The 98,332-nt window shown below is 70.8% G+C and carries 92 protein-coding genes and 7 pseudogenes; 41 read left to right on the top strand and 58 right to left on the bottom strand.

Translation table 11 applies throughout. From position 1 onward, the window contains the following. The 12 genes from ABZ471_RS21645 to ABZ471_RS21700 all read right to left on the bottom strand — a co-directional run. Positions 1-996 (bottom strand): lyase family protein (locus ABZ471_RS21645; protein ID WP_359068405.1); only part of this gene is annotated, 996 nt, incomplete at its 3' end. A 115-nt stretch (positions 997-1,111) separates the two neighbouring features. After that, on the bottom strand, positions 1,112-2,128 hold the full coding sequence (locus ABZ471_RS21650) for an asparaginase (RefSeq protein ID WP_359068406.1): 1,017 nt from the start codon (positions 2,126-2,128) through the stop codon (positions 1,112-1,114). A gap of 34 nt (positions 2,129-2,162) precedes the next feature. Continuing rightward, complete coding sequence (locus tag ABZ471_RS21655; protein ID WP_359068407.1) at positions 2,163-3,617, bottom strand: amino acid permease; 1,455 nt, start codon at positions 3,615-3,617, stop codon at positions 2,163-2,165. Beyond that, positions 3,614-4,291 (bottom strand): FadR/GntR family transcriptional regulator, encoded by a 678-nt coding sequence (locus tag ABZ471_RS21660; protein ID WP_359068491.1) that lies wholly within the window; start codon positions 4,289-4,291, stop codon positions 3,614-3,616. Before ABZ471_RS21660 ends, ABZ471_RS21655 begins: the two co-directional genes overlap by 4 nt. Positions 4,292-4,461: 170 nt before the next feature. Beyond that, positions 4,462-5,298 carry an undecaprenyl-diphosphate phosphatase gene (locus ABZ471_RS21665; protein WP_359068408.1) on the bottom strand — a complete coding sequence of 279 codons (837 nt, stop codon included), beginning with the start codon at positions 5,296-5,298 and terminating at the stop codon, positions 4,462-4,464. Between the two features lie 93 nt (positions 5,299-5,391). Beyond that, on the bottom strand, positions 5,392-5,766 hold the full coding sequence (crcB, locus tag ABZ471_RS21670) for a fluoride efflux transporter CrcB (protein WP_359068409.1): 375 nt from the start codon (positions 5,764-5,766) through the stop codon (positions 5,392-5,394). Beyond that, positions 5,763-6,179 (bottom strand): DUF190 domain-containing protein, encoded by a 417-nt coding sequence (locus tag ABZ471_RS21675; RefSeq protein ID WP_359068410.1) that lies wholly within the window; start codon positions 6,177-6,179, stop codon positions 5,763-5,765. Before ABZ471_RS21675 ends, crcB (ABZ471_RS21670) begins: the two co-directional genes overlap by 4 nt. Then, positions 6,176-6,637, bottom strand: a complete 462-nt coding sequence (crcB, locus tag ABZ471_RS21680) for a fluoride efflux transporter CrcB (RefSeq protein WP_359068411.1) — start codon at positions 6,635-6,637, stop codon at positions 6,176-6,178. The genes ABZ471_RS21675 and crcB (ABZ471_RS21680) overlap by 4 nt, the downstream gene beginning before the upstream one ends. Before the next feature lie 68 nt (positions 6,638-6,705). After that, a complete protein-coding gene (locus ABZ471_RS21685) occupies positions 6,706-7,659 on the bottom strand; it encodes an SMP-30/gluconolactonase/LRE family protein (protein WP_359068412.1) in 954 nt (317 codons plus the stop codon). Between the two features lie 87 nt (positions 7,660-7,746). Continuing rightward, on the bottom strand, positions 7,747-8,037 hold the full coding sequence (locus ABZ471_RS21690; RefSeq protein ID WP_359068413.1) for a helix-turn-helix domain-containing protein: 291 nt from the start codon (positions 8,035-8,037) through the stop codon (positions 7,747-7,749). A gap of 183 nt (positions 8,038-8,220) precedes the next feature. Then, entirely contained in the window at positions 8,221-9,780 is a 1,560-nt protein-coding gene (locus ABZ471_RS21695; protein WP_359068492.1) for an arabinogalactan endo-1,4-beta-galactosidase, read from the bottom strand. 115 nt (positions 9,781-9,895) lie between these two features. Further along, positions 9,896-11,917, bottom strand: coding sequence for a beta-galactosidase (locus ABZ471_RS21700; RefSeq protein WP_359068414.1), 2,022 nt, complete (start codon positions 11,915-11,917; stop codon positions 9,896-9,898). Between the two features lie 238 nt (positions 11,918-12,155). Here ABZ471_RS21700 and ABZ471_RS21705 point away from each other — a divergent pair, with 238 nt between their 5' ends. The 4 genes from ABZ471_RS21705 to ABZ471_RS21720 are packed head-to-tail and all read left to right on the top strand — an operon-like array spanning position 12,156 to position 16,382. Beyond that, positions 12,156-13,475 (top strand): extracellular solute-binding protein, encoded by a 1,320-nt coding sequence (locus ABZ471_RS21705; protein WP_359068415.1) that lies wholly within the window; start codon positions 12,156-12,158, stop codon positions 13,473-13,475. Continuing rightward, the gene (locus ABZ471_RS21710) at positions 13,472-14,449 is read left to right on the top strand and encodes a sugar ABC transporter permease (protein ID WP_359068416.1); all 978 of its coding nucleotides are present in this window, start codon (positions 13,472-13,474) and stop codon (positions 14,447-14,449) included. Before ABZ471_RS21705 ends, ABZ471_RS21710 begins: the two co-directional genes overlap by 4 nt. Next, positions 14,446-15,351 carry a carbohydrate ABC transporter permease gene (locus tag ABZ471_RS21715; protein WP_359068417.1) on the top strand — a complete coding sequence of 302 codons (906 nt, stop codon included), beginning with the start codon at positions 14,446-14,448 and terminating at the stop codon, positions 15,349-15,351. Before ABZ471_RS21710 ends, ABZ471_RS21715 begins: the two co-directional genes overlap by 4 nt. Next, positions 15,348-16,382 (top strand): LacI family DNA-binding transcriptional regulator, encoded by a 1,035-nt coding sequence (locus ABZ471_RS21720; protein ID WP_359068418.1) that lies wholly within the window; start codon positions 15,348-15,350, stop codon positions 16,380-16,382. Before ABZ471_RS21715 ends, ABZ471_RS21720 begins: the two co-directional genes overlap by 4 nt. 14 nt (positions 16,383-16,396) lie before the next feature. Here ABZ471_RS21720 and ABZ471_RS21725 read toward each other — a convergent pair whose 3' ends face one another. Both ABZ471_RS21725 and ABZ471_RS21730 read right to left on the bottom strand, forming a co-directional pair. Further along, entirely contained in the window at positions 16,397-17,080 is a 684-nt protein-coding gene (locus ABZ471_RS21725) for a response regulator transcription factor (protein ID WP_359068419.1), read from the bottom strand. Next, positions 17,077-17,958: a histidine kinase gene (locus tag ABZ471_RS21730; protein ID WP_359068420.1), complete on the bottom strand. Its 882-nt coding sequence runs from the start codon at positions 17,956-17,958 to the stop codon at positions 17,077-17,079. Before ABZ471_RS21730 ends, ABZ471_RS21725 begins: the two co-directional genes overlap by 4 nt. 139 nt (positions 17,959-18,097) lie before the next feature. Between ABZ471_RS21730 and ABZ471_RS21735 the strand changes: the two genes are divergently transcribed. The 4 genes from ABZ471_RS21735 to ABZ471_RS21750 all read left to right on the top strand — a co-directional run bounded on the left by ABZ471_RS21735 (position 18,098) and on the right by ABZ471_RS21750 (position 22,061). Continuing rightward, positions 18,098-18,805 (top strand): ABC transporter ATP-binding protein, encoded by a 708-nt coding sequence (locus tag ABZ471_RS21735; RefSeq protein ID WP_359068421.1) that lies wholly within the window; start codon positions 18,098-18,100, stop codon positions 18,803-18,805. Next, entirely contained in the window at positions 18,802-21,111 is a 2,310-nt protein-coding gene (locus ABZ471_RS21740; RefSeq protein WP_359068422.1) for an FtsX-like permease family protein, read from the top strand. Before ABZ471_RS21735 ends, ABZ471_RS21740 begins: the two co-directional genes overlap by 4 nt. A 127-nt stretch (positions 21,112-21,238) precedes the next feature. Further along, entirely contained in the window at positions 21,239-21,589 is a 351-nt protein-coding gene (locus tag ABZ471_RS21745; protein ID WP_359068423.1) for a VOC family protein, read from the top strand. 73 nt (positions 21,590-21,662) lie between these two features. Beyond that, positions 21,663-22,061 carry a MarR family transcriptional regulator gene (locus tag ABZ471_RS21750; RefSeq protein ID WP_359068424.1) on the top strand — a complete coding sequence of 133 codons (399 nt, stop codon included), beginning with the start codon at positions 21,663-21,665 and terminating at the stop codon, positions 22,059-22,061. Here ABZ471_RS21750 and pqqB read toward each other — a convergent pair. From pqqB to ABZ471_RS21790, 8 genes and pseudogenes are all read right to left on the bottom strand, one after another. Further along, a complete protein-coding gene (gene pqqB, locus ABZ471_RS21755; RefSeq protein ID WP_359068425.1) occupies positions 22,058-22,948 on the bottom strand; it encodes a pyrroloquinoline quinone biosynthesis protein PqqB in 891 nt (296 codons plus the stop codon). The genes ABZ471_RS21750 and pqqB overlap by 4 nt on opposite strands. 65 nt (positions 22,949-23,013) lie before the next feature. Then, a complete protein-coding gene (locus ABZ471_RS21760) occupies positions 23,014-24,126 on the bottom strand; it encodes a hypothetical protein (RefSeq protein ID WP_359068426.1) in 1,113 nt (370 codons plus the stop codon). Positions 24,127-24,160: 34 nt separating this feature from the next. Continuing rightward, entirely contained in the window at positions 24,161-24,559 is a 399-nt protein-coding gene (locus ABZ471_RS21765) for an SseB family protein (RefSeq protein ID WP_359068427.1), read from the bottom strand. Between the two features lie 112 nt (positions 24,560-24,671). Beyond that, the gene (locus tag ABZ471_RS21770) at positions 24,672-25,403 is read right to left on the bottom strand and encodes a GntR family transcriptional regulator (protein ID WP_359068428.1); all 732 of its coding nucleotides are present in this window, start codon (positions 25,401-25,403) and stop codon (positions 24,672-24,674) included. Continuing rightward, positions 25,400-25,957 carry a cysteine hydrolase gene (locus ABZ471_RS21775; protein ID WP_359068429.1) on the bottom strand — a complete coding sequence of 186 codons (558 nt, stop codon included), beginning with the start codon at positions 25,955-25,957 and terminating at the stop codon, positions 25,400-25,402. Before ABZ471_RS21775 ends, ABZ471_RS21770 begins: the two co-directional genes overlap by 4 nt. After that, entirely contained in the window at positions 25,954-27,459 is a 1,506-nt protein-coding gene (locus tag ABZ471_RS21780) for a cytosine permease (protein ID WP_359068430.1), read from the bottom strand. Before ABZ471_RS21780 ends, ABZ471_RS21775 begins: the two co-directional genes overlap by 4 nt. A gap of 126 nt (positions 27,460-27,585) precedes the next feature. After that, positions 27,586-28,883, bottom strand: a pseudogene (locus ABZ471_RS21785) (hypothetical protein). A 132-nt stretch (positions 28,884-29,015) separates the two neighbouring features. Next, positions 29,016-29,609 (bottom strand): NAD(P)H-dependent oxidoreductase, encoded by a 594-nt coding sequence (locus ABZ471_RS21790; protein ID WP_359068431.1) that lies wholly within the window; start codon positions 29,607-29,609, stop codon positions 29,016-29,018. A 112-nt stretch (positions 29,610-29,721) separates the two neighbouring features. Here ABZ471_RS21790 and ABZ471_RS21795 point away from each other — a divergent pair, with 112 nt between their 5' ends. Then, entirely contained in the window at positions 29,722-30,558 is an 837-nt protein-coding gene (locus ABZ471_RS21795) for a helix-turn-helix transcriptional regulator (protein ID WP_359068432.1), read from the top strand. 69 nt (positions 30,559-30,627) lie between these two features. Here the strand turns inward: ABZ471_RS21795 and ABZ471_RS21800 are convergent, their stop codons facing one another. Beyond that, a complete protein-coding gene (locus tag ABZ471_RS21800) occupies positions 30,628-31,245 on the bottom strand; it encodes an AAA family ATPase (RefSeq protein ID WP_359068433.1) in 618 nt (205 codons plus the stop codon). A 49-nt stretch (positions 31,246-31,294) separates the two neighbouring features. Then, positions 31,295-32,503, bottom strand: coding sequence for an MFS transporter (locus ABZ471_RS21805; RefSeq protein WP_359068434.1), 1,209 nt, complete (start codon positions 32,501-32,503; stop codon positions 31,295-31,297). Positions 32,504-32,557: 54 nt separating this feature from the next. Between ABZ471_RS21805 and ABZ471_RS21810 the strand changes: the two genes are divergently transcribed. After that, positions 32,558-33,301 (top strand): helix-turn-helix transcriptional regulator, encoded by a 744-nt coding sequence (locus ABZ471_RS21810; protein WP_359068435.1) that lies wholly within the window; start codon positions 32,558-32,560, stop codon positions 33,299-33,301. A gap of 51 nt (positions 33,302-33,352) precedes the next feature. Here the strand turns inward: ABZ471_RS21810 and ABZ471_RS21815 are convergent, their stop codons facing one another. Further along, the gene (locus ABZ471_RS21815) at positions 33,353-34,711 is read right to left on the bottom strand and encodes a beta-1,3-glucanase family protein (protein ID WP_359068436.1); all 1,359 of its coding nucleotides are present in this window, start codon (positions 34,709-34,711) and stop codon (positions 33,353-33,355) included. Positions 34,712-34,989: 278 nt separating this feature from the next. On the opposite strand from ABZ471_RS21815, the gene ABZ471_RS21820 reads away from it, so the two are divergent. From ABZ471_RS21820 to ABZ471_RS21835, 4 genes and pseudogenes are all read left to right on the top strand, one after another. Further along, positions 34,990-35,448, top strand: coding sequence for a septal ring lytic transglycosylase RlpA family protein (locus ABZ471_RS21820; RefSeq protein ID WP_359068437.1), 459 nt, complete (start codon positions 34,990-34,992; stop codon positions 35,446-35,448). Positions 35,449-35,644: 196 nt separating this feature from the next. Then, positions 35,645-35,851: pseudogene (locus tag ABZ471_RS21825) on the top strand (chitinase); the annotation flags it as partial. A 98-nt stretch (positions 35,852-35,949) separates the two neighbouring features. Then, positions 35,950-36,717 (top strand): NPP1 family protein, encoded by a 768-nt coding sequence (locus tag ABZ471_RS21830; RefSeq protein WP_359068438.1) that lies wholly within the window; start codon positions 35,950-35,952, stop codon positions 36,715-36,717. Positions 36,718-37,136: 419 nt separating this feature from the next. Further along, positions 37,137-37,724 (top strand): hypothetical protein, encoded by a 588-nt coding sequence (locus ABZ471_RS21835; RefSeq protein WP_359068439.1) that lies wholly within the window; start codon positions 37,137-37,139, stop codon positions 37,722-37,724. Positions 37,725-37,791: 67 nt separating this feature from the next. Here ABZ471_RS21835 and ABZ471_RS21840 read toward each other — a convergent pair whose 3' ends face one another. Both ABZ471_RS21840 and ABZ471_RS21845 read right to left on the bottom strand, forming a co-directional pair. Then, the gene (locus ABZ471_RS21840; protein ID WP_359068440.1) at positions 37,792-38,334 is read right to left on the bottom strand and encodes an FABP family protein; all 543 of its coding nucleotides are present in this window, start codon (positions 38,332-38,334) and stop codon (positions 37,792-37,794) included. Positions 38,335-38,379: 45 nt separating this feature from the next. Continuing rightward, positions 38,380-39,531 (bottom strand): permease, encoded by a 1,152-nt coding sequence (locus ABZ471_RS21845; protein ID WP_359068441.1) that lies wholly within the window; start codon positions 39,529-39,531, stop codon positions 38,380-38,382. 158 nt (positions 39,532-39,689) lie between these two features. On the opposite strand from ABZ471_RS21845, the gene ABZ471_RS21850 reads away from it, so the two are divergent. Further along, complete coding sequence (locus ABZ471_RS21850) at positions 39,690-40,646, top strand: helix-turn-helix domain-containing protein (protein WP_359068442.1); 957 nt, start codon at positions 39,690-39,692, stop codon at positions 40,644-40,646. Positions 40,647-40,748: 102 nt separating this feature from the next. Further along, positions 40,749-41,747: a type I glyceraldehyde-3-phosphate dehydrogenase gene (gene gap, locus ABZ471_RS21855; RefSeq protein ID WP_359068443.1), complete on the top strand. Its 999-nt coding sequence runs from the start codon at positions 40,749-40,751 to the stop codon at positions 41,745-41,747. A gap of 72 nt (positions 41,748-41,819) precedes the next feature. Here gap and ABZ471_RS21860 read toward each other — a convergent pair whose 3' ends face one another. Then, positions 41,820-42,542 carry an IclR family transcriptional regulator gene (locus tag ABZ471_RS21860; RefSeq protein ID WP_359068493.1) on the bottom strand — a complete coding sequence of 241 codons (723 nt, stop codon included), beginning with the start codon at positions 42,540-42,542 and terminating at the stop codon, positions 41,820-41,822. A 130-nt stretch (positions 42,543-42,672) separates the two neighbouring features. Here ABZ471_RS21860 and mhpD point away from each other — a divergent pair, with 130 nt between their 5' ends. Genes mhpD through dmpG form a run of 3 tightly spaced genes read left to right on the top strand, consistent with a single transcriptional unit; the run spans position 42,673 to position 45,514 of the window. Continuing rightward, a complete protein-coding gene (gene mhpD, locus ABZ471_RS21865) occupies positions 42,673-43,566 on the top strand; it encodes a 2-keto-4-pentenoate hydratase (RefSeq protein ID WP_359068444.1) in 894 nt (297 codons plus the stop codon). Next, positions 43,563-44,498: an acetaldehyde dehydrogenase (acetylating) gene (locus ABZ471_RS21870; protein WP_359068445.1), complete on the top strand. Its 936-nt coding sequence runs from the start codon at positions 43,563-43,565 to the stop codon at positions 44,496-44,498. The genes mhpD and ABZ471_RS21870 overlap by 4 nt, the downstream gene beginning before the upstream one ends. Beyond that, positions 44,495-45,514 carry a 4-hydroxy-2-oxovalerate aldolase gene (gene dmpG / locus ABZ471_RS21875; protein WP_359068446.1) on the top strand — a complete coding sequence of 340 codons (1,020 nt, stop codon included), beginning with the start codon at positions 44,495-44,497 and terminating at the stop codon, positions 45,512-45,514. Before ABZ471_RS21870 ends, dmpG begins: the two co-directional genes overlap by 4 nt. A gap of 56 nt (positions 45,515-45,570) precedes the next feature. On the opposite strand, the gene ABZ471_RS21880 is transcribed toward dmpG, so the two are convergent. Genes ABZ471_RS21880 through ABZ471_RS21890 form a run of 3 tightly spaced genes read right to left on the bottom strand, consistent with a single transcriptional unit; the run spans position 45,571 to position 48,083 of the window. Next, positions 45,571-46,617: an amidohydrolase family protein gene (locus ABZ471_RS21880; protein WP_359068447.1), complete on the bottom strand. Its 1,047-nt coding sequence runs from the start codon at positions 46,615-46,617 to the stop codon at positions 45,571-45,573. Positions 46,618-46,665: 48 nt separating this feature from the next. Then, positions 46,666-47,454: a fumarylacetoacetate hydrolase family protein gene (locus ABZ471_RS21885; protein ID WP_359068448.1), complete on the bottom strand. Its 789-nt coding sequence runs from the start codon at positions 47,452-47,454 to the stop codon at positions 46,666-46,668. Further along, a complete protein-coding gene (locus ABZ471_RS21890; RefSeq protein WP_359068449.1) occupies positions 47,451-48,083 on the bottom strand; it encodes a TetR/AcrR family transcriptional regulator in 633 nt (210 codons plus the stop codon). The genes ABZ471_RS21885 and ABZ471_RS21890 overlap by 4 nt, the downstream gene beginning before the upstream one ends. Before the next feature lie 123 nt (positions 48,084-48,206). Here ABZ471_RS21890 and ABZ471_RS21895 point away from each other — a divergent pair, with 123 nt between their 5' ends. The 4 genes from ABZ471_RS21895 to ABZ471_RS21910 all read left to right on the top strand — a co-directional run bounded on the left by ABZ471_RS21895 (position 48,207) and on the right by ABZ471_RS21910 (position 52,458). After that, entirely contained in the window at positions 48,207-49,814 is a 1,608-nt protein-coding gene (locus tag ABZ471_RS21895; RefSeq protein WP_359068450.1) for a bifunctional 3-(3-hydroxy-phenyl)propionate/3-hydroxycinnamic acid hydroxylase, read from the top strand. Between the two features lie 8 nt (positions 49,815-49,822). Continuing rightward, a complete protein-coding gene (locus tag ABZ471_RS21900; RefSeq protein ID WP_359068451.1) occupies positions 49,823-50,695 on the top strand; it encodes an alpha/beta hydrolase in 873 nt (290 codons plus the stop codon). Beyond that, entirely contained in the window at positions 50,692-51,693 is a 1,002-nt protein-coding gene (locus tag ABZ471_RS21905; protein WP_359068452.1) for a VOC family protein, read from the top strand. Before ABZ471_RS21900 ends, ABZ471_RS21905 begins: the two co-directional genes overlap by 4 nt. A gap of 141 nt (positions 51,694-51,834) precedes the next feature. Beyond that, the gene (locus tag ABZ471_RS21910; RefSeq protein WP_359068494.1) at positions 51,835-52,458 is read left to right on the top strand and encodes a TetR/AcrR family transcriptional regulator; all 624 of its coding nucleotides are present in this window, start codon (positions 51,835-51,837) and stop codon (positions 52,456-52,458) included. Between the two features lie 18 nt (positions 52,459-52,476). On the opposite strand, the gene ABZ471_RS21915 is transcribed toward ABZ471_RS21910, so the two are convergent. Next, the gene (locus ABZ471_RS21915) at positions 52,477-52,908 is read right to left on the bottom strand and encodes a tetratricopeptide repeat protein (RefSeq protein WP_359068453.1); all 432 of its coding nucleotides are present in this window, start codon (positions 52,906-52,908) and stop codon (positions 52,477-52,479) included. Between the two features lie 598 nt (positions 52,909-53,506). On the opposite strand from ABZ471_RS21915, the gene helR reads away from it, so the two are divergent. After that, the gene (gene helR, locus ABZ471_RS21920) at positions 53,507-55,675 is read left to right on the top strand and encodes an RNA polymerase recycling motor ATPase HelR (protein WP_359068454.1); all 2,169 of its coding nucleotides are present in this window, start codon (positions 53,507-53,509) and stop codon (positions 55,673-55,675) included. A 120-nt stretch (positions 55,676-55,795) separates the two neighbouring features. Here helR and ABZ471_RS21925 read toward each other — a convergent pair whose 3' ends face one another. Then, entirely contained in the window at positions 55,796-56,035 is a 240-nt protein-coding gene (locus ABZ471_RS21925; protein WP_359068455.1) for a hypothetical protein, read from the bottom strand. A 425-nt stretch (positions 56,036-56,460) separates the two neighbouring features. On the opposite strand from ABZ471_RS21925, the gene ABZ471_RS21930 reads away from it, so the two are divergent. The 3 genes from ABZ471_RS21930 (at position 56,461) to ABZ471_RS21940 (ending at position 58,178) form a co-directional block, all read left to right on the top strand. Beyond that, entirely contained in the window at positions 56,461-56,928 is a 468-nt protein-coding gene (locus tag ABZ471_RS21930; protein ID WP_359068456.1) for an SRPBCC family protein, read from the top strand. Between the two features lie 88 nt (positions 56,929-57,016). After that, the gene (locus ABZ471_RS21935; RefSeq protein ID WP_359068457.1) at positions 57,017-57,511 is read left to right on the top strand and encodes a nuclear transport factor 2 family protein; all 495 of its coding nucleotides are present in this window, start codon (positions 57,017-57,019) and stop codon (positions 57,509-57,511) included. A 244-nt stretch (positions 57,512-57,755) separates the two neighbouring features. After that, complete coding sequence (locus ABZ471_RS21940) at positions 57,756-58,178, top strand: MarR family transcriptional regulator (RefSeq protein WP_359068458.1); 423 nt, start codon at positions 57,756-57,758, stop codon at positions 58,176-58,178. Here the strand turns inward: ABZ471_RS21940 and ABZ471_RS21945 are convergent. From ABZ471_RS21945 to ABZ471_RS21955, 3 genes and pseudogenes are all read right to left on the bottom strand, one after another. Beyond that, positions 58,122-58,325 (bottom strand): annotated as a pseudogene (locus ABZ471_RS21945) (hypothetical protein); the annotation flags it as partial. The gene ABZ471_RS21940 and the pseudogene ABZ471_RS21945 overlap by 57 nt on opposite strands. A 217-nt stretch (positions 58,326-58,542) precedes the next feature. Beyond that, complete coding sequence (locus ABZ471_RS21950; protein WP_359068459.1) at positions 58,543-58,995, bottom strand: isochorismatase family protein; 453 nt, start codon at positions 58,993-58,995, stop codon at positions 58,543-58,545. Beyond that, positions 58,979-59,353, bottom strand: a complete 375-nt coding sequence (locus ABZ471_RS21955; protein WP_359068460.1) for an LLM class flavin-dependent oxidoreductase — start codon at positions 59,351-59,353, stop codon at positions 58,979-58,981. The genes ABZ471_RS21950 and ABZ471_RS21955 overlap by 17 nt, the downstream gene beginning before the upstream one ends. Here ABZ471_RS21955 and ABZ471_RS21960 point away from each other — a divergent pair. Next, entirely contained in the window at positions 59,352-59,858 is a 507-nt protein-coding gene (locus ABZ471_RS21960; protein ID WP_359068461.1) for a MarR family winged helix-turn-helix transcriptional regulator, read from the top strand. The two genes, ABZ471_RS21955 and ABZ471_RS21960, sit on opposite strands and share 2 nt — an antisense overlap. Before the next feature lie 27 nt (positions 59,859-59,885). On the opposite strand, the gene ABZ471_RS21965 is transcribed toward ABZ471_RS21960, so the two are convergent. Together ABZ471_RS21965 and ABZ471_RS21970 are read right to left on the bottom strand one after the other, a co-directional pair. Beyond that, positions 59,886-60,935, bottom strand: coding sequence for a Gfo/Idh/MocA family oxidoreductase (locus ABZ471_RS21965; RefSeq protein ID WP_359068462.1), 1,050 nt, complete (start codon positions 60,933-60,935; stop codon positions 59,886-59,888). A 36-nt stretch (positions 60,936-60,971) separates the two neighbouring features. Further along, a pseudogene (locus tag ABZ471_RS21970) lies at positions 60,972-61,175 on the bottom strand (carbohydrate ABC transporter permease); the annotation flags it as partial. A 55-nt stretch (positions 61,176-61,230) separates the two neighbouring features. Between ABZ471_RS21970 and ABZ471_RS21975 the strand changes: the two are divergent. Continuing rightward, positions 61,231-61,474: pseudogene (locus ABZ471_RS21975) on the top strand (PAS sensor protein); the annotation flags it as partial. Positions 61,475-61,497: 23 nt separating this feature from the next. On the opposite strand, the gene ABZ471_RS21980 reads toward ABZ471_RS21975, so the two are convergent. Together ABZ471_RS21980 and ABZ471_RS21985 are read right to left on the bottom strand one after the other, a co-directional pair. After that, entirely contained in the window at positions 61,498-62,628 is a 1,131-nt protein-coding gene (locus tag ABZ471_RS21980; RefSeq protein ID WP_359068463.1) for an ABC transporter permease, read from the bottom strand. Between the two features lie 127 nt (positions 62,629-62,755). Then, complete coding sequence (locus ABZ471_RS21985; RefSeq protein WP_359068464.1) at positions 62,756-63,529, bottom strand: SDR family oxidoreductase; 774 nt, start codon at positions 63,527-63,529, stop codon at positions 62,756-62,758. A 288-nt stretch (positions 63,530-63,817) separates the two neighbouring features. On the opposite strand from ABZ471_RS21985, the gene ABZ471_RS21990 reads away from it, so the two are divergent. Together ABZ471_RS21990 and ABZ471_RS21995 are read left to right on the top strand one after the other, a co-directional pair. Further along, the gene (locus tag ABZ471_RS21990; protein WP_359068465.1) at positions 63,818-64,483 is read left to right on the top strand and encodes a TetR/AcrR family transcriptional regulator; all 666 of its coding nucleotides are present in this window, start codon (positions 63,818-63,820) and stop codon (positions 64,481-64,483) included. 292 nt (positions 64,484-64,775) lie between these two features. Then, positions 64,776-65,849, top strand: a complete 1,074-nt coding sequence (locus ABZ471_RS21995; protein ID WP_359068466.1) for an alkene reductase — start codon at positions 64,776-64,778, stop codon at positions 65,847-65,849. A gap of 236 nt (positions 65,850-66,085) precedes the next feature. Here ABZ471_RS21995 and ABZ471_RS22000 read toward each other — a convergent pair whose 3' ends face one another. Continuing rightward, positions 66,086-66,883: a nitrilase-related carbon-nitrogen hydrolase gene (locus ABZ471_RS22000; RefSeq protein ID WP_359068467.1), complete on the bottom strand. Its 798-nt coding sequence runs from the start codon at positions 66,881-66,883 to the stop codon at positions 66,086-66,088. 281 nt (positions 66,884-67,164) lie between these two features. On the opposite strand from ABZ471_RS22000, the gene ABZ471_RS22005 reads away from it, so the two are divergent. Continuing rightward, on the top strand, positions 67,165-68,634 hold the full coding sequence (locus tag ABZ471_RS22005; RefSeq protein WP_359068468.1) for a multicopper oxidase family protein: 1,470 nt from the start codon (positions 67,165-67,167) through the stop codon (positions 68,632-68,634). Between the two features lie 81 nt (positions 68,635-68,715). Here the strand turns inward: ABZ471_RS22005 and ABZ471_RS22010 are convergent, their stop codons facing one another. Together ABZ471_RS22010 and ABZ471_RS22015 are read right to left on the bottom strand one after the other, a co-directional pair. Then, complete coding sequence (locus ABZ471_RS22010) at positions 68,716-69,519, bottom strand: IclR family transcriptional regulator C-terminal domain-containing protein (RefSeq protein WP_359068469.1); 804 nt, start codon at positions 69,517-69,519, stop codon at positions 68,716-68,718. Between the two features lie 93 nt (positions 69,520-69,612). Next, positions 69,613-70,548, bottom strand: a complete 936-nt coding sequence (locus ABZ471_RS22015) for a zinc-binding dehydrogenase (protein ID WP_359068470.1) — start codon at positions 70,546-70,548, stop codon at positions 69,613-69,615. Positions 70,549-71,447: 899 nt separating this feature from the next. Here ABZ471_RS22015 and ABZ471_RS22020 point away from each other — a divergent pair. Continuing rightward, complete coding sequence (locus ABZ471_RS22020) at positions 71,448-72,725, top strand: hypothetical protein (protein ID WP_359068471.1); 1,278 nt, start codon at positions 71,448-71,450, stop codon at positions 72,723-72,725. A gap of 98 nt (positions 72,726-72,823) precedes the next feature. After that, positions 72,824-73,771 (top strand): alpha/beta hydrolase, encoded by a 948-nt coding sequence (locus ABZ471_RS22025; RefSeq protein WP_359068495.1) that lies wholly within the window; start codon positions 72,824-72,826, stop codon positions 73,769-73,771. 49 nt (positions 73,772-73,820) lie between these two features. On the opposite strand, the gene ABZ471_RS22030 is transcribed toward ABZ471_RS22025, so the two are convergent. After that, positions 73,821-74,186 carry a DUF1330 domain-containing protein gene (locus ABZ471_RS22030; protein ID WP_359068472.1) on the bottom strand — a complete coding sequence of 122 codons (366 nt, stop codon included), beginning with the start codon at positions 74,184-74,186 and terminating at the stop codon, positions 73,821-73,823. A 136-nt stretch (positions 74,187-74,322) separates the two neighbouring features. Between ABZ471_RS22030 and ABZ471_RS22035 the strand changes: the two are divergent. Beyond that, a pseudogene (locus ABZ471_RS22035) lies at positions 74,323-74,586 on the top strand (ATP-binding protein); the annotation flags it as partial. A gap of 115 nt (positions 74,587-74,701) precedes the next feature. On the opposite strand, the gene ABZ471_RS22040 reads toward ABZ471_RS22035, so the two are convergent. Together ABZ471_RS22040 and ABZ471_RS22045 are read right to left on the bottom strand one after the other, a co-directional pair. Then, positions 74,702-76,225 (bottom strand): DUF4118 domain-containing protein, encoded by a 1,524-nt coding sequence (locus ABZ471_RS22040; protein ID WP_359068473.1) that lies wholly within the window; start codon positions 76,223-76,225, stop codon positions 74,702-74,704. Between the two features lie 138 nt (positions 76,226-76,363). Further along, positions 76,364-76,795, bottom strand: coding sequence for an ATP-binding protein (locus ABZ471_RS22045; RefSeq protein WP_359068474.1), 432 nt, complete (start codon positions 76,793-76,795; stop codon positions 76,364-76,366). A gap of 249 nt (positions 76,796-77,044) precedes the next feature. Between ABZ471_RS22045 and ABZ471_RS22050 the strand changes: the two genes are divergently transcribed. Continuing rightward, the gene (locus ABZ471_RS22050) at positions 77,045-77,440 is read left to right on the top strand and encodes a response regulator transcription factor (RefSeq protein ID WP_359068475.1); all 396 of its coding nucleotides are present in this window, start codon (positions 77,045-77,047) and stop codon (positions 77,438-77,440) included. On the opposite strand, the gene ABZ471_RS22055 is transcribed toward ABZ471_RS22050, so the two are convergent. The 3 genes from ABZ471_RS22055 to ABZ471_RS22065 form a co-directional block, all read right to left on the bottom strand. Further along, on the bottom strand, positions 77,418-78,071 hold the full coding sequence (locus tag ABZ471_RS22055; protein ID WP_359068496.1) for a response regulator transcription factor: 654 nt from the start codon (positions 78,069-78,071) through the stop codon (positions 77,418-77,420). The two genes, ABZ471_RS22050 and ABZ471_RS22055, sit on opposite strands and share 23 nt — an antisense overlap. A 159-nt stretch (positions 78,072-78,230) precedes the next feature. Then, positions 78,231-78,542 (bottom strand): hypothetical protein, encoded by a 312-nt coding sequence (locus tag ABZ471_RS22060; RefSeq protein WP_359068476.1) that lies wholly within the window; start codon positions 78,540-78,542, stop codon positions 78,231-78,233. A 329-nt stretch (positions 78,543-78,871) separates the two neighbouring features. Next, a complete protein-coding gene (locus tag ABZ471_RS22065) occupies positions 78,872-79,645 on the bottom strand; it encodes a TetR/AcrR family transcriptional regulator (RefSeq protein ID WP_359068477.1) in 774 nt (257 codons plus the stop codon). A gap of 280 nt (positions 79,646-79,925) precedes the next feature. On the opposite strand from ABZ471_RS22065, the gene ABZ471_RS22070 reads away from it, so the two are divergent. The 3 genes and pseudogenes from ABZ471_RS22070 to ABZ471_RS22080 all read left to right on the top strand — a co-directional run. After that, on the top strand, positions 79,926-81,638 hold the full coding sequence (locus ABZ471_RS22070) for an MFS transporter (protein WP_359068478.1): 1,713 nt from the start codon (positions 79,926-79,928) through the stop codon (positions 81,636-81,638). A gap of 266 nt (positions 81,639-81,904) precedes the next feature. Continuing rightward, entirely contained in the window at positions 81,905-83,017 is a 1,113-nt protein-coding gene (locus ABZ471_RS22075) for an aminotransferase class V-fold PLP-dependent enzyme (protein WP_359068479.1), read from the top strand. Positions 83,018-83,378: 361 nt separating this feature from the next. Beyond that, positions 83,379-83,855 (top strand): annotated as a pseudogene (locus ABZ471_RS22080) (VC0807 family protein); the annotation flags it as partial. Between the two features lie 224 nt (positions 83,856-84,079). Here the strand turns inward: ABZ471_RS22080 and ABZ471_RS22085 are convergent. From ABZ471_RS22085 to ABZ471_RS22125, 9 genes are all read right to left on the bottom strand, one after another. After that, complete coding sequence (locus ABZ471_RS22085) at positions 84,080-85,879, bottom strand: hypothetical protein (protein WP_359068480.1); 1,800 nt, start codon at positions 85,877-85,879, stop codon at positions 84,080-84,082. Between the two features lie 111 nt (positions 85,880-85,990). After that, a complete protein-coding gene (locus ABZ471_RS22090; RefSeq protein ID WP_359068481.1) occupies positions 85,991-86,764 on the bottom strand; it encodes a hypothetical protein in 774 nt (257 codons plus the stop codon). Next, the gene (locus tag ABZ471_RS22095) at positions 86,761-91,536 is read right to left on the bottom strand and encodes a putative T7SS-secreted protein (RefSeq protein WP_359068482.1); all 4,776 of its coding nucleotides are present in this window, start codon (positions 91,534-91,536) and stop codon (positions 86,761-86,763) included. Before ABZ471_RS22095 ends, ABZ471_RS22090 begins: the two co-directional genes overlap by 4 nt. A 2-nt stretch (positions 91,537-91,538) precedes the next feature. Beyond that, complete coding sequence (locus tag ABZ471_RS22100; protein ID WP_359068483.1) at positions 91,539-92,192, bottom strand: hypothetical protein; 654 nt, start codon at positions 92,190-92,192, stop codon at positions 91,539-91,541. Beyond that, on the bottom strand, positions 92,182-92,613 hold the full coding sequence (locus tag ABZ471_RS22105) for an SseB family protein (RefSeq protein WP_359068484.1): 432 nt from the start codon (positions 92,611-92,613) through the stop codon (positions 92,182-92,184). Before ABZ471_RS22105 ends, ABZ471_RS22100 begins: the two co-directional genes overlap by 11 nt. 175 nt (positions 92,614-92,788) lie before the next feature. Beyond that, a complete protein-coding gene (locus ABZ471_RS22110) occupies positions 92,789-93,247 on the bottom strand; it encodes a Fur family transcriptional regulator (RefSeq protein ID WP_359068485.1) in 459 nt (152 codons plus the stop codon). After that, positions 93,244-93,804 (bottom strand): ATP-binding protein, encoded by a 561-nt coding sequence (locus tag ABZ471_RS22115; protein ID WP_359068486.1) that lies wholly within the window; start codon positions 93,802-93,804, stop codon positions 93,244-93,246. The genes ABZ471_RS22110 and ABZ471_RS22115 overlap by 4 nt, the downstream gene beginning before the upstream one ends. A 186-nt stretch (positions 93,805-93,990) precedes the next feature. Further along, complete coding sequence (locus tag ABZ471_RS22120; protein WP_359068487.1) at positions 93,991-94,797, bottom strand: SDR family NAD(P)-dependent oxidoreductase; 807 nt, start codon at positions 94,795-94,797, stop codon at positions 93,991-93,993. After that, positions 94,794-95,801, bottom strand: coding sequence for an NADP-dependent oxidoreductase (locus ABZ471_RS22125; RefSeq protein WP_359068488.1), 1,008 nt, complete (start codon positions 95,799-95,801; stop codon positions 94,794-94,796). The genes ABZ471_RS22120 and ABZ471_RS22125 overlap by 4 nt, the downstream gene beginning before the upstream one ends. A gap of 275 nt (positions 95,802-96,076) precedes the next feature. Here ABZ471_RS22125 and ABZ471_RS22130 point away from each other — a divergent pair, with 275 nt between their 5' ends. After that, on the top strand, positions 96,077-96,604 hold the full coding sequence (locus ABZ471_RS22130) for a DUF485 domain-containing protein (protein WP_359068489.1): 528 nt from the start codon (positions 96,077-96,079) through the stop codon (positions 96,602-96,604). Then, a complete protein-coding gene (locus tag ABZ471_RS22135; protein ID WP_359068490.1) occupies positions 96,601-98,217 on the top strand; it encodes a cation acetate symporter in 1,617 nt (538 codons plus the stop codon). Before ABZ471_RS22130 ends, ABZ471_RS22135 begins: the two co-directional genes overlap by 4 nt. The last annotated feature ends 115 nt before the right edge of the window (positions 98,218-98,332 follow it).

Consider the following 98,332-nt stretch of genomic DNA (forward strand, 5'->3'; position numbering starts at 1 on the left):
GGTAGGCGTGGTAGCAGTTCGTCCACACGCGACCCGCCTGGATCGCACGGCCCGCGCGGTAGGCGGCTCGCCCAGGCCCGCGCGCGGGCCGGAGGAGAGCAGGCGCAGGTCGTTGCAGCTCTTGGAGAGCTTGACCGCGATCCGCTTGAGCACGCCGGACATCTGGACGAAGGCGCCGCAGTCCTGGGTGGCCTCGACCAGGTTGGCCGCGGTGACCAGGGGCAGCCCGGTGAGCGCGGCGAGGTGCCGGCGGGCGGCCTCGGCGTATCCGGCCGGGGCGTTGAGGCCGGTGCCGATGGCCGTGGCACCGAGGTTGATCTCGTGGATCAGCTCGACGGCCTCGGCAAGACGGCTGCGGTCCTCCTCGATCATGACGGCATAGGCGGAGAACTCCTGGCCGAGCGTCATCGGCACGGCGTCCTGCAGCTGTGTACGGCCCATCTTGAGCACGTCACGGAACTCGACCGCCTTGCGGGCGAAGGCGTCCTGCAGTACGGACATCGCCTTGAGCAGTCCCCGCACCGCGAACACCGTGGCGACCTTGACGGCCGTCGGGTAGACGTCGTTGGTGGACTGGCCGAGGTTGACGTCCTCGTTGGGGTGCAGGTGCGCGTACTGCCCCTTCGTGTGCCCGAGCAGTTCCAGCGCACGGTTCGCCACGACCTCGTTGGCGTTCATGTTGGTGGACGTGCCCGCGCCGCCCTGGATGACGTCCACGACGAACTGGCCGTGCAGCTTGCCGTCGCGTATCTCCCGGCAGGCGGCGACGATCGCGGCCGCCTTCTCCGGAGCCAGCAGGCCGAGTTCCTCGTTCGCGAGGGCGGCGGCCTCCTTGACGGCGGCCAGGGCGTCGATCAGATGCGGGTAGGCGGAGATCGAGGTGCCGGTGATGGGGAAGTTCTCCGTCGCACGCAGGGTGTGGATGCCCCAGTACGCATCGGCGGGCACGTCGCGGTCGCCGAGCAGATCGTGTTCGCTTCGGGTGAGCGCGGTCATGAGGTACGGGTCCTCTTTCTGAGGGGGTGAGGGTGAGCGCGCCCCAAAGGGGCGCGGGGAACTGCGCGACCAGCCACAACGTGCCCGCAGATCCAATACGGCCGAACCAGCGGAGCTACACGCAGGCGGTCAGCGGAACCGGGTCCAGTGCGCGCACCGGACGCACACATCCCACCGGCTCCCCTCCGCCGAGCAGCGGCTCCCCGGCGAACTCGGTCAGCAGCTCGGGGTCCACGCCCGCGCGAGCAAGAGCGGCCGCGGCGACCGGCACACGCGCACGATTCGCGCCGTCGGCGATCTTGACGGCGATAGCACGGCCGTCGGGCAGCGCGGCCACCTGGACGCCCTCGAAGCCGTCCTTCGCGAGCAGCCCGGGGACGGCACGCATCAGCGCGGACACGTCGCGCCCCGAGCCGGAGGCCATCTCGGCGTGCTCGCGCATGGCGTCGGCCACCCGGGCCTCGGGCGTGCCCGGCACGGCGGCCGTGATGCGGGCGGCGGCGCGGGCGAGGCCGTGCAGAGAGACGGAGAACAGGGGCGCACCGCAGCCGTCCACGGTCACGCGGGCGATCCGCTGGCCGGTCAGGTCCTCGACGATCTCGGCGACGGCCTGCTGGAGCGGGTGCGCCGGGTCCAGGTAGTCCGTCAGGGACCAGTTGTTGAGCTTGGCGGTCCACAGCATCGCCGCGTGCTTGCCGGAGCAGTTCTGGGCGAGGTGGGAGGGCAGCCGGCCCTCGCGGATCCAGGCGTCCCGCACGACCGGGTCGTACGGCATGTCGGGGACGTTGCGCAGGTCGTCCTCGGCGAGGCCGGCGAGTTCGAGGATCCGGCGGGTGCCGGCGAGATGGCGCTCCTCGCCGGAGTGGCTGGCGGCGGCCAGCGAGAGCAGCTCGCCGTCGAGCGGCAGCCCGGCCCGCAGCATCGCCACGGCCTGGACGGGCTTGAGGGCCGAGCGCGGGTAGAACGCGGCCTCGATGTCGCCGAGCTGGAACTGGACCTGGCCGTCGGCGCCGAGGACGACGACGGAGCCGTAGTGGATGCCCTCGACGACCCCGCCGCGGATGAGGTGGGCGACGGGGGCGTGGAGGGGCTCACGGACGATGGGTGCGTCCGCAGGGGAACTGCTGTACATCACACTGCCTGCTTGTCAGGGAGCGCCGTGCGGGTCACGCATCGGCTCCGGTGGTGGACTTGCGCGCTATGCGCCCGCGGATGGCGTACCAGCCCGCGACCAGCGCTCCGACGATCAGCGGCAGGCACAGCACGGTGGTGCGTCCGGCGCCGCCGTCGGCGTACATGAGGACCAGGACGGAGGCGAGGAAGGCCAGCGTCACGACTTCGGTCCAGGGGGAACCCGGCAGCCGGTAGGACGGCCGGGCCAGTTCGCCCTTCTGGGTCTTCCGCCAGAAGAGCAGGTGACAGAGCATGATCATGCCCCAGGTGGCGAGGATGCCGATCGCCGCGAAGTTCAGGACGATCTCGAAGGCGTCCGCCGGGACCACGAAGTTCAGGCCGACACCGAGGACACACATACCGCTGGTGAGCAGGATGCCGCCGTACGGAACCTGGCTGCGGCTCATCCGCGCGGTGAACTTCGGGGCGGAACCGTTCACCGCCATGGAGCGCAGGATGCGGCCGGTGGAGTACAGGCCGGAGTTGAGCGAGGACATGGCCGCGGTGAGCACGACCAGGTTCATCACACCGCCCGCGGCCGGAATGCCGACGTTGGACAGGACCGTCACGAAGGGGCTCTCACCGGAGGTGTACTTGTTCCAGGGCAGCAGCATCGAGAGCAGGACGACCGAGCCGACGTAGAACAGGCCCACGCGCCACATGATCGAGTTGATCGCCTTCGGCATGATCTTCTCGGGGCTCTCGGTCTCACCGGCGGCGACACCGACCAGCTCGACGGAGGCGTAGGCGAAGACGACGCCCTGGATGATCAGCAGCATGGGCAGCAGGCCGTTCGGGAAGACGCCGCCGTTGTCGGTGATCAGGGAGGGGCCGGGGGTCGCGCCGTCCACGGGGTGCTGGGTGACCAGCAGGAAGATGCCGATGCACATGAAGATCACCAGCGCGCTGACCTTCACGATCGCGAACCAGAACTCCAGTTCGCCGAAGATTTTCACGGAGATGAGGTTCACCGTGAGGACGACGGCCAGGGCGATCAGCGCGATGACCCACTGCGGGATGTCGGAGAACATGCCCCAGTAGTGGGTGTAGGTGGCCACCGCCGTGATGTCGGCGATGCCGGTGGTCGCCCAGTTGAGGAAGTACATCCAGCCCGCGGTGTAGGCGCCCTTCTCGCCCAGGAACTCCCGGGCGTACGACACGAAGGCGCCGGAGGACGGGCGGTAGAGGACCAGTTCGCCGAGCGCGCGGACGACGAGGAAGGCGAAGACGCCGCAGACGGCGTACGCGACGAACAGGGAGGGCCCGGCGTCGGCGAGCCGACCGCCCGCGCCGAGGAAGAGGCCGGTGCCGATGGCACCGCCGATCGCGATCATGTTGACGTGCCGGTGCTTCAGGCTCTTGCTGTAGCCCGCGTCTCCGGCGTCGACGTGGTCGGCGACATGGCCTGACGAGGGGCGCGTCTCGTCTTTGAGGTGCTGCTCGCTCACGCCTCGGGTCCGCCTTCCGTGGGGAGGTCCGTGCGCGCGGGGCGCACGATGTCGGTGAGGGTCGTCTCGACACGGTCGAGGTGATGGCTCATGGCCTCGACGGCGTCGTGCTCCGAACCGTCGGTCAGCGCCTCGACGATCGCCCGGTGCTCGCGGTTGGACTGCTCACGGCGCCCGCCCAGCTCGTTGAGAAAGGCCGACTGACGCGCCAATGCGTCACGGATCTCCTCGATGACCCGGCGGAAGACCGGGTTCTGGGCGGCCTCGGCCACGGCCAGGTGGAAGAGGGTGTCCATCGCGACCCACGCGGTGGTGTCCGTCTCCCGCTCCATGCGGTCCAGGAGGTGGGCCAGGTGGTCCAGGTTCTCCGGGGTGCGGCGCAGGGCCGCGTACCCGGCGACCGGGATCTCGATGTGCCGGCGCACCTCGAGCAGGTCGCTGGCCGCGTAGTCGCCGAAGGTGGGGTCCTCGACGGCGCTAGCGACGACGAAGGTGCCCTTGCCGGTCCGGGAGACCGTCAGGCCCATCGTCTGCAGCGCGCGCAGCGCTTCGCGCAGCACGGGCCGGGACACCTCGAGGGTGCGGCACAGCTCGGCCTCGGAGGGGAGCTTGTCGCCGATGGCGTACTCGCCGCGTTCGATGGCGCCGCGGAGGTGGCCGAGGACCGCTTCCATGGCGCTGACGCGCCGTGGGGTCCGACCACCTGTCTGGCTGTCTGACAGGTTCACGGGAGCGATCCTGCGGGTTGCGGGAGGGAACTGTCAAGACGTTGCGTAAGGAAACATTCACGGGGCGCGGTGCCTGAATGCAGGCATCCGCACCCCGTGGGCGGTCCGGGCGTCGCTCAGCTGCCGAGCGTGCCGGTGGCGAGCAGTCCGAGGAGCCCGACGCCGATGACGATCCGGTAGATCACGAAGGCGTTGAAGGAGTGCTTGGCGACGAACTTCAGCAGCCAGGCGATGGAGCCGTAGGCGACGACGAAGGACACGACCGTGCCGACGACCAGCGGGGCGGCGCCGACGCCCGCACCGAGGGCGTCCTTCAGCTCGTAGATGCCGGCGCCGGTCAGGGCCGGGATGCCGAGGAAGAACGAGAGGCGGGTGGCGGCGACGCGGTCCAGGTCGAGGATGAGCGCGGTCGACATGGTGGCGCCGGAGCGGGAGAAGCCGGGGAAGAGCAGGGCGAGGATCTGCGAGCAGCCGACCAGCATCGCGTCCTTGAAGGAGGTGTCGTCCTCGCCGCGCTTGTGCCGGCCCATCTGGTCCGCCGCCCACATCACGCCGGAGCCGACGATGAGCGAACCGGCCACCACCCACAGGGAGGCGAGCGGGCCGTCGATCAGCGGCTTGGCGGCAAGGCCCACCAGGACGATCGGAACGGTCGCGGCGATCACCCACCAGGCGAACTTGTAGTCGTGGTGGTAGCGCTCCTCGGGCTTGGTCAGGCCGCGGAACCAGGCCGAGACGATCCGCTTGATGTCCTTGAAGAAGTACACGAGCACGGCGGCGATGGCGCCGACCTGGATGACGGCCGAGAAGCCGACGACGGACTTGTCGTCGACGGGGATGTCCATGAGCCCCTCGGCGATCTTGAGGTGGCCGGTGGAGGACACGGGGAGGAACTCGGTCACCCCCTCGACTACCCCGAGGACGACGGCCTGACCGACGGAGATGGCGCTCATGGGATCCAGTTCTGAGGAAGGTTGGTCGACAGTGCTGTAGACAGTACTCACTATGCCCGGCCGTACGCCAAGCGCCTAGAACCTGTACGGGCCCTAGCCCCACAGGGTTCCGGCGAGGGACACACCGGCGAAAGCGGCCGCGAGCCCCGCCACGACGCTCGCGACGGCATTGGCGGCAGCGTAGAGCCCCGCACCGGCCTCGGTCAGCCGCAGTGTCTCGTAGGAGAAGGTCGAGTACGTCGTCAGGGCCCCGCACAGCCCGGTGCCGACCAGCAGCTGCACGTGCGGACCTGCGGCTCCGGCGGAAGCCGCGCCGGTGAGCAGGCCCAGGATCAGGCAGCCGGTGACGTTCACCACGAAGGTGCCCCAGGGGAAGAGCGAGTCGTGCCGAGCCTGGACGGCGCGGTCGGTGAGATAGCGCAGGGGCGCACCGACCACGGCCCCCAGTACGACCAGTAGCCAGTTCACAACGACTTCTTACCCTTCGGATCCGTTCCGTCCGGGCCGAGACGGCGGCCTACGGTAGGGGTCCCCCCGGTCGAACGAAGTTGAGACTGGGGGAGGATGACCTCGCACTCCTCCAGGGTCACGAGACCTTCGACGACCAGCTCGTCCAGCTGCGGCAGGAACGCCCGGACCCGCTCCTCGGTGTCCACCACGACGATCGCCACAGGCAGGTCCTCACTCAGCGGCAGCAACCGGGAGGTGTGGACGTGGGAGGACGCGCCGAACCCCTCGATGCCCCGGAAGACGCTGGCTCCGGCGACTCCGGCGGCATGGGCGCGGTGCACGATCTCGGAGTAGAGGGGCCTGTGGTGCCAGGTGTCGTCCTCGCCGATGAAGACGGTCAGCCGCAGGGCCCGGCCGGTGAGTCCGGTCATCGCCGCCTCTCCGTGAAGGCCAGGCGGGCGGCGGCCGAGGCCAGCCACACCGCCGTGAGGGCCGCGAGCAGGGTCGCGGCGAGATAGGCCAGCCCGATGCGGGGGTGGCCGGCGTCGACCAGCTTCCGGATGTCGACCGCGTAGGTGGAGAAGGTGGTGAAGCCGCCGAGCACGCCGGTGCCGAAGAAGGGGCGCAGCAGGCGGTGGGCCGCCCACACATCGGTGATCAGCACCATGAACACGCCGATCACGGCGCAGCCGATGACATTGGTCCAGAAGGTGGCCCAGGGGAAGCCGCCGGGAGGCGTGGGCCAGACCAGCGTGAGCGCGTAGCGGGCCGTCGCGCCGAGTGCGCCGCCCACGGCGACGACCGCGACGACGGGGGCTTGGGTGCGCCACTCGGGCCGCCGCGGGCGCATGGGGCGGGTACGGAGGCTCTCCGCTTCCGGGGCTGTCATCTCCTACGTCTCCTGTTCGGCCCTGCCTCACACGGGTGATCATGGCCGGGCACCAGGGTACCGCCGCGTCACCCGGCCGAGGGCAGCGCGCAGACCGCGATGCCGGGCTCCCAGAGGCTGCCGAGAACCAAGTGCCGGCCGGCCCGGCAGACGCTGGTGACCATGCGGAAGCCGGAGCGGCGGCGGGCGAGGTGGTGGACGGTCCCGCCGTGGTCGTCGAGGGCCAGCACGCCGATCGTGCCGCCCGGTCGGAACGGGGCGTGCACGGCGGCCCTGGCCACGGCGCGGCGTACGGCGGGCGGGGTGCGGTGCAGGAGGTCGAGCGGGGGCACCCGCGGTCCCGCGAGGGCCACCCAGATCGGTCCGTCGGGGCCGTCGCGCCACAGGTTGTCGGGCATGCCGGGGAGGTCCGCGAAGGGTTCCGCGTGTCCGGCGCGCGGGCCGGTGAGGTGGTAGCGGGTGAGGCGGCAGGCGCCGGTCTCGGCGATCACCAGGAAGGATCCGTCGGCGCTCGGGGCGAGGCCGTTGGCGAACTGGAGCCCGTCCAGGAGGACTTCGGGAATGCTGCTCCCGGGCGCGAGGCGGAGCAGTCGTCCGGTGCCGCTGTGCTCCACGATGTCTCCGATCCACTGGTCCAGGGGATGGCGGCGGCTGGAGACGGTGAAGAACACGCTGCCGTCGTCCTGGGCGACGACATTGCTGCAGAACCGCAGCCGCTGCCCCGCCACCGAGTCGGCGAGGACCGTCACGGTGCCGCTGTCGGGGTCGACGCCCAGCAGCCCGCGTTCCGCGTCGCACACCAAAAGGCGACCGTCCGGGAGGAGTTCGAGGCCGAGGGGACGGCCGCCGGTCTCGGCCAGCACCTCGGCGCGGGCTGTGTCCGGGTCCGCGAGGTGGCGGATACGCAGAATGCGACCGTCCGCCATCCCGGTGAGGACACGGCCCTCGGGGTCGGCCACCACGTCCTCGGGGCCGCGGCCGCCGAGGGCGACGTAGTGGAGCGGGACGAGTGCTGTCGTCATGGGTGCCTGCCCTTCGCCGTCGGGCAGCCCATCCTCGCAGGCGGCCGCCCCCTCACGAGGCCGTTTCGAAGCAGGCGGCGGCCTCTTTCACCAGCCCTTCTCGAACATGGCGGCCACCTCGGCGATGCGGATCTCGTCGCGCCGGTAGTGGGTGCGGCAGTGGATCCGGCGGGTGCGCAGCAGGCCGAGGCGGCTGAGGAAGTCGAGGTGGGCGGCGGCGGTCCGGCGGGAGACGCCGAGCTTGGCGGCCACCGCCCGCGCGGTGACGCCGGTCTCGGCCGGGTCGCCGTGGCGGCGCCCCGCCGGGAAGTGGGCCGCCGGGTCCTTGAGCCAGTCCAGGATGTCCTGCCGCGTGCGGCCCGAGGGGTTCCTCAACATCTGTCTCGCCTCCGTTCCCGGCCTCCTCGTGCGCCTCTTCCCACTCTGGCGCAGCCGGAGCCGTCCCGTACCGGACTCCGCCTCCCTTGTCCGATATCGAACGGCCGTTCCCGCCGGACGCGTTCCCGGGAACGGGAAGGGGCCCGGCCGTCCCCTTACGACCGGGCCCCCGTCAGGGGTGGTTCAGCGGTGGCTGAACCACGTCATGGAGGAGAGTGCCTTGTCGTCGTAGCCGAACAGGGCCTGGTTCTCCCAGCCGTTGCCGGAGGTGGCGTCGGTCGGGTCCCAGCCATTGCCGGTGACGGCCGTCCAGGTCGCCTCCCAGTAGAAGACGCCGAGCCCGCGGCCGTTCGGGACCGCCTCCACGATGCTCGCCACGTCGTTCATCCACTTGGTCTGGCCCGCCACGGTCGCCGGGTAGCCGGAGACCAGCTCGCCGGTGGTGTCGATCTGGTTGGTGAGCAAGTCGTCGCTGTCCAGGCGGAAGGGGTAGGCGGTCTCGGCGACGAACACCGGCTTGCCGTAGCGGGCGGCAGCGTCGTCCAGGGTGGTCTGGAAGTCGGACAGCGGACCGTGCCAGTAGCCGTAGTACGACAGGCCGATCGCGTCGAACCTGGTGCCGTTCGCGACCGCCTTGTCGAACCACGACTCCGTGCCGGCCTTGTCCCCGCCCTTGGCCAGGTGCAGCGCCACGACCGTCGACGAGTTGACCGCCTTGACGGCGTCGTAGCCCGAGTTGATCAACCCGGCGAGCTGGCTCCAGTTGTCCGTCGACCCCTCGGACCACAGCATGCCGCCGTTGATCTCGTTGCCCACCTGGACCATGTCGGCGGTGGTGCCCTGTGCCTTCAGCGCGTTCAACACGTCGTACGTGTGGTTGTACACGTCCGTCTTGAGCTGGCTGTACGAGTGGCTCGCCCACGCGGCCGGCTTGGTCTGGGCGCCCGGGTCGGCCCAGGTGTCCGAGTAGTGGAAGTCGACCAGCAGCTTCATGCCCTGCGCCTTGATGCGCTTGGCCATGGCCAGGACATGCGCCTTGTCGTTGTAGCCGTCGGCCGGGTTCACCCAGACCTTCAGGCGCGCGTAGTTCATGCCGTACGCCTTCAGGACGGAGAGTGCGTCGCCGGTCGTGCCCGAACTCGTCTTGTAGACACCACCCTTGGCCTCGCTCTTGGCGAGGGAGGAGATGTCGGCGCCATGGATGGATGTACCAGTGGTGCCGGACGTGAAGGTCAGATCGTCAACATTGATCCAATTGCCCGCGTTCGCGTCACTGTTGATGCTGATGGTGCACTGGTTGTTGGTCACGTTGATCGGCGTGACGATACGGATCCACCCACTGGACGAGATCGGCAGATCCGTGCGCTGCTCGGCACTCCCGCAGTTCTTGAGCGCTATGTAGGCCGAGTTCTGACCGCCGCTGGAACGGACCCACGCGGTCAGCGTGTAGTTGCCGTTGGTCAGCCCCGACAGGTACTGGTAGGTCTCCACCTTGTAGGCGGAGGACGAGTAGTGGGACAGGCGGTAACTCCCGCCGTGACCGCCGGACTCGGTGAACGAGGCTCCGGTGTCACCGTACTCCGACCAGCCCGTGGGCGCGGCCACGCCGGAACCGTCGGACTCGAAGCCGCCGTTGGCCAGGGTGCTCGCTGCCTGGGCGCTCTGGACGGGCAGAGCGGTGAGGGCGAGCCCGGCCGCCAGCGGCAGCAGCAGGGCCCTGATGGTGCGTCCGGGATGGAACATCATCGTCCGTCGTCCCTTCGAGGTAACTGGGTTGGGGGTGTCCTCCGGTGGGGACCGGAGGAGAGGCCCCTCCGCCCGCGGCTCTCGTGGCGCACGCGGACGGAGGGGAGCCGGTTCAGCCGTCGAGTCGTACGACCCGCACGGCCCCCGCCGGGACCGCCAGGCGGCCCGCGGCGCGTTCGCCCGTCAGCAGTTCGGTGCCGGGCGCGTCCAGCGGCACCTTGGCGTCACTGACGGTGTGGTTGATCACGAAGAGAAAGCTGCCGGACTCGCCGCTGCGGCGCACGACCTCGACATCGCGGGGCAGGTCGGCGCGCGGGGCGATCCGGGCGTCATCGGCGGCCCGGCCGATGAGCACGTCCAGGCCTTGGGCGTCGAGGCGGGTGGAGACGTACCAGGCGGTGCCCTCGCCGAGCCGGTGCCGGGTGACGGCCGGGCGGCCGGCGGTGAGCCCGTCGGCATACGTCCACACGGTGTCGGCGCCGCGCGGCACCACGAACTCCGTCCACACGTCCCCGGTCGGTTCGGAGCCGTCGGGACCGGTCAGGCGCACCCGCTCGCCCCTGAGTAGCGGCGAGAACTCCTCCACGGTCAGGCCGAGGACCTCGCGCAGCGCGCCCGGGTAGGCGCCCTCGTGCACGGCGTCCTGCTCGTCCACGATGCCGGAGAAGTACGAGACCAGGAGCGTGCCGCCGTTCTCGACGTACTCGCGGACGTTGTTCCCGGCCGCCTCCGTCATCAGGTACAGGGCCGGTACGACGACAAGGGGATATTTTGACAAGTCGGCTTCCGGGTGGGCGAAGTCGACGGTGAGGTGGCGGTCGTAGAGGGCCTCGTAGAAGGAGTCGGCGCGCTCCCGCGGATCGTGGTCCTCGCTGGGCCGCCAGGCGAGGTTCTGCGCCCACCAGGACGGCCAGTCCCACAGCAGGGCCACGTCGGCCTCGGTGCGGGTGCCCTGGACGGCGGCCAACGAGCCGACGGTCGCGCCGAGTTCGGCCACCTCGCGCCACACGCGTGTGTCGGTGCCGCCGTGCGGGAGCATCGCCGAGTGGAACTTCTCGGCGCCGCGCCGGGACTGGCGCCACTGGAAGAACATGGCGCCATCGGAACCGCGGGCCACGTGGGCGAGGGAGTTGCGGGCCATCTGGCCGGGGGCCTTGGCAGGGTTGCGGGGCTGCCAGTTGACGCCCGAGGTGGAGTGTTCGAGCAGCAGCCAGGGGGCGCCGCCGGCCACGGAGCGGGTGATGTCGGCCGCCATGGCGAGGTTGACGTGGGTGCGGCGGCCGTCGGTGATCAGGTAGTGGTCATTGGTGACGAGGTCGACCTCGCGGCCCCAGGCCCAGTAGTCCATGGAGTCGCACTGGCTGAGCGCGGTCATGAAGTTGGTCGTGACCGGGACGCCCGGCGAGAGGCGGTGCAGGATGTCCCGTTCGGCGCGGAAGTTCTCGCGGATGGTGGCGTCGGCGAACCGCTTGTAGTCGAGGGCCTGGCCCGGATTGCCGACGGTCGGGGTGGCTCGCGGCGGGTTGATCTGGTCGAGGCCGGTGTAGCGCTGGCCCCAGAAGGCCGTGCCCCAGGCCTCGTTGACCGCCTCCACGCTGCCGTGGGTGTCGGCCAGCCAGCGGCGGAAGTGCGCGGCGCAGGAATCGCAGTAGCAGGCCGAGACGGGGACGCCGTACTCGTTGTGCACGTGCCACATGGCGAGTGCGGGGTGGTTGCCGTAGCGCTCGGCGAGCTTCGTGGTGATGCTCGCGGCGGCCGCACGGTAGTCGGCGTTGCTGTGGCAGATCGCGCCGCGCGACCCGAATTCGTAGCGCACGCCCTCCGCGGTCACCGGCAGAGCCTCGGGGTGCGCCCGGTAGAACCAGGCGGGCGGCACCACGGTGGGCGTGCCGAGGTCGACGCGGATGCCGTTCTCGTGCAGCAGGGCGAGCACCCGGTCCAGCCAGCCGAAGTCGTACGAACCGGGCGAGGGCTCCAGCAGGGCCCAGGAGAAGATCCCGACGCTGACCATCGTGACGCCGGCCTCGCGCATCAGCCGGACGTCCTCCTGCCAGACGCTTTCCGGCCACTGCTCGGGGTTGTAGTCCCCACCGAAGGCGAGCCTGGTGAGGCCCCTGGGGGTGGTCTCCGGCATGGATCTCTCCCGTGAAATCGATCATTTGGGAACGTGCGCACACAGCGGGGGCGGTGCGAGCTCAACATAACCGCACAGCAACAACCATTGACAAGTGTCCGGGATGTTTCTCTACTGTGAACGCTCACAGAAGCATGGCAGGGCCTTCCGTTCACGGGAGGAGCCGGGTCATGTGAACGGTCACATCTGCACGGCAGGTCCCCGCAGCAGGCGGGGACCCAGGTCAGGGGAGAGATCCATGCCGCACACGAAGCGCCGCCGCCTCGTGACAATCGCCGTCGCCGTCTCGCTCGGCGCCACCGCCCTCGCCGCCTGCGGCTCGTCCGACGACGACAGCAAGACCGAATCGGGACCGGTCTCGCTCACGTACTGGACCTGGACGCCCGGCATGGACAAGGTCGTCGACCTGTGGAACAAGGGCCCCGGCAAGAAGGACCAGATCACCGTCACGGTGAAGAAGCAGGCGTCCGGCGACACCCTGGTCACCAAGATCCTCACCGCGCACAAGGCGAAGAAGGCGCCGGACCTGGTGCAGGCCGAGTACCAGGCGCTGCCTACGCTGGTCAGCAACGACGCGCTGGCCGACATATCCAAGGAGGTCGGTGACGCCAAGAGCAAGTTCGCCGACGGCGTCTGGCAGCAGACCACGCTGGGCACGGACGCGGTCTACGCGGTGCCGCAGGACATCGGGCCGATGATGTTCTACTACCGCGAGGACCTGTTCAAGAAGTACGGCCTGAAGGTCCCCACCACCTGGGAACAGTTCGCCGAGACCGCCCGCGCGCTGAAGAAGAAGGCGCCGGACACGGACCTGACCACCTTCTCCGCCGCCGACTCCGGCCAGTTCGCGGGCCTTGCCCAGCAGGCCGGCGCCCAGTGGTGGACCACCTCCGGTGACAAGTGGAAGGTCGCGATCAACGACGCGGCCACGCAGAAGGTCGCCAAGTTCTGGGGCGGCCTGGTCAAGGAGGGCGTCATCGACAACCAGCCGATGTACACCCCGGCCTGGAACAAGGCGCTCGACACCGGCAAGCAGATCGCCTGGGTCAGCGCCGTGTGGGCGCCGGGCACGCTGAGCACGGCCGCGCCGGACACCAAGGGCAAGTGGGCCATGGCCCCGCTCCCCCAGTGGTCCCTCGACCAGGACGTCACCGGCAGCTGGGGCGGTTCCTCCACCGCCGTCACCACCGACTCCCAGCACCAGGCCGCCGCCGCCAAGTTCGCCGCCTGGCTGAACACCGACGGAAGTGCCCTCAGCGCGCTGGCGAAGGAGGGCGGCATCTACCCTGCCTCCACCTCCGCCCAGCTCAGCGGCGCCTTCACCAATCCGCCGGCGTACTTCTCCAACCAGCCGGACTTCTACACCAAGGTCGCCGACATCGCGAAGACCACCGCGCCGTCCGCGTGGGGCCCGAACGTGAACGTCGCCTACACCTCGTTCAAGGACGCCTTCGGCGCCGCCGCCAAGAACAAGTCGGACTTCGTCGCCGCCCTGAACACGATGCAGGACGACACGGTCGCCGACATGAAGAAGCAGGGCTTCGGGGTTTCTCAGTGACCAGCACCGCAAGCCGGAAGTCGTACGGGGTCAAGGGGGCCCCGTACACCCACCCGTCTCCCACCACCACCCTCGAACGAGCGCGAAGCGCGCCCTATGTTTTCCTCCTCCCCGCCACGTTCCTCTTCGTCCTGTTCTTCGCGCTGCCCATCGGCTACGCGGTCTGGCTCAGCTTCCGCAAGGTGCACGTCTCCGGCCTCGGCCTCGGCTCGGGCGCCCGCAAGGAGGTCTGGGCCGGCTTCGAGAACTACACCGAGGCCTTCCAGGACAGCGAACTGCTGCACGGGGCGCTGCGCGTGCTCGGCTACGGCTGCATCGTCGTCCCGGTGATGCTGGGCCTCGCCCTGCTGTTCGCCCTGATGCTCGACTCCGACAAGGTGCGCCTCGCCCCGTTCACCCGGCTCGCGATCTTCCTGCCGTACGCCATTCCCGGCGTGGTGGCCGCGCTGCTGTGGGGCTTCCTGTACCTGCCGGACGTCAGCCCCTTCTACTTCGTGCTCGACAAGCTGGGCCTGCCGCAGCCGGACCTGCTGGACGGCGGCCCGCTCTATCTCGCCGTGTCCAACATCGCGGTCTGGGGCGGCACCGGCTTCAACATGATCGTCATCTACACCTCGCTGCAGGCCATCCCGGCCGAGGTGTACGAGGCGGCGAAGCTGGACGGTGCGACTCCGCTGCAGATCGCGCTGAAGATCAAGATTCCGATGGTGGCACCCTCTCTGGTGCTGACCTTCTTCTTCTCGATCATCGCGACGCTCCAGGTGTTCAACGAGCCGACCACCCTCAAGCCGCTCACCAACTCCGTCAACACGACCTGGAGCCCGCTGATGAAGGTGTACCAGGACGCCTTCGGCCGCAACGACGTGTACTCGGCGGCCGCCGAGGCGACGCTGATCGCCCTCGTCACGCTGGTGCTGTCCTTCGGCTTCCTGCGGGCCGCGAACCGCCGGAACAAGCAGGAGGAAGCCCGATGAGTTCTCTTGCCGTCCGCAAGGCCGCCTCGGCCGCGGGCACCACGCCGGGCACGGCCCAGGGACCGCCGCTGCGCCGCCGGATCGCGCTGGTGCCGACGGTCACACTGCTGCTCGGCGCGCTCTACACACTGCTGCCGGTGGCCTGGGTGGTGATCGCGTCCACGAAGTCCGGGCACGAGCTGTTCTCCACGTTCACGTTCCTGCCGGGCACCGGCTTCACCGACAACCTCAAGGACCTCAACGCCTATCGCGGCGGCATCTACTGGGAGTGGATGGGCAACTCCGCCCTGTACGCCGGTCTCGGCGCGCTGCTGTCGACCGCCGTCTCGGCGTTCAGCGGCTACGCGCTCGCGACCTACCGCTTCCGGGGCCGCGAGACGATGTTCAACGTCCTGCTCGCAGGCGTCCTGATGCCGCCGGTGATCCTCGCCATCCCGCAGTACCTGCTGCTGGCGAAGGCCGACCTCACGGACTCCTACCTGTCCGTGCTGCTGCCGCAGATCCTCTCGCCGTACGGCGTCTACCTGTCCCGGATCTACGCGGCTGCCGCCGTCCCCGCCGACGTGGTGGAGGCCGGCCGGATGGACGGGGCGAGCGAGTGGCGGATCTTCACCCGGATCGCGCTGCCGATGATGATCCCCGGCATGGTCACGGTGTTCCTGTTCCAGTTCGTGGCCGTGTGGAACAACTTCCTGCTGCCGTACATCATGCTCAGCGACGACGAGAAGTTCCCGCTCACGCTGGGTCTGTACACGCTGCTGGAGCAGGGCGCCAACACACCGGCCCTGTACACGCTGGTGATCACGGGCGCGTTCCTCGCGATCCTCCCGCTGATCGCCCTCTTCCTGGTCATCCAGCGGTTCTGGAGCCTGGATCTGCTGTCCGGAGCCGTAAAGTCATGACCATGGGCAGCAATCCGGGGGGCCGGCGCAAACCGCCGACGATCCACGACGTGGCGCGCGAGGCCGGGGTCTCACGGGGTACCGTCTCGCGCGTGCTCAACGGCGGGCACTACGTCAGCCCCGCCGCACAGGAGGCGGTCAACGCCGCCATCCGCAGGACCGGGTACGTCGTGAACCGGCACGCGCGCTCGCTGATCACCGGACGCTCCGACTCGGTCGGGTTCCTGCTCACCGAGCCGCAGGAGCGGTTCTTCGAGGATCCCAACTTCAATGTGCTGCTGAGCGGTTGCACCCAGGCGCTGGCCGCGCACGACATCCCGCTGCTGCTGATGCTGGCGGGCACGAAGGACGAGCGGCGGCGCATCACGCGCTACATCACCGCCGGTCACGTCGACGGGGTGCTGCTGGTCTCCAGCCACTCCGGCGACCCGGTCGCCGAGGAGCTGCGGGAGGCGGGCGTGCCGCTGGTCGCCTGCGGCAAGCCGATCGGCCTCGGCTCGAAGATGAGTTACGTGGCCGCCGACGACCGTGACGGCGCCCGGGACATGGTCCGGCACCTGCTGTCGCTCGGGCGGCGCCGGATCGGTGTGGTCACCGGTCCGCTCGACACCCCGGGCGGGGTGGAGCGGCTCGCCGGTTACCAGGAGGTGCTCGCCGAGGCGGGCGTCGACGTGGACGAGCGGCTGATCGTCTCCGGCGACTACAGCCGGGTCAGCGGCGAGGCGGGCGCGGAGCGGCTGCTGGCGCAGGCTCCGGACATGGACGCCGTGTTCGTCGCCTCCGATCTGATGGCGCAGGGTGTGCTGACAGCGCTGCACCGGGCGGGCAGACGGGTGCCGGACGACATCGCTGTCGGCGGTTTCGACGACTCTCCCGCGGCGACCGACGCCTCCCCGGCGCTCACCACCATCCGTCAGCCGTGGGACCGGATCAGCGCCGAGATGGTGCGGGTGCTGCTCGCCCAGATAGGCGGCGAGGACCCGGCCGCGGTGATCCTGCCGACGGAGCTGGTGCGCCGCGAGTCGACCTGAGGACGCCGGGCTGGTCAGCGCGCCCCCGGTCTGACCAGCCCCGTCTCATAGGCGACGACGACTGCCTGGGCGCGGTCGCGCAGGCCCAGCTTGGCGAAGATGCGGGCCACATGGGACTTGACCGTGGCCTCGCTGAGGATCAGTTCGGCGGCCAGTTCGGTGTTGGACAGGCCGCGTCCCATCAGGGTCAGCACCTCCCGCTCGCGAGGCGTGAGGGCGGCCAGGTCGGCGGGCACGGCCTGCTCCGACCGCTCCGCCTCGGCCGCGTACCGTTCCACCAGGCGCCGGGTGATCTGCGGCGCCAGCAGGGCATCGCCCGTGCCGACGAGCCGGACGGCCGCTGCCAGGTGCTCCGGGGTGACGTCCTTCAGCAGGAAGCCGCTGGCCCCGAGCGACAAGGCCGTGTACACGTACCGGTCCAGGTCGAAGGTGGTCAGCATCAGCACCCGGCAGTCCGGGGACTGCTCCAGGATCCGCCGGGTGGCCTCCAGGCCGTCCATGGTCGGCATGCGGATGTCCATCAGGACGACGTCCGGAGCGAGTTCGCGGGCGGCGGCGACCGCCTCGACGCCGTCGGCGGCCTCGCCCGCCACCTCGATGCCCCGGGCGGTGAGGATCAGCCGGAAGCCGGTCCGGATGAGCGTCTGGTCGTCGGCGATCAGGACGCGGGGCGCCCGTTCGGGCGCGTCCGCCGTCATCGCCGCTCCAGGGGGATCCGGGCGCGGACGCGGTAGCCGCCACCGAGTCTGCGCCGGGCGTCCAGATCACCGCCGTAGACGGCGACCCGCTCGCGCAGGCCGAGCAGACCGCGCCCGGTGCCCGCACTGTGCGGTCTCGCCGCAGCCGGTGCGGCCGGGGCGGTGCCGGTGAGCACGCTGGGGCCGGTGTTGAGCACCTCGACGCGCAGGGCGTGGTCGGCGTAACGCACCGTCACCTCCGCCTTGCCGCCGTCGCCGTGCCGGAGTGCATTGGTCAGGGCCTCCTGGATGATGCGGTAGGCGGTCACCTCGACGCCCTGGGGCAGTGGCCGCGGCTCGCCCGAGATGCGGACCTCGACCGGCAGGCCGGCGAACGATATCCGGTCGACCAGGTGGCCGAGCCGGTCGAGGCCGGGCTGTGGGGCGAGGGCCGTGCCCGAGACCTCGGCGGCCGGGCCGGAGGCCGTGCTCGTGCCGGACTCGCCGTATGCGCCGTCCTCGCCGTTCTGCGCGGGTGCCAGCAGGCCCAGCAGGTGTCTGAGGTCGGTCATCGCGCCCCGCCCGGCGTCCTCGACGGCCCGCAGCGCGGTCGCGGCCTCGTCGGGCATGGTCCCGAGCACCTCGCGGGCGGCGCTCGCCTGGACGACCATGAGGCTGACGTTGTGACTGACGATGTCGTGCAACTCCCGTGCGATCCGGTCGCGTTCGGACGCGATCGCAGCCTCGGCGGCGCTCTCCCGCTCCCGCTCCAGCAGCCAGCCCCGCTCCCCCACGGCCGCCTGCCACCGGCGCCGGGTGCGCACCAGCGCCACCGTCAGTACCACGACGGCCGCGCACACCGCAGCGAGCGCCACCGCCGGCATGTCGTCTCCCCCCATGGCCTCACTCTCGCAGACGGCACTGACATCCGCATCGACCTGTGGATCCAGCGCCCTGCATCTGTGGGACGAGTCCTGCCCCGGGATGCCATCCGGGGAGGGATGCCCGGGTCCCGGTCCTCCCTCTAGCGTCCTGTCCATGGTCACTGAGGTGAGAACGGGAGACACCGTCGTACGACTCGACGGGGTGCGCAAGGAGTACGGGGAGACGGTCGCCCTCGACGGGGTGTCGCTTCGGATCCGGGCCGGGGAGGCGGTCGCGGTGATGGGGCCCTCGGGATGCGGCAAGTCCACGCTGCTCAACATGATCGCCGGTCTCGACCGGCCGTCGGCCGGCACGGTCGTCGTCCACGGCGAGAACGTCGGGGAGTTGAGCGAGAAGGGGCTCGCGCTGTACCGGCGGCGCCGGATCGGCATGATCTTCCAGTTCTTCAACCTCGTGGACGATCTGTCGGCCCTGGACAACGTGGCCCTGGCCGCCCAGTTGACGGGAACGCCGGCCCGGCAGGCCCGGCGGCGGGCGCTGGAGCTGTTCGGGGAACTGGGCATCGCGGACCGCCGCAACGCGTACCCCGCGGTGCTCAGCGGGGGTGAGCGGCAACGGGTCGCCGTGGCGCGGGCGTTGATGAACCGCCCGGCGCTGCTGCTGGCCGACGAGCCGACCGGTGCGCTGGACAGCCGAGCCGGGGAGCAGGTGATGGATCTGCTGCTGGACCTGAACCAGATCGGGCAGACGCTGGTCATCGTCACGCATGACGAGCACCTGGCCCGGCGCTGTGCCAGCCGTCTGGTGCGGGTGGCCGACGGCCGGGTGACCGGCGAGCACACCCTGGAGCCGTCCGCATGAGAGCGGTGTGGCGGGCCGCGCGAGCCGCCGTACGCAGGCGGAGACTGCAGACGCTGGTCATCTGGCTGGTCACGCTGGTGTCGACGGGGTCGATCGTGATCGCGCTGGGGCTGGTCGACGCGGCTTCGGCGCCGTTCGAGCACGCCTTCGGGAAGCAGCGCGGGCCGCATGTCGTCGCGGCGTTCGACTCGTCGCAGGTGTCGGACGCCCAAGTGACGCACGCGGCACGGCAGTCCGCGGTCGAGGCGACGGCCGGACCGTTCCGGCAGGCGACGGTGGACCTTCCACGCGGTGCGGGAGACTTCGGCCTCGGCGGCGAGGTCACCGTAGTGGGACGTTCCGGTCCCGGTGGCCCGGTGGACCGGGTGAACCTCTGGGCGGGGCGGTGGGCCACCCGGCCGGGCGAGATCGTCCTGAACCGGCAGTCCGACTGGACCGCCGACGACATGGGCAAGAAGTTCCGCGTGCCGTCGGGGCCGACGCTCACCATCGTCGGGTTCGCCTTCGACCTGAGCCACACGGCGGACGCATGGGTGGTCCCTGACCAGATCGCGGCCCTGCACCCGACCGGCACACAGATGCTGTTCCGGTTCCGGGACGCGTCCTCGGAGAGCGCGCTGCGAGCGGGTCTGGCCGAGGTGACCGAGGACCTGCCCGAGGGCGCGCTCGCCGGATCCGAGACGTATCTGGCGCTGAAGCACCGCGTCGGCAGCAACGCGCGCGCGTACGCGCCGTACCTGATGGCGTTCGGCATCCTGGGCATCCTGGTGGCGGTGCTGATCGTCGCCAACGTGGTCGGCGGGGCCGTCGTCTCAGGATTCCGGCACATCGGCATCCTCAAGGCGCTGGGCTTCACTCCGGGGCAGGTGCTGGGCGTCTACCTCGTGATGATCTCCGTACCGTCGGTCCTGGGCTGCGCGCTCGGCACGCTCGCCGGGAACCTGCTGGCGCACCCCTTCTTCCAGTTCGTGTTCACCGGGCCGAACTCGGGGGTGCTGCACGAGAGCGTCGGCATCGCGCCATGGGTGAACACGCTCGCCCTGCTCGGCATGCCGCTCGTCTGCGCGCTGGCCGCGTTCGGTCCCTCGTTGCGGGCGCGGCGGCTGTCGGCGGCACGGGCGATCAGCGCCGGGAGTGCCCCGCGTAGCGGGCGCGCGCTCGGCATCCAGCGGCGCCTGGCCAGTGCCCGGCTGCCGCGGTCGGTGAGCCTCGGGGTGGGCCTCCCGTTCGCCCGGCCGGCGCGCAGCGCGCTCACGCTGGCCGCCGTGGCCCTCGGCGTGACGACGGTGACGTTCGCGACCGGTCTGGCGGCGACGCTGACCGACTTCGGGAATTCGGGACAGCACGCGTACGACGTCACCGTGTACGTCGGCAACCACCGGCACGGCAAGGAAGTGCAGCCCGAGCACACCGACCGGCAACTCCAGGCGCTGCTGAAGTCGTTGCCGGGAGCGGTCCGTGTCACGGCGCGGTCGGACGAGGAGGCGCACCTCATCGGCTCCACCCAGGTGGTCATGTTCGAGGGCCGGCGCGGCGATCTGCCCCTGGACGGCGTCCTCATACGGGGCCGCTGGACGCACCGCACCGAAGAGGTGGTGGCCGGCACGGCGTTCCTGCGCCGGAACGGCCTGCACCTCGGCGATCACCTGCGGCTTCGCAAAGCCGGCCGCGAAGTGCGGCTGACCCTCGTCGGCGAGACGATGCTGGACAACGACCGGCTGGTCGTCGGCGCCTGGCCGACGGCAACCGCCCTGATGCCGGACGTGAAGCCCATCGCCTACCACGTCAAACTCGGCGAGGGCGCCGATCAGAAGGCCTACGCGCGCGCGGTGCAGGCCGCCGACCCGGGTCTCTCCCTCCAGCTGAGCGGACCGAACAACGTCACCCGCACCATCGTCGGTTCCGCGACCGCGCTCACCCTGATGCTGGCCCTGGTCTCCTCGCTCGGCGTGTTCAACACGGCTGTCCTCAACACCCACGACCGGCGCCGCGACCTCGGCATGCTCAAGTCCATCGGGATGACCCCGCGCCAGGTCACGGTGATGACGGTGACCTCGATGGCGGTGCTGGGCGCGGTGGGCTCCCTGCTCGGCGTTCCGCTGGGGATCGTCAGCTACGAGCTGGTGCTCCCGCGGATGGCGGCGGGGATCGACATCACCCTGCCGTCGTACATGACGGACGTCTGGCACGCCCCGACGCTGGCCGGTGCGGCCCTGGCGGGGGTCGTCATCGCCGTCATGGGCGCGCTCGTCCCGGCCCGCCGCGCCGCCCGCCTCACCGTCGCCGAGGTGCTGCGCAGCGAGTGACCACCGGGCCCGGGAAGCCCCCGCCGCAACCGGTCAGGATCGGAGAAGCGGTCGCGGGCTCCCCTTGCCTACCGTGGAGGAACCGACGGAGACCCGTCGGGCCACGCATCTCGAAGGAGTGAGTTCCATGACCGCCGGCCTGCAGACGATCATCTACCCCGTCAAGGACCCGGAGCAGGCCAAGGCCCTGTTCACCGCGCTGCTGGGCGTCGAGCCGTACGCCGACGAGCCGTACTACATCGGCTTCAAGGCCGCGGGGCAGGACGTCGGCCTCGACCCGAACGGGCACGCGCAGGGCATGACCGGGCCGGTGCCGTTCTGGCATGTCACCGACCTGCGGGAGCGGCTCGCGGCCCTGCTGGAGGCGGGCGCCGAAGTGCTCCAGGACGTGCGGGACGTCGGTAACGGCAGGCTGATCGCCTCGGTGAAGGACGCCGACGGCAACCAGGTGGGACTCCTCCAGGACCCGGTCGCCTGAGTCCGGTACGAGCGCTTGCACCCGCACTAGTTGCACACTCAAGGATTGGCTGGATCGGTGCTACGGTGCGGGTATGGCAGTCAAGACGGCCGATGCCCGGCTCGAGGAACGGTGGCGCGACATCCTCACGCTGCACGCGCACACGATGTGCGAGATCGACCGCGCCCTGCACCCGCACGGGCTGGGTGCCAGTGACTTCGAGGTGCTGGACCTCCTGGCGACCGAGTCGCCCGCGGAAGGCGACCAGTGCCGGGTGCAGAACCTGGTCGGACGGGTCCATCTCAGCCAGAGCGCGCTGTCCCGGCTGATCGGCCGCCTGGAGAAGGAGGGCCTGGTCGAGCGCTCGGTGTGTGCGGAGGACCGGCGTGGGGTGTGGGTCGCGCTCACCCGCAAGGGCCGCGACCTGTACGCCGAGGTACTGCCGCTGCAGCGGGCCGTGCTGGAGCGCATGCTGGCCGAACGGGCCGGCTAGAGGGTCAGCTCCGCCCCGTCCGGCAGGACCTCCACCCCCTGCTCGGCCACGCGCGCGCGTGCCGGTGAGGCGGGGTCGAGCAGCGGGTTGGTGTTGTTGAGGTGGGTGTAGATCCGGCGCGTGCCGGGATGGCGGGCGAGGGCCTCCAGTGAACCGTGGGGGCCCGTGACCGGCAGGTGACCCATGGCAGCCTGCCCGGCACCGGTCCGCACCGCGGTGCCCATCTCGTCGGCCGCGAAGAAGGTGCCGTCCAGCAGCACGCAGTCGGCCGACGCGCACAGCTCGTCCAGAACAGGACTCCAGGCGCCCACACAGGGCGCGTACACCAGCACTCCTCCGCTGGCCAGGTCCTCGACGCGGTACGCCGTCACCCACGGGCCGCCCGGCTCGGACGGCTGCGCCGGCACGTACTTCGGGATCTTCGTCCCCACGGGGTGGGCCGTGACGACCAGTCCGCCGGCCAGGACGAAGCCCCCGTCGGCCAGGCTGTCGGCCCACTCCCAGGAGGCGTAGCGGTCCAGGGCGGCGCGTGCGGGAGCGAGGACGGCGCCGACCGGCGGGGCCGCGTAGACCTTCAGACCCGCCGCTCCGCGCAGCTCGGTCAGACCGGTGACGTGGTCGGCCTCCGCGTCGGTGAGCAGCACACCGCGCAACGGGGTGTCCCGGGGCGCGTGGCCCGGCCACAGGGCGGGAGTGGCGGTGAGCTGGGTGCGCAGATCGGGCGATGCGTTGAGCAGCCACCAGTCACGGCCGTTGCCGGTGACGGCGGCGCACTCCTGGGTGCGGGAGGGCAGTTTGCCCTCCCGGGCGGCCGCGCACAGCGCGCAGGCGCAGTTCCACTGCGGGAAGCCGCCCCCGGCGGCGGTGCCCAGCAGGACGACCCTCACGACCATCGGCTCCTTCGCGTGCTCCGGACCTTCCGGTGGGATCTTCCCGCCGCAGGGCGGGCTGACTACTCGGAGACGGGGGGCAGTTCCGGCCGTCCTGCGCCGGGCCGCCGGTCCGCCGGACGCTGCGGCGGGATCGGGCCGCCGGGGAAGTCGCGGGGCCCGGTCCACAGGGCGGGCACCGCGTCACAGCGGCGGCACAGCTCGTAGGCGATCGTCTCATAGTTGACCCGCCAGCCCTGGAAGTGCGGCCAGGCCTCCTTCGGACTGCGTTCCGCCCGGAAGCCGGCCGCCTCCAGCATGGCCACCGCCTCGTCGAACTCGGCGAAGGTCAGCCGAATCGGGGTGCCGGGCGACGGGTCCGGGTCGAAGGGGATGCGCAGCGCGCGGGCGATGTCGCGCAGGGCCGTGAATCCGGCGCGCAGCACCAGGCGGGCCTCCGGCGGGGCGACGCGCGGGTCGAGCGCGAGCTGCAGCGCGGCCGCGTCCATGACGGCGACGAGCCCGACCAGCCAGCTGCGGTGCGGGCGCGGGGAGCGGAAGGTGAGCAGGATCGGGTACGTGGACTGGCTCTCGCCCATGTCGGAGGCGAGGCGCTCCCAGGCGCGGTACAGCTCGGGCAGCGCGGTCTCGGTCTCGACCAGCCACTGCCGGGCGAGGATCTCCGGCCCCCAGGCGGGCTCGCCGGCCCGGGCCTGGAGCAGGGTGACCTCCAGTTCGCGACGGTTGTAGGCGCTGTAGAGGGTGGGCAGGTAGGCGATCTGGAGGGCGATCAGGACGGGGCCGGTGGCCGCGGCGAGGAAGTCGAGCACGGACAGTTTCAGCCGGGCGTCACTCGCGAAGCCGAGCGTGAACAGGCTGGATCCCGCCTCCCGGAAGGCGGTGGTCCAGGACAGCGGGGACGCCGCGTACAGGAGCAGACCGAAACCCAGGAGGGCTCCGCCGAGCCAGGTGGCGAGCATGCCGATCAGCATCAGCGGGGCGAGCCAGGTCTGGGCGCGGTCGATGGCGTGGTAGCCGCCGCGCAGGGTGGTGAGCCTGAGGATCCTGCGCAGCAGCCACCACAGGCGGAACACCAGCACGGAGTAGAGGCCTCGGGGCACCACGAGGGTGCGGAGGATACTGCTCAGGACCAGCACCAGCACCAGTGCGCCTGCTACGCCGGAGATCCATTCCATGAGGGCATTGTGTCGCCCGAAGACTGGCTGCAGCTCACCTTGTCAGGAGCGTGCGTACTCCGTGCGAGGTCAGTGTCAGGCCGTGGGTCGAGTTGCCGTCTATGGCCAGGGACAGGTCGTCGTCGGGCCACTGTGAGGCGAGCGCGCCGAGCGGGATCAGGCGGTAGCGGGAGACGAAGGGCAGCAGCTCGGTCATCGTCGCCTCCGAGGTGAACACGGGGACGACGGGCTCGCCGCCGGGCTGTTCGAGGATGGGCAGGGCGACCGTCGCGGGGCCGGCGCCGTTCCCGTCCACCGCGTCGTCCGGCACCGGGACGAGTACGTCGCTGTGGGCGAGGGTGTCCAGGGCGGCCTGGTCCTCGGCGTCCACGGCCAGGGCGGCGAGCGCCTGCCGGGCAGGCGTCGGAAGGTCGTCGTGTGCGGGTGTTTCCATGGCAGATCCCCAGGTAGCGGCGGTCGTACGGCCACGCGCACGGGCCGGTGCCCGGGCGTGCTCCCGCCTCGCGTACCCGGTACGGCTCAGGGCATGCGTGAGGATTCCGGGGTCATGGGGTGCTTTCCGTGGCGGGTCGGGCGAAGGTGAGGGCCAGCCGGAAGTGATCGGGGTCGAGCAGGCTGACGTGGTGCTCGGCGAAGGTGCCGTCGGTCGTCCGGCTGGTGCGCCGTGTATGGAGGAACCAGTCCCCGGGCCTGCGGCGCAACAGCTCCGCCTCGTGGGCGTCGATCCGCCGGCCGGATATCCGCTGCTCGCCGTGGTCGGGGCGCAGCCCGGCCCGTTGCAGCACCTCGGGGAGCGCGTCCTGGCCGAGACCCCGATCGGGCAGCTCCCGGATCACGGACACGGGCGGCAGGAGGCTGCGTTCGTACGCCACCACGGTGCCGTCCGCGACCAGCTCGCGGGTGCGCTCCACGCACACGAACGCGTCCTTCTCCAGGCCGAGTTCGGTGGCGAGCCCGCTGTCGTGCGTCGCCCGCACGGCGAGGGTGTGCACCCGGCTCTCGACGCCCTGGAGGGCCAGGGCGGCGGCCCAGCCGAGCCCCTCGTCCGGCGGGCGGCCGTCGAAGAGGACGTAGGAGCCCTTGCCGGTCCGCGTGGTGATCAGCCCCTCCTCGGACAGCTCGGCGAGGGCCGCGCGGACCGTCGTACGGCTGACGCCGAACCGCTCGGCGAGGGCGTGTTCGCCGGGCAGTCGGTCGCCCGCCGGGCGGCGGCCGCTGCGGATCTCCCGGGCGAGGATCCGGCTGATCCGCTGGTGCTTGAGCGGGACGCCGGTCATGGCCGGGGCTCCGCGAGCAGGTCGTCGACAGTGGTGACCCGGATCAGCGGCCGGTAGAGGTCCAGCACCTGGAGGGTCTTGACGTGGGCGTCGTCGTCCACGCCCGCACAGGCATCGGCGACGACCAGCACCTCGGTCCCGGCGTCGGCGGCGGCCAGAGCGGTGGACAGCACGCAGCAGTCGGTGCTGACGCCGGCCAGGACCAGGCGGCCGTCCGGGCCGACGCGGTCGGAGAGTTCCGGGGTCCACTTGCCGAAGGTGGTGGTGTCCACGACGTGGGCGGTGCGCTCGGCGAACTCGTCCGCCAGCTCCCACAGTCCGGCGTCCGGTGGCTGGAGTGCGAAGGGCCACTGGGCGTAGTAGGCGCGCCACGCTCCGGTGGGGATCTCGGGTGCGAGGAAGCGGGTGAAGGCGACGCGGTCGCCGAAGGCGGGCAGCAGCCGCCGTACGCCAGCGGCCGCGTCGGCGAAACGGGGGGTGGCCCAGGGGCTGGCGGGGTCGGCGAAGACACGCTGCATGTCGATGACGGCGAGCAGACCGGAGGCCGAGGTCATCCGCGCTGCACCCCCTCGTCCGGTGTCGGGCTCGGCGCCTGGGCTTCCTGCGCGCGCACCCGGGCCCGGCCCAGCAGCAGGGTTCCGAGAAAGGCGAGCGCGAGCGCGACGAGGACACCGAGGTTGGCGTACGCCCAGGAGCCGGTCCTGCCGCCGAGTCCGAACGGCTCGAGGAGATAGCCCTGCCACGTGAGCCAGTCGGCGGCGGTGTTGGTGACCAGGCCCCAGCCGACGGCCGTGGCGCCCAGGGTGAGCAGCAGCGGCAGCAGGGGTACGTCGCCGTAGCGGCCGCGCGGGCGGTACAGGTCGCCCTCGTCGTAGTCGCCGCGGCGCAGCGCGAGGTCGGCGAGCATGATCCCGCACCAGGCGGCGATGGGCACGCCGAGTGTGGTGAGGAAGCCCATGAACTGGGCGAGGAAGCTGTCGGCGAAGAAGACGACGTAGACGGAGCCCGCGATCATCAGGGCGCCGTCGAAGAGTGCGGCCAGGTAGCGCGGCACCCGCACGCCCGCGGAGAGCAGGGCCAGGCCGGAGGAGTAGATGTCCAGGACCGCGCCGCCCACCAGGCCGAGGACGGCGACCACCGCGAAGGGCACCAGGAACCAGGTCGGCAGGATCGTGGTCAGTGCGCCGATCGGGTCGGCGGCGATCGCCTTGCTCAGCTGGTCGGAGGAGCCGGCCAGCAGGAGGCCGAAGACCAGCAGGAGCAGCGGGGCCGCGGAGCCGCCGAAGGCGGTCCAGCCGATCACGCCCCGGCTGGACGAACTGCGGGGCAGATAGCGGGAGTAGTCGGCGGCGGCGTTGACCCAGCCGAGCCCGAAGCCGGTCATCATGAACACCAGTGCGCCGATGAACTCCTGGGCGGAGCCCGCCGGGATCGCGCTGACCGTGGCCCAGTGGATGTGGTCGGCGACCAGGCCGACGTAGACGAGGGTGAGCACGCCCGTGATCACGGTGATCCAGGTCTGCAGGCGCATGATCAGGTCGAAGCCCATGACCCCGCCGATCACGGTCAGCGCGGCCACCACCATGAGGGCGACCACCTTGGTCTCCGTGCCGCCGCCCCAGCCGAGCCGGCTGAAGACGGTCGCGGTGGCCAGGGTGGCGAGCGCGGTGAGGACGGTCTCCCAGCCGACGGTGAGCATCCAGGAGATCACCGACGGCAGCCGGTTGCCGCGCACCCCGTACGCGGCCCGGCTGAGCACCATGGTGGGTGCCGAGCCGCGTTTGCCCGCGACCGCGATGAAGCCGCAGAGCAGGAAGGAGACGACGATGCCGAGCACGCCGGCCGCGAGGGCCTGCCCGAAGGAGATGCCGAAGCCGAGCGCGAAGGCGCCGTAGCTGAGGCCGAGTACGGAGACGTTCGCCCCGAACCAGGGCCAGAACAGCATGTTCGGGGTGCCCTTGCGCTCCGCGTCCCCGATGACCTCGAGTCCGTGCGTCTCCAGCTGGATCTGGCGGCCGTCGGATCTGCTGTCGGGAACGTCCTGCGGATGCGTCATCTCCGACCCCCTGCCCTACCTGTCTGGACGTGTCCGGTCGACGCTAGGCCGGTGCGCCGAGAGGCGTCAACAGAAGGCACGGCCCCCGGCGGACGGGGCACAGCGACCGCCGGGGGCTCGTCGGCGTCATGCAGGGGACGAGCCGCTGCCCGAGCGCACGGCGGGCGGGGCGAGGTCGACGGGACCCGAAGTGCCCGCACCCTTGCAGGAGTCGTGGCAGTTCTTCTCCAGACTGCAGCACAGCGAGCAGATCGCGCCTTGGCGGAAGGGGCAGTTGGCCATGTCGGGACGCTCGAAGTCGCTCGTGCACACCGAGCAGGTCAGCGTGGCCGCCGACAGGCCGTCGGCACCCAGCAGCGGTTCGTCCAGGTCGTCCGCGCGGGCGATGTAGTAGCGCCCCTGGGTGAGCACCGCGAACAGCGGTGAGAGCACCATGGCCAGGAACAGCGCGATGAACGGCGAGATGGCCTTGCCGTACGCGCCGAACGCCTCGAAGTAGGCGGCGATGGACACCGTGGAGGCGATCAGCATCGAGCCGAAGCCGACCGGGTTGAAGTGGTACAGGTGGGCCCGCTTGAACTCGATGTACGAGGGGCTCAGCTTCAGCGGCTTGTTGATCACGAGGTCGGCGACGACCGCGCCGATCCAGGCGATGGCCACGTTGGAGTAGAACCCGAGGACCGTGTTGAGGAAGCCGAAGACCCCGCCCTCCATGAGGGCGAGCGCGATGCCGACGTTCAGGAAGATGTAGACCACACGGCCGGGGTGACGGTGTGTCAGCCGGGAGAAGAAGTTGGACCAGGACAGCGAGCCGGAGTACGCGTTCGTGGAATGGACACGAACGGCGCGACCATCAGGACCAGCCAGACCGGCTGTGTCCACACCTGCATCTTCGACAGCGCGGTCATGCCGTAGACGACCAGCGGCAGGATGATCAGCGAGCAGATGACGTACCCGACGGCGAGCGGAATGTGCAGGCCCAGCTCCAGGGCCTGCGCCATGATCGATCCCTCGAGGGCGAAGAAGATGAAGGTGAAGCCGGCGTAGATCACCGAGGTGAGGGTCGACCCGAGGTAGCCGAAGCCCGCCCCTCGGGTCAACAGGTCCACGTCGATGGAGTACTTCGCCGAGTAGTACGAGATCGGAATGCCGGTGAGGAAGATGGTCACGGCCGCCGCGAGGATGGCCACCATGGCGCTGGAGAAGCCGTGGGACAGGGCGATCGAGCCGCCGATGGCGAAGTCCGCGAGATAGGCGATGCCGCCCAGCGCCGTCGTGGCCACCACGTACGGCGTCCAACGGCGGAAGGACTTCGGCGCGTACCGCAGCGAGTAGTCCTCCAGCGTGTCGTTCTGCGTCCAGCCGTTGTACGCACGGCTCCCGGGCGGGGCCGGTGGCGCCTGGCTGTCGACGATCTCCGTCACGGCTCTTCCCCCTTTCTGCACTGCGCCCCGGACGGCCCGGAGTGAGCAGTGCAGGAAGGTTCGTGCGGCGGTGTTGCTCCGCCGTTTCGACGCCTTTAAAGGGAGGTTCCTTGTGAATCCTCGGGCCTGGTGTCAGGCCGGGTAGGGAGCCGCCTCGCGTGCCGTCCGCAGCGCGCCCGCCCACCAGGCCAGCTGGTCGAGCAGGGTCTTGGCGTACCCGGAGGCGTCGGGGTCGAGCGGACGGCCGTCCTGCCATGCGGTGAAGTAGTTCGGAAAGGCGAGACCGTCGCGGATCGTCACCGCGTGCAACTCGGTCAGGACGTTCTCCAGGTGCAGAACCGCGTGCCGGCCGCCCGCTGCGCCCCCGTAGCTGACGAAGGCGACGGGCTTGGCCGTCCACTGGGTGAAGTGCCAGTCGATGGCCGCCTTCAGCGAGGCGGGGTAGCTGTGGTTGTACTCCGGCGTGACCACGATGAACGCGTCGGCGTCGTCCAGTGCCGAGGTGAGCGCCGCCATCCCGGCCGGACGGGGGTAGTCGTCGCCGGCGTACTTCGGCGATGCCGCGGGCAGGGACAGGGGGATGTCGATCTCGGCGAGATCGATCACGTCGACGTCGAAACCCCCGTGCGTACCGGCCTGTTCGGCGACCCAGGACGCCACGACCGGACCGAAGCGCCCGTCCCGGACGCTGCCGATGATGATCACCAGCTTGTGTGTGTTCTCCATGCCCACCACGATCGGACCGGCTTCCCGAACCAGCCAGGCCGGGCTCAGGCTGGCCCCCACAGGGCCACGCTGAGCACCCCACGACCGGCGAGGCGCGTCTTATTCTCGGGGCATGGGAACGCCGTTGGGGGATTTCGTCCGGGTCAAGCGCGACAGCATCCAGCCTCAGGCGCTGGGGCTGCCCGACCACGGCCGGCGCCGGTCACCGGGGCTGCGGCGGGTGGATCTCGCCGCGCGGGCCGGGATCAGCGTCGAGTATCTGACCCGTATGGAGCAGGGCCGCGACCGCAACCCCTCCGTGGCGGTGGTGAACGCGCTCGCCGACGCCCTCAGCCTCGATCCCGCCGAGCGCAATCACCTGCGCTACCTCGCGAAGATCACCGGCGGCGAGTGCTCCGCCCACACCCGGCCCGCTCCGGCACGCCGGGACGTGCGACCGGGCGTGCTGGAGACCCTCCGGCTGCTCGAACCGGGCATCGCCCTGGTGACCAACCGGCTCGGCGACATCCTGGCGAGCACCAGCGCGTTCGAGGCGGTCATGGGCGGCAGCGGGCTGTTCGACGCCGATGCCCCGAACCTCACCCGCTATGTCTTCACCGACTCCCGCTCCCGCTCGTTCTTCGCCGACTGGGACGAGGTCGCGGACGAGCAGGCCTTCGACCTGTGGCTCGGTCCGGGCATCGAGACCTCCGAGTGGCTCACCGCCGAACTCGCGCCCGTCGCGGGCCCGGAGTTCACCCGGCGCCTGAACCGTCACGTGGTCCCGCAGCGGGGAGTCCTCCGGCTCCACCACCCGTCCGGGTGTGAACTCCGGCTGCTCCGCGAGACGCTCGACCTCTCGTCGGACGCGCAGCACCTGGTCGTGTTCCTCCCCGCGGACGAGGCGACGGCCGAGGCCGTCGACCGCCTCCGCGACCGGTCCCGGGGCCGGCTCCGGGCCATCTCCTGACGCTCGTAAGCCGCCGCCGGTCCGGGACGGCACTCCTGGCGTCTCTCCGGCCGTCGCGATCCGGCCGGGTCAGGAGGGGTCGCGGAGGGTCGCCCCGAGCCGTTCGAAGGCGGTGGGGCGCGGCCGGTCCCGCAGGACGTCGCGAATACGCAGGGCACACTGCTGCGGGGAGAGGAGGCTGGTGTCCACGTCGAGGTCGTGCAGTCCGTGGGAGTGGACCTGGTCGTACTGGAGGGCGGCCAGGCCCGCTTGCCGGTCGCCCCGCTCGCGCTCGCGGCGTTCCAGTTCGGGCAGCGGACAGCGGACCCCGACCAGGACGGTGTCCTCGGGAACGAGCAGATCGAGGAGGTCCAGCAGCCGCCAGCGACGGCTGAGCGGATGGTCCACGACCAGGTTGTTGCCGCCCGCGGCCATCCCGGCGACGGCCCGGTGGAAGCCCTTGGCGGTGCGGTCGATCTCTGCCTGGAGGTCCTCGTCGGCGATGGGGTTGCCGCAGCGCATCGCGTGGAACGCGTCGACGGGCAGATGGAACCAGGTGCCGTCGAGCAGGTCGAGGAGCGCCCGGGCGATGCTGGATTTGCCGGAGCTGGACGTGCCGTTGAGCAGGATGACCGTACCCCCGGCGACGGTGTCGGGGATGCGTGCGTGGTCCGGGTCGGCCGTGACCGCAGCCGCTTCGGTCGCCATGATGGGGTCCTTCCCTCCGCCGGGGTTCTGAGCCGGTGCGCCTCCGTGATCATCGCATGGGGTCGCTCCGCCGGAGCCCGTGGGCAAGTCGGCGTCGGCCGACGGTGCTTGGGCCGGCCGGCAGGGAGCCGGGCTCGGGGAGGGTGCGGAACAGGAGCCAGCTCAGTACGGGCATCAGAACCAGGGGCGCCAGGGCGGTCCGCAGGGACGTCGCGTCGGCGACGTGGCCGATGAGCGGGCTCACCAGACCGCCGATGCCGACGGCCAGACCGAGGGTGATCCCGCCGGCCGTGCCCACCCGCGAGGGGAGGTAGTCCTGGCCGAGCGTGACCTGGAGCGAGAACGGTACGTACAGAGCGGCCGAGGTCAGCGCTGCGAACAGGTACAGGGCCGGGCCCGGTACGAACACCACGCCCGCGACCGCCGCGACCGAGACCAGGTACGAGCGGCGGGCGGCCGTGACCCGGCCCCAGCGGTTCGCCAGCGCGCCGCCCAGCACCGAGCCCACCGCGCCGCCGAGGTAGAGGACGAACAGCGCCGCGGTGCCCGCCGCCGTACCGCCGCCCACACGCTCCTTCGCGTACAGCGAGATGAACGTGCTCAGTCCGACGAAGACGACCGAGCGGAACACCACGGCCAGGGACAGCTTCACGAACGACGCCCTGTCGTCGTCCGCGGCCGCCACCGCCGTACCGGTACCGTCGGCCCGCCGCTGCTCCAGGGCACGGAGCACGGGCAGGCACAGCACGGTGCCCGCGAGGGCCGGCAGTACCAGCAGCGGTGTCAGCCGCAGTCCGCCGGTGCCCACGACGGCGGCCACCAGGAGCGGAGCCAGCGCGAAGCCGAGGTTGCCGCCCAGCGAGAACCAGCTCATCGCGGTGTGGCTCCCCCGGCCGGCGAGACGTGCGGCGCGGGCGGACTCGGGGTGGTAAGCGGCCACGCCGACCCCGGACACCGCGACGAACAGCAGGGTGAGCCCATAGGAGCCGCTCAGTCCGCTGAGGGCGATGCCCAGGCCGCCCAGCAGCGTGCTGACCGGGAGCAGCCAGGGCATCGCCCAGCGGTCGGTGAGGAGTCCGAACACGGGTTGCGCCACCGACGACAGCAGGGAGGCGGCCAGGACGATGCCCGAGACGGCCGCGTAGCCGTAGGCGCGTTCGGCTACGAAGAAGGGGACCAGGGAGGCCACCGCGCCTTGGTAGACGTCGACGCAGGCGTGCCCGACGGACAGCAGGGTTATGGATGCATTCCTTCGCACCCGGTCATGGTCCGCAGCGGGCGCCGTGTCGGGCTTCCGATATCCTGCCAACAAATGACGGAGATCCGCCATGACCCGATCGCTCCGACCCGCACCCAGCTGCTGGCGCCCGGCGCCGCGATAGACGCCCACCGGCACGACGAGCACCAGATCGCCTACGCGGGCCGGGGAGTGCTGGCCGTCACCACCAGCGCGGGCACCTGGGTCGCCCCGGGCACCCGGGCCATCTGGGTGCCGGCCGGCACCGTCCACGCCCACCAGGCCCATGGCGAACTCGACCTCCACCTGGTGGGGCTGCCCGCGAGCGAGAACCCGCTCGCCCTGGACACGCCGACCGTGCTCGCCGTGGGCCCGCTGCTGCGCGAACTGATCGTCGCCTACACCCGCGCCCCCGATGACGACAGCCCCGAACGGGCCCGGCTGCGCGCGGTGTTGCTCGACCAGCTGCGTGCCTCGCCGCAGCAGCCGCTGCACCTGCCGACACCGGCCTCGCCCCTGCTGCGGACGCTGTGCGACATCCTGCGCGCCGACCCGGCCGACGGCCGCACCCTCGCCGAGCTGGGCCGGGAGGTCGGGGCGAGCGACCGTACCCTGGCCCGGCTGTTCCGCAGCGACCTCGGGATGACGTTCCCGCAGTGGCGCACCCAGCTGCGGCTGCATCACGCCCTGGTCCTGCTGGCCGAGAAGACGCCGGTGACCGCGGTGGCGCACCTGTGCGGCTGGTCCTCGGCCAGCGCGTTCATCGACGTCTTCCGGCGCACCTTCGGGCACACACCGGGTGCCCATCCTTCGGGCTGACGGGCGGCGTACGGGGCCCGTCGCGCCCTTCGGTCACACGGTGCGCCGCCGTCACCAGCCGACGGCGACCAGCAGCCACTGCGGGTTGGCGTGGGAAACGAAGGAGGACTGCCCGGCGACGTCGTCGTACGGGAAGCCGTAGGCGAGGTTGTTGATGGCGTTGTCGTGCCAGAACTCGGCGTAGTAGTTGGCCGGCGCGGCCTTGTAGTACTGGCTGGGGTCGGACTGCTGGGAGGCCGGCAGTGTGGCCACGTGGCGGTTGAGGGCCGAGCACATGTCGGGGTTGCCTGCCAGGGAGGCGGCACAGCCGAAGATGTCCGAGGTGGCCGCGTTGACGCCGACGGACTGGGCGTAGGAGGTGAAGTAGCCGGCGTTGGCGCCGCCCGCGCGGAAGCTGGGGTCGCTGCCGGGCGCGATGATGCGGTAGGGAGCCTGCGTCTGGGCCAGCACCTTGAACTGGGCCGGGACCGCGTCGGTGAAGCGCTGGAAGGTGGTGGCGCGGTCCTCGGCGAAGGTCTGGCGGTTCTCGCCGACCTCGACGTCGTAGCCGTCCTTGGTGTGCAGCCGCATGGCGAGTTTGAGGCCGAAGGCGTCGACCCGGGTGGTGTTTCCGTTGAAGACGTCGTTGCCGACCGTGAACTCGATGAAGTCGTAGTACGGGCCGTTCGGCGAGCCCAGGTAGAAGTACATGCGGCCCGCGGAGTTCGCCGGCATGTCCAGGTAGGGCTGTTCGGCGACGGAGTGCACCTGGCCGTTGAAGCTCCAGTACACCTGGCTGTCGGGGTACTTGCCGTTGGTGCGGTTGAGGATCTTCACTTCGACGGCGTTCTGCGCGGGCGGGATGTCGCTCGTGCTGCCCCAGAAGTCGCCCGGCGGAGTGGTGCCGCCCCCGGGCCCGTACACCTCGAACTCCCAGAGGGAGTAGCCGTACGGGGTCGCTCGTGCGGTGCCGTACAGGCGTACGTAGCGGCCGCTGCCGGTGACGGCGACGTTCTGGGTGCCGCCGGCGGACGTGGTGGTGGAGTAAGCCGTCGTCCAGTGGGTCGCGTCGGTGGACGTCTGGATCTGGAAGGCCGTGGCGTAGGCGGCCTCCCAGCGCAGGGTGACACGGGAGAGCTGCTGGACGGAGCCGAGGTCCACCTGGAGCCACTGCGGGTCGGCGAACGCCGACGACCAGCGGGTGCCCGGGTCGCCGTCGACCGCCGCGCCGGCCGGGAACGACGCGTTCTCGGTCGAGGAGGCGGTGGCGGGGCGGGCGCGGGAGAGCAGAACGTCGGCGGCCTGCGCGGGTGCCTGTGTCATCGCGAAGAAGCAGGTGGCGAGCAGCGCGAGGATCACGCCGAGAGCCGTTCGGGAGCGCGCGGCACCGCTGGGCGGTCTCGGTGTCGATGCGCTGAAGGATATCCGCATGGGGGTCTCCAAAGCCGTGGCGGCCTGTGGGGAAGAGATCAGCAGTTCCTGAGAGCGCTCTATCCGGGGTTTGTACTCTCGGGCCGTCCTGCCGTCAACAACTGAAGGCGAAACGCGCTGGGTTCTGAAACTCCCTGGTATTCCAAAGGAGTTGGGTAGCTGAGGGATTCAGCTCCGAGAAGCATCACGCCCTCAAGGGCCTTGTCTCATTCACCTCTTGACCCTCCTGGTGCAGACCTTTTAGGTTCCGGCTGTCCTGCAGTCGACCAGGAAAGGCCGTGATCTCCTCCGTGACCGGACCGCCCTCTCTCCGCCCTGTCGCGATACGCGGCGGCCTCGCCCTCGCCGCACTCGCCCTGGCCACCGCACCGTTCGCCACGTCCCGCGCCCAGGCCGCCGGGGGTGGCGCCCCGTTGGACCAGTGCTGGGCGACCCACTACGGCCCCCAGCCGCCCGGCGCCCTGACGGCCAGCGGCGAACTCTTCGACAACAACGCCGACACAGCGGCGACGTCACTCGGCCGGAACCCGCAACTGCCCTTCGGGACCCGGGTACAGGTCACCAACGTCGCCAACGGCAGGTCGCTGGTGGTCCGCATCAACGACCGGGGCACCTTCATCCAGACTCCGCAGGAGCCCAAGTGCCTGGACCTCACCGACGGCGTCTTCGGCCGGCTCGGCGGAAGCCTTGATCCCGACGCGGGCCACATCGTCGTCACCCAGACCGTCCTCAACTGACTCCTGACTGCCGAGTGTTCACCAACTCGGTTTCCTCACCACTTACTTCAGATCTTGACGAAAGTGGTCCGCGCCCCGACAGTGGTCCACGCCCCGAGGTTCAGGGGTCGACCACGCCCTGCGCGACGCACTCACCGTTCACGAGATGAGCCTCGCCCAGGGCGCGCCTCCACGCGAAAGGCCAGGGAACTCCACCATGCCAACGCTCAGCCACAGTCGGTTGCGCACCGGACCCGCGCCGGCCGGCCGGTTCACCATCGGCTTCGTTCTCGCCGCCCTTGTCGCCGCGCTGTTCGCCGCCGCTCCCGCCCGGGCCGCCGACGGCGCGATCACGGGACTCGCCGGAAAGTGCGTCGACGTGGCGGGGGCCAACAGCGCCAACGGCACCGCCGTACAGCTCTACGGCCGCGTCGACGCCTACCAGCGCTTCACCCAGATCCTCGGGGTCTCCCCGGGCAGCAACCTGTACTGCTGACACGAGCTGCCCGACAAGGAGCCGTCATGCGCAACGTGAAGTCCCTGACCAAGGTCCTCCTCGGCGCCCTCGGCGCGATGACGCTCGTCGTCGCCGTCCCGGCGAGCGCCCACGCGAACGTCCTGCAGTTGCTGCCGCAGAACGCCGACGGTCTGGAACAGACCTTCTCCCCCGCCTACGACTACGACGGTGACGGCTGCTACGCCACCGCGGCGATCGGAGCCGACGGCACCGTCAACCCCGGCCTGAAACTCGGCGGCGATGTCAACGGACATTGCCACGACTACGCCCAACTGGCCAACGCCAACACCTACTCACGCGAGAAGTGCAACAACGGCTGGTGCGCGGTGATGTACGCCAGCTACTTCGAGAAGGACCAGGCGACGCTCGGCCCGGCGGCCATCGGGCACACCCACGACTGGGAGCACGTCGTGGTGTGGATCAACAACAACGAGGTCCGGTACGTGTCGGTGTCCCAGCACACCAGCTACCAGGTCGCCGCCCGCTCCGCGGTCCGTTTCGACGGCACGCACCCGAAGATCGTCTACCACAAGGACGGCGTGTCCACGCACGACTTCCGGTTCGCCAACACCAACGACGATCCTCCGGAGAACGTGACCGGGGGCTGGTTCTTCCCCCGCCTGGTGGGCTGGAACGGCTACCCCGCCGGCTACCGCGACAAGCTCCTGAGCGCCAACTTCGGGGCGGCCTCCATCAAGATCAAGGACGGCGACTTCGCGTACGCGCTGGCGCATTCGATGCCGTCGGGCATCCCTTTCGACCCCAACGGCTGACGACCGGCGCGCCGCACTGCGCATACGGCAGGGCGGCGCGCCGCTGACCACGCCGGCCGGCGTCAACGTCGGCCTGGAAGGCAACCACGACGTGCAGTTCTCCACCGAGCTGGCGAGACGCGATCCGCGTGCCTCGCGTTGGTGCGGGGCGGCCCCGAACGAGCCCGGACCGGATACGGGCCGCGCGAGCGCCACGCGGTCGAAGGTGGAATCAGTCGTCTCGAGCGCCACCGTGCGGTGCCAGGCAGTGCGTGCCGGGCACGGTCCGGAAGAGACGGCCCAGGCGCGCCCCGGCCAGTAGCCCGCGCGGCCGACCAGGTGCGGGCCAACCGGGCGAGGCGCCGGGCCCGTACGGCATGGTGCCCAGGGCCGCGGCGCCCCGCGGCGGATGCTGATGCCTCCCCCTGCAGGAGAGGCCCGTGAGTAATCCCAGCCCCCGAGTGACCCCGAGGCCGGCATCCGTCGCAGCAGGCGATGACATTCCCGCTCCCGGTGTCATCGGCATCGGACTCGCCGCGGTGCTGACGTTCGCGCTCGCCCAGGGCTCGTGGCAGTGGTTCGCCACGTTCATCGGGGTGACGCTGCTTGCGGTGATGCTCGCCTTCCAACGACGGGCGGACTGGACGCCGGACATTCGCTCGGCGTACATGCGTGGCCTGGTCGCGTACGCGCTGGTCGTCGGCCTGTGCGTGGCGATCGCACTTGCACCCCTGCTGCAGCGCCGGGCTTGGCTGTTCCCGATGCCGGGCACGCGCAGCGAGTGCGAGCTGATGGGCAGGTACCAGGCTCTCCAGGTGAAGGCCGCGCTGGGGAACCTGGCCGGCAGTGACGGTACCGCCCTGGCGTTCGCGCAGGAGGTCCAAGCCCGCAAGGCCGTTGCCGAGTGCCTGGCGGCCACGACGACTCTGTGGCTGCCCCTGTACGGGCTGGGGGCGGCGGTGCTGGTGGGGGCAGCTGCGTGGTTCCGCGACCGGGCCGGAGCCCGGCCCGGCCCGGTCGGCTACTGAGGTTTTCGGTTTGGGGCAGTTCGTCGATGCAGCACGGTGCCCAGGTTGCCCAGACTGCTCTCAGGCCCTAGTCCTTGCGTCGCAGCCGTGCCGAAAGGTGGTGGCGCAGCGGCTGGCCGACCGCGCTCAGTTCGTGCTCGAAGGAGAGCGAGCCGTCGTCGTTCAGCAGGTAGTGGCGGCGGGTGGCGTCGACTTCCTTGGCTGTGGGGGTGAGGGCCACTGCGTGGGTGGTGAGGTCGACCTCGTGCCCGGTGGCCTGTCCGACCATGATCTCCGCGATGCCGGTGGGCTGGGTGATCAGCGCTTCGACCCGGCCGTCCGGCTGGATCCGCCACCATCCGCTCTCCCGGGCCGCGGGACGCAGCGGGGCGTCGTCCTCGTCGAGCAGCCAGGCCCGGGCCTCGTAGCGCAGGAAGGGACGGCCGTCGTGACTGAAGGTCAGCTCCTGCGCGTACGTGAAGTCCCCGGAGAGCGTGGGGTACCCGCCCCGGCCCCGGCCGTGCCAGCTGCCCAGCAGACCGAGCACGGGCTTGAGCTGTGCGTGCGGGGCGGGCTCCTCGTCCGGGCGGAGACGGTCCGGGTAGGGGGACTCCGATGCGGGGTCGATCACGGTGCGCGCTCCTGGGTCTGCGACGGTGTCGGTGCCAGGTGAAGCCTATGCCGCCGTGCCGGTGCTGCCGGGCGCACCGCCCATCATGCGGAGCATCGCCGATCCGCCGGTACGGAAGAACCGTACGAGCAGGACGGCGGCCAGGAGGAGGAAGGCGATGTTGAGCCAGGTGGTGTAGTTCCAGGAGACGCCCTCCATGGGGATCTCGGCATGGCTGCGCTCGGGGATGAGTCCGAGGGCGCCGAAGACGAGTTCCACGCAGTACCCGGCGAAAGCCATCGCGGCGTAGAAGGTGGCCAGGAGGAACCCAGCCATCGTGATGCCGTAGTACTTCCGGTAGATGTTGAGGATCGGCAGGATCAGCAGATCGGCGAAGATGAACGCCACGACGCCGCCGAAGCTGATGCCGCCCTTCCACAGCACCACCGCCAGCGGCACGTTGCCGATGGAGCACACGAACGAAGCGATCGCCACCAGCGGGCCGACGAGGGGTCCCCACAGCTTGGCGGCGAGCGGGTGCCCCTCGAAGAAGAAGGCACCCCAGAACGAGTCGGGTACCCAGGCGGCGATGGCGCCGGCGATGAGCAGTCCCAGTACCAGGTCGCGCAGGATCGCCGCCCACTCCATGACGAAGACGTGCGAGGTGGCGGTGAAACCCTCACCGGACAGCAGCCGACGGGCGAAGGAGCCTTCGCGGCGAACGGACATGTCCATTGCGGCATGGCCCTCCATCGACCCGGCCAGCCCCTTCTCGGCCTGCGTGCCCGCCTCCCGCACCAGCCTGTCGCTCAAGAAGCGGCGGAACAGGAGAGCCAGAACACCGATCATGACGGGCCCGCCGACGAATTCGGCGAGGGTGAACTGCCAGCCCATCAGCAGGGCCAGAATCACGCCGAGTTCGACGACGAGGTTGGTGGAGGCGATCTCGAAGGCCATCGCGGCGGTGAAGTTCGCGCCCCGGCGGAACAGCGACCGCGCCAGCGCGACCGCGGCGTAGGAGCACGAGGAGGAGGCGGCGCCGAGGCCGGCGGCGGTGGCCAGCGTACGGGGCCGGTCGTCGCCGAGGAGGGAGACGACCGTGGACTTGCGGACCACGGCCTGGACCACCGCGGACAGGGTGAACCCGAGGATCAGGGCCCAGGTGATCTCCCAGGCCATGGATCCGGTGATGGCCAGTGCGTGCAGTACGGCGTGCATCCGGGAAGCCTCTCGTCCCCGGGGCGACGTCGGGTCCATGGACACGCGGTCGGAGCGGGCGACCCGCTCGGACGGACGGAGAACGGGGCGCCGCTCGGACGCACCCCGTCCGCACCGGCACCGTCGGTCGTCCCTTACCCCCGCGTACCCTGTCTCACGTGCCCGTTTCCCGCCTTCGCCGCGTCGCGGTCCTCGTGCTCGAAGGCGCGAAGCCGCTCGATGTCGGCATTCCCGCGCAGGTGTTCACGACCCGCGCGAGCATGCCGTACGAGGTGCGGGTCTGCGGTGCGGCACCCGGACTCGTGACCGGCGGCGACGGCCTGTCGTACCACGTCGCCCACGGTCTCGACGCGCTCGCGTGGGCCGACATCGTCTTCATCCCCGGCTACCGGTTCCCGGACCGCGACGACCCGCCGCAGGCCGTCGTGGACGAGCTGATCGCCGCCCACGACCGCGGTGCACGGCTCGCCGCCATCTCGACGGGCGCCTTCGCGCTCGCCGCCACGGGCCTGCTCGACGGCCGACGCGCCACCACGCACTGGCACTACGCGCAGGCACTCGCGACGAAGCATCCGCTCGTCCGGGTCGACGAGAACGTCCTGTTCGTGGACGAGGGCAGCGTGCTGACCTCGGCCGGTGCCGCCTCGGGCATCGACCTGTGCCTGCACATCCTGCGCGGCGACCTCGGCGTGGCCGCCTCGAACCATGCGGCCCGGCGCCTGGTCGCGGCCCCCTACCGCAGCGGCGGCCAGGCGCAGTACGTGCCGCGCAGCGTGCCCGAGCCGCTCGGTGAGCGGTTCGCCGCGACCCGCGAGTGGGCGCTGCACCGGCTCGCGGAACCGCTGACCCTGGAGACGCTCGCCCGGCACGCGGCGGTCTCGCCGCGCACCTTCTCGCGGCGCTTCGCCGAGGACACCGGGTACACGCCCATGCAGTGGGTGATGCGCGCCCGCATCGACAGGGCCCGTGAACTGCTGGAGCGTTCGGAACGCGGCGTGGAGCAGATCGCCGCCGACGTCGGCCTCGGCACCGGCGCGAATCTGCGGCTGCACTTCCAGCGCATCCTCGGTACCACGCCGAGCGAGTACCGGCGCACCTTCACCAAGGGCGAGTAGCCAGCGCGGTCTGGCGTGATCCTTGCGAACCATGGCGATCGCGCCGGTGTCACAGCCGGGCGCGGCCCGCCAACCTGGTGGCGACGCGAAGGGACACCACTCATGACTCGTATCGCCATCAACGGATTCGGCCGCATCGGACGCAACGTGCTGCGTGCACTGCTGGAGCGCGACAGCGACCTGGAGGTCGTCGCCGTCAACGACCTCACGGAGCCCGCCACCCTCGCCCGGCTCCTCGCCTACGACACGACGGCGGGCCGCCTGGGCCGCCCGGTGACCGTCGACGGGGACACGCTCGTGGTCGACGGCCGCCGCATCAAGGTGCTCGCCGAGCGCGAACCGGGCCGGCTGCCCTGGGCCGAACTCGGCGTCGATCTCGCCCTCGAGTCGACCGGCCGCTTCACCTCGGCCAAGGCCGCCGGCGCCCACCTCGACGCGGGCGCGAGGAAGGTGCTGGTCAGTGCGCCGTCGGACGGCGCCGACGTCACGCTCGCGTTCGGCGTCAACACCGATGCGTACGACCCGGACCTGCACACGATCGTCTCGAACGCCTCGTGCACGACCAACGCCCTCGCTCCGCTGGCCGCGGTGCTCGACGACCTCGCCGGCATCGAGCACGGCTTCATGACGACGGTGCACGCGTACACGCAGGAGCAGAACCTGCAGGACGGTCCGCACCGCGACGCCCGCCGCGCCCGTGCCGCCGCCGTCAACATCGTGCCGACCACGACGGGCGCCGCCAAGGCGATCGGTCTCGTGCTGCCGAACCTCGACGGCAGGCTGTCGGGCGACTCGATCCGCGTGCCGGTGCCGGTGGGCTCGATCGTCGAACTCAACACGAGCGTCGCCCGTGACGTGGCCCGGGACGAGGTGCTGGCGGCCTACCGCGCCGCCGCGGAGGGACCGCTGGCCGGCATCCTCGAGTACTCGGAGGACCCGCTGGTGTCGGCCGACATCACGGGCAACCCGGCCTCGTCGATCTTCGACTCGGCCCTGACGCGCGTCGACGGCCGCCACATCAAGGTGGTCGCCTGGTACGACAACGAGTGGGGCTTCTCGAACCGAGTGATCGACACCCTCGAACACCTCGCCGCCCACTGATCGCCCCCCTGGGCGGTCCCACCCACCGGTGGGGCCGCCCATTTTTTCATGCAGCCGGCCCCGCTTTCCCTTTCAGCCGGCCCCCCGCAGCACACGCGACAACCCCAGAGCAGCCGTGCGGACGGCGGGGGCCAGTTGAGCCGGGCGGAAGCGGGAGCGGGGTACGGCGACCGAGAGGGCGGCCACCGTCGCACCGCCGGCGAACACGGGTGCCGCGATGCAGCTCACGCCCAGCGCGGCCTCCTGCTCCTCGTAGGCCAGACCGGACACCTGGATCTTCTCCAGCGCCATGCGCAGGCGTCCCGGGTCGGTGATCGAGTGGGGGGTGAGGCTGGGCAGCGGCGAGGAGAGGACCTCCTCGGTCAGCTCGGGGCCGGAGAAGGCCAGCAGGGCCTTGCCGACGCCGGTGCAGGTCAGCGGGAGGCCGCCGCCGATCCGGGAGGGCAGCTGCAGGGCCTCATGACCGTGGATGCGTTCGAGGTAGACCACCTCCATGCCCTCGCGGACGCCGAGGTGGACGGTCTCCCGGGTGGCCTCGAACAGGTCCTGCAGGAAAGGCAGGGCCGTCTCGCGCAGATCGCGTCGGCGCGGCACCAGGGAACCCAGCTCGAACAGCTTCGCGCCGAGCCGGTAGTGGTGCCCCGAGCGCTCCAGCCAGCCCAGCCGGACGAGGTCGGCCGCCAGCCGGTGCACCGTCGGCTTCGGCAGGGCTGTGCGCTCCGAAAGTTCCGACAGGCGGTACGACTCTCCGCTCGGAGTGAACGATTCGAGGATGAGCGCGGCCTTGTCGAGCATGCTGCCCGTCTCACTGTTCCGTGTCACGGAACAAATGTTGTCCCGGCGGATGGGTGCTGTCTATATCGGGGGCATGCCGGCAGACGCGGTTCGCGTCTCCGCTCCCCCACCCCTCTCCTGGAGGCACCCTGTGTCGACCCTGCTCGAGCGCGTCCGTCCGGACGCGCTGCCACCGGCCGTGGTCAAGGCCGCCGACCTGCTGGCGGAGGCCGCACGGACCCGGGCCGCCTGTCCGCCGGTGCGGACGCTGCTGGACGACGGCGACCTGGACTCCGCCTACGCCGTGCAGCAGGTCAACGTACGGCGCGGCCTGGACGCCGGCCGCCGTCTCGTCGGCCGGAAGATCGGCCTGACCTCGCCCGCTGTGCAGCGTCAACTCGGCGTGGGCCAGCCCGACTTCGGCGCGCTGTTCGCGGACATGGCCGTGCCGGACGGCGGCGAGGTGGCCGCGGGACGACTGCTCCGGCCGAAGGTGGAGGCCGAGGTCGCGCTCGTGCTCGGGCGTGATCTGCCGCACCCCGCGTGCACGGTGGTCGACGTGCTCCGCGCGGTGGACTTCGCGCTGCCCGCGCTGGAGATCGTCGACAGCCGGGTGCGCGACTGGGACATCTCCCTGGTCGACACCGTCGCCGACAACGCCTCCTGCGGCCTGTACGTGCTGGGCGGCACCCCCGTACCGCTCGCCGGAATCGACCTGCGGGCCGTGACGATGACCATGACCCGCGCCGGCGAGGCCGTCTCCGAGGGCACCGGCGCGGACTGCCTCGGCAGCCCACTCAACGCGGCGGTCTGGCTGGCCTCGGCACTCGCCGAGCGGGGCGACCCGCTGCGCGCGGGCGACCTCGTGCTGACCGGGGCGCTGGGCCCGATGGCACCCGCGTCGCCGGGAGACGTGTTCGAGGCCCGCATCTCGGGCCTGGGCTCCGTGCGGGTCGGCTTCGCCAAGGAATCCACCGCGGAATGCGTCGCGGAATGCGTCGCGGAATGCGTCGCGGAATCCGCCGAGGAAGGAGAGCACCGGTGAGCACCAAGGTCGCCGTCATCGGTTCCGGCAACATCGGCACCGACCTCATGATCAAGCTCCTGCGGCTCTCGGAGTCCCTGGAGATCACCGCGATGGCCGGGATCGACCCGGACTCCGACGGCCTGGCCCGCGCCCGCCGCCTGAAGGTCGCCACCACCCACGAGGGTGTGGCGGGGCTCGTCGGCCTTGACGAGTTCGCCGAGGTGGAGATCGTCTTCGACGCGACGTCGGCCGGGGCCCACCGCCACCACGACGAGGTGCTACGCCCCCTGGGACGCACCCTCGTCGATCTCACGCCGGCCGCCCTGGGCCCGTACGTGGTCCCGCCGGTGAACGGCGACGCGCATCTCGACGCGGCGAACGTCAACATGGTCACCTGCGGCGGCCAGGCCACGATCCCGATCGTCGCCGCGGTCGGCGCGGTCACGCCGGTCCACTACGGCGAGATCGTCGCCTCCATCGCCTCCCGCTCGGCCGGCCCCGGCACCCGGGCGAACATCGACGAGTTCACCGAGACGACCTCCGCCGCCGTCGAGCAGGTCGGCGGCGCCGGCCGCGGCAAGGCGATCATCGTCCTCAACCCGGCCGAGCCCCCGCTGATCATGCGGGACACCGTGCACTGCCTGGTGTCCGACTGCGCCACCGAGGCCGTCACCGCGTCGGTCGAGGAGATGGTGGGCCGGGTGCAGGCGTACGTGCCCGGATATCGGCTCAAGCAGAAGGTGCAGTTCGAACAGGTCGCCGACGACGACCCGTTGCGCGCCCTCGCCCCGGACGCGGGTGGCGCCCTGAAGGTGTCCGTGTTCCTGGAGGTCGAGGGCGCCGCCCACTACCTCCCGGCCTACGCGGGAAACCTCGACGTCATGACCTCGGCCGCCCTGCGCACCGCGGAACGCATGGCCGCCCGGCACAGCAAGGAGGCGTCCGAGTGACCGCTCTCCACGTCCAGGACGTGACCCTGCGCGACGGCATGCACGCCGTCCGGCACCACTACACCGTCGACCAGGCCCGCACCATCGCCGCCGCCCTGGACGCCGCCGGCGTGACCGCGATCGAGATCGCCCACGGGGACGGCCTGGCGGGCTCCAGCATCAACTACGGTGTCGGCGCCCACACCGACTGGGAGTGGATCGAGGCCGTCTCCGACGCCACGCGGCGCGCCGTACCCACGACGCTGCTGCTGCCCGGCATCGGCACGGTCCGCGACCTCAGGCAGGCGCACGCCCTGGGCATCCGCTCGGTGCGCGTCGCCACCCACTGCACCGAGGCCGACATCTCCGCCCAGCACATCGCCGCCGCCCGTGACCTGGGCATGGACGTCGCCGGGTTCCTGATGATGTCCCACATGGCCGAACCGGCCGAACTGGCCCGCCAGGCACGGCTCATGGAGTCGTACGGCGCCCACTGCGTCTACGTCACCGACTCCGGCGGCCGCCTCACCATGGACGGGGTCCGCGACCGCTTCCGGGCCTACCGGGACGTACTCGACCCCGCCACCGAACTCGGCATCCACGCCCACCACAACCTCGCCCTGGGCGTGGCCAACACCGTCGTCGCCGTCGAGAGCGGGGCGGTACGGGTCGACGCCTCTCTCGCCGGGCAGGGCGCGGGCGCGGGCAACTGCCCGCTGGAGGCGTTCGTCGCGGTCGCCGACCTCAGGGGCTGGGAGCACGGCTGCGACCTGTTCCCGCTCATGGACGCCGCCGACGATCTCGTACGACCGCTGCAGGACCGCGAGGTGAGGGTGGACCGCGAGACGTTGAGCCTCGGCTACGCGGGCGTGTACTCCAGCTTCCTGCGCCACGCCGAAGCAGCCTCCGCCCGCTACGGCCTGGACACCCGCAGCATCCTGGTCGAGGTCGGCCGGCGCGGCATGGTCGGCGGCCAGGAGGACATGATCACGGACGTCGCGCTGGACCTGGTGGCCCGGGCGCAGAGCACGTCCTGATCGTCGGGCCGGTCATGACGGTGAGGGTCCGGTGGGCGCACCGGACCCTCGGTGGCTCACCGGGTGCCGGGCTGGACGAGCTTGAAGACGAGGCGGGCGCCGGCCCGCTGGGCGGCCTGCCGCAGCCGTACCGGGGCCGGGCCGGCCGGAGTGGTGGCGGGGGCGGTGGCCAGGCGCGGGAACAGGGCTTCGGCGTTGGCGTGGTTGACGGCCGTGAGGGTGGCGGGGTCGACGCCGGAGTCGAGGCCGTTGGCGAAGTACTGGCCCGCGACGGTGGGAGCGAAGGGCCAGTCGCTGCCGAAGAGGACATGGCCGGGGCGGGCGAAGGCAAGGAGGGTCGGCAGTGCGGCGGGGCTGGAGGACAGGGCGGTGTCGAAGTAGAAGCCGCGCAGGTCGTCCAGGATGTCGAGGGGGCTGCGCCCGGTGTCGGCGGCCATGGAGACGGCCATGCGGTGGGAGGCGTAGGGCACGAAGCCGCCGGCGTGGCTGAGGATGAAGCGGATGTTGGGGTGCCGCCGGACGACACCGTTGCGTACAAGGAGGTAGGCGGCCCTGGTGGTGTCGAGCAGGAAGTCGGCGGCGAACGGCGGGATGCCGTCCACGGCCGGTGCGCGCAGGTCGGCGGGGTGGACGAAGACGACGGCGCCGCGGTCGTCGAGGGTTCGCCAGAGCGCGTCCTGGCCGTCCGCGCCGAGGTAGGTGCCCTGGTTGTTGGCGAGCAGGGTGACCCCGTCGGCACCCAGTTCGTCCAGGGCCCGCCGGGCCTCGGCGACGCAGGCGTCGACGTCGGGCATCGGCAGGGTCGCGAAGTGGCCGAAGCGACCGGGGTGGTCGGCTGTGAGGGATGCGCCGTGGTCGTTGAGCCGGCGCGCCAGGTCCGCGGCCTCGGCCGGATCGGCGAGGAAGCCGGTTCCGGGGGTGGAGACGGAGACGATTGCCGTGGCGGTGCCCAGCAGGTCCATCAGTTCCAGCGCGGCTTCGGGGCTCCAGTCCGGAAGGGCACGGCCGCCCGCCTCGGCGATGCCGGCCTTGGTCAGCAGGTCGCGGTAGAAGGGCGGGACGAGGTGCTGGTGGACGTCGATCCGGCGGGGTGCGGCGGGCATGCGATGACCTCGTGGCTTTCTCGGGTGGTACCGGGATGAGGGGAGACGTCAGGCGAAGGTCACCGACACCGGACCGAGGCCGGTGAAGCGCGCCTCGATTCTCTGGCCTGCGGTGACGAAGGGTGCGGTGGTCATGGCGCCGGGCAGGACCAGTTGCCCGGGCTCCAGGGCGGCGCCGAAACCGGCGAGGGTGTTGGCCAGCCAGGCGACGGCGGCGGCCGGATGGCCGAGCACCTCGCGGCCGCTGCCCGCCGCCGAGGGCCTGCCGTCGAGGAGGAGTTCGACGGTGACTGAGGCGAGGTCGGGCGCCCTGCCGACGGGTGTCCAGGGGCCGCAGACCAGCCCTCCGGAGCTGGCGTTGTCGGCGACCGTGTCCACCAGGGTGATGTTCCAGTCCCGGATGCGGCTGTCGACGATCTCCAGGGCCGGGGCGACGGCTTCGGTGGCGGCCAGTACGTCGTCGGCGGTGACGCCGGGGCCGCGCAGGGGACGGGAGAGCAGGAAGCAGATCTCCGGTTCGACTCGCGGCCGGCAGTAGCGGCCCGCGAAGACCGCCGTGCCGTCCCGGCGGACCATGTCGTCGACCAGATGGCCGAAGTCGGGCTCGGTGACACCGAGGAGTTGCTGCATCGCGGGCGAGGTCAGGCCGACCTTGTGGCCGATGACGGTGGCCCCGTCGGCCCGGCGGCGGGCGATGTTGGCCCGCTGGACGCCGTAGGCGTCGGCCAGGCCGAGGCCGGGCAGCAGGGCCGACAGCGGCTCGATCGGTGCCGTGTTCCGCTCGGCCCGGCGCAGCAGCACGGCGGCCTCCTCGCACTGCCGGGCCGTCAGGGTCATCCCCCGCTCCTCGCCGTCATGCGCATCGCCGCCTCGTGGACCAGGCGGGCATGCAGTTCGAACATTGCCACGAGGTCGAATGCGTCACCGCTGATCTCCCGCTTGATGAACAGACCGTCGGCGCCGGCGACGGCGTAGTCGGCGAGGGTGTACGCGGAGCTCTCGTCCAGGTCCGGGGCGAGGGTCCGGATCACCTCGATGATCTTCCCGCGGGCGATGTCCCGTACCTGGAGGAACACGGTCCGGCCGCGGGGTTCGACGGGGCGCCGCTCCAGGGCGAGCATCAGGCCGAGGCGCAGGAAGTCGGGGGCGTCGACCAGCGCTCTCGCCACGTTCGCCGCCATGGCCGTGACCCGCTCCAGCGGCGTACCGCTCTCCTCGCCCGGCAGCACGACGGCCGTCAGCCATGTCTCGAAGCTCCGCTCGATGACCGCGGCGATCAGGTCGTCCTTGTCCTTGAAGTGCCAGTAGATGGAACTGGCGGGCAGTCCGCACTTGGCGCTGACCGCCGCGATCGACGTGCCCTCGTAGCCACGCTCGCCGGCGATCTCCACGGCGGCGTCGAGGATCCGCTGCCGTGACTCCACTCCGTTGGCGCGCTTCTTGCGCGTGGTCTGCGGCTTGGTCATCGGATGTGCCCTCCTGTCGTACCGGCCCTTGACCGTCTCTGACACCCAGCTTACCGTAGCGACTGTTCCAATTGGAATGGTCGCTACAGCAAGAGCCGACAAGAACGACAGTGAGGTGACCTGGTGAGCCGGATCGATGCCAGGGACAGAGCCGAGTGCAACAGGGACGACACGTACGACGTGGCGGTGATCGGGTACGGGCCGACCGGGGTGACCGCGGCCAACCTGCTGGGGGCCACGGGCCTCAAGGTGGTGGTCCTGGAACGCGACGCGGAGGTCTTCTCCCGCGCGCGGGCCATCTCCACCGACGAGGAGGTCCTGCGGATCTGGCAGCGCGTCGGCCTGGCCGAGACGCTGAAACAGGACATGCTGGCCGAGCGCCCCGTGGACTTCGTCGACGCGGGCGGCCGGCCGTTCATCCGTGCGCGCCCCCGCCCGCGCGGCCACGGCCACCCGCCGCAGATGTTCATCTACCAGCCCGCGCTGGAGCAGGTCCTGCGCGCCGGGGTCGACCGGTATCCGCAGGTGGAGGTGGTGCTGCGGCACGAGTGTGTGCGGCTGCGGCAGGATCCGGACGGTGTCGAACTGACCCTGGTCGGCGCTGACGACTCCGTCCGGCGGCTGCGCGCGTCCTACGTCATCGCGGCCGACGGCGGCTCCAGCCTCACCCGTGCCCAGCTGAACGTCGGCTACGAGGGACGGACGTACGAGGACCGCTGGGTGGTCATCGACACGAAGATGCTCAAGCCCTGGCCCGACCACGACAAGCTGCGCTTCCGCTGCGACCCGGCCCGGCCGGCCGTGGACTGCCCGACCCCGCTCGGGCACCACCGCTGGGAGTTCCCGATCCTGCCCGGAGACGACGAGAAGTACCTGACCACCGACGACGCGGTGTACGAACTGGTCTCCCGGTACGGGATCGGGCGGGACAGCATCAAGGTGCTGCGCGCCACCGTCTACAGCCATCACGTCCGCTTCGCCGCACGCTTCCGGGTGGGCCGTGTCTTCCTCGCCGGTGACGCCGCCCACGCGATGCCGCCGTGGATCGGGCAGGGCATGGCCGCAGGGGTACGTGACGTGGCCAACCTGTGCTGGAAGCTCGACGCGGTGCTGCGGGGCGAGCTGCCGGAGTCGGTGCTCGACAGTTACGAGGCCGAGCGGAAGCCGCATGTGAAGGAGGTCACCAGGAGGGCGGTGTTCGTCGGCCGGATCATCACCGAACGGCGGTTCCCCGTCGCCCGGATCCGGGACACCGCGGTGCGCGCCCTCGACCGCGTTCCGGGCTTCACGGACCGGCTGCAGGACTCCAGCTGGATACCCGTCGCCCGTTACGCCGAGGGCCTGCAGGCACGGCCGCGCACCAAGGCGTCCGGGCACCAGATACCGCAGCCCTGGGTGACCTCCCCCGACGGCAGCCGCGTCCGCCTGGACGACGTGCTCGGCGGCCGCTGGCTGCTCCTGCACGGCGGCCTCCCGGTCACCCAGCCCGCGTGGGAGCACCTGGGCGTCCCCTCCCTCACCGTCATGCCCGCCGGCTCGCGCCCGGCCGAGGGCACACTCGTCGACAGCGACGGCGTCCTGCTGCCCTGGATGGCCGAGCGCCGGGTGACGACGCTCGCTCTGCGCCCGGACGCCTACGTCTACGCCGCCGCGCCCGCGGGCGCCCAACTGCCGCCGCCCCCGGCCGGATTCGCCCCCGCCCCGCGCCCGAGCACCTCGATCGCCCCGTGAGGACCACCATGACCACATCCACCGAACTGCCGCCTATGCGGGAATCGCTGATCGACGTCGCGGGCCGGAAGATCTTCGTGGCCGAGACCGGCGACGGACCCCCCGTCCTGCTGCTGCACGGCGGCGGCCCCGGCGCCTCCGGCGTCTCCAACTACGCCCGGAACATCGCCGCCCTGGCGAAGGAGTACCGGGTCATCGTCCCCGACCTGCCCGGCTACGGCCGCAGCACCAAGGGCATGGACGGCACCGATCCCTTCGGCCACCTCGCGGACGGCATCCGCGGCCTGCTCGACGAACTCGGCCTGGACAAGGCCCACCTGGTCGGCAACTCCTACGGCGGCGCCTGTGCCCTGCGCCTCGCCCTGGACACCCCCGACCGGGTCGACCGCATGGTGCTCATGGGCCCCGGCGGCATCGGCACCACCCGCGCCCTGCCCACCCCGGGTCTCAACATTCTGCTCAATTACTACTCCGGAGACGGCCCCTCGCGGCCGAAGCTGGAGAAGTTCATCCGCACCTACCTCGTCTTCAACGCCGCCGACGTTCCGGACAGCGTCATCGACGCCCGCTACCAGGACAGCATCGACCCGGAGGTCGTCGCGGCACCGCCCCTGCGCCGCCCGTCCGGCCCGCACGCCCTGCGCACCCTGTGGAAGATGGACTTCACCCGCGACGACCGCCTGTCCCGACTGCCCGTCCCCACCCTGGTGCTGTGGGGTGCGGCGGACAGGGTCAACCGGCCGAGCGGCGGCCGGATGCTGGCCGAGCGCCTGCCCGACTGCGACCTGTACCTCGTCGCCAACACGGGCCACTGGGTGCAGTTCGAGCGCGCCGAGCTGTTCAACCGGCTGTCCGCCGACTTCCTGGGAGGCCGGCGGTGAACACCTCGGTCTTCGGCTCGGTCCATCTGGGCTACCTCGTCATCGAGACCAACCGCTTCACCGACTGGCGCCGTTTCGGAACCGACGCCATCGGCATGCACCGCGACGACCTCGACACCGGATCCATGCGCTTCCGCCTGGACGACCAGGAGTGCCGCTTCCTGCTCCGGCGCGGCCCCGCCGAGGACGTCGTGGCGACCGGCTGGCACGTGGCCGACCACAGCACCTTCGAGCAGATCGAGGCCCGCGTCCGCGCACACGGAGTCCCGTGCGTCGAGGGCACCGCCGAGGAGGCCGCCCTGCGCGGCGTCGAACGCCTGCTGCGCTTCCCCGGCCCCAAGGGCATCGCCCAGGAGATCTACACCACCCCGATCACCTCGGCCCAGCCCCTGCGCATGCTCGCCTCCGGCTTCGTCACCGGTGCCTCGGGCATGGGCCACGTCGCCCTCACGTCCACCAGACCGGCCCTGATCCGCGGCTACTTCAACACCGTGTTCGACGCGCGGCTCACCGACTACATCGACGAGACCATCAGCGGCGTGAAGCTCAAGATCCGCTTCCTGCGCGTCAACGAGCGCCACCACTCCATCGCGGTCGCGGCCGTCCGCGGCCTGCCGATCGACCCCGTCCGCACCCGCGTCCAGCACCTCAACGTCCAGGTGGCCACACTCGACGACGTCGCCCGCAGCTACCAGCGGGTGCACGAACTCGGCTTCGACATGGCCCTGTCCGTGGGTCAGCACACCAACGACAAGGAGCTGTCGTACTACGCCCGTACCCCCTCGGGCTTCGAGTGGGAGGTCGGCTGGAACCCGGTCGTCGTCGACGAGAGCACCTGGCAGCCCACCACCCATCAGGGCATCAGCATCTGGGGGCACACCCCCGTCGGCCAGACGATCACCGACAAGCTCGACCAGTTCCGGCTGGGCGCACGCTCGCTGGTCCACCCGGAGATCACCGTGCCCGCCCTCAGCGGCGTCGGCATCCCCGACGACTGACGACAGGGCACGCGACCGATCGGACATGCGTGCCCTGGCATGCTCCCCTCCGGACCGAGCAGACACTTCCCACCTGGCAGGATGAGTCGCCGTAAGTGCACTGCAGCGAGTCCGTGAGGTCGTGTCGTGGCATCGAAGCCCATGGTCCGAGAACCGATCCGGCGCAACGCCCGGTCCAACCGCGCCCGCATTCTGGCCACCGCCCGCCAGGAGCTGGGCCGGAATCCGGAGGCCACCCTGGAGGAGATCGCCCGGGCCGCGGGCGTGGTGCGCCGTACGGTGTTCGGACACTTCCCGGGACGCGCGGCGCTGGCGGAGGAGGCGTCTCAGGCCCTGCAGGACGCCGTCGCGTGGCAGCCCGACCCGTCGGAGCCGCCCGAGCGCGTGCTGGCTCGGTTCGTCCTCGCGATCTGGCCGGTGGGCGACCGCTACCGGCTGCTGCTGGCACTCGCCCGTCAGGACCTGGGCGCGGAGCGGGTGTCCGAGGTGCTGGCCCCGGCGCGTGCGCAGGCCGCGGTGATCCTGGAGCACGGACAACGCAAGGGCGCCTTCCACGGCCACCTGCCGCCGGCCGTGCTCAACGCCGCGCTGGAGGCCCTGACCCTGTCCCTGCTGGAGAGCGTCAACGCGGGGGCGTGGGAGGACGACGGCACCCGGACGGCCGTCGCCACTCTGGTCGCCGCGGGCGTGCCGGAGCAGCGGGCGGCCGAGGTGGTTGAGGCGGTCGCTGCGGAGGTACGGGAAGAGGCCGCCGAGCGAGCGTAGGTTCGCGGTGCCGAGGCCTCAGTCGTCGTCCGGAAACTCGCCCGAGAAGGCGGCGGCGAGGCGCAGCCAGGGCACCGCCTCGTCCTGCCGCCCCTGACGCTCCAGGGTGCGGCCCAGCATCAGATGGGCGTAGTGCTCCACCGGATCGCGCTCGACGATCACGCGCAACTGCTCCTCGGCGCGCCGCAGTTGAGCCGAGTGGTAGTAGGCGCGCGCCAGCAGCAGCCGGGGGCCGGTCTGCTCCGGGACCTCGTCCACGACGGCGGTGAGCAGCCGGGCGGCACCGACATGGTCCTTCGCCTCGAAGAGCAGCTGGGCCCGCTCCCAGCGCTCGGTGGTGGTCTCCTCGTGCGGGACCCCGGCCCCGTTGTCGAACAGGTGCAGGGCGCTGGCCCAGCGGTCGGGTGCCACTCCGTCGGTCGCCGGGTAGTCGTTGAAGGTGTCGCTCATCAGAGTCTTCCTCTCCCGGTTCGCCGCCGGGTTCTGTCGTGCGCTGTCGGAGCGCCGGCTCGCCGGCCGCGTACGCTGGGCGTCGCGCCAGGCGCCGGGCACGGTGGCCGGCCGGTTCCTGGCGAACTCCCGAAGCAATCAGCCAAGGCGATCAACGGATCACGGAGCGGCTCTATTCCGGCCGAGGTACGACGTCAGGCAACCGTCGGGGCAGAGGATCCGGCAGGGAAAGCGTCTCGGACAACGGCAGCCCTGGACGAGTGGCTCCGAAGTGTCGGATCACCGAGGGGAGTTGTCGGGCCTGCCACGCTATGTGAGGGCGCGCTGCAATGCCACCCACCCCTTGCCACTTTCAACATATAGCGCACCGGGGGGCTTGCGGCAAGGCCCGGGTCATGCCGCACAATCGCAGGCCGAAGCCCGGACCTGCGGAAATTGGAGATTCACGACGTGCGTGTGCTGTTGTCGGTGTATCGGTCGAGCGGTGGCGAAGAGCCGGTGAGGGGACTCGCGCATCAGGCGCGCGAGCTCGGCGCCGGGTTGAGGGTGTGCGCGCCGTCGGACCTCGCGGGTGCGACCCCGGATCGGAGCTGGTGACGTGAAGCCCCTGACCACCAGCGCCTTCGACCTTCCCGACCGCCTCTCCGCCAAGGCCGACCCGGCGCTGATCGCCGGCGACGAGCAGCACTTCGCAGCCATCGCGGAGTGCCTCGAGCAGTCGATCGCCGAACTGTCCGACCTCCTCGAGGCCGAGCGCAGGGCGCCCGGCGGCCTGGGCCGGCACGCGATGGACCGGGACACGGAGATCCACCGGCTGACCGCCCGCCTGCGCGCACTGCGTCGCTTCGGTCTGGACCTCTGCCTCGGGCACATGGTCGGCGCGGACGACCTCGAGCCCGTGTACGTCGGACGACTCGGCCTCACGGACAACACGGGCCGTCGGCTGCTGATCGACTGGCGCTCCCCTGCGGCCGAGCCGTTCTTCGGAGCCACCCACGGCAACCCGATGGGTCTGGCGAGCCGCCGCAGGTATCGCTGGACCCGTGGCCGGATCAGCGACTACTGGGACGAGGTGTTCACCGCCGACGGACTGGAGCGGCGTGCCGCGCTCGACGACCAGTCCGCCTTCATCGCCAGCCTGGGCACCAACAGGTCGGAACGGATGCGGGACGTGCTCGGCACCATCCAGGCCGACCAGGACGCCATCATCCGCGCGGGATCCCGCGGCGCGCTCGTCGTCGACGGCGGTCCGGGTACGGGCAAGACCGTCGTCGCCCTGCACCGCTCCGCCTACCTCCTCTACTCCGACCCCCGCCTCGGTCACCGCCGGGGTGGCGTGCTGTTCGTCGGTCCGCACCGGCCCTACCTGTCCTACGTCGCCGACGTCCTCCCCAGCCTCGGAGAGGAGGGCGTGCAGACCTGCATCCTGCGGGACCTCGTCGCCGAGGGAGCCGCGGCGACAACCGAGGCCGACCCGGACGTGGCCCGCCTGAAATCCTCCGCGAACCTGGTGAAGGCGATCGAGAAGGCCGTCAGGTTCTACGAGGAGCCGCCCACCAAGGGGATGACGGTCACGACCCACTGGTCCGACATCCGGCTGAGCGCCGACGACTGGGCCGCGGCGTTCGAGGCAGCAGAGCCCGGCACCCCGCACAACGACGCGCGCGACCAGGTCTGGGAGGAACTGCTCACGATCCTGATGGACAAGCACGACGGCGACGCCCCGCCCGCTCTGCTCCGCAAGTCGCTGCTGCAGAACAGGGAACTGCGCACGGCCTTCAACCGCGCGTGGCCACTGCTGGAAGCCGCCGACCTCGTCGGAGACCTCTGGTCGGTACCCGCCTACCTGCGGATGTGCGCGCCCTGGCTCAGCCGGGACGAGGTTCAGCAGCTGCAGCGCGCGGATCCCCAGGCCTGGACGGTCTCCGACCTGCCGCTCCTGGACGCGGCGCGGCAGCGGCTCGGCGACCCGGAGACGGCACTGCGCGAGCGCCGGCACAAGGCCGTCATCGCCGCCCAGCAGGAGCGCATGGCGCAGGTCGTCGACAACCTGATCGAGGCCACAGCCAACTCCGGCGCCGACGGTGACGACGGCGAGGGCCTGGTGACGATGCTGCGGGGCGAGGACGCCAAGGTCAGCCTGGTCGACGAGTCCGAACTGACCGTCGTCGACCCGGACCTGCTCGCCGGCCCCTTCGCGCACATCGTCGTCGACGAGGCCCAGGAACTGACCGACGCGGAATGGCAGATGCTGCTGCTCCGCTGCCCGTCCCGGAGTTTCACCATCGTCGGGGACCGTGCCCAGGCCAGGCACGGATTCACGGAGTCATGGGAGGAACGCCTCGAACGCATCGGCCTCGACCGAGTCAACCTGGCATCCCTGAGCATCAACTACCGAACACCGCAAGAAATCATGACGGAGGCCGAGCCGGTCATCCGAGCCGTGCTCCCGGACGCCAATGTACCGACCTCCATCCGCAGCGGCGGCGTCCCCGTCGTCCACGGGTCCGCCTCGGACCTGACCTCGATCCTGAGCACCTGGCTCGCCGAACACGCCGACGGGATCGCCTGCGTCATCGGCGATCCCGCATTCCGTACGACGCCCCGCGTCCGTTCTCTGACCCCGGAGCTCTCGAAGGGACTCGAATTCGACCTGGTCGTCCTCATCGACCCGGACGACTTCGGCGAGGGCATCGAAGGAGCGGTCGACCGCTACGTCGCCATGACCCGGGCGACCCAGCGACTCGTCATCCTCACGAGCTCCTGACGTCGACCGGGACGAGGTGACGAACCACCCGTCGCACACATGACGTTCGCCGAGGAGGAGACCACCCGGACACTCATGGCCTGACCGGAGGAGTCGTGGCCGGTGTCCCGGCGGGGGCCGCTACTCCGCCGGGTCCTCCTCGGCGCGCCGAACCGACTCCTTCACGGCCTGCTCCAGCTCGTACCGGCTGAGCCCCGCCTCCTCGGCGTGCGCAGTGATCGCGGCCTGCACCGCTTCGGACGCCTCCCGCCAGCGCCGCCACTGCGCCTCGTACTCCGCACCGGTGAGTCCGGCCAGACGGGCACGCTCCAGCTCGGCGGCGCGCTCCAGCTCGATCAGGCTTGCAGGGATGTCTGCCACGTGCACGGATCCTAGGCGGCTCGCAAGGCACGCCTACCATCAGACTTGCCGCCCAATCGGGTGAAGCCGCCCAGTCTGATGGCCACGTCCCGCTCGATGCCCTCGCTGCCAGGGCGCGCCCGGGAGCCGTCGATGTCGTGCGCGCTTCCGGGTCGACTCCCTCGACGACCTGATGCGCAACTCGCACTTCCTGGTCGACCAGGGCGCGGGTCTTCGACCTCGAACAGCCCTCGTCGATCGACAGGTGGCGCGGCCCGGCGGCGTCCACGACCCGGCGCCGCCAGTTGCCCCCGCCTGTGCCCGCCAGGCCCTAGCCCGGTCTGCGCCGGAAGCCCACGCTCGTTCAGCGCCGCGAGGTCCCAGCTCGTTCGGCGCCGCACACAGCGAACACGAGGCCGGCAGTGCCGTCGGCCGAAGGAGGGTCGATGATCTTCGTGAGCCACGTGATCCCCGTCAACGAACCCGGGGAACCCCGGCTCGACCGCGCCGCAGTCTGGGAGGGTCTGGTCCTCAAGGCCAACAACGCCCTGCCCTTCGTGCCCGCGATGAGCAACTGCAAGGTCGTCCAGCGCTACGGTGACGCCTGCTTCGACCGTGACATCCGCATCCGGGGCGACGCCTTCCGCGAGCGGATCACCCTCGAAAAGCCCCACCGGGTGGTGTTCACCCGGCTGTCGGGCCCCGTCCTGGGCACGATCGCCAACGAGATCGAGGGCGAGGGCGAGGGCGACGACATGCGGCTGCGCTTCAGCTTCGCCCTGGTACTCGCGGGCACCCCGGGCAACTCCGAGGCCGAGGAGAAGTACGCCCGGACCATGACCGGTGACTACATCCAGGCCCTCACCGCCACCCGCGACGCCATGCGCCGCATCGCCGTCGACCACGCCGCCTGACATGACCGTGCGACCTGACCGCTCGCACCCCCCTGGTGAGGCCACACCTCTCCATCGAGTACGGACGAAAGCGACAAAGGTGTCTGACATGTCCGACTGGATCGATTCCTTCTACGCCGATGTGGACGCCCAGCTGACCGAGCGCGTCCTGGACCGCTTCACCCCCGACGGGGAGCTGGTCTTCGGCAGCAACCCGCCCGCCATCGGCCACCCCGCGATGCGCGAAGTGCTGGAGAACCTGCGCGCCGCGCTCTCCGGCATGCGGCACGAGTGGTGCAACCGCTGGACGGTCGACGAGAAGACCCTGGTCCTCGAGACCCGCGTTCACTACACCACGCGCGGCGGCACCGAAGTGATCCTGCCCAGTGTCTCGGTCATCGACCGCGACGCCTCGGGTCTGATCACCTCCCTGCGGATCCACATCGACGCCGCACCGCTGTTCGGGGCCCTCGACGCCGAGTCCGTGACCGCACAGCCCGAACCCGCGGCCTCCCACGAGGCGGCGGGACGACCGGCCGGCGCACGGGTCGAACGGCGCCCCGACCCGGTGGAGCGGGGCGGCATTCACTGTCCGAACAAGTAAACCCTAGGGGCTGATCCCGCCCTATCGGTGATCCACCTCACGAAGAGCGAGAATCCCGGCCCGATGGCCGACAAGCCACCCCGAGAGGACAGGCCGCTGTACCCTTTACTTGTTCAAGCAACTGCACCGGCCGAACGAGGAACCCATGAGCCAGTCGGAGACCGCAGACACCCGTCCGCCGGCCACAGCCGACACGACGGGACCGGCGGACGTATGCATGCCGGATTCCGTCACGGCCGGCGCCATGAACCACGCGATCTTGCGTGTGGCTCGCCTCCACCGCATGCTGGCCGGCCAACTACTGCGCCGAGTCGGCCTTCATCCGAGCCAGGAACTGGTCATGATGCAGCTGTGGGATCGCGGACCCCAGCGACAGACCGATCTCGTCCGCCTGCTCGGCTCCGACGCCGCCACCATGACGCGCACCATCCGCCGCCTGGAGAACGCGGGCTTCGTCCGCCGCAGCCCCTCCACCACCGACAAGCGGGTCACCATCATCGAACCCACCGCGGCCAGCAACGCCCTGCGCACCGAGGTGGAACAGGTCTGGCTGGACCTCGAAGCCAGCGTCGCCGAAGGCATGACACCGGCTCAGCAGGCCCAGGCCATCGAGGTCCTGGGTCTGATCGAGGAGAGCCTCGCCCGCGCCACGTCGCAAGACGCCTGAGGCCGGACGCGACGGCCGGACTCCGCCCGTACGATCCGGTGTGCCGCCGTAGCGGCGCCGCAGGTCGTGGGCGACGGCCCGGGACACGCCCGGGTCGTCGTCCACGGTCAGGATGACGGTCCGCCCCGGGCTCTCCGGCTGTGCCACGCCTCCCCTGTTCGGTCGTCCTGCTTCGCTCCCCGCGCCTTCGCCGTCCACTCGGGCCGCAGCGCGGCCAGTTGGTCCGCGAAGGGCACGACGTCCGTGTCGTCGGCCGCCCGGCCGCCGCCCCCGGGAAGGTCGCGTGGCATGATCCGCCGGACAGGCCCTGCGGACGGCGCATGGCTGAGGGGGCGGCCGGCCGCCTGCCCCTCGCTCCGTTCGGTCACTGCTGCGGCATGAGCCCCATGACGAACGGGATGATCTTGCCGCCGCGCTCGCCGGTCCCGTTCTCGGCGAGTTCCGCCAGGAGTTGGACGGTGGAGGTGGTGGTGGCGCCGGCCTTCTCCATGCGGCTGATGGCGATGTCGTCGGCCGTCTTCGTCGAAGAGCCTCCCGTCTCGGCGACGACCTGGACGTCGTAGCCCAGCCGCAGGGCCGTCAGGGTGGGGTAGACGGTGCAGACGTCGTTGGTGACACCGGCGATGATCGGCTTCTTGCGTCCGGTCTCCCGCACCGCGGCGGCGAAGTCTGCCGACCTGGTGGTCGATGAGCAGCATGGCCGTGTTGTCGGCGGTGAAGGGCCGCGCGGACTTGAGGGGAACCTCCGTGAACGTGCGGGCCGGCCGAGCCGGCTGATCCTCGGATCGGCCGGACCAGATTTAATTTGCCGCCCCATCTTCCCTCTCAGCGTACGAGAAGGCCCCGGCGCCCAGGCCCAGTTGCAGGCGGCCGCGCGACAGCAGGTCGAAGCCGGCCGCGGCCTTGGCCGGCATGGCGGGCAGCCGCAGTGGCAGGTTGGCCACCATGGGGACGAAGGTCACCCGTTCGGTGCGGGCCGCGAGGAACGCCATCAAGGTCCATGTGTCGTGGAACGCCTGCCGATAGGGGTGATCCTGAACGGTGACGAGATCCAGGCCGTCACGGTCCGCCTGCAGCGCGGCCATACTCACTCTATTGGCCGACCAATTCAGTCTGGGTGAGATGATTTCACGGCAAGCGACTCGCTCTGCAGCACAAGGAGGAACACAGGCCATGCCGCCAGCGTCCGAACCGGTCCAGGGCAAAGACGATCCGGTGCCGACCGTCGCCGACGCTCCGATGAGCGAGGCCCTCTTCCGCGCCGCCCGTGTGCACCGGATCACGGCGGGCAACCTGCTGCGCGAGACCGGCCTGTACCCCGGACAGGAGCTGCTGATGATGCAGCTGTGGGGACAGGGCGAACAGCGCCAGGCCGATCTGATCAAGACGCTGGGTCTCGATCCGTCCACTGTCACCAAGATGCTGCAGCGCCTGGAGCAGTCCGGGTTCGTCACCCGCAGTCCCTCCCCCCACGACCGCCGAGCCGTTGTCGTGAACACCACCCGCGCGGGCCAGGCCCTGCGCGACCGGGTCCTGCGGGCCTGGCGCGACCTGGAGACGGTCACCGCCGCGGGGTTCACGGACGAGGAGTACGCGCAGGCGATGCGGGTTCTGACCCGGATCGAGGCGAACCTCACCGGCACGGTCTCCGGCGCCGATGCCCCCTCGGTCGCCGGCTGACCGCCGATGCGGGCGGACCCGGCCGCCTCACTCGGCCGGGTAGCGCACCCCGATGCTCTCGCGTACGGCGTCCAGCGTCGCCATGACCGCGAGCGTGCCGTCCAGCGGAACGAACGGCGACTCGGTGGCGCCGGCCCGCAGGCAGCGCGCGACCTCCAGCGCTTCGTGGGTGTAACCGTTGCCCGGGGAGTCCGGCAGGCGGACCTCCTCGGGCTCGTGGCCCTGCCGGTGCAGGACGAAACCGTCCGCATGGAAGAAGTCGCGCGCGAACTCGATCCGCCCCAAGGTGCCGTTCACCGAGGCACGCTGAGCCGTCTGCGTGCCCAGTGAGCAGGAGAGCACCGCGACCGGCCCGGTGTCGTAGCCGAGCAGGATGCCGGTGTTGTCGTCGACGCCCCGGGGATTGAGGTGCGCCCAGGCGGAGACGGCGTCGGGGACGCCGAGCAGCAGGTGGGCGAAGGAGACGGGGTAGACCCCGAGGTCGAGCAGGGCTCCGCCGCCCTGCAGCGGGTCGTGCAGGCGGTGGGCGGCGTCGAAGGGCACGGTGATGCTGAAGTCGGCGTGGACGGAGCGGACTTCACCGATCGCGCCGTCCGCGATCAACTCCCTCATCCGCAGCACGGCGGGGTTGACGTAGGTCCACATCGCCTCCATCAGGAAGACGTTCCGCTTGCGGGCGATGTCCACCAGGGCTTGGGCCTGGGCGAGGTTGAGGGTGAGCGGCTTCTCGCACAACACCGCCTTGCCGGCCTCCAGACACAGCGCGGCCGCCGCTTGGTGGGCCGCGTGCGGAGTGGCGACGTACACGACGTCCATGTCGGGGTCGTCGGCGAAGTCCTGCCAGCTGCCGTGGGCCCGGGCGATGCCGTGCCGGTCGGCGAACCTCTGTGCGGTGTCGGCGCTGCGGGAGCCCACGGCGACCAGTTCGGCGTCCTCCGGGATGAGGCGCAGGTCCTCGGCGAAGGTGTGGGCGATGGAACCGGTGGCGAGGATTCCCCAGCGCAAGGGCCGACGGGGGCCGTTCTCCGTGAGTGCCGGTGCGTTGTCGGGTGGGAGCGCGGAAGGTATTCCTGTCATGTGCTGGGGCCCTTCGATGCGGGTGGACGCGGCTGTCTACTCGCCGAATCCGGCTGTGAGACCGCTGAGGAGCTGGCGGCGGCCGATGGCGTACAGGGCGAGGATAGGCAGGGTGGAGAGAACCACCGCCCCCAGGATGGCGGGGACGTTGATCGTGAACTCGACCTGGAAGCTGCGGACGAACAGCGGCAGGACGCGTTTGTCCGGGCTCTGGGTGATGCTGCGCACGATGAACCCCGAACCGCCGGGCGACGACAGCACCTTGCTGCCGGCCAGGCCTCTCCTGTTCGGGGAGGACCGGGTTGCCGCCTGGGACGTTCCGGTCGATCCGGCCGCCGTGGCCGACGCACGTCGGCAATGCGACACACCAGCTCGGTTCATGGGGGCTGGAGCACATCGTGTTCGTCACGGAACTGGTCGTCAGCGAGTTGGTCACCAACGCCGTCCGGTACGCCACCGGACCGGTTCGCCTCCGGCTCGTCAGGGACGAGACGCTGGTGTGCGTGGTCTCGGACGGCAGCAGCACCAGCCCTCACCTGTCAGGGGGGTGCCGGCGGCGACCTCAGTACCCGGTGGCGAAGTCCGCAGACCCGGCCGCCGAACGGCGCGCGGCAACACGGTCGAGCACGTACTGGAGCGTGAGGCAGCCCAAGCCCCATGCGGCCAGGGTCAGCATGGCCCCGGTGAGATGTGCGTCGTGGAAGTAGGCGGCGCCCCGCAGACCACGTACTGCTGCCGCCGGAGGCATGACCGAAGCCAGCGGGGACAGCCAGGCCGGCAGAAACGTGGCCGGCAGGATTCCCCCGGAGGCAGCGTTGCCGAGGATCAGCAGCACCACGGAGGCGACCGGCATGCCGAGCGGCCCGAACACGCGCAGCAGCAGCCCGGCCGCCGCGGCGGACGCCCACGCCAGCAGGCCCACCACGACGCAGATCACGGCGAACGGGGCCGGTAGCGCGTTCATGGCGGTGTGCGCGATCAGTGCCACCATCACGCCGGAGGCCGCGGAGAACACCAGCATCGAGGTGACACGGGCGGCGAACCGCAGGCGCGGCGCGATCTGGTAGGAGGAGACCGCGAAGAGGAAGCCGGCGAGCACCACGCCGAAGGCGGCGTAGAACACCGACAACCCGCGCGAGTCCCCCGCCGCGAGGGGCTGCACATCCTTCACGGGAAGGGGCTTCCCCACGGCTGCCGTCATCGCCGTGGCGAGGCTGGAGACCGTGGACGGCCCCTGCGCGCCGGCCACCAGAATCCGTGTTCCCCGGCTGTCGGCCACCAGGGCTGCCGGGACCTCGTCGTGGGTGACGGCCTGGCGAGCGGCCTCGGCATCCGGGTAGCGGTAGAAGGTGTACCCGTCGGGGGCCGCGTTGTTGAGGGCGAGTTCCGCGCGCGCGGCCACCTTGTCGGACGCGGCTATGCCCAGGGGCTGGTGACGCACCGACGGTGCGTGGAACGCCGCGAGATAGACGGCGACGAACGCGGTGCCTATGGCCAGCGCGGTGGCCACGGGCACGAGCATCGCCTTGCGGGCGCCGGCCGCCGCGGCGAGCACCGGAGCGGGAAGGCCGGGCTCGGAGTCGACCAGTGCGTGCCTGGCGTGTCGTGCGCCGTCGGACGCGGAGTCGGCACGGGGATCGGGGGGAGTGATACGGGGCGGGACGTCGGGAGGGAACTCGGTGGCATGGTGCATGGAGTGAGGAAACTTTCCGATGTCAGCGGGGCCGCAGCCCCTTCGATGGTGTGCTTCCGACGAGGCTGCGGCAGGGCGGGGCACGGCAAGGGGGCGGCCTCGTCGCCCCTCGGCGGTCGGACTGTCCCTAGAACATGCCGCCGTCGACCTGCAGGTTGCGGCCGGTCATGTAGGCCGCGTCGTCGGAGGCGAGGAATGCGTATCCGGCGGCGATCTCCGAGGGTTCCGCGAGCCGGCCCAGGGCGACCTGGACGTCGAGCCACCCGGAGAGGTCCTGCTTGCCCACCAGGTCGGGGTGCAGGTAGCTCGCCCCGTGCTCGACAGCCATGTCCGTGGCGGTACCGCCCGGCGCGATGGCGTTGATCGTGATGCCCTTCTGGCCGAGCTCGGCGGACAGGTTCAGCACCATCGACTCCACCGCCGCCTTGCTGGCGGCGTACAGGGTGTGCCGGAAGAACGCCTTGGACGCACTCACCGACGAGGTCAGCACGATCCGTCCGCCCTCGCGCATATGGGCGGCGGCGTGCTGGACGGCGAACAGCTGGCCGCGTGTGTTGACCGCGAAGACACGGTCGAAGTCGGCCGGCGTGATCTTCTCGAGAGCGTCGAAGTGCTCGATGCCGGCGCACGACGCGAGCACGTCCAGCCGGCCGAACTCGGCCACCGCCCGCTCGATCAGCGCCCCGGTCTGCTCCGGGACGGAGGCGTCGGCCCGAACGGCGATCGCCCGGCCGCCGCCACCCAGCTCGGCGACGAGAGCGTCCGCCGCCTCCCTGTGGCCGCGGTATCCGATCGCCACCGCCGCGCCCTCGTCGGCCAGCCGCCGTGCGACGGCCGCGCCGATCCCACGGCTGCCGCCTGTGACGACTGCGACCTTGCCTTCGAAACGTGTCCTCTGCACGGGTGACACCACTTCTCTTCTCTCGGGACAGGCGAGGGGAATCTCTCTCGGGGACAAGTGGGGGAACCACTGCGAGCAAAGGCTGCGGTGCCCGAACGGAAGCCGGCCGGAAGCGGGCGCACCGGAGGTGTCCTCCAGGTGTGTGTCCGGCGGGCTCGCTCACCGTAACATCAAACCGCAGAAAATCCTTCACTTAGACGCTTCGACGGACGACGGTGACGTAATCTCAAGGCGTCGGCCGACGGCGATCAGGGCCTGCCGGCACGGTCGAGAAAGGACGGGCGCACGGTGACTTCCCGCACCACCGGCGAGGACAGGAAGCCGCGACTGAGGGCCGACGCAGCTCGCAACCGGGCACAGATCCTTGCCGCCGCCCGCACCGCCTTCCGTGAACTGGGCACCGCCGCACCGCTGGACGAGATCGCCCGCCGCGCCGGAGTGAACATCGCCACGCTCTACCGGCGCTTCCCGGACCGTGAAGCCCTCGTCCAGCAGGTCGTGATCGATGGATTCAATCTGGTGATCGAGGCCGCCCACCAGGCACTGGACGCCGCTCCGCAGGACCCCTTGGCCGCCGTCGAGGGATTCCTGCTACGCCTGGTGGACGAACGGGACACCCTCGTACTCCCCCTGGTCGGCGGCCCGGTTCCCGCCACCCGTGAAACGGCCGAACTCCAGGCGGAGATCGCTCCCCTGCTCGAGGAGTTGCTGGCCCACGCCCGCACCCAGGGGACCGTCCGGCCCGACGCGACCCACATGGACCTGATCACCACCGCAGCGCTGGCCTGCCGCCCGATGCCCTACCTCCCCACGGAACAGGCCGCCGCCCTCGCCACCCGCCACGTGCACATCTTCGTGGACGGCCTGCGCCCTCACGGGACCCGGCCGCTGCCCCCGTCCCCGACGCTCGAAGAGCTGACCGTCCACCTGCACACGGGCCCCGCGGAGAGCTGAAGTCCGAGCGTCCCGAGTGAGTAGTTCCCTCACTCCGGGGACTCACGAAGAAAATCCTGTGGTCGACCAACAAGGGAGCGATCTCTCACCAGGGAGAGAACTTCACATTCCACAGTCATGCCCTTTATGCCCATCTTTGCCCCGCGTGACGGGGCTCACACGTATGGCGGGATGCGATTCATAGGGTTTACTTGTTCGGACAGCGAACGGCTCGGATGTGGCACTGCCCGAGCCCTGTCGACCAGGAGGCCGCCTGTAGGCGGCCCGTCTTTCGTGAGCAAGGATGATGATCATGTCGAAGGCATTCGAAGCGACCGACCTGGGCGGCAAGCGCCTGGCCAACCGCATCGTGATGGCACCCATGACCCGCTCCCGCGCCTACGGCCCCGGCCAGTCGGCCACCGAGCTGATGGCCGAGTACTACGCCCAGCGCGCCGGCGCCGGCCTGATCATCACGGAAGGCACCCAGCCCTCGGTGATCGGCCAGGGCTACCCCGACACCCCCGGCATCCACACCGACGAACAGATCACCGCCTGGCGCAAGGTCACCGACGCCGTCCACGCCCAGGGCGGCGTGATCTACCTCCAGCTCATGCACACCGGCCGCGTCGGCCACCCCAGCCTGATGGGCCTCACTCCCGTCGGCCCCTCCCCTGTCCAGGCCAAGGGCCAGGTCTACACACACGAGGGACCGCAGGACTTCGTCACGCCCAAGGAACTCACCGAGGACGAGATCCAGGAGACGATCGCCGACTACGCCACCGCCGCCCGCAACGCGATCGAGGCCGGCTTCGACGGTGTGGAACTCCACGGCGCCAACGGCTACCTCATCCACCAGTTCCTCGCGCCCAACTCCAACACCCGCACCGACGCCTGGGGCGGCACCCCCCAGGGCCGCATCCGCTTCGCCGTCGAGACCGCCAAGGCCGTCGCCGACGCCATCGGCGCCGACAAGACCGGCTTCCGCATCTCGCCCGGCAACCCGTACAACGACATCGACGAGAGCGACCGCACCGACGTCGACGCCACGTACACGGCGCTGGTCGACGCCCTCGCCTCGCTGAACCTGGCCTACCTCCACCAGATGGAGGCGCCCGAGATCCGCGACCTCACCCAGCGCCTGCGCAAGGCCTGGCCCAGCACCTTCATCCTCAACCCCTTCACCGGCCAGGCCCCCACCGGCCCCGAGGAGCTCCAGCTCATCGAGGAAGGCACCGCCGACCTCATCGCCTTCGGCGGCCTCTTCCTCGCCAACCCGGACCTCCCCACCCGCCTCGCCCAGGGCGGCCCCTTCAACACCCCCGACCGCGCCACCTCCTTCGGCGGCGGCCACACCGGCTACACCGACTACCCCACCCTCGACTGACACCCCGTCGGTCACCGCGACCGGCACACCGCGGCGCCCCGACGGCCTACGGCCCGGAGGGCGCCGCGGCGCGTTCCGGACGCAGCACCGAGAGCGCCGGCTCGGAGGACCGATACGAATGGAGACAAGCTCAGGGAGTGCATCAGCCGGCCGGGGACACGATGTCGCAACGAGCGACCGTGGACGTGCGGACGGGATGGGGCCTACGCAGCCATCCGCAAGGAGCACCCGCTGCTTCACCGTCCCACGGGAGCCTCGATGGTGAGGACGCGGTCGCGCAGGACCGGGAGTTCCGAGCGGATCCGGGCGACCTGGGCCATGTCGAAGTCCACCGTCACCGTCTCCTCTGCGGTGCGGGCCTCACCCAGGACGGTTCCCCAGGGATCGACGGCCATGCTGTGCCCGGCCTGCTGCATGCCTCCATGAGTACCCGTCGCGCAACAGGCCAGGAGGAAGACCTGTTCCTCCAGGGCCCGTGTGCGGGTGAGGAGCTGCCAGTGGCTGAGACGGGCCGCAGGCCATGCGGCGGGCACCACGATCAGCTCCGCGCCCGCATTGAGCAGGCCTCGGAAGAGTTCGGGGAAGCGAAGGTCGTAGCAGACGGCGAGGCCGATCACACCGATGTCGGTGGGCACGGTGACGATGTCGCGGCCGCCGCCCATCAGGACCGCCTCGCCGCTGTCGAAACCGTATCGGTGGATCTTGCGGTAGCGACCGCGCAGCTCGCCGACCCGGTCGAAGAGGAGAGCGGTGTTGTACAACGTCCCGTCCCCGTCCCGCTCGACGATCGATCCGGCATGGAGCCATGCCCCGGCCGCACGGGCAGCGGCGGACATGACCTCGGCAGTGGGGCCGTCGACTCCTTCGGCGTCGTGTCCCCAGCGGTCGTACGACCAGGCGCCGGCCGTCCACAGCTCCGGCAGGACCACCAGATCGTCGCCCGACCGGCCGCGGACCAGCGAAGCCGCTCTGTGCCGACGCTCGTCGGCGGAGTCCGCCGCGTCCACGGACAGCTGTATCAGTGAGGCACGCATGGCTGTCACCTCCGAGACCCTCGTGCACGGTCCAAGGAAACGTGTTCCTTACGAGCGTAGGGAGCCTCATGCGCATCGCGCGTCCTGTCCGCGGACGGACCACCGTGACCTGCGGGACCTTGCGTCTTGTTCGGGTTGTGCGCGGCGTACGGCACGGGCTCGCTCTTCAAGGTGATGCCCGCGCCCTCGTTCGGGTCGTGCCCGATTTCGCCTGATTTTGCGATGCATGATGGCAGCCCACGGCCGCCCGTCTCCACATCTGCAGTGCATGGGGGTTCAGCTTGCCCGCACACGTCCATCGGACCCGTACCGTCGTCGGACTCGCGCTTACCGCACTCGCCCTGGCGGCGGGATGCAGCGGGCACACCGGCAGCGGCGCGCTCGGCCGTCCGGAAGGGGCGGCGGTTGTCCCGTCGACGGTGTCGCCGTCCCCGGCCCTCACCGCGCGGGCAACGGAAGACCTGCGCGACCCCCCGCAGATCGTGAGCAGGAACGGACTGCTCAGGACCACGATCGTCGTCGAACGCAAGAAGGTGCACCTGGCGGGCCGCGACCTGTGGGCCCTGACGTACAACGGGATGTACATGCCGCCCACACTGCGTCTGCGGCCGGGGGACCGGATGGAGATCTCCTTCGAGAACAAGCTCGACAAGCAGACGAATCTGCATGTGCACGGCATGCACGTCTCACCCGTCGGCCATTCGGACAACGTCTTCCTCAAGATCGAGCCGGGGAAGACGTTCACCTACGAGTACCGCTTCCCGAAGAGCCTGGAGCCGGGGACGTACTGGTACCACCCGCACCCGCACACGCTCTCCACCGCCCAGACCGCCGGCGGCATGGCCGGCCTGATCGTGGTCGACGGCCTCGACGAGTATCTGCCCGCGCGGCTCCGCGGGATCACCGAGCACGTCGTCGCGCTCAAGGACTTCCAGCTCGTGGGCGACGAGATCAAGACCACGAATCTGAAGATGGGTGCACCCACCACACGCACCGTCAACGGGCAGCTCAACGCACGGATCCGGATCCGGCCCGGCGAGACCCAGCTGTGGCGCCTGGCGAACATCGGGGCCAACATCTTCTACAAGGTGTCGCTGCCGGGCACCAAGTTCCACGTCATCGCCCAGGACGGGTACCCGGTGAACAAGATCTACTCCGTCGACTCCTTGGTCATCCCGGCCGGCGCCCGCTACGACGTGCTCGTACAGGGGCCACAAGCCGGCGTGTCGGAGCTGCTGACCCTGCCGTACAACACCGGCAAGGCCGGAAACCAGTTCCCCCGGGCGACACTGGCCACGGTCCGGTCCGACGGCAGGCCGATCCGGCCCGAGGCCTTGCCCACCACCTTCGCCCCGGTGGACGACCTCGCGAAGGAGGCCCTCGCGGGACGCAAGACGGTCACGTTCACGGAGAACAAGGCGGGCACGCTCTTCTACATCAACCACAAGCAGTTCGACCACAACCGCGTCGACTTCCGGGCCAGGCTCAACACCGTGGAAGAGTGGACGATCAAGAACGACAGCGACGAGGTCCACTCGTTCCACGTCCACACGAACGACTTCCAGGTGATGAGCATCAACGGCAAGCCGCAGACCAACTACGGCCTGCAGGACACCGTCGACGTCCCTCCCCGCGGAAACATGGTCATCCGTATCCGGTTCCTCGACTATCCGGGCAAGACGGTCCTGCACTGCCACATCCTGAACCATGAGGACGCGGGGATGATGGCGGTACTTCAGATCGACAAGTAGCCGCCCCGACGACAGCCTGCGAAGGGGGAGGGCCGGCGAAGGAACCGCCCGGCCCGCAGGCCGGGGCGGCGGCGGGACCGATCAGTCGGCCGGCCAGGCTCCGCCGAGCTGGCTGAGCCTGGCAGCCGCCGTGATGGTGGCATAGATGTAGTGCTGGGGAGCCTCCGGCATGATGTCCATCGGCTTGAGCAGCAGGACCGCCCCCCATATCGCGCCGTCCCAGATGACGGGGGCGGCGACGGAGTTCCACTGCGCCATGCACTCCTGGTATCCCAGGGCGTAACCCTGGTCACGGATGTCGGCGAGAGAGGCGAGCAACTCGTCGCCGTCGCGGATGACGCCGGGACCGGCTTCCTCCGGGACCGGATCGGCGGCTACCCGTTGCTGGATCTGTTCGGGCAGGTACGCCAGGATCGTCCGGCCCGAGGCGCCGGTGCGCAGCGACCGCGTGACCGAGAGGACGTCGCGCGGCGTCATGCCGAGCTCGACGAGATCGGAGTCCCCCACCGCCATGTCCAGGCACTGCCTGCCCGCTATGCCGAACGGGGCCCGCATGTACAGGAAGACCAGTCCGTTGTCGGTCGCCCTGCGCAGGCCTTGCAGGACGTGTGTGGCCTCGCCGCCGGAGAGGTTGTCTTCGGAGAGTGCGTGGAGCCCCAGGTCGGCGACCGTACTGCCGAGCTGGTAGAGGCCTCGGTCGATGCGGACGAAGGTGCTGTTGTACGTTCCGGCGGTGAGCATGCGGCCGGTGGTGGAGTCGTCGAGATCGGCGGCCTTGGCGATCGCGGACAGCCGGTGGGCACCGGGGCCCAGCGTGATGAACGCCTGCTGCACCCGCATGAAGCGGTCGGCGTAACTGGTCCCGGTTCCACGCTGTCCACTCATCAGCCGTACCCCTTCATCATGCCCGCGCGCCTCCTCCCGGAGCGCGGTGGTACACGGCGTCGGTGGCACCGCGTACGGTCGGGCACAAGATTATTACGCGGTGGTATCGAGACTGAACTTGCCCATGCCGGTGCGGCTGTTGAGCACGTGGTGGACCTTGGCCGCGTCGGCCAGCGGGTAGGTCCCGCCGGTCACGATCCTGAGCGTGCCGTTGCCGACGGCGTCGAAGAGCTGCCTCATGGACGCTGCCAGCGGGAGCGTCCGGTCCGTGTACAGGTGCGGGAGCCAGAAGCCGGCGACCGTGACGGACTTCTGGAGCAGCTTGTGCACGGGGACGTCGGCGAGCTGCCCGCCGGCGAAGCCGTACACGACGAGCCGGCCGCGCGGGCCGACCGCTTCGAGGGTCTGATGGAGCGTCTTGCCGCCGGTCATCTCCAACGCGGCATGCACGGGCCCTCCTGCCGCGTCGAGGATCCGCTCCGTCAGGCCGTCCTCGTCGGAGGAGTCGACGGCCGCCGTCGCCCCGAGCTCCAGGGCCAGCCGGCGCTTCTCGTCCGTGCCGGCGAGAGCGATGACCCGGGCCCCTGCCCGGTGTGCCAGCTGGACGGCCAGCGAGCCGACGCCGCCGGCCGCGGCGGGAATGACGACGGTCTGCCCCTTGGTGACCTGGGCGACCGTGAAGAGCAGGTGGTACGCGCTGTTCCCCTGCAGAGCCAGCGGCACCGCCTGTTCGTCGGTGACCTCGTCGGGGATCTCCCATTGCACCCTGCGGTGAACGGCCACCTTCTGCGCGTAGCCGCCGCCCTGGGTCAGTGCCACGACACGCTTGCCGTCCGTGGTGGTGCCGACGACCTCGTTGCCGGGGATGTACGGCAGTTCGACCGGCGCGAGGTAGGTATTTCCGCGGGCATGGACATCTGCGTAGTTGACACCCGCCAGCCTCACGTCCAGCAGGATTTGTCCGCGTGCGGGCTCGGGGTCGGGAACGTCCTCCAGCCGCAAAACCTCAGGGTCACCGAATTCCCTCATGACAATGGCGCGCACAGTACTCCTATCAACGTGGGCGGGATGTGTACGACGACAGGCTAGGGCATCCACGCAACGGCCCCGACCTGGGCATCTTGCCTCATACATCTTTCTCACGAGGTGAGAAATGGCTGCCCATTTCTCACTCGACGAGAAGGTTCAACGTCGAACTTCTCGCGAGATGAGAAAGGAAATCCGCGGGTTGCATTTGCCCTTTCGGAGAGACATAGTGATGCCGCCTCGCTCCCCTCACATCGACATCCGGCACGACTCGGCACGAGCCACCGCACCACCAGAGATCGAACGAACCCAAGCCCTTGGGTGCTCTCGCGGCGTGCAGCAGCACGCCGCGCACAGGACAGGCCACCCGTGTCCGCCGTCGCGGGCACGGGCCGATTTCGCCCTGCGCCGGAGCTCCCAGCACCTCATGCAGGAGGCTGCTGTGCCCCTTTCTTTCCCCTCTCGCCCTCGCAGCCGTCACGGGAACCGTGCCTCTCATGGCTTCCGCCGAAGCGCCTGAGCAGGGGGCTCCTCCCCTGCCCGACCGGGGCAAGCCCAGTGGTGAGCCGTGCCGTCGGCTCTACGACCCGGTGTTGTCTCCCCGCCGGCGGTCCGCGGGCCTCGGCGTCGCACCGTTACCGAAGGCGCCCCGAACGGATTCGTTCACGGTCCGTCCGGCCACGGCACCCGGTATGCGCGAGACGCCGTGGCTCGGCGCCTGCCTTCCGGGAGTGCCCGTGCCCGCCCCCCTACCCGTCACAAGAACACCTCCCGGCCCGACCACGCCTGAAGCCAACTGGCAGGGAAAGGCGCGCATCTGGTCCTTGTAGTCGGTCAGCGCCCGGCCACACGGCCACGGCCACCATCGCCCTGACACACCTTCCGTCCTGGAGCCCGTTCCCATGGCCATCTCCTCCGCCGCACCCGTTGTCGCTCCCCGGTTCGAAGCTGCCGCCGGTACGGTGGCGATCGTCGCCCCGTACGGCGGCTCCGCGCACCCGGAGACCTTCGCGCGGCAGGGCTGGCGAACCGTGGCCGTCGAACTGGACGCCCGGCGCCGTCCATCGGCGCTCGCACCGGCGCGCGGGGCAGGCGCCTGCGCGGACTCGGTGCAGCATTGCGGATCCCTGCGGCGGACGGTCAAGAAACTGCGGGGACTGGGTGTATCGGCCGTCGTCGCCGGGAGCGCGGCGGGCATCGGACTGGCGGAGCGGATCGGCTGGCATCTGGGCCTGCCCCAAGGCGATCCCGAGACGTCGTGGTTGCGCTACGACCGTGGTGAACAGGCGGCCGCCCTGGTACGAGCCGGGTTACCGGCACCGCGTGGTATCCGCAGCGCGCATCTGGCCGAGGTCCTGGCCTGGGCCGAGACCTGCCCGCTGCCCGGCTACGTGCTGGCCCCGGCTGCGGCCGGGATACCGGTCGAGCCGGTGGCCTGCGCCGGAGCAAGGCAGATCAACACCGCCTGGCCTGCCATGAAGCGAGCGGTCGCGGAACACCCCGGCGACGCGTACCTGGTCCTCACCGAGCGGCTGTCCACCCGGCAGTTCGTCGTCAACAGTGTCAGCCGTCCCGGTGCGGACGGGCAGCCGGAGCATGTCGTCACCGACGTGTGGGCCGAGACGCGCTCCTGCGACCAGTCACTGGACCGCACCGACCTGTTGCACCCGCACGAACCGCTGACGCGCGCGCTGTCGGCGTACATGCCGCGCGTGCTCGACGCCCTGGGCGTGCTGCGCGGTCCGGTCACCGCGCGCGTCGCCCACGATGAGGGCCGGGGCCCGCTCCTCGTCTCGGCGCTCGCGGTACCCGGGATCTCGTTGGCGGACGAGGCGCTGCGCAGGGCGACCGGCTACGACCGCGTGACGGGGGTACTGGACACCTGGCTCCCGCCCTCGTCCCTTCAGCTCGGTCCCGGCCCGGCCGGTCACCGGGTCGTCCGGGTGCACCTGCACCCGAGCAGCGGCCATGCCGTCGACCCATGCCTCGGGCGGATTCTGCGCCGGCTGCCGACGGTGGCCGCGGTGAGCGCAGACCTCCTGGGACACGCCCCGGTCACCGATCCGGCCCAGTACGCCGAAGTCGTTCTCAGCAGCAGCGAGCCGGAGGCCGTCGAGGCGGACTACCGCATCATCCGGGCCCTGGAGTGCGAGGGCGGCCACGGCGGAGAACGGCCCTGAACGGGGGCGGCGCGAACACCGAACCCGAGTTCCGCGAACCGTTCGCGAAGCTCCACAAGATCACGACGCGTACGCTCGGGTACATGGTTGAGCATCGGATGGTCGACGTGAACGGCGTGCGGCTGCACATCGCCGAGCAGGGCGAGGGCCCCCTGGTGGTGCTTCTGCACGGTTTCCCCGAGTCATGGCACTCCTGGCACCACCAGTTCGGTCCGCTGGCCGATGCAGGCTTCCGGGTGGTCGCCCCCGACCAGCGTGGATACGGGCGCAGCGACCATCCCGAGGACGTCGACGCGTACACCATCCTCCATCTGGTCGGCGACGTCGTCGGACTGGTCCAGGCCCTGGGCGAGGAGAAGGCGTACGTCGTCGGGCACGACTGGGGCGCGCCGGTCGCCTGGCACACCGCGCTGCTGCGACCGGACATGGTGCTCGGGGTGGCCGGCCTGAGCGTGCCGCCCCCCATCCGGGGGACCGAACCTCCGCTGGCCGCCATGGACAAGAGGTTCGGCGGCCGCTTCTACTGGAACTACTTCAACCGCCCCGGTGTCGCCGACGCCGAGTTCGCGAGGGACGTACGCACCACCCTCCGCAAGTTCTTCTACATGGCTTCCGGCTCCGCCGGCCACGCCGACGAGGTCGCGCAGCCGCTGATCAACCCCGGGCAGGGCTGGCTCGAGACCATGGAGGACCCCGAGGTACTGCCGGAGTGGTTCTCCGAGGACGACCTCGACGCACTCACCGAGAGTTTTTCCCAAGGCTTCACCGGAGCCCTCAACTGGTACCGCAACCTCGACCGCAACTGGGAACTGACCGCTCCGTGGCACGGCGCCGTCGTCACCCGGCCCGCCCTGTACGTCTACGGTGACCGCGACCTCGTCCCCGCCTTCCCCGGCACGCCCGAACTCATCGAAAAACTCCCGGGCCTGATGCCCAGTCTGTGGCGTAAGCCCCTCGAACTGGCCGGCTGCGGACACTGGACGCAGCAGGAACGCCCGGACGAGGTGAACGCGGCGCTCATCGAATTCCTCAAGGCCTGTTCCTGAGCCCGGCCGACAAGGCCGCCCCGGCCCGGGGATACGGCGCGGAGCCGTTTCAGTCCTCGATCCCGGAGGCCGCCGCGATCACCGTCCTGATCTGCTGGGCGAAGCCTCGCACCGTGAAGTCCTGGCCGACGCTGTCGATCAGGATGAGGTCAGAAATCGCGTTGTTGACGCGCAGCGGGAGGATCTTCTGGTACTCGGGCGAGTTGTACCAGTTCTCCGCGTCGGCGCGACTGGGGAACTCCATCAGGACCACCGAGCCCGGCCATGCGCCCTCGACCACGTCCGCATCGCCCTGGGCCAGCCACGTGCCGCCGAACGGCTTCGCGGTCTCCTCCACCTGTTCCAGGTAGGCCAGCGCCGCCTCGTTCGGAATCCCGCCGGGGATGCGCAGGTGATTGATCAGGTAGGTGCTCATGTCGACCCTCCTGTGGAGGCGGCAGTGGGCTTCTCCATCGATCACCAGTCTCGTCTCGATCAGGCGGGCGCGCGTGTCGAGGCGGGCGGACGGGTTGCCAGGCCAGTGGCCGCCGTCCCTACCCTTGGTCATGGCTATGCCCCACGACGGCCATGCCGGGTCCGGACTGCGCGGTCGGGACCGCGAGTGCGAGGCACTGGATCGCCTGGTGGAGGGGGTCCGAGCCGGCGGAAGTTCGGTGCTGGTCCTGCGCGGCGAGCCCGGGGTGGGAAAGACGGCCCTGCTGGACTACGCGGGCCAGCGGGCCACGGGATGCCTCATCGCCCAGGTCGGGGGCGTCGAGTCCGAGATGGAGCTCGCCTTCGCCGGACTGCACCAGCTGTGCGCGCCGATGCTCGCACGGCGCCGTACACCACGCGACCGGCATCCGCGTCCGGGCCCTGCCGATCACGCTCGACAAGCTCCTGCGGCCGTCGTCGGAGCAACGCACCTGACCGGCGCCGGCCGGTGCCGGCTCACCGCCGCCCTTGTGCCGGCTCCGCGTAGGACCGGTCCCTGTCCGAGAGCGGCAGTTCGGCACGCAGAGTGGTGCCCACTGCGCGCGGGCTGTCCACGTAGATCCGACCGCCGAGCGCCTCCACACGGTCCTTGAGACCGACGAGGCCGGTACCTCCCGCGAAGTCGGCACCGCCGACGCCGTCGTCCTGGACGGTCAGGCTCAACACGCCCTCGCCGGGCTCGACCGTGACCGTGACGGCCGAGGCGCGCGCATGCTTGACCACGTTGGTCAGCGCCTCGGAGACGATGTAGTAGCCACTCACCTGGACCTGCTTGGGCAGATCCCCTTCGGCATGCAGTACGAGATCGACCGGGACGGGCGAGCGGCGAGCGAGCGCCTTGAGCGCGGAGACGAGACCGCCCTTGACGAGAATCGAAGGGTGGATGCCCCGCGCCATCTCGCGCAGTTCGTCCGACGCGTCCGTCAACCCGGTGGCCACTTCGCGGAGCCTCGCGCGAAGCTCCGCCAGCCCGCCGGGCACCATCTCCTGTGCCGAACCCAGGAGCAGCACCAGCGACACGAGCCGTTGCTGGACGCCGTCGTGGAGGTCGCGCTCGATCTGCCGGCGCGTGTCGTCGGCGGCGTTGACGATGCGGGCGCGTGAGGCGGTCAACTCGGCACGGGCCTCGGCGTTCTCCACGGCGGTGGCAACCAGCTCGGTGAAGCTGGCGATCTGCGCCTCTGTGTGCCCCGGGAAGGGTCTGTCGCTGTTCGTGGAGGCGGCGATCACCCCCCACAGGCGCCCGCCCACGGTGACCGGGCAGCCGACCGACGCGCGGATACCCACCGCACGCGACTCCTGGGCGATCGCCCCCGTGGCGCCGGCGAAGCTCTCGATCCGGACCGGGCGACCGCTGCACCGGACATCGCGGGCGACGCTCAGCCCGTTCAGGTCGAAGCGGGTGCCGACGAGCAGGGGGTCCGGTCGTCTGCTCCTGCTCCAGGCGGCGACGCCGGTGACGGTCCCGTCCGGCTCGTAGCGCTCCATGCGGGCCACGTCGGCACCGCAGAGCAGGCCGACCTCGCGGGTGACGGCCTCGAAGACCGCTGAGGGCGGTCCCGAACGGGCGACCAGGGTCGCGACCCGGCGCAATGCGGACTGCTCCTCCATCAGGTGTTGCGCCGCCAGTGCCGCCTGCCGCAACCGGGCCGCCAGCTGTCCCACGACCACCGCCGTGAGGAGGAAGACCCCCAGAGCGACGAGATTCTCGGCGGTGCCGACGTCCAGCACGTGGAACGGCGGAACGAACAGGTAGCCGTAGACCACGACGCACAGCACCGACATGACCAGTGCGAGCCTCGTCCCCCACACCACGGCGACGGGAAGGACGACGAGCAGATAGAGCACCAGCAGGTGCACCGACGCGACGTGCGGCTTGAGGAGCGCGATGAGACCGGTCACCGCTGCCACCATGGTCACGCCGGCGAGAAACCGCTTCGACCAGCGCAGAGCCGGCAAGCGGACCCAACGCCGTGCCATCGCATCGCTTCCCTGACCGAGCATGAACGGACGTACTTCATCAAAGTGTGACACATCGGGCCGGTGGGGAAGCTGGTCGCCGCGGAATGCCGGCGGTGGCCGGCGCCGGGCGCGGCACCGCGAGGCGTTGTGCTCGGTTCACACTGCATAGGCGATGTCGGCCCAGTGGACGGCGTGGCCCGCTTCCTGGCGGTCGCCGTGGGCCGCGGTGAGCTGGTCGATGATCATCAGTCCGCGGCCGTGTTCGTCGGCGGCGAGACCAGCCTGCCGGTCGTCGGCTGCGGGACCTCCGTCCGCCACCTCGACATGCACATGGCCGGTGTCGGGATCGCGATCCAGTCCGACGTTCAGCGGCGGCTGGGCGTGTCGTACTGCATTGGCGACCAGTTCGGAGACGGTCAGCAGGACCGAGTCCGCGACCTCGCCCGCGACCCCCCACCGCGTCAGCAACTCCTGAGCCATGGTGCGGGCCTGCCAGGCGGCTTCCGGGCAGTGCGCCAGGGTCCTCCAAGGACATGCGGACGTCGGTGTGCTGTGGCCGTACCGCACGGTGCTGTCGTCGTACCTCACGCCCATCACCTCCTCCAGTACCGGGGCTTGGAGCGCCGTCCGTCCTGGATGCCCCCATGGTCGCGGCCGGCGCCCGTGCGCGTCTTCGCGGCCAGCGCCCAATGTCTCTACCGGTCAGCGGGAGGGACCGGACTGCAGTTGACAGCAGTACACAGGCCATGGACGCCGCAGGCAGAACGGGCCGCGAATACAGGTAGCAGGAATGCCGACCAGGTACTGCCCTGGGATCCTGTAGGCATGTTGCGCTGCATGGTTGTCGATGACAACCCCTACTTCCTGAACGCCGCTCGCTGTCTGCTGGCACACCAGGACATCGCCGTCGTGGGCGTGGCACGGAACAGCGACCAGGCACTCCGGCTGGCCGAGCAACTCAGGCCGGACGTGGCGCTGGTGGACATCGACCTCGGTGTCGAGAGCGGCCTGGAACTGGCCGGACGGATGCAGCGCGAGACCGGTCCGACCCCCCTCTCGGTGATCTTGATTTCCAGCCACGCCGAGGAGGAGTACGCCGACCTGATCGAGGCGAGCCCCGCGGTGGGCTTCCTGTGCAAGACGCTCCTGTCGGGCGACGCCGTCCGCACCCTGCTCGCCGGGGTGGACGACGGCCACCGGGACGACCCGGTCAACGGGCCTCCAGGTAGGTGATCACAGCCCGGACGCGACGGTGGTCGTCGTCGGTCTCCGGCAGGTCCAGCTTGGCCAGGATGCTGCGGACGTGTTTCTCCACCGTTCCTTCGGTGACCCACAGCCGACGGCCGATACCGGCGTTGGACCGGCCCTCGGCCATCAGCTCCAGCACCTCGCGCTCCCGCGCACTGAGCACGGCCAGCGGATCCTCCCGGCGACGGGCGGACACCAACTCCTGCACCAGCGCCGGATCCACCACCGACCCCCCTCTGGCGATCCGCCGCAGTGCCTCCAGGAACTCCTGCACGTCACCCACCCGGCTCTTGAGCAGGTAGCCGACGCTGCGGCCACTGGCCAGCAACTCCAAGGCATGCTCCACCTCGGCATGGGCCGACAGAACGAGGATGCCCATGGCGGGGAACTCCTGCCGGATGGTGCGCGCTGCCTCCAGCCCCTCGATGGTCTGCCCCGGCGGCATCCGGATGTCGACCACCACCAGCTCCGGCGTCGCCTGCCGGACCACGTCGAGCAACTGTGCCGCGTCGGCGGCCTGCCCGACCACCGCACAGCCCGAACGCTGCAGCAGACTGGCCAGTCCTTCGCGCAGCAGGACGTCATCGTCGGCGAGAACGACCCGCAGTTCCGCCATGACCTGTCCGTCGCCGGCGGGCCCGTCCCCGGCGCTGGGGCTTCCTGGCGTCATACCTGACATTGTCGGTGAGCCGCGCCGGGTGAGCACCTGGCAGGGGCACGGGGAAGAGAGTCTCACCGACGCAGACGATCGGAATGCGCGAGGTGGGGCCCCGCCTCACAGGGAGACGGGGCCCCACCTCGCGTCTGGCTCAACGCCCGTGACCTCCACCGTGGCCGCCGCCGTGACCTCCTCCGTAGCCACCGCCGTGGCCACCGCCATGGCCACCGCCGTAGCCGTGGCCGCCGTCACCGTGGTCTCCGTAACCGTGGTCTCCGTAACCGCCGTGGTCGTGACTCCGGCCACCGTCGTGGCCGTTGTCGTTCCACCAGTCACCGGCGTCACGGAACCGTCCGCCGCCGTCATCGTGATCGCGGCCGTGACGACCGCCGTCACCCCGGTCACCGTGGTGGCTCGCGGAGACCACACCGCTGTGTGCGTCCGAGTGAGCCGAGGCGGCACTGGCAACACCGACTCCGGTGAACGCCAGGGCGGCCGTAGCGACGGACACGGAAGCCAGGCGCGCGATCCTGGACGCGTTTGCGCTCATGACGAGTCCTTTCCGAAAGGTGAGCCCGCAGCGGAGGGGGTACTGTCTTCACCTCCGCCACAGGGAACCCAACTGCGTCCAGCCTTGCGCTGCGACCGGGTCATGTCTTTGCAGCCAGCGGTGGTTCTCACCTACCGCTAGCAGGAAGCCCGAGGCTGAAGGCTGCCGTAACAGTGCCGCTCACCAGGGCTGACGCGGCAGGCACACGTCAGGCCGCCGGGTCCGGCAGGTAGCTCGCCAGGCCGCGCAGGATGATCTCCAGACCGATGTCGAACCGCTCGTCGGAGGAGTCCGTCACCATCAGCCCGGCCAGGGCGCGCAGGTGGGGAAAGTCCTCTTCCGGCAGCGAGGCGAAGTAGTCCTGCATCTTGTCGGCCATCTCGCGCCAGTCGGGGCGGGCCAGGGAGGAACCGTCACCGCCGTGCTGGGCAGCCCGGTCCTGCCACATGCCCTCCTCCAGGACGAACCCGTCGATGTAGGTGGAGATGAGGTCACCGGCCTCCGCCGCGATGCGGTCGGGCAGCCCTGCCGTACGAAAGACGGCGAGCAACGCCTCTACGTGCGGCAGCAGTTCGGCAGTGAAGGGGACGTGAGCCATGGAGATCCTGGCCATGTCCCGGTGGGACAGCAGGCGCTGCCGTCCGGAGCGGGCGAAGTCCCGTACCTGCTCCCGCCACCGCTCCGGGTCGGGTTCGGGAATCTCGAAGCCGTCGAAGAGCCGGCTGTACATCAGCTCCAGGAGGTCGTCCTTGGAGCTGACGTGGGCGTAGAGGGCGGAGACCGTGACCCCGAGTTCGGCCGCCACCTGGCGCATCGACAGCCCGTCGAGCCCCTGGCGGTCCAGCACGGTGAAGGCGGCCTCGACGACCCGTTCGCGCGACAGGGGCGCGCGGACGGGAGCGACGCGGGCGCGAGCGGGGCGCTCGCGCTCCCAGGGGGACGGCGGAGGGGGTGCGGGGGTGCCGGCGGCCGCGTCGGTCATGAGGACAGTCTAGACGCCGGGAGAACAGTGTTCTCCTCCGGCGAGCGGCGTTCAGCCGCCCAGGAACGCGATATATCTTGTCCGAGCCGCTGGGATTGCGCTATATCTTAATGAACGCCGTTCTCGGAGTGAGCACTGTTCTGCTACGGTGAACGCTGTTCTCTCGTGCATCCGATCGTCCGTCTCCGCGCGCCGTACGGCGAGCCGGGCAGTCACATCCATCCGTCCCACCGCGCCCGCGGGTCGTCACCGCGGCGCGGCCCCTCTGCGAGGAGTTCCGATGTCCACCACCGGTGTCGCGTCCACCGAGACGCCCACCGACTCGCCAGCGCCCTACCGGTGGCGCTGGGCTGCGCTCTTCGTGATCCTGGCGGCCGAGGTGATGGATCTCCTCGACGCCGTCGTCACGAACATCGCCGGCCCCTCCATGCGGGCCGACCTCGGCGGCGGTGCCTCCACTCTGCAGTGGCTCGCCGCCGCGTACACCCTCTCGATGGCCGTCGGGCTGGTAACCGGAGGGCGGCTCGGGGACATCCACGGGCGCCGCCGGATGTTCCTGGTGGGGGCCGCCGGCTTCACCGTGGGGTCGCTGCTGTGCGCGATCTCCGTGTCGCCCGAGATGCTGATCGCCGCACGCGTCGTACAGGGACTGTTCGGCGCGGTGATGCTGCCGCAGGGCCTCGGCATGATCAAGGAGATGTTCCCGCCGAAGGAGTCGCAGAAGGCCTTCGGCATGTTCGGCCCGGTCATGGGACTGTCCGCGGTGTGCGGGCCGATCCTGGCGGGCTGGCTCGTGGACGCCGACTACTTCGGCACCGGCTGGCGGATGATCTTCCTGATCAACCTGCCGCTGGGTGCCGCGGCCCTCGCCGGCGCCCTGCGCTATCTGCCGAAAGGCCAGTCCGGCAGCAAGCCGCGCCTGGACATCCCCGGCATGCTCCTGGTCTCGCTGGCCGCACTGCTCATCATCTTCCCGCTGGTCCAGGGCCGTGAGTACGACTGGCCCGTGTGGACGTTCGTGATGATGGCCGCCTCGGGGGTCGCCTTCGTCGCCTTCGGCATGTACGAGTCGCGCCGCAGCAAGGCCGGCCGGGACCCGCTGGTCGTCCCCAGCCTCTTCCGCAAGCGTGGATTCAGCGGCGGCATGGCCCTCGGGCTGGTCTTCTTCTCGACCATGCAGGGCTTCATGCTGGTCTTCAACCTCTACACCCAGATCGGCCTCGGCTACTCGCCGCTCAAGGCGGGACTGGTGATGGTGCCCTGGTCGGGCGGCATGATCGTCGGCTTCGGGATCGCTCAGGGTGTCGCCCGGTTCGGACGGGCCGTCCTGCAGGCGGGCACGCTGGTCATGGCCGTGGGCGTGTTCGGCGTGTGGCTGACCCTCGACATGGTGGGGAGCGGCGTCGGCCCCTGGCAGCTCCTGCCGTCCCTGCTCGTCACCGGCATCGGGATGGGCCTGCTGATGGCGCCGTTCTTCGACATCGTGCTCGCCAGTGTCGAGCAGCACGAGACGGGTTCGGCGTCCGGCACCATGACCGCGGTACAGCAGCTCGGCGGCGCCTTCGGCGTGGCCATCCTCGGCACCGTGTTCTTCGGTCTGCTGGGCGGCGGGATCGCCACCGCCGTCGACCACCGCTCGGACGGCCTGCGGGGGCAGCTGACCGCCGCACACGTCGCGCCCGCCGCTCAGGAGCGCATCGTGGCGGACCTGCGTACGTGCGCCTCGGCCCGCGCCGTCGCCAAGGATCCCGCCGCGACGCCGGCGTCCTGCACGCGCCTGGAGAAGGACACCCGGTCCGCCGTGACCTCTCCTCAGGCCGGCGCCCGGATACCCGCCGCGCTGCAGGCCACCGCGTCGTCGGCCTTCCAGAGCGGTTTCGGGTCCGTCATGCAGACGGTGCTGTGGATCGTCGACGGCATGCTCGCCCTGACCTTCCTGCTCGCGTTCCTCCTGCCGCGCCACGCGCGCCCCGAGGGGGCCCCGGGGCACTGAGCCACGGCCTCACCGGCATCGGCGAACGGGACGGCCGGGCAACCCCTGAGCAGGGGCTGCCCGGCCGTCCCGTATTCGCCTGTCGGATGCGGGCCGGCACCCCCGGGACGGTTCGCGCGGAGCGAGGCGCGTACCGTGCGGGCGGGTGAGGATGCGCACGCGGCGGTGGGCGGCGGGACGCCTGTCCATCGCACGCGGGACACTCCTCACCCGGCGCACCCGCCGCCACACCGCCCGACCCGCACCGTCCCGGAAGGACGAGCCCCGTGCTCACGTCGTACGCAGCCCACTTCGACACGCCCGCCGGGTACCTCGACTTCGCACGGTTCGGTCCGCCGTCGCGGGACGCCGTGGCCGCCACCGCGCGAGCCATGGAGGAGTCCGCCCGCGCCGACCACACCACCGTGGACGGCCTGATGCGCGCGGAAGGGACCGCACGTGACACGGCCGCCCGCCTCGCGGGCACCGACGCACAGCACACCGTGCTGCTCCCGAACGCGTCCACCGGTCTGTTCCACGCCGCTCTCGGCATCCGGGAGGGTGTGGTCCTCGCACCACGCACCGACTTCCCCGCCAACCACTATCCGTGGCGCCGCACCGCGGACCTGGGCCGGGCCACGCCACGCTGGCTCGACCCGGTGCCCGGCAGCGGGGTCACCCCCGACCTGGTGCGCGCCGCGCTGACCGACGACGTCGTCGCCGTGTCCGTCAGCGCCGTGGACTTCCGCACCGGTTTCCGTGCCGACCTGGCGGCGCTGCGCGAGGCGATCGGACCGGACCGGCTGCTGATCGTGGACGCCATCCAGGCGTTCGGCGTGGCCGGGATGCCCTGGGACGCGGCCGACGTGCTGGTCGCGGGCGGTCAGAAATGGCTGCGCGCGGGATGGGCCACCGGCTTCGCGACCCTGTCCGACCGCGCGCTGGAATCCCTGGAGCCGGTCCTCACCGGCTGGACGGGCGTCGAGGACGTCGGCCTCTTCGACGGTACAGAGCACCCACCCGCCCCGGACGCGCAACGGTGGTCGATCACCAATCTCAGCCCGGTCACGGCCGCCGCGTTCGCGGCCGCACTGGGCCTCGTCGAGCGGCACACCGTCGCGGCGATCGAGGCCGCGATCGCCACGCGGATCGCCGAACTCACCGAGGTCGTCAGGGAACGCGGCGGCCGCGTCCTCTCCCCCACCGACCCGGTGCGGCGCGCGGGCATCCTCTCCTTCACGATGCCGGACCACGAGCCGCCCCTCGTCGCGAAGTCGTTGCACGCCGAGGGTGTCACTCCGACGGTGCGCGCCGACTCGCTCAGGCTCTCCCCGCACGCCTCGACACCGCCGGAGGCGTGCGAACGGGTGGCCGCCGCGCTGGCGTCGCTGCGGAACTGAACCCGGCCGGCTTGTCTCCACCCTGGGGTGCGGTGCGCCGGTGGAGGTCGTGGTCCCGTGCTTCCACCTGCTTTCCACCCGGCTCTCCACCCCTGCTCCGATCCACCGGGCCCGGCCCCGCACCTAGCGTCTTCCCACAGGTGGCGCCGTCCGGCCGCAGCTGAGGCAGCCGGGCGCCGCCGTGGCTGCGCCGCCCGGCTCGGCACCCGCACCGGAGCGAGGAGGGACAGCGATGACGGAAATGCAACCCGCACAGCGATCGGGCACGGCCGAGAAGCCGACCGGGAGACTCTTCGCCCCGCTGCTCTCGCTCGCCCTCGACATCCTCCTCCCGCTCGTCGTCTACTAGGCGGCCCACGCCCTGGGCGCCGACCAGGCCCCGGCGCTGCTGCTGAGCGGCGCACCGCCTGCCCTGCACCTGCTGTCCGGTGCGGTGCGGCAGCGCCGGATCGACGGTGTGGACCTGTTTTTCACGGTCCTGCTGGCCGCCGCCGCGCCGGCTTCCCTCCTGGGCGGCGGCACCCGCGTCCTGCTGTGCAAGGACGCGGTGCTGTCCCTCGTCGTCGGCAGCTGGGTGCTCAGCACCGGATTCACCCGCATACCTCTGGCCTTCCAACTGGGCCGGCGACTGCACCGGGGACCGGCGGCCCGGGCGCGGAGCAAGGCGTGGCAGGACTCCGCCGAGTTCCGTCAGGGACTGCGCGCTCTCACTCTTCTCTGGGGCAGCGAGCAGATCCTCGACGGCGGATTCGGCACGCTCGCCGCCCTCACACTGCCCACCGACACGGTGCCGCTGCTCGCCCGTGTCCAGTCCCTCGTGCTGCTCGCCCTGGCCGCCACGGCCACCGCCGTCCACACCCGCCGCTTCCGCGCGCGCCACGGCCTCCCGCTCTTCGGCGTCTCCGCAGCGGCCGGCATGAGCGCCCTCCGCCCCCCACTGAGGCGGCCTCCGCCCGGGACCCGGCGGCCGCCGTCGCGGAAGACCGCACGGGCTGCCGCCCCGGAGAACGGCACGGGCCACGCACTGGGCCACCTGGCGTCGCTCTTTCAGGCCCCCACCGGTCAGCCCGTCGGCCCCTCCCCCCTGCGGACCAGCCGCCAGGCCTCGGTGAACAGTTCGGGGAGCGTGCCCGGAAGCAGTTCGAAGGCCCTTACCTCGCTCCCGTCGGCGCTCAGCTGCGCTCCGATCAGGGGTGCTTTCCAGGACTCCATCGGCGGCAGCGGCTTCTTGGCGTGAGCCCACTGGCCGGGCAGGAAGAGTGTGCGTCCCGCGCGGGCCCGGCGGTCCTCCACCACCAGGCCACGCGCCACCAGCTCCGCCGCGGCTGCCTTGTGGCGGGCCGGTGTCCAGGCGTTCCATCGCCGCACGTTGCGGTCCGAGGGCACAGGGAGCAACAGAAGCTGAAGGTAGAGGGCGGCGGCATCCTCGGGCAGGTCGAGGGTGGCGGTGACGTCGGCGACCAGGTCGGGGGCGCAGGCGCGCGGGTCGGACTCGTAGCGGCCCGGAGGCAGGTCGTCGGCGGTGATGCGGGCCGTGACGCGGTCGCACGTGCCGTCCGTCAGCCAGTCCCAGCGCCGGCTTCCCCGGTTGCCGCGGATCACGCCCGAGTACAGGATGCGGGCCGGTGAGTCCCGCCCGGCCAGCACCTTGCGCAGATGGCGGACGACGTCCGGTGCCCCGGTGCGTACGGCATCCCCGGCGGGGAGGTCCGCGTACGCCCACGGCAGGCCGGCGAAGACGGCGTCCGCGACGGTCCCGGCGTCGTAGTCGCCCATGACGTCCCACGCGGTGCGCAGGTGGCGGTGCTCGGGCGGGCAGGGCCAGACCCGCAGGTAGAAGCCCGGTGGCAGGGTGGCGTTCGCCGGGTCTAGGAACAGGTGGCACAGGTGGGTCGCCGGCATCCGGGTCTCCAGGGCGACTGCGGCCTGCCAGGTGGTCCACGGTGCGTGCGGACGGGCGCCGTGCTGCTCCGCCCAGGCCGCGGCGGTGCGCTCCGCGACGCGGGCGAGGCCGCCCGGCTCCCACAGGTCCGCGGGGTCCGCGGGCATCACGTCGGCGAGCAGGGCCAGCCGCTCACCGTCGTGCAGCATCGACAACTCGGCGCGCGCCGACTCGAGTTCGCCGGCCTTGAAGCCGAACACGGCGCGCTCGTGCTCGTCGAGGAAGGGCATGCGGTAGCCGCCCGCACCCGGGTTACCGGCCAGAACGAGGGCCGCGGCGGGGCGGCTCAGGCCGGTCGCCTCGCTCAGGGCGAGGGCCGCGTCCACGTCCCCGGCGACCGGGCCGCGCTCCCGGACGAGCTCCACCAGGCGCAGCAACTGCCCCGGGGTGCCCCAACCGCGGTGGCAGTCCACGACGTAGAGGGGTTCCTCCGGGCGCGGAGCGGCCTCACTGCCGGGGAGCACGGCCTCGAAGTAGCGAGTCACCCGCGCGACCGGCAGGTGCAGGCCGAAGGAAGCTCCGCGGTGGTCACGGACGGCGAACGAGGTCGTGCCGGCGAGCCGGCCCAGGCGGAAACGGTAGGCCGGGTCGGCGAACGGCGTGCGCGCCCACATCTCCAGGAAGTCGAGCAGCACCTCGCGGCGCTCCGGCCTGGTCGCGGAGACGGCCGCGCGCAGCGCGAGTGCGCCCGTGCGTCCTATGAGTTCCGTCCAACTGCCCGCCGCGGGCGGACGGACCTCCCGTTCGCCCGGTTGGGGCGCCCAACTGCCTTCGATGTAGTGGCCGATGCGCCGGATGTCGGCGAAGGAGTCGTCGTTCCAGGAGCCCGAGGCCCCGACGAGACCCTGCAGGGCGGCGGATGCGGCGAATCCGCTCCATGTGCGGGAGGCGCGGGGCGCGGCCGTGTCGATCTCGTTCATGGGTCCGATCATGACGGACGGCACCGACAACGGGTCGCGCCGGCTTGCGGACCGCCTCTCCCTGCCGTCCGCAGCGCCCGGTGCGGCTCGGCTTGCCCGGCTGACCGACCGTCACCGGTCCCCGTAGTCCTCCACCAGGTTGCTGATGAGCGAGAGCAGGGCGTCGGCGCGGTGCCGGTCCTCGCGCTGGACGCGCAGGGCCTGGTGGATCTCCCGAAGCCGGGCCAGGGCGGCCGGCTCGCGGTCCTGCACCTCGTCGAGCAGCGGATCGGTGATCAGGTCCAGGCAGGCACTGAGCAGCCGGCGGGTGGCCGGGGACGGCGGGTCGGGGTCGGGGGCGGCACAGGCGCTCGTCAGATGGCGCGCGGGATCGGTGAGGCTCCAGCCGACGACGGTGCCGTGCTGGACCAGGAGCGCCACGTCCGGGGCGATGCCGATGCGGGCCTGCAGCGGTTCGTCGAGGACGTCGAGGTCGCGCAGACAGGTCAGTTCGGCGTCTCCGGGCGCACGGCACAGCACCGAGGTGACCTCGAGGCGGCAGTCCCGCTCCTCGTCCGCGCGCAGCCCGCCCGGGAGGACGGGGGGCACGGAGGAGAGTCGGGCGCAGTCCTCGGCGGAGGCGGACTCGTGGGGCAGCCGGAACTCTGCGCCGACCAGTTCCCGGCTCACCCGGTCGAACCCGAGCGTGTCCGGGGTGTCCCACAGCCACTCCTGGCTGCCGAAGGTGTCCAGGAGGAAGCGCTCGCGTTCCTCCCGGTTCGCGTACGGCGCAAGGCGCACGCCGGGGCTCGAGAAGTCGAAGCCCGGAGTGACGCGCAGGGGTTCGCCCGTCACCGTCGCGGTCCAGTCGTCGCCGAGGGTGATCTTCATACCGTGCTGCCTCATTTGATCTGCTCCGCCGGAGCCATGTAGCCGTTCTTGCCCGGAATCCTGCCCTCCACGACGTCCGCGTGGGTGATCGGCCCGCCGGGATCGGTGGGCAGACCGCCGAGCGCCTCCGCCCCGGACGTGCCTTTGATGCCCGAGGGGCCGTACGCCGTGATGACGTTGCCCGCTCCGGCGCCTCCGCCCCGGGCGACCACGACGTCCTCGCCCTGACGGAAGATCAGGTTTCCGCTGCCTGCCGAGGAGTGGTACACCGCGTCCGGGTTCTTCAGGATCTCCAGCACGCGCTCGTCGCTGAACGCGTGCCGGGTGTCCGCGTGGTAGCCGCCGTCCTTCCGCATCCGGCCGCCCTGAGCCCGCTCGATGACCTCGTCCGCGGTCTTGTGGGCCTTCTCCCTGGCCTGCTGGGCCTTCTCCTCCTTCGTGTACTTGGGCATGAGGCCCAGCGGGTCGCAGCCCGCGTACGGGTTGTCCACATAGCCGACGGGATTCGGCGCGGGAGCCAGGCCCAGTGGGTCCGGGGAGGTGTAGCGGCCGGTCTCGGGGTCGTAGTGCCGGAAGTAGTTGTAGTGGAAGCCGGTCTCGGGGTCGTAGTACTGGCCGGGGAAGCGGAGCGGGGTGTAGGCGCTGCTGTCCCGAGCCCAGGCGGTGGTGCCCCAGAGTGTGCTCCGGCTGCGCCAGGCGATGTCGCCCGAGTCGTCGATCAGTTCGGTCGGGGTGCCCACGAGGTCGGTGGCGATGGCGAAGAACCGGCGGTCGATCTCCTGCTGACGGCTGTCGGCCGTGAGGATGCGCTCGGTCTGGGTCAGCGGGACGACGTCCCGGTGGTCCCAGGTGAGGGCGACCGTGTGCGGGGCGTCGGGCCGCTGGCTGGTCTGTTCGCACAGGGTGAGTCCGTCCCAGGTGAAACGGACCTCCTCGGCCACGCTCTCGCCGTCGGCCGCGAGGCGCTGTTTCGCGGTGCGGCGGCCCAGCGGGTCGTAGCGGTAGCGCCATCGGGTCCCGTCGGGGGTGGTGACGGAGGTGAGACGGTTCTCCGTGTCCCACTCGTAGCGCCAGGTGTCGGGCTTGCGGGACAGGCGGGTCTTCTGCCGCAGGGTGACCCGGCCGAGGGCGTCGTGCTCGAAGCGGACGTCTCCGGCGCGGGTGATGGTGGTGCCGGTGTAGGCGCGCTCACCGGTCGCCTCGCTGCCCGGGTGCCGGTCCGGCCAGGACGCCGAGGTCTGGTTGCCCGCGTCGTCGTAGGCGTACCGCTCCGTCCAGCCCGGGGCGTGGACGGCGGTGACCCGGCCCATCGGGTCCAGGTCGAAGGTGCGGGTGCCCGACAGCCGGTCCGCGACGGAGAGCAGCTGCCCGTCGGCGCGGTAGGCATAGGCGCGGCTGTTGACGGCCCGGGCTCCGGCGGTGATGTGCTGCGCGGCGAGCCGTCCCGCCTCGTCACGGGCCGACGTCATGGTGATGGCGTCCCCGAAGGCGCGGGCCAGCTCGCGGCCGGCGCCGTCGTGGGTGAAGTCGACCCGCCGGCCTCCCGTGGTCAGCCGCGAGGGGAGCCCGCCGGAGTCATAGGCGTAGGACGTGACGTGGCCGGTGGGCGTGGTCCGGCGGATGCGCCGCCCCAGGTCGTCGTAGGAGTGGACGAGCGGGCGGCCGTCCACCAGCTCCGTCTTGACCTGCCCGCAGCGGTCGTACTGGTAGCGGAGCTCGCTCTCCGGTCCGATCGCTTCCAGGAGGCGGCCCGCCCGGTCGTACGCGTAGGTCGTGACCTGGCCGTCGACGTTCTTGCTGAGCACCTGGCCGAGCCGGTCGCGCTCGAAGGAGATGGTTCCGCCGAGCGCGTCGACGCGGGCGGCGAGCCGGCCCGCGGCGTCCACGCGGTAGGTCAGGTCGCGCCCGTCGAAGTCGGTCTCGCACACGATGTTGCCGACCGCGTCGTACTCGTAAGTCCAGGTCAGGCCCTGCGGGTTGGTGACCCGGGTGAGGCGCAGGTCGTTGTCGTGCTCGAACTCGTAGCGGCCGCCGTCGGGCCGGGTGCCGGCGAGCGGGAGGTCGAAGTGGGTGTATTCGTAGCTCGAGACGCCGCCGGCGGCGTCGGTGTGGGTCAGGCAGTTGCCCTCGCCGTCGTAGGTCCATGACTCGGTGTCGCCGGCCGGGCCGGTGCGGCGGGCGAGCCATCCGTCCGCGTTCCATTCGAGTCGGGTGACCCTGCCCGTGGGGTCGGTGGCGCGGACCGGGCGGCCGAGCCCGTCCCGCTCGGTGCGGGTGACGGCGCCGGACGGGTCGGTCACCGCAACGGTCAGCCCGGCCGCGTCGCACTCCACGTGGGTCGTGTCCCCGAGGGCGTCGGTGACCGAGGTGAGCCGGCCGGCGTCGTCGTAGGAGGTGCGGGTGGTGTGTCCGGCCGGATCGGTGACCGACGTGCGGTTGCCGCGCTCGTCGTACGCGTATGCCGTGCGGGCGCCGTCCGGCCCCACGACCTCCACCGGCAGCCCGAACCGGCCGCGTACGAGACGCAGTTCGGAGCCCTCCGGGCGGACGGCCGAGACCAGCCGGCCCTCCTCGTCGTACGTGAAGCCGGTGGTGGCGCCGAGCGGGTCGGTACGGGACAGCAGGTTGCCGCTCGGGTCGTGGCGGAACCGGGTGGTGTGGCCGAGCGCGTCCGTGGTGGCCAGGACCTGGCAGCCCGGGCCGATCAGATGCCGGGTGGCCCGGCCGTCGGCGGTGGTCAGGACCGTCGTCCGGTGGCCGGTCGCGGCGTCCGGTTCGGTGTACGCCAGGGTGATCTGGACGTGGCCGGCCTCGCCGCCCTCGGCGACGACCCGGTCCCGGTCGTCGTAGACGTAGTCGTAGCGGCGTCCGTTGGAGTCGATCCAGGCGATGACCCGGTGGCGTTCGTCGTACCGGAAGGCGGTGACGGCGCCGGACGGCCTGGTCACGGTGGTGAGGTCGCCGTCCTCGTAGCCGTAGCCCATCAGCGGCAGGTCCGCGCCGTGCTCTCCCGCGCCGGCCAGGGAGAGTGCGGTCACCCGGCCGTCTGCGGTGGTCAGCTTCACCTGGTGGCCCGCCGAGTGGACGAGGGCCAGCGGCAGCCCGTCCTCGGCCCGGTCGACGGTGAGGGTGTGGCCGTTGCGTTCGGTGAGGCCGGACAGCCAGGCGGTTCCGTCACCGCCGGGTTCGGCGCCCACCGGGGCGGCGAAGTGGCGGACCACGCCCGAGTCGGGGTCGGTCAGCGCGTACGCCCCGTCGGCGTCACGGGCGAGCAGCGTGCGGGCCCTGCCTGCAGCCGCCCGGGTGGGGTCGCCGGGGACCGGATGCGGATAGGTGATCAGGAGGCCGTCGGCGGTGACATGGACGACTCCGACGGCGTCGATCTCCAGCCGTTCGTCGACCGTGGACGACCAGGACGGCCCCAGGAAGCGGCCGGTGGCCAGGCCGGACTCGGTGCGTCGGGTGAAGACCAGCGGCAGGATGCCGGGGATCTCCACATCGCTCTGGGGCAGGAACATCCGGCCCGTGGCGAGGTCCACCGGGTCGGAGCCGTCGGTGACGCGCTCACCGTCGGGACGGCGGTGAGCGCCGTCCTCTGCGTCGTCGACCAGCCTGCGCACCCGTGCGACGTCGGACGCCTCCTCGGCGAGGCGCACGCCCTTCACCGCGGCGCCGCCGCCACCGGTGGCCGCGGTCAACGCCAGGTCGGGGATCAGCCGGCCGACGCCCTCGGCCGGGTCCTTCATGAAGTCCTTGACCATCTGGGTGCCGGTGCCGACGGGGTCGTTGGCGGCCACCACCAGGCCCGCGGCCAGGCTGTTGAGGGACGTGGCGTACTCGGCCGGGTGCGTGAGGTTGTACGGGTCCATGGGGTCGACCGAGCGCACGAAGTTCACGATGCCGGCCGTGCCCTTGATGATGCCGCCGCCGACATGGTCGCCCATGAGCTGCATTTCCTCGTACCCGTCGCGCAACTGCTCGGCGTACGAAGGCTTCTTCGGCGCCATGTCGCGGGCGGCGCGGACCGCGGAACGGGCGGTCTCCGCGGCCGAGTTCCGCTGTTTGCGGGCCTCGGCGAGGATGTCCTGCGCCTCTTTCATCAGCTTCTTGCCGGGGTCGTCGAAAGTCTCGGCGGGGCGCGGCGGGAGCGAGGACGGCTCCCGCTTGTCGGCGGGCTGGGCGTTGTAGCGGTCGACGGCCTTGTTGTAGTCGTCGACCTTCTTGCGGTGGGCGTCGGCGGCGTCCTCGGAGGCCTTGACCCCCTCCTTCCACTTGTCGACCGCCGTCTGTGCCCGTCCCTGCGCCCAGGTGACGGTGTCGGCGAACGCCTCGATCGCGCCGACCGCCTTCGCGCAGGCATCCGCGGCGTCGTACCACTTGGGCGGCTGGGTGCTCACCGCGGTGCGCAGCGCGTCGGCGGCCTCGCCCTTGAGCCGGGACGAGTCGAGGCCCTTGAGACCGTCGCCGGTGTCGTCGAAGGCCGACTGGAAAGCGCGGAGCTTCTCGGCAGTGGAGTTGATCTTGCTCGGGCTGCCGTAGATCAGCTTGGTCTTGTCCTCGGTCTGCCCGAGGTCCATCTCGTCGACCTCTGCGCCCAGCCGGTTGGCGACCGAACGGGACTGCTCGCGCACCCAGTCGGCGCCGGACTCCCAACCGACGTCCTGCAACCGGTCGGCGGTCCAATTGCCCGCGTCCTCGACCCGGTTGCCCACCCACTCGACGCCGTCCTCGACCGCGTCCTCGACCGAGTCGGGCGTGATGTCGCTGATGAAGTCGCCGATACCCACCCTCAGTTCCCCCCGGACTCACCCTGCTGTTGCTGCTTCGCGCGCTCCTCCGGTGACGGTCCGAAGGTCTCGTCCAGCGCCTGGTTCCACTGGTCGTCCGAGACACCGAACGCCTCGTTGAGCATCTGCGACTGGCGGCCGCCCTGGCCCTCGGTGAGAACCGTGCGGCCGGTGTCCTTCCAGGTCTGCTCCATGTCCTGACCGGCCTTCTCGAACGACTCGGCGCTCCAGTCCGGGTCCAGGTAGTCCGGCGTGAAGACGTCGCCCCAGCCCTGCTTGGCGATCTCCTCCTCACTGGCGTGCGGGTTGCCGCCCATCAGCGAGTTGGCACCCACCTTCAGCGCGCCCTCGACGTACTGGTCGTGCTCCCACAGGGTGCCCGCCGCGAGGCCGAGGCGGTTCGCGAGCTGGCTCGCGTCCCGCACCAGGGCCCGCACGCCCCACTCCCAGCGCTCGCAGAAGTCCTCGAAGTCGACCGAGAGACCGTGGTGCCCGGCCTCCATTCCGGTCATCGACAGCTCGGAGAAGCCTTTGCCCATCACCGAACCGGTGGATCCACCGAGGTCACCGAGCTCGTCGATGATCTTGCCCACGCCCTGCGTGAACTTCGCGACGGACGCTTTGTCGAGGTGGAGGTCCGCTCCGTCACCGCCCACGGCCGCGCCCCTCACCCGCGCCGCCCGGCACGCCGGCGTCGACGGCGACCGCGTCCGGCACGATGCCGACGACCGGCGGGAAGAACATCGACCCGTCCTCGGTGGCGATGTCGACGGCGAGACCGGCGGGCTCGCCCAGCGTGGGCACGATCTCGTCGACGATGCGCGCGCCCAGCAGCGCTGCATAGTCCATGGGCTGATCACCGGATGCGTGGTGCAGGGCGAACCGGGCCAGTGCCGCCTCGTCCGTGAACCCGCAGATCCACCGCACCCCGCCCGAACGCACCGACCAGAGACCTCCGTCGGCCACCGGCACCAGAAGGACCGAGCGTCGCATCTCACCGACCAGTGCACGGGGGTCGTCGCCGCCCCTTCTCCGTTCGGCGATGCGCTCGGCGAGCGCCGCCTTCGACTGCTGCACGGACCCTCCCTGGGCGTAGGTGGCTGATGGCACCGTAGATCAGGACGCGCGCGAAGGTGCGGGTGGTTCTCGTGGAGGTTCGCCCGGACCGGAAGGTGCAGGGACCGCAGCGTACGGGAGGCAGTGCGCCAGGTCCGTACGGGCATCGCCCTCCCCTCCGGTGGGGAGGGCTCCGTCAGGACGCCGGGGTGGCGGCCCGGCAGTCGGGGCACAGGCCCCAGAAGGTCACGGCGGCCTCCTGGATGTCGTACTCCTCCGGCAGCCGTGGTTCCAGGCAGGGAGCCGCACCCACCGCGCACTCGACGTCCCGGATGGTGGAGCAGCGGAGGCACACGAAGTGGTGGTGGTTGTCGTGATGCTCGATCTCGTAGCGGGCCGGGTGACCGGGGATCTGGGTGCACCGGATCAGACCGGCGTCCGTGAGCGCACGCAGCACGTTGTAGGTGGCCTGCAGGGACAGGGCGCCCGTGACCCGCTGAGCGCGCTCGCGCAGGGCGTCGGCGTCGAGGTGGCCGGCCGACTCGGAGACCGCCATCAGCACGGCCATGCGCTGGGCGGTCACCCGCATGCCTGCCGTGCGCAGTCGGGCCGCGGCCAGCGCCATCGGCTCCTCGCCGGTCGTCACGGGGGTCATACGGCCGCGCCCGTCCAGTCGCCCTTCAGCCTGACCGGGCCGTTCACGACGCTCCCGTCCCTCCACGGTGCGTTCTGCTCGCCCGGGGATTCCCTTCCGTCCGGCCCCGGCCTGTCCGCCCCGGTGGAGAGTTCGAACCATACGGTCTTCCCCCAGGGAAGGCCGCGGTCGTAGCCCCACCGTGCGGCCAGCATGTCCACGAGTGCCAGTCCGCGGCCGCCCTCGTCCTCGGGGCGGGCGTCGGTGGGTCGCGGAGGCTGCGAAGAACCGTCGCTGACCGAACAGCGCACATCCCGGACCCGCTCGAGAGTGAGCCGCAGCGGCCCGGCGCCGTGCCGCAGCGCGTTGCACACCAGCTCGCTCACCAGCAGTTCGGCGACCGGGACGAGCGCGCCGAGGTCCCATCGGGGCAGTACCTCGCGCACGGCTGTCCTCGCCAGACCGCACGCGGTCGGCGACCACGGCAGAGACCAGGTCCCGGTCTCGAACGAGCCGAGGGCAGCTGCGTCGGGGATCGCTCCGCCCGAGCGGGACTCCCGGGCGATGGTGCGGGTCATGCGGGCACCCCTTCGGGGAACGGTTGCCTTCTCTCTTTCGACGGTACGCCTTCTATGGAGTCAGTCAAGATTATGGAGCAGGACATTTTTGGCGATGGCCCCAAGTTGCTGGAGACAGTTCGGGACGGCTCCGTACGACGGTGGGGGCGGGCCCGGTCGTTCGCGAGACCCACCCCCGGAAACACCTCAGACGCCGACGGGCCTGGCCGGGCCGGGCACGTTGCGGAAGCGGAACGGCTCCGGTTCGCGGCCGGCCTGGATGAACCAGCACTCCCCGGTGCCGTCGCCGGTGACGATCCGCAGCACCGTGTCCGCGACGACCTCGGCCGGGATGACCGGCATTCCCTGCTCGGAGAGCATGCCGCGCAGGGGGTCGATGATGCGCGACTCGGCGAACCCTGGGCAGACCGCGTTGAAGCGCACGTTCTCCGGCGCGAGAGCCGGCCCCAGGGAGCGTGCGAGTCCCACGACCGCGTGCTTGTTGGCCCCATACAGCGGATCGAGCGGCACCGCGGCCAGGCCCGCCAGGGAAGCGGTCGCCACGATCGACCCTCCACCGCGGGCCCGCAGCGCGGGCAGCACCGCGTGGGTGCCGAAGACCACGCCGTCGAGGTTGGCACCCATCGCCCGGCGGTAGCGCACCGGGTCGAAGTCCTCGCCGATACCGCATCCGGTCGCCACCCCCGCGTTGAGCAGCGCGATGTCGACACCGCCGTAGCGTTCCTGGGTGAACTCCACCAGAGCGCGGTTGGCGTCGAGGTCGGAGACGTCACAGGCGCGGAAGTGGCCGCCGACCATGTCGGCCACCTCGCGCCCGCCCTGCGCGTCGAGGTCGGCGACGACCACACGCGCGCCCGCCCTCGCCAGTGCCAGCGCCGAGGCCCGGCCCAGTCCGCTGGCAGCCCCGGTGACGATCGCCACCTTTCCCTGGAGCGAGATGCCGTTCCTCTGCTCTTCCCGCGGGGCGGCGGACCCGCCCTCAGCCGCGATCACGCCAGCTCCAGCACGAGCTTGCCGACGTTCTCGCCGCGGAAGAGCATCTGCAAGGTCGCGGGGAAGTCGTCGACGGTGCCCCTCACGACATGTTCCTTGACCTTGATGCGGCCGGCGCCGATCAAGGCGGAGATCTCCTGTGCGGCCTCCGCGTAGCGCTTGGCGTAGTCGAAGACGACGAAGCCCTCCATGCGGGCGCGGCGCACCAGCAGCGAGAGGTAGTTGGAGGGGCCCTTGACCGGCGTGGCGTTGTTGTACTGGCTGATCGCGCCGCAGACCACGACGCGCGCGTGCATCGCCAGCCGGGTCAGGGCGGTGTCGAGGATGTCCCCTCCGACGTTGTCGAAATAGACGTCGATGCCGTCGGGGGCGTGCTCGCGCAGCGCCTTCTTGACGTCTTCGTTTCGGTAGTCGATCGCCGCGTCGAAGCCCAGTTCTTCGGTGAGCATGGCGCACTTCTCCGGCCCGCCGGCGATGCCCACGACGCGGCAGCCCTTGGCCTTCGCGATCTGACCCGCGATGGTGCCGACCGCGCCGGCCGCCCCGGACACCACGACGGTTTCGCCGTCCTGCAGCGCGCCGACGTCCAGCAGGCCGAAGTAGGCGGTCATGCCGGGCATGCCCAGCGCCCCCAGATACGTCGAGGCCGGGGCGAGGGAGGTGTCGATCTTCAGGGCGCCCTTGCCGTCGGAGACCACGTACTCCTGGACGCCGAACGTGCCGACCACGTGGTCGCCGGGCTTGAAGTCGGGGTGGTTGGATGCGGTGACCTCGATGACCGATCCGGCGCGCATCACCTCTCCGATGCCCACGGGCGGCAGGTAGGAAGGACGGTCGTCCAGCCAGCCCCGCATGGCCGGGTCCAGGGAGATGACGCGCGTCCGGCCCGCGAACCGGCCCGGACCCGGTTCCGCGAGCGGAGCGGAACAGTGCTCCCAGTCTTCGGGTTTCACTTCGCCCGTGGGGCGGGCGGCCAGACGGATCTGGCGGTGGGTCGTGGACATCACGCCTCCTGTTGTTGCGGCCTCCCGCGACCATACCGACCAGTAGGTACGCGGGCGTTCGTGATAATCCCCACAGATCATCCCTGCGCGCAAGGACCTATGGTCCGGGGGTCACGGACCGTGGGCGGATCGCCGTCGAGCGGATCCCACATCGAGTTGAAAACGTGACTCCCAACAGGCTTATCACGCATTCCAACCAGTCGGTATCGTGCGCCGCCACACCGACGCTTCACCGCCACCTCCCACGGATCCGAGCCCCACCGGAAGGCCACGCGATGACACACCCCGACGACAACCGGTACCCGCCGCCGGGATGGCCGCAGCCACGGACCGAGCCCCTCGGTCACGCCCCTCGGCGCGATGCGTACGGGCGGGATCCATGGCAGGAGTCGTACGGACACGAGGTCCCGCAGGACACCTCGTACGGATACGACGCCCCTTGGTACGACTCGTACGGGCATGCCCCCCTGCGCCCACCGCACGCGCACGAGGCCCATCCGCACGGCGCCGACCTCGCCGCCCTGCGCTCCGCCTACCAAGTGCTCCGCCGGGTCTCCACGCTGACCGCGCTCGGCTCTTTCGTGGTGTACGTGGTGCTGTCGTGCTGGGCGCCGGATCTGATGGGTTCCAGGATCGCCGGTGAGCTGAGCCTGGGAATGAGTCTGGGCATCCTCCAGCTCGTCGTCACCTTCGCGGCCGTCCTCTGGTACGGACGCAGCGCACAACACTCCGTGGACCCGCTGGCGCAGGCCGTCAGGGAGCGAACGGTCCGGCCGAGCCGGGATGCCGGGGTGGCGGGATGAACGACTTCGGCTCAGGGACGCAGGCAATCGTCCTGGTCCTGTTCAGCACCCTGGTGACCCTCACGCTGCTCATGTGTGTGATGGCAGGACCGGACCGCGACGACCTGGCGAACTTCTACACCGGCTACCTCTCCCTCACCCCGCTCAAGAACGGCCTGGCGATCGCGGGCGACTACATCTCCGCGGCCACGGTGCTGAGCACCACCGGCATCATCGCGCTGGCCGGATACGACGGTTACGTCCTGGCGGTCAGCACCGCCCTGTCGCTGGTGCTGCTGATGTTCCTGCTGGCCGAGCCGCTGCGCAACGCCGGAAACTTCACCATGGGCGACGTCCTGGCCCGCAACATGCCCGGGCGGGCCGTCCGCATCGCCTCCTGTGTGGTGACGCTCTCGGCGACCCTCCCCTTCCTGGTCGTCCAGCTCTCAGGGGCCGGGTCGCTGCTCACCTTCATCATGGGCATGTCTCACGAGGCCGGCGCCAGGACGGCATGCATCGTCCTCGTCGGCAGCCTGATGATCATCTACGCGGCGATCGGCGGCATGCGGGGCACCGCGCTCATCCAGATGATCAAGATCGTGTTCCTTCTCGGCACCAGCATCACCATCGCCGCCCTGGTCCTCAACCGCTTCGACTGGAGCCCCGGCAAGGTGCTCCAGGCCGCCGAGCGCGGCAGCGGAACGGGCCCGGCCTTCCTCCAGCAGGGCCTCCAGCTGGGTACCTCGGGGGCTCAACGGCTGGACTTCGCCAGTCTTCAGATCACCGTGATCCTCGGCGCGGCCTGCCTGCCGCACATCACGATGCGTCTGTACTCCGCGCGGGACGTGCCCGCCGTGCGCCGCTCCATGTCATGGGCGGTCGGCACGGTCACCACGTTCTGCCTGGCGGTGATCATCATGGGTACCGGCGCGGCGGCACTGGTGGGATCGCAGTACATCACCGCGGCCGACCCGCACGGCAGGACATCGGTGCTCATGCTGTCCCGGGTGCTCGGCGGCGGCGCAGGCTCCGCGGGCACGACGGTTCTCTACGCGGCCATGGCGGGCACGGTGTTCATCACCCTGCTGTCCTCGGTCGCGGGGATGACCCTGGCCGCTGCCTCGTCGCTCGCCCACGACCTGTTCGCCCACACGCTGCGGCGGGAACGGGCGGCGCCGCGTACGGAGATGACGGTGGCGGCGTGGACGAGCGTGGCGGTGGGGATCATAGCCATCCTGCTCTCCACCCTGGTCCAGAACTGGGATGTCGGCGTACTGACCACGCTGGCGATCTGCATCGGGGCATCGGCCGTCGCCCCCGCGTTGACCTACTCCCTGTTCTGGCGCGGATTCACGCGCACCGGCCTGCTCGCCAGCCTCTACGGGGGCACGGCCTGCGCGCTGGTGCTGATGATCTTCTCCAAGGCCGTTTCGGGCACGCCGTCCGCCGTCTTCCCGCACGCGGACTTCGACTGGTTCCCGATGCAGTCCACCGGCCTGGTCTCCATCCCGTTCGGCTATCTGGCGGGCTGGCTCGGCAGCCGTCTGGACCACCGACGCCGAGCCGCCGAGAGCCGCGAGAACCGGCGGCTGTACGAGGAGAGCGAGGCACGGCTGCTGGCCGCGGCCGAATGACCCGCGGCGACGGGCGGCGTCGAAGCCGGTCGTGATCCGAAGGTGAGGGGGGGGGGGGGGGGGGCGGCCCCCCCCCCCCCCCGGGTGTTTGCTCAACCCCCGCCCGCGCGGGCGG

It is taken from the genome of Streptomyces sp. NPDC005728, assembly GCF_040630895.1.
Lineage (GTDB): Bacteria > Actinomycetota > Actinomycetes > Streptomycetales > Streptomycetaceae > Streptomyces.

Excerpts from the sequence above, each read along its gene's own strand:
- ABZ471_RS22050 (WP_359068475.1), top strand. The coding sequence starts at position 77,045 with ATGGTTGTCGATGACAACCCCTACTTCCTGAACGCCGCTCGCTGTCTG.
- ABZ471_RS22125 (WP_359068488.1), bottom strand. The coding sequence starts at position 95,801 with ATGTCCACGACCCACCGCCAGATCCGTCTGGCCGCCCGCCCCACGGGC.
- ABZ471_RS21910 (WP_359068494.1), top strand. The coding sequence starts at position 51,835 with ATGGTCCGAGAACCGATCCGGCGCAACGCCCGGTCCAACCGCGCCCGC.
- ABZ471_RS21685 (WP_359068412.1), bottom strand. The coding sequence starts at position 7,659 with ATGACGACAGCACTCGTCCCGCTCCACTACGTCGCCCTCGGCGGCCGC.
- ABZ471_RS21740 (WP_359068422.1), top strand. The coding sequence starts at position 18,802 with ATGAGAGCGGTGTGGCGGGCCGCGCGAGCCGCCGTACGCAGGCGGAGA.
- ABZ471_RS22065 (WP_359068477.1), bottom strand. The coding sequence starts at position 79,645 with ATGACCGACGCGGCCGCCGGCACCCCCGCACCCCCTCCGCCGTCCCCC.
- ABZ471_RS21860 (WP_359068493.1), bottom strand. The coding sequence starts at position 42,542 with ATGCTCGACAAGGCCGCGCTCATCCTCGAATCGTTCACTCCGAGCGGA.
- ABZ471_RS22030 (WP_359068472.1), bottom strand. The coding sequence starts at position 74,186 with ATGAGCACCTACCTGATCAATCACCTGCGCATCCCCGGCGGGATTCCG.
- ABZ471_RS22040 (WP_359068473.1), bottom strand. The coding sequence starts at position 76,225 with ATGGCACGGCGTTGGGTCCGCTTGCCGGCTCTGCGCTGGTCGAAGCGG.
- ABZ471_RS21955 (WP_359068460.1), bottom strand. The coding sequence starts at position 59,353 with ATGGCCTGTGTTCCTCCTTGTGCTGCAGAGCGAGTCGCTTGCCGTGAA.
- ABZ471_RS21780 (WP_359068430.1), bottom strand. The coding sequence starts at position 27,459 with ATGACGCATCCGCAGGACGTTCCCGACAGCAGATCCGACGGCCGCCAG.
- ABZ471_RS21775 (WP_359068429.1), bottom strand. The coding sequence starts at position 25,957 with ATGACCTCGGCCTCCGGTCTGCTCGCCGTCATCGACATGCAGCGTGTC.
- ABZ471_RS21950 (WP_359068459.1), bottom strand. The coding sequence starts at position 58,995 with ATGGGGCGGCAAATTAAATCTGGTCCGGCCGATCCGAGGATCAGCCGG.
- ABZ471_RS21995 (WP_359068466.1), top strand. The coding sequence starts at position 64,776 with ATGTCGAAGGCATTCGAAGCGACCGACCTGGGCGGCAAGCGCCTGGCC.
- ABZ471_RS22010 (WP_359068469.1), bottom strand. The coding sequence starts at position 69,519 with ATGAGTGGACAGCGTGGAACCGGGACCAGTTACGCCGACCGCTTCATG.
- ABZ471_RS21765 (WP_359068427.1), bottom strand. The coding sequence starts at position 24,559 with ATGGAAACACCCGCACACGACGACCTTCCGACGCCTGCCCGGCAGGCG.
- gap (WP_359068443.1), top strand. The coding sequence starts at position 40,749 with ATGACTCGTATCGCCATCAACGGATTCGGCCGCATCGGACGCAACGTG.
- ABZ471_RS21940 (WP_359068458.1), top strand. The coding sequence starts at position 57,756 with ATGAACCACGCGATCTTGCGTGTGGCTCGCCTCCACCGCATGCTGGCC.
- ABZ471_RS21980 (WP_359068463.1), bottom strand. The coding sequence starts at position 62,628 with ATGCACCATGCCACCGAGTTCCCTCCCGACGTCCCGCCCCGTATCACT.
- ABZ471_RS21915 (WP_359068453.1), bottom strand. The coding sequence starts at position 52,908 with ATGAGCGACACCTTCAACGACTACCCGGCGACCGACGGAGTGGCACCC.
- ABZ471_RS21690 (WP_359068413.1), bottom strand. The coding sequence starts at position 8,037 with ATGTTGAGGAACCCCTCGGGCCGCACGCGGCAGGACATCCTGGACTGG.
- ABZ471_RS21700 (WP_359068414.1), bottom strand. The coding sequence starts at position 11,917 with ATGCCGGAGACCACCCCCAGGGGCCTCACCAGGCTCGCCTTCGGTGGG.
- ABZ471_RS21810 (WP_359068435.1), top strand. The coding sequence starts at position 32,558 with ATGACGGAGATCCGCCATGACCCGATCGCTCCGACCCGCACCCAGCTG.
- ABZ471_RS21760 (WP_359068426.1), bottom strand. The coding sequence starts at position 24,126 with ATGGAATGGATCTCCGGCGTAGCAGGCGCACTGGTGCTGGTGCTGGTC.
- ABZ471_RS21745 (WP_359068423.1), top strand. The coding sequence starts at position 21,239 with ATGACCGCCGGCCTGCAGACGATCATCTACCCCGTCAAGGACCCGGAG.
- ABZ471_RS21725 (WP_359068419.1), bottom strand. The coding sequence starts at position 17,080 with ATGACGGCGGACGCGCCCGAACGGGCGCCCCGCGTCCTGATCGCCGAC.
- ABZ471_RS22130 (WP_359068489.1), top strand. The coding sequence starts at position 96,077 with ATGACACACCCCGACGACAACCGGTACCCGCCGCCGGGATGGCCGCAG.
- ABZ471_RS21720 (WP_359068418.1), top strand. The coding sequence starts at position 15,348 with ATGACCATGGGCAGCAATCCGGGGGGCCGGCGCAAACCGCCGACGATC.
- ABZ471_RS21880 (WP_359068447.1), bottom strand. The coding sequence starts at position 46,617 with ATGCCCGCCGCACCCCGCCGGATCGACGTCCACCAGCACCTCGTCCCG.
- ABZ471_RS21790 (WP_359068431.1), bottom strand. The coding sequence starts at position 29,609 with ATGGAGAACACACACAAGCTGGTGATCATCATCGGCAGCGTCCGGGAC.
- ABZ471_RS21885 (WP_359068448.1), bottom strand. The coding sequence starts at position 47,454 with ATGACCCTGACGGCCCGGCAGTGCGAGGAGGCCGCCGTGCTGCTGCGC.
- ABZ471_RS21695 (WP_359068492.1), bottom strand. The coding sequence starts at position 9,780 with ATGTTCCATCCCGGACGCACCATCAGGGCCCTGCTGCTGCCGCTGGCG.
- ABZ471_RS22135 (WP_359068490.1), top strand. The coding sequence starts at position 96,601 with ATGAACGACTTCGGCTCAGGGACGCAGGCAATCGTCCTGGTCCTGTTC.
- ABZ471_RS21770 (WP_359068428.1), bottom strand. The coding sequence starts at position 25,403 with ATGACCGGCGTCCCGCTCAAGCACCAGCGGATCAGCCGGATCCTCGCC.
- ABZ471_RS21890 (WP_359068449.1), bottom strand. The coding sequence starts at position 48,083 with ATGACCAAGCCGCAGACCACGCGCAAGAAGCGCGCCAACGGAGTGGAG.
- ABZ471_RS21675 (WP_359068410.1), bottom strand. The coding sequence starts at position 6,179 with ATGACCGGACTCACCGGCCGGGCCCTGCGGCTGACCGTCTTCATCGGC.
- ABZ471_RS22070 (WP_359068478.1), top strand. The coding sequence starts at position 79,926 with ATGTCCACCACCGGTGTCGCGTCCACCGAGACGCCCACCGACTCGCCA.
- ABZ471_RS22110 (WP_359068485.1), bottom strand. The coding sequence starts at position 93,247 with ATGACCCCCGTGACGACCGGCGAGGAGCCGATGGCGCTGGCCGCGGCC.
- ABZ471_RS21660 (WP_359068491.1), bottom strand. The coding sequence starts at position 4,291 with ATGGAAGCGGTCCTCGGCCACCTCCGCGGCGCCATCGAACGCGGCGAG.
- ABZ471_RS21650 (WP_359068406.1), bottom strand. The coding sequence starts at position 2,128 with ATGTACAGCAGTTCCCCTGCGGACGCACCCATCGTCCGTGAGCCCCTC.
- ABZ471_RS21795 (WP_359068432.1), top strand. The coding sequence starts at position 29,722 with ATGGGAACGCCGTTGGGGGATTTCGTCCGGGTCAAGCGCGACAGCATC.
- ABZ471_RS22085 (WP_359068480.1), bottom strand. The coding sequence starts at position 85,879 with ATGAACGAGATCGACACGGCCGCGCCCCGCGCCTCCCGCACATGGAGC.
- ABZ471_RS21665 (WP_359068408.1), bottom strand. The coding sequence starts at position 5,298 with ATGAGCGCCATCTCCGTCGGTCAGGCCGTCGTCCTCGGGGTAGTCGAG.
- ABZ471_RS21715 (WP_359068417.1), top strand. The coding sequence starts at position 14,446 with ATGAGTTCTCTTGCCGTCCGCAAGGCCGCCTCGGCCGCGGGCACCACG.
- ABZ471_RS21845 (WP_359068441.1), bottom strand. The coding sequence starts at position 39,531 with ATGCACGCCGTACTGCACGCACTGGCCATCACCGGATCCATGGCCTGG.
- ABZ471_RS22115 (WP_359068486.1), bottom strand. The coding sequence starts at position 93,804 with ATGACCCGCACCATCGCCCGGGAGTCCCGCTCGGGCGGAGCGATCCCC.
- ABZ471_RS22090 (WP_359068481.1), bottom strand. The coding sequence starts at position 86,764 with ATGAGGCAGCACGGTATGAAGATCACCCTCGGCGACGACTGGACCGCG.
- ABZ471_RS21705 (WP_359068415.1), top strand. The coding sequence starts at position 12,156 with ATGCCGCACACGAAGCGCCGCCGCCTCGTGACAATCGCCGTCGCCGTC.
- ABZ471_RS21830 (WP_359068438.1), top strand. The coding sequence starts at position 35,950 with ATGCGCAACGTGAAGTCCCTGACCAAGGTCCTCCTCGGCGCCCTCGGC.
- ABZ471_RS22015 (WP_359068470.1), bottom strand. The coding sequence starts at position 70,548 with ATGAGGGAATTCGGTGACCCTGAGGTTTTGCGGCTGGAGGACGTTCCC.
- ABZ471_RS22055 (WP_359068496.1), bottom strand. The coding sequence starts at position 78,071 with ATGGCGGAACTGCGGGTCGTTCTCGCCGACGATGACGTCCTGCTGCGC.
- ABZ471_RS21930 (WP_359068456.1), top strand. The coding sequence starts at position 56,461 with ATGATCTTCGTGAGCCACGTGATCCCCGTCAACGAACCCGGGGAACCC.
- ABZ471_RS21750 (WP_359068424.1), top strand. The coding sequence starts at position 21,663 with ATGGCAGTCAAGACGGCCGATGCCCGGCTCGAGGAACGGTGGCGCGAC.
- ABZ471_RS22020 (WP_359068471.1), top strand. The coding sequence starts at position 71,448 with ATGGCCATCTCCTCCGCCGCACCCGTTGTCGCTCCCCGGTTCGAAGCT.
- ABZ471_RS21815 (WP_359068436.1), bottom strand. The coding sequence starts at position 34,711 with ATGCGGATATCCTTCAGCGCATCGACACCGAGACCGCCCAGCGGTGCC.
- ABZ471_RS21735 (WP_359068421.1), top strand. The coding sequence starts at position 18,098 with ATGGTCACTGAGGTGAGAACGGGAGACACCGTCGTACGACTCGACGGG.
- ABZ471_RS21965 (WP_359068462.1), bottom strand. The coding sequence starts at position 60,935 with ATGACAGGAATACCTTCCGCGCTCCCACCCGACAACGCACCGGCACTC.
- ABZ471_RS22025 (WP_359068495.1), top strand. The coding sequence starts at position 72,824 with ATGGTCGACGTGAACGGCGTGCGGCTGCACATCGCCGAGCAGGGCGAG.
- ABZ471_RS21730 (WP_359068420.1), bottom strand. The coding sequence starts at position 17,958 with ATGGGGGGAGACGACATGCCGGCGGTGGCGCTCGCTGCGGTGTGCGCG.
- ABZ471_RS22000 (WP_359068467.1), bottom strand. The coding sequence starts at position 66,883 with ATGCGTGCCTCACTGATACAGCTGTCCGTGGACGCGGCGGACTCCGCC.
- crcB (WP_359068411.1), bottom strand. The coding sequence starts at position 6,637 with ATGACAGCCCCGGAAGCGGAGAGCCTCCGTACCCGCCCCATGCGCCCG.
- ABZ471_RS21935 (WP_359068457.1), top strand. The coding sequence starts at position 57,017 with ATGTCCGACTGGATCGATTCCTTCTACGCCGATGTGGACGCCCAGCTG.
- ABZ471_RS21800 (WP_359068433.1), bottom strand. The coding sequence starts at position 31,245 with ATGGCGACCGAAGCGGCTGCGGTCACGGCCGACCCGGACCACGCACGC.
- ABZ471_RS21900 (WP_359068451.1), top strand. The coding sequence starts at position 49,823 with ATGACCACATCCACCGAACTGCCGCCTATGCGGGAATCGCTGATCGAC.
- ABZ471_RS21960 (WP_359068461.1), top strand. The coding sequence starts at position 59,352 with ATGCCGCCAGCGTCCGAACCGGTCCAGGGCAAAGACGATCCGGTGCCG.